The 113,626-nt window shown below is 65.7% G+C and carries 105 protein-coding genes and 3 pseudogenes (1 of these 108 cut by a window edge); 60 read left to right on the top strand and 48 right to left on the bottom strand.

The window, feature by feature from the left end; translation table 11 throughout:
- Positions 1-808: 808 nt before the first annotated feature.
- The 5 genes from ACN8ZM_RS20150 to ACN8ZM_RS20130 are packed head-to-tail and all read left to right on the top strand — an operon-like array spanning position 809 to position 7,313.
- On the top strand, positions 809-1,210 hold the full coding sequence (locus ACN8ZM_RS20150) for a hypothetical protein (RefSeq protein ID WP_080741471.1): 402 nt from the start codon (positions 809-811) through the stop codon (positions 1,208-1,210).
- The gene (locus tag ACN8ZM_RS20145) at positions 1,203-2,210 is read left to right on the top strand and encodes a UDP-glucuronic acid decarboxylase family protein (protein WP_420212175.1); all 1,008 of its coding nucleotides are present in this window, start codon (positions 1,203-1,205) and stop codon (positions 2,208-2,210) included. The genes ACN8ZM_RS20150 and ACN8ZM_RS20145 overlap by 8 nt, the downstream gene beginning before the upstream one ends.
- On the top strand, positions 2,207-3,196 hold the full coding sequence (gene galE / locus ACN8ZM_RS20140) for a UDP-glucose 4-epimerase GalE (RefSeq protein ID WP_420212174.1): 990 nt from the start codon (positions 2,207-2,209) through the stop codon (positions 3,194-3,196). The genes ACN8ZM_RS20145 and galE overlap by 4 nt, the downstream gene beginning before the upstream one ends.
- A gap of 35 nt (positions 3,197-3,231) precedes the next feature.
- On the top strand, positions 3,232-4,635 hold the full coding sequence (locus ACN8ZM_RS20135) for a UDP-glucose dehydrogenase family protein (RefSeq protein ID WP_420212173.1): 1,404 nt from the start codon (positions 3,232-3,234) through the stop codon (positions 4,633-4,635).
- Positions 4,636-4,661: 26 nt separating this feature from the next.
- The gene (locus ACN8ZM_RS20130) at positions 4,662-7,313 is read left to right on the top strand and encodes a glycosyltransferase family 2 protein (protein WP_420212172.1); all 2,652 of its coding nucleotides are present in this window, start codon (positions 4,662-4,664) and stop codon (positions 7,311-7,313) included.
- A gap of 38 nt (positions 7,314-7,351) precedes the next feature.
- Here ACN8ZM_RS20130 and ACN8ZM_RS20125 read toward each other — a convergent pair whose 3' ends face one another.
- Positions 7,352-8,275 carry an AraC family transcriptional regulator gene (locus ACN8ZM_RS20125; RefSeq protein ID WP_043179948.1) on the bottom strand — a complete coding sequence of 308 codons (924 nt, stop codon included), beginning with the start codon at positions 8,273-8,275 and terminating at the stop codon, positions 7,352-7,354.
- A 181-nt stretch (positions 8,276-8,456) separates the two neighbouring features.
- Between ACN8ZM_RS20125 and ACN8ZM_RS20120 the strand changes: the two genes are divergently transcribed.
- From ACN8ZM_RS20120 to ACN8ZM_RS20105, 4 genes and pseudogenes are all read left to right on the top strand, one after another.
- Positions 8,457-8,918 carry a (2Fe-2S)-binding protein gene (locus tag ACN8ZM_RS20120; RefSeq protein WP_043179951.1) on the top strand — a complete coding sequence of 154 codons (462 nt, stop codon included), beginning with the start codon at positions 8,457-8,459 and terminating at the stop codon, positions 8,916-8,918.
- Positions 8,919-8,920: 2 nt separating this feature from the next.
- Positions 8,921-11,131 carry a molybdopterin cofactor-binding domain-containing protein gene (locus ACN8ZM_RS20115; protein ID WP_420212171.1) on the top strand — a complete coding sequence of 737 codons (2,211 nt, stop codon included), beginning with the start codon at positions 8,921-8,923 and terminating at the stop codon, positions 11,129-11,131.
- A gap of 453 nt (positions 11,132-11,584) precedes the next feature.
- Positions 11,585-11,992 carry a winged helix-turn-helix domain-containing protein gene (locus ACN8ZM_RS20110; protein WP_043179956.1) on the top strand — a complete coding sequence of 136 codons (408 nt, stop codon included), beginning with the start codon at positions 11,585-11,587 and terminating at the stop codon, positions 11,990-11,992.
- Between the two features lie 493 nt (positions 11,993-12,485).
- Positions 12,486-12,677 (top strand): annotated as a pseudogene (locus tag ACN8ZM_RS20105) (lytic transglycosylase); the annotation flags it as partial.
- Positions 12,678-12,696: 19 nt separating this feature from the next.
- On the opposite strand, the gene asnB reads toward ACN8ZM_RS20105, so the two are convergent.
- Together asnB and ACN8ZM_RS20095 are read right to left on the bottom strand one after the other, a co-directional pair.
- Complete coding sequence (gene asnB, locus ACN8ZM_RS20100) at positions 12,697-14,664, bottom strand: asparagine synthase (glutamine-hydrolyzing) (protein WP_420212170.1); 1,968 nt, start codon at positions 14,662-14,664, stop codon at positions 12,697-12,699.
- Positions 14,665-14,930: 266 nt separating this feature from the next.
- The gene (locus tag ACN8ZM_RS20095; RefSeq protein WP_043179961.1) at positions 14,931-15,764 is read right to left on the bottom strand and encodes a helix-turn-helix transcriptional regulator; all 834 of its coding nucleotides are present in this window, start codon (positions 15,762-15,764) and stop codon (positions 14,931-14,933) included.
- Positions 15,765-16,048: 284 nt separating this feature from the next.
- Here ACN8ZM_RS20095 and ACN8ZM_RS20090 point away from each other — a divergent pair, with 284 nt between their 5' ends.
- Positions 16,049-16,954: a helix-turn-helix transcriptional regulator gene (locus tag ACN8ZM_RS20090; RefSeq protein ID WP_420212169.1), complete on the top strand. Its 906-nt coding sequence runs from the start codon at positions 16,049-16,051 to the stop codon at positions 16,952-16,954.
- A gap of 137 nt (positions 16,955-17,091) precedes the next feature.
- Here ACN8ZM_RS20090 and ACN8ZM_RS20085 read toward each other — a convergent pair whose 3' ends face one another.
- Complete coding sequence (locus ACN8ZM_RS20085; RefSeq protein ID WP_420212168.1) at positions 17,092-18,738, bottom strand: NRAMP family divalent metal transporter; 1,647 nt, start codon at positions 18,736-18,738, stop codon at positions 17,092-17,094.
- Positions 18,739-18,857: 119 nt separating this feature from the next.
- Positions 18,858-18,995, bottom strand: coding sequence for a hypothetical protein (locus tag ACN8ZM_RS20080; protein ID WP_175022165.1), 138 nt, complete (start codon positions 18,993-18,995; stop codon positions 18,858-18,860).
- Between the two features lie 1,102 nt (positions 18,996-20,097).
- Between ACN8ZM_RS20080 and ACN8ZM_RS20075 the strand changes: the two genes are divergently transcribed.
- The gene (locus tag ACN8ZM_RS20075) at positions 20,098-20,367 is read left to right on the top strand and encodes a hypothetical protein (RefSeq protein WP_043179966.1); all 270 of its coding nucleotides are present in this window, start codon (positions 20,098-20,100) and stop codon (positions 20,365-20,367) included.
- Positions 20,368-20,484: 117 nt separating this feature from the next.
- The gene (locus ACN8ZM_RS20070) at positions 20,485-21,972 is read left to right on the top strand and encodes a carbohydrate porin (RefSeq protein ID WP_420212167.1); all 1,488 of its coding nucleotides are present in this window, start codon (positions 20,485-20,487) and stop codon (positions 21,970-21,972) included.
- A gap of 96 nt (positions 21,973-22,068) precedes the next feature.
- Here ACN8ZM_RS20070 and treA read toward each other — a convergent pair whose 3' ends face one another.
- Together treA and ACN8ZM_RS20060 are read right to left on the bottom strand one after the other, a co-directional pair.
- On the bottom strand, positions 22,069-23,820 hold the full coding sequence (gene treA / locus ACN8ZM_RS20065) for an alpha,alpha-trehalase TreA (RefSeq protein WP_420212166.1): 1,752 nt from the start codon (positions 23,818-23,820) through the stop codon (positions 22,069-22,071).
- Between the two features lie 136 nt (positions 23,821-23,956).
- Positions 23,957-24,586, bottom strand: a complete 630-nt coding sequence (locus ACN8ZM_RS20060; RefSeq protein ID WP_089452276.1) for a TetR/AcrR family transcriptional regulator — start codon at positions 24,584-24,586, stop codon at positions 23,957-23,959.
- A 170-nt stretch (positions 24,587-24,756) separates the two neighbouring features.
- On the opposite strand from ACN8ZM_RS20060, the pseudogene ACN8ZM_RS20055 reads away from it, so the two are divergent.
- The 3 genes and pseudogenes from ACN8ZM_RS20055 to ACN8ZM_RS20045 all read left to right on the top strand — a co-directional run.
- Positions 24,757-24,945 (top strand): annotated as a pseudogene (locus ACN8ZM_RS20055) (darcynin family protein); the annotation flags it as partial.
- 241 nt (positions 24,946-25,186) lie between these two features.
- On the top strand, positions 25,187-26,575 hold the full coding sequence (locus ACN8ZM_RS20050; protein WP_051889747.1) for an MFS transporter: 1,389 nt from the start codon (positions 25,187-25,189) through the stop codon (positions 26,573-26,575).
- A 373-nt stretch (positions 26,576-26,948) separates the two neighbouring features.
- Positions 26,949-28,160: a winged helix-turn-helix domain-containing protein gene (locus ACN8ZM_RS20045; protein ID WP_420212165.1), complete on the top strand. Its 1,212-nt coding sequence runs from the start codon at positions 26,949-26,951 to the stop codon at positions 28,158-28,160.
- A 51-nt stretch (positions 28,161-28,211) separates the two neighbouring features.
- On the opposite strand, the gene ACN8ZM_RS20040 is transcribed toward ACN8ZM_RS20045, so the two are convergent.
- Together ACN8ZM_RS20040 and ACN8ZM_RS20035 are read right to left on the bottom strand one after the other, a co-directional pair.
- Entirely contained in the window at positions 28,212-28,430 is a 219-nt protein-coding gene (locus ACN8ZM_RS20040; protein ID WP_006480837.1) for a DUF1653 domain-containing protein, read from the bottom strand.
- Between the two features lie 57 nt (positions 28,431-28,487).
- Positions 28,488-29,021: a GNAT family N-acetyltransferase gene (locus tag ACN8ZM_RS20035; protein WP_420212164.1), complete on the bottom strand. Its 534-nt coding sequence runs from the start codon at positions 29,019-29,021 to the stop codon at positions 28,488-28,490.
- 128 nt (positions 29,022-29,149) lie between these two features.
- Here ACN8ZM_RS20035 and ACN8ZM_RS20030 point away from each other — a divergent pair, with 128 nt between their 5' ends.
- Positions 29,150-29,773, top strand: a complete 624-nt coding sequence (locus ACN8ZM_RS20030) for an HAD hydrolase-like protein (protein WP_043179982.1) — start codon at positions 29,150-29,152, stop codon at positions 29,771-29,773.
- A 394-nt stretch (positions 29,774-30,167) separates the two neighbouring features.
- Positions 30,168-30,746: a DUF4142 domain-containing protein gene (locus tag ACN8ZM_RS20025; protein WP_043179983.1), complete on the top strand. Its 579-nt coding sequence runs from the start codon at positions 30,168-30,170 to the stop codon at positions 30,744-30,746.
- A 106-nt stretch (positions 30,747-30,852) separates the two neighbouring features.
- Here ACN8ZM_RS20025 and ACN8ZM_RS20020 read toward each other — a convergent pair whose 3' ends face one another.
- Both ACN8ZM_RS20020 and ACN8ZM_RS20015 read right to left on the bottom strand, forming a co-directional pair.
- Entirely contained in the window at positions 30,853-31,452 is a 600-nt protein-coding gene (locus tag ACN8ZM_RS20020) for a GNAT family N-acetyltransferase (RefSeq protein WP_420212163.1), read from the bottom strand.
- A 55-nt stretch (positions 31,453-31,507) separates the two neighbouring features.
- On the bottom strand, positions 31,508-32,422 hold the full coding sequence (locus ACN8ZM_RS20015) for a LysR family transcriptional regulator (protein ID WP_420212162.1): 915 nt from the start codon (positions 32,420-32,422) through the stop codon (positions 31,508-31,510).
- A gap of 109 nt (positions 32,423-32,531) precedes the next feature.
- On the opposite strand from ACN8ZM_RS20015, the gene lysA reads away from it, so the two are divergent.
- From lysA to ACN8ZM_RS19985, 6 genes are all read left to right on the top strand, one after another.
- Positions 32,532-33,770 (top strand): diaminopimelate decarboxylase, encoded by a 1,239-nt coding sequence (gene lysA, locus ACN8ZM_RS20010; protein ID WP_420212161.1) that lies wholly within the window; start codon positions 32,532-32,534, stop codon positions 33,768-33,770.
- Positions 33,771-34,360: 590 nt separating this feature from the next.
- On the top strand, positions 34,361-35,161 hold the full coding sequence (locus tag ACN8ZM_RS20005; RefSeq protein ID WP_420212160.1) for a transporter substrate-binding domain-containing protein: 801 nt from the start codon (positions 34,361-34,363) through the stop codon (positions 35,159-35,161).
- 76 nt (positions 35,162-35,237) lie between these two features.
- On the top strand, positions 35,238-35,897 hold the full coding sequence (locus ACN8ZM_RS20000; protein WP_043179990.1) for an amino acid ABC transporter permease: 660 nt from the start codon (positions 35,238-35,240) through the stop codon (positions 35,895-35,897).
- Between the two features lie 41 nt (positions 35,898-35,938).
- Positions 35,939-36,664: an amino acid ABC transporter ATP-binding protein gene (locus tag ACN8ZM_RS19995; RefSeq protein WP_043181353.1), complete on the top strand. Its 726-nt coding sequence runs from the start codon at positions 35,939-35,941 to the stop codon at positions 36,662-36,664.
- Positions 36,665-36,715: 51 nt separating this feature from the next.
- On the top strand, positions 36,716-37,897 hold the full coding sequence (metC, locus tag ACN8ZM_RS19990) for a cystathionine beta-lyase (protein ID WP_420212159.1): 1,182 nt from the start codon (positions 36,716-36,718) through the stop codon (positions 37,895-37,897).
- A 76-nt stretch (positions 37,898-37,973) separates the two neighbouring features.
- Positions 37,974-38,318, top strand: coding sequence for a DUF3088 domain-containing protein (locus ACN8ZM_RS19985; RefSeq protein ID WP_043179994.1), 345 nt, complete (start codon positions 37,974-37,976; stop codon positions 38,316-38,318).
- Positions 38,319-38,401: 83 nt separating this feature from the next.
- Here the strand turns inward: ACN8ZM_RS19985 and ACN8ZM_RS19980 are convergent, their stop codons facing one another.
- A complete protein-coding gene (locus tag ACN8ZM_RS19980) occupies positions 38,402-39,103 on the bottom strand; it encodes a helix-turn-helix transcriptional regulator (RefSeq protein ID WP_420212158.1) in 702 nt (233 codons plus the stop codon).
- A gap of 77 nt (positions 39,104-39,180) precedes the next feature.
- On the opposite strand from ACN8ZM_RS19980, the gene ACN8ZM_RS19975 reads away from it, so the two are divergent.
- Entirely contained in the window at positions 39,181-39,549 is a 369-nt protein-coding gene (locus ACN8ZM_RS19975) for a VOC family protein (RefSeq protein WP_089452268.1), read from the top strand.
- A gap of 58 nt (positions 39,550-39,607) precedes the next feature.
- Here the strand turns inward: ACN8ZM_RS19975 and ACN8ZM_RS19970 are convergent, their stop codons facing one another.
- A complete protein-coding gene (locus tag ACN8ZM_RS19970; protein WP_420212157.1) occupies positions 39,608-40,495 on the bottom strand; it encodes a DMT family transporter in 888 nt (295 codons plus the stop codon).
- A 126-nt stretch (positions 40,496-40,621) separates the two neighbouring features.
- Between ACN8ZM_RS19970 and ACN8ZM_RS19965 the strand changes: the two genes are divergently transcribed.
- On the top strand, positions 40,622-42,079 hold the full coding sequence (locus tag ACN8ZM_RS19965; protein ID WP_420212156.1) for a PLP-dependent aminotransferase family protein: 1,458 nt from the start codon (positions 40,622-40,624) through the stop codon (positions 42,077-42,079).
- Between the two features lie 82 nt (positions 42,080-42,161).
- The gene (locus ACN8ZM_RS19960) at positions 42,162-42,836 is read left to right on the top strand and encodes a hypothetical protein (protein WP_420212155.1); all 675 of its coding nucleotides are present in this window, start codon (positions 42,162-42,164) and stop codon (positions 42,834-42,836) included.
- 50 nt (positions 42,837-42,886) lie between these two features.
- Here the strand turns inward: ACN8ZM_RS19960 and ACN8ZM_RS19955 are convergent, their stop codons facing one another.
- Together ACN8ZM_RS19955 and ACN8ZM_RS19950 are read right to left on the bottom strand one after the other, a co-directional pair.
- Positions 42,887-44,320 carry a nicotinate phosphoribosyltransferase gene (locus ACN8ZM_RS19955; RefSeq protein WP_205823980.1) on the bottom strand — a complete coding sequence of 478 codons (1,434 nt, stop codon included), beginning with the start codon at positions 44,318-44,320 and terminating at the stop codon, positions 42,887-42,889.
- 74 nt (positions 44,321-44,394) lie between these two features.
- Positions 44,395-45,435, bottom strand: a complete 1,041-nt coding sequence (locus ACN8ZM_RS19950; protein WP_420212154.1) for a bifunctional nicotinamide-nucleotide adenylyltransferase/Nudix hydroxylase — start codon at positions 45,433-45,435, stop codon at positions 44,395-44,397.
- A gap of 181 nt (positions 45,436-45,616) precedes the next feature.
- Between ACN8ZM_RS19950 and ACN8ZM_RS19945 the strand changes: the two genes are divergently transcribed.
- The 3 genes from ACN8ZM_RS19945 to ACN8ZM_RS19935 all read left to right on the top strand — a co-directional run bounded on the left by ACN8ZM_RS19945 (position 45,617) and on the right by ACN8ZM_RS19935 (position 48,089).
- Positions 45,617-46,069 (top strand): type II toxin-antitoxin system RatA family toxin, encoded by a 453-nt coding sequence (locus tag ACN8ZM_RS19945; RefSeq protein ID WP_027789550.1) that lies wholly within the window; start codon positions 45,617-45,619, stop codon positions 46,067-46,069.
- 213 nt (positions 46,070-46,282) lie between these two features.
- Positions 46,283-47,170, top strand: coding sequence for a DUF4261 domain-containing protein (locus ACN8ZM_RS19940; protein ID WP_301768460.1), 888 nt, complete (start codon positions 46,283-46,285; stop codon positions 47,168-47,170).
- A 130-nt stretch (positions 47,171-47,300) separates the two neighbouring features.
- Positions 47,301-48,089, top strand: coding sequence for a lysozyme inhibitor LprI family protein (locus tag ACN8ZM_RS19935; RefSeq protein ID WP_420212153.1), 789 nt, complete (start codon positions 47,301-47,303; stop codon positions 48,087-48,089).
- A gap of 168 nt (positions 48,090-48,257) precedes the next feature.
- On the opposite strand, the gene ACN8ZM_RS19930 is transcribed toward ACN8ZM_RS19935, so the two are convergent.
- From ACN8ZM_RS19930 to ACN8ZM_RS19905, 6 genes are read right to left on the bottom strand one after another with little or no spacing between them, the layout of a single operon-like run.
- Positions 48,258-48,674, bottom strand: a complete 417-nt coding sequence (locus ACN8ZM_RS19930) for a hypothetical protein (RefSeq protein WP_420212152.1) — start codon at positions 48,672-48,674, stop codon at positions 48,258-48,260.
- The gene (speD, locus tag ACN8ZM_RS19925) at positions 48,671-49,054 is read right to left on the bottom strand and encodes an adenosylmethionine decarboxylase (RefSeq protein ID WP_301768457.1); all 384 of its coding nucleotides are present in this window, start codon (positions 49,052-49,054) and stop codon (positions 48,671-48,673) included. Before speD ends, ACN8ZM_RS19930 begins: the two co-directional genes overlap by 4 nt.
- On the bottom strand, positions 49,051-49,200 hold the full coding sequence (locus tag ACN8ZM_RS19920; RefSeq protein WP_155291822.1) for a hypothetical protein: 150 nt from the start codon (positions 49,198-49,200) through the stop codon (positions 49,051-49,053). Before ACN8ZM_RS19920 ends, speD begins: the two co-directional genes overlap by 4 nt.
- Positions 49,197-50,711, bottom strand: a complete 1,515-nt coding sequence (locus ACN8ZM_RS19915; RefSeq protein WP_420212151.1) for a DUF4178 domain-containing protein — start codon at positions 50,709-50,711, stop codon at positions 49,197-49,199. Before ACN8ZM_RS19915 ends, ACN8ZM_RS19920 begins: the two co-directional genes overlap by 4 nt.
- 9 nt (positions 50,712-50,720) lie before the next feature.
- Positions 50,721-51,773 carry an SPFH domain-containing protein gene (locus tag ACN8ZM_RS19910; RefSeq protein WP_043180019.1) on the bottom strand — a complete coding sequence of 351 codons (1,053 nt, stop codon included), beginning with the start codon at positions 51,771-51,773 and terminating at the stop codon, positions 50,721-50,723.
- A 27-nt stretch (positions 51,774-51,800) separates the two neighbouring features.
- A complete protein-coding gene (locus ACN8ZM_RS19905; protein ID WP_021163477.1) occupies positions 51,801-52,187 on the bottom strand; it encodes a DUF350 domain-containing protein in 387 nt (128 codons plus the stop codon).
- A gap of 121 nt (positions 52,188-52,308) precedes the next feature.
- Between ACN8ZM_RS19905 and ACN8ZM_RS19900 the strand changes: the two genes are divergently transcribed.
- The 7 genes from ACN8ZM_RS19900 (at position 52,309) to ACN8ZM_RS19870 (ending at position 58,962) form a co-directional block, all read left to right on the top strand.
- Complete coding sequence (locus tag ACN8ZM_RS19900; protein ID WP_089452256.1) at positions 52,309-53,823, top strand: polyamine aminopropyltransferase; 1,515 nt, start codon at positions 52,309-52,311, stop codon at positions 53,821-53,823.
- Positions 53,823-55,442, top strand: coding sequence for an NAD(P)-binding protein (locus ACN8ZM_RS19895; protein WP_420212150.1), 1,620 nt, complete (start codon positions 53,823-53,825; stop codon positions 55,440-55,442). The genes ACN8ZM_RS19900 and ACN8ZM_RS19895 overlap by 1 nt, the downstream gene beginning before the upstream one ends.
- A 124-nt stretch (positions 55,443-55,566) precedes the next feature.
- Complete coding sequence (locus ACN8ZM_RS19890; RefSeq protein WP_089452254.1) at positions 55,567-56,331, top strand: N-acetylmuramoyl-L-alanine amidase family protein; 765 nt, start codon at positions 55,567-55,569, stop codon at positions 56,329-56,331.
- 54 nt (positions 56,332-56,385) lie between these two features.
- Entirely contained in the window at positions 56,386-56,775 is a 390-nt protein-coding gene (locus ACN8ZM_RS19885) for a lysozyme inhibitor LprI family protein (RefSeq protein WP_043180025.1), read from the top strand.
- A 93-nt stretch (positions 56,776-56,868) separates the two neighbouring features.
- Positions 56,869-57,447: a hypothetical protein gene (locus tag ACN8ZM_RS19880; RefSeq protein WP_420212149.1), complete on the top strand. Its 579-nt coding sequence runs from the start codon at positions 56,869-56,871 to the stop codon at positions 57,445-57,447.
- A gap of 157 nt (positions 57,448-57,604) precedes the next feature.
- A complete protein-coding gene (locus ACN8ZM_RS19875) occupies positions 57,605-58,447 on the top strand; it encodes a hypothetical protein (protein ID WP_420212148.1) in 843 nt (280 codons plus the stop codon).
- Entirely contained in the window at positions 58,447-58,962 is a 516-nt protein-coding gene (locus tag ACN8ZM_RS19870) for a GNAT family N-acetyltransferase (RefSeq protein WP_420212147.1), read from the top strand. Before ACN8ZM_RS19875 ends, ACN8ZM_RS19870 begins: the two co-directional genes overlap by 1 nt.
- A 3-nt stretch (positions 58,963-58,965) precedes the next feature.
- Here ACN8ZM_RS19870 and ACN8ZM_RS19865 read toward each other — a convergent pair whose 3' ends face one another.
- Positions 58,966-59,886: a LysR family transcriptional regulator gene (locus tag ACN8ZM_RS19865; RefSeq protein ID WP_420212647.1), complete on the bottom strand. Its 921-nt coding sequence runs from the start codon at positions 59,884-59,886 to the stop codon at positions 58,966-58,968.
- A gap of 153 nt (positions 59,887-60,039) precedes the next feature.
- Between ACN8ZM_RS19865 and ACN8ZM_RS19860 the strand changes: the two genes are divergently transcribed.
- Positions 60,040-61,236: an FAD-dependent oxidoreductase gene (locus ACN8ZM_RS19860; RefSeq protein ID WP_420212146.1), complete on the top strand. Its 1,197-nt coding sequence runs from the start codon at positions 60,040-60,042 to the stop codon at positions 61,234-61,236.
- Between the two features lie 29 nt (positions 61,237-61,265).
- Here the strand turns inward: ACN8ZM_RS19860 and ACN8ZM_RS19855 are convergent, their stop codons facing one another.
- The 4 genes from ACN8ZM_RS19855 to ACN8ZM_RS19840 form a co-directional block, all read right to left on the bottom strand.
- Positions 61,266-62,546, bottom strand: a complete 1,281-nt coding sequence (locus ACN8ZM_RS19855; RefSeq protein ID WP_420212145.1) for a hypothetical protein — start codon at positions 62,544-62,546, stop codon at positions 61,266-61,268.
- Between the two features lie 163 nt (positions 62,547-62,709).
- Positions 62,710-64,056, bottom strand: a complete 1,347-nt coding sequence (locus ACN8ZM_RS19850) for a glutamine synthetase family protein (protein WP_420212144.1) — start codon at positions 64,054-64,056, stop codon at positions 62,710-62,712.
- Positions 64,057-64,208: 152 nt separating this feature from the next.
- A complete protein-coding gene (locus ACN8ZM_RS19845; RefSeq protein ID WP_043180035.1) occupies positions 64,209-64,766 on the bottom strand; it encodes a helix-turn-helix domain-containing protein in 558 nt (185 codons plus the stop codon).
- Between the two features lie 17 nt (positions 64,767-64,783).
- On the bottom strand, positions 64,784-66,073 hold the full coding sequence (locus ACN8ZM_RS19840) for an NAD(P)/FAD-dependent oxidoreductase (RefSeq protein WP_420212143.1): 1,290 nt from the start codon (positions 66,071-66,073) through the stop codon (positions 64,784-64,786).
- Between the two features lie 556 nt (positions 66,074-66,629).
- Between ACN8ZM_RS19840 and codB the strand changes: the two genes are divergently transcribed.
- Genes codB through ACN8ZM_RS19825 form a run of 3 tightly spaced genes read left to right on the top strand, consistent with a single transcriptional unit; the run spans position 66,630 to position 69,941 of the window.
- A complete protein-coding gene (codB, locus tag ACN8ZM_RS19835; protein WP_420212142.1) occupies positions 66,630-67,925 on the top strand; it encodes a cytosine permease in 1,296 nt (431 codons plus the stop codon).
- A gap of 44 nt (positions 67,926-67,969) precedes the next feature.
- Positions 67,970-69,223, top strand: coding sequence for a cytosine deaminase (gene codA, locus ACN8ZM_RS19830; RefSeq protein WP_420212141.1), 1,254 nt, complete (start codon positions 67,970-67,972; stop codon positions 69,221-69,223).
- 40 nt (positions 69,224-69,263) lie between these two features.
- Entirely contained in the window at positions 69,264-69,941 is a 678-nt protein-coding gene (locus tag ACN8ZM_RS19825) for a TetR/AcrR family transcriptional regulator (RefSeq protein WP_043180039.1), read from the top strand.
- A gap of 72 nt (positions 69,942-70,013) precedes the next feature.
- Here ACN8ZM_RS19825 and ACN8ZM_RS19820 read toward each other — a convergent pair whose 3' ends face one another.
- The 5 genes and pseudogenes from ACN8ZM_RS19820 to ACN8ZM_RS19800 all read right to left on the bottom strand — a co-directional run bounded on the left by ACN8ZM_RS19820 (position 70,014) and on the right by ACN8ZM_RS19800 (position 74,895).
- On the bottom strand, positions 70,014-70,442 hold the full coding sequence (locus ACN8ZM_RS19820) for a hypothetical protein (RefSeq protein ID WP_175022126.1): 429 nt from the start codon (positions 70,440-70,442) through the stop codon (positions 70,014-70,016).
- Between the two features lie 100 nt (positions 70,443-70,542).
- Positions 70,543-71,058 (bottom strand): annotated as a pseudogene (locus ACN8ZM_RS19815) (NAD(P)/FAD-dependent oxidoreductase); the annotation flags it as partial.
- Positions 71,059-71,257: 199 nt separating this feature from the next.
- Positions 71,258-72,199 (bottom strand): VOC family protein, encoded by a 942-nt coding sequence (locus ACN8ZM_RS19810; protein WP_420212140.1) that lies wholly within the window; start codon positions 72,197-72,199, stop codon positions 71,258-71,260.
- An 11-nt stretch (positions 72,200-72,210) separates the two neighbouring features.
- Positions 72,211-74,001 carry an FAD-dependent monooxygenase gene (locus ACN8ZM_RS19805; protein WP_420212139.1) on the bottom strand — a complete coding sequence of 597 codons (1,791 nt, stop codon included), beginning with the start codon at positions 73,999-74,001 and terminating at the stop codon, positions 72,211-72,213.
- Between the two features lie 42 nt (positions 74,002-74,043).
- Complete coding sequence (locus ACN8ZM_RS19800) at positions 74,044-74,895, bottom strand: fumarylacetoacetate hydrolase family protein (protein WP_420212138.1); 852 nt, start codon at positions 74,893-74,895, stop codon at positions 74,044-74,046.
- A gap of 159 nt (positions 74,896-75,054) precedes the next feature.
- On the opposite strand from ACN8ZM_RS19800, the gene ACN8ZM_RS19795 reads away from it, so the two are divergent.
- Both ACN8ZM_RS19795 and ACN8ZM_RS19790 read left to right on the top strand, forming a co-directional pair.
- Positions 75,055-75,792, top strand: coding sequence for a GntR family transcriptional regulator (locus ACN8ZM_RS19795; RefSeq protein WP_420212646.1), 738 nt, complete (start codon positions 75,055-75,057; stop codon positions 75,790-75,792).
- A gap of 641 nt (positions 75,793-76,433) precedes the next feature.
- Complete coding sequence (locus ACN8ZM_RS19790) at positions 76,434-77,405, top strand: LysR substrate-binding domain-containing protein (RefSeq protein WP_420212137.1); 972 nt, start codon at positions 76,434-76,436, stop codon at positions 77,403-77,405.
- A gap of 63 nt (positions 77,406-77,468) precedes the next feature.
- Here ACN8ZM_RS19790 and ACN8ZM_RS19785 read toward each other — a convergent pair whose 3' ends face one another.
- Complete coding sequence (locus ACN8ZM_RS19785; protein WP_420212136.1) at positions 77,469-78,371, bottom strand: LysR family transcriptional regulator; 903 nt, start codon at positions 78,369-78,371, stop codon at positions 77,469-77,471.
- 286 nt (positions 78,372-78,657) lie between these two features.
- Between ACN8ZM_RS19785 and ACN8ZM_RS19780 the strand changes: the two genes are divergently transcribed.
- From ACN8ZM_RS19780 to ACN8ZM_RS19740, 9 genes are all read left to right on the top strand, one after another.
- The gene (locus ACN8ZM_RS19780) at positions 78,658-79,611 is read left to right on the top strand and encodes a LysR family transcriptional regulator (protein ID WP_420212645.1); all 954 of its coding nucleotides are present in this window, start codon (positions 78,658-78,660) and stop codon (positions 79,609-79,611) included.
- 298 nt (positions 79,612-79,909) lie between these two features.
- A complete protein-coding gene (locus tag ACN8ZM_RS19775; protein ID WP_420212135.1) occupies positions 79,910-82,090 on the top strand; it encodes an FUSC family protein in 2,181 nt (726 codons plus the stop codon).
- Entirely contained in the window at positions 82,074-83,582 is a 1,509-nt protein-coding gene (locus ACN8ZM_RS19770; protein ID WP_420212134.1) for an efflux transporter outer membrane subunit, read from the top strand. Before ACN8ZM_RS19775 ends, ACN8ZM_RS19770 begins: the two co-directional genes overlap by 17 nt.
- Positions 83,572-83,772, top strand: coding sequence for a DUF1656 domain-containing protein (locus tag ACN8ZM_RS19765; RefSeq protein WP_420212133.1), 201 nt, complete (start codon positions 83,572-83,574; stop codon positions 83,770-83,772). The genes ACN8ZM_RS19770 and ACN8ZM_RS19765 overlap by 11 nt, the downstream gene beginning before the upstream one ends.
- A gap of 29 nt (positions 83,773-83,801) precedes the next feature.
- The gene (locus tag ACN8ZM_RS19760) at positions 83,802-84,707 is read left to right on the top strand and encodes an efflux RND transporter periplasmic adaptor subunit (RefSeq protein ID WP_420212132.1); all 906 of its coding nucleotides are present in this window, start codon (positions 83,802-83,804) and stop codon (positions 84,705-84,707) included.
- Positions 84,708-84,876: 169 nt separating this feature from the next.
- Positions 84,877-85,068 carry a hypothetical protein gene (locus ACN8ZM_RS19755; RefSeq protein WP_420212131.1) on the top strand — a complete coding sequence of 64 codons (192 nt, stop codon included), beginning with the start codon at positions 84,877-84,879 and terminating at the stop codon, positions 85,066-85,068.
- A gap of 53 nt (positions 85,069-85,121) precedes the next feature.
- Positions 85,122-86,525: a cytochrome ubiquinol oxidase subunit I gene (locus ACN8ZM_RS19750; protein WP_420212130.1), complete on the top strand. Its 1,404-nt coding sequence runs from the start codon at positions 85,122-85,124 to the stop codon at positions 86,523-86,525.
- Positions 86,522-87,514, top strand: a complete 993-nt coding sequence (locus ACN8ZM_RS19745) for a cytochrome d ubiquinol oxidase subunit II (protein WP_420212129.1) — start codon at positions 86,522-86,524, stop codon at positions 87,512-87,514. Before ACN8ZM_RS19750 ends, ACN8ZM_RS19745 begins: the two co-directional genes overlap by 4 nt.
- Positions 87,515-87,821: 307 nt before the next feature.
- On the top strand, positions 87,822-88,502 hold the full coding sequence (locus ACN8ZM_RS19740) for a hydrolase (protein ID WP_420212128.1): 681 nt from the start codon (positions 87,822-87,824) through the stop codon (positions 88,500-88,502).
- Between the two features lie 620 nt (positions 88,503-89,122).
- On the opposite strand, the gene ACN8ZM_RS19735 is transcribed toward ACN8ZM_RS19740, so the two are convergent.
- The 9 genes from ACN8ZM_RS19735 to ACN8ZM_RS19695 form a co-directional block, all read right to left on the bottom strand.
- Positions 89,123-89,476 (bottom strand): BON domain-containing protein, encoded by a 354-nt coding sequence (locus ACN8ZM_RS19735; RefSeq protein WP_420212127.1) that lies wholly within the window; start codon positions 89,474-89,476, stop codon positions 89,123-89,125.
- A gap of 61 nt (positions 89,477-89,537) precedes the next feature.
- Positions 89,538-90,617 carry a porin gene (locus tag ACN8ZM_RS19730; protein ID WP_420212126.1) on the bottom strand — a complete coding sequence of 360 codons (1,080 nt, stop codon included), beginning with the start codon at positions 90,615-90,617 and terminating at the stop codon, positions 89,538-89,540.
- A gap of 165 nt (positions 90,618-90,782) precedes the next feature.
- A complete protein-coding gene (locus ACN8ZM_RS19725; protein WP_420212125.1) occupies positions 90,783-91,232 on the bottom strand; it encodes a nuclear transport factor 2 family protein in 450 nt (149 codons plus the stop codon).
- A gap of 266 nt (positions 91,233-91,498) precedes the next feature.
- Complete coding sequence (locus ACN8ZM_RS19720; protein ID WP_420212124.1) at positions 91,499-92,209, bottom strand: NIPSNAP family protein; 711 nt, start codon at positions 92,207-92,209, stop codon at positions 91,499-91,501.
- A gap of 39 nt (positions 92,210-92,248) precedes the next feature.
- On the bottom strand, positions 92,249-93,307 hold the full coding sequence (locus tag ACN8ZM_RS19715; RefSeq protein WP_420212123.1) for a maleylacetate reductase: 1,059 nt from the start codon (positions 93,305-93,307) through the stop codon (positions 92,249-92,251).
- A 14-nt stretch (positions 93,308-93,321) separates the two neighbouring features.
- A complete protein-coding gene (locus ACN8ZM_RS19710; protein ID WP_420212122.1) occupies positions 93,322-93,984 on the bottom strand; it encodes an alpha/beta hydrolase in 663 nt (220 codons plus the stop codon).
- Between the two features lie 62 nt (positions 93,985-94,046).
- A complete protein-coding gene (locus ACN8ZM_RS19705; protein ID WP_420212121.1) occupies positions 94,047-95,006 on the bottom strand; it encodes a VOC family protein in 960 nt (319 codons plus the stop codon).
- Positions 95,007-95,070: 64 nt separating this feature from the next.
- Positions 95,071-95,829: a citryl-CoA lyase gene (locus ACN8ZM_RS19700; protein ID WP_420212120.1), complete on the bottom strand. Its 759-nt coding sequence runs from the start codon at positions 95,827-95,829 to the stop codon at positions 95,071-95,073.
- The gene (locus ACN8ZM_RS19695) at positions 95,829-97,325 is read right to left on the bottom strand and encodes a class I adenylate-forming enzyme family protein (RefSeq protein WP_420212119.1); all 1,497 of its coding nucleotides are present in this window, start codon (positions 97,323-97,325) and stop codon (positions 95,829-95,831) included. The genes ACN8ZM_RS19700 and ACN8ZM_RS19695 overlap by 1 nt, the downstream gene beginning before the upstream one ends.
- A 215-nt stretch (positions 97,326-97,540) precedes the next feature.
- Between ACN8ZM_RS19695 and ACN8ZM_RS19690 the strand changes: the two genes are divergently transcribed.
- The 7 genes from ACN8ZM_RS19690 to ACN8ZM_RS19660 all read left to right on the top strand — a co-directional run bounded on the left by ACN8ZM_RS19690 (position 97,541) and on the right by ACN8ZM_RS19660 (position 103,508).
- Complete coding sequence (locus tag ACN8ZM_RS19690; RefSeq protein ID WP_420212118.1) at positions 97,541-98,314, top strand: GntR family transcriptional regulator; 774 nt, start codon at positions 97,541-97,543, stop codon at positions 98,312-98,314.
- A gap of 282 nt (positions 98,315-98,596) precedes the next feature.
- The gene (locus ACN8ZM_RS19685; protein ID WP_420212117.1) at positions 98,597-98,797 is read left to right on the top strand and encodes a hypothetical protein; all 201 of its coding nucleotides are present in this window, start codon (positions 98,597-98,599) and stop codon (positions 98,795-98,797) included.
- Between the two features lie 363 nt (positions 98,798-99,160).
- Positions 99,161-99,964: an SDR family NAD(P)-dependent oxidoreductase gene (locus ACN8ZM_RS19680; protein ID WP_420212116.1), complete on the top strand. Its 804-nt coding sequence runs from the start codon at positions 99,161-99,163 to the stop codon at positions 99,962-99,964.
- A 199-nt stretch (positions 99,965-100,163) separates the two neighbouring features.
- Entirely contained in the window at positions 100,164-100,391 is a 228-nt protein-coding gene (locus ACN8ZM_RS19675; protein ID WP_006490334.1) for a DUF2945 domain-containing protein, read from the top strand.
- Positions 100,388-100,966, top strand: coding sequence for a DUF488 family protein (locus tag ACN8ZM_RS19670; protein WP_420212115.1), 579 nt, complete (start codon positions 100,388-100,390; stop codon positions 100,964-100,966). Before ACN8ZM_RS19675 ends, ACN8ZM_RS19670 begins: the two co-directional genes overlap by 4 nt.
- A gap of 124 nt (positions 100,967-101,090) precedes the next feature.
- On the top strand, positions 101,091-101,828 hold the full coding sequence (locus ACN8ZM_RS19665; RefSeq protein ID WP_175022123.1) for a sulfite exporter TauE/SafE family protein: 738 nt from the start codon (positions 101,091-101,093) through the stop codon (positions 101,826-101,828).
- A gap of 300 nt (positions 101,829-102,128) precedes the next feature.
- A complete protein-coding gene (locus ACN8ZM_RS19660) occupies positions 102,129-103,508 on the top strand; it encodes an amino acid permease (protein ID WP_205824822.1) in 1,380 nt (459 codons plus the stop codon).
- Positions 103,509-103,567: 59 nt separating this feature from the next.
- Here the strand turns inward: ACN8ZM_RS19660 and ACN8ZM_RS19655 are convergent, their stop codons facing one another.
- The 7 genes from ACN8ZM_RS19655 to ftrA form a co-directional block, all read right to left on the bottom strand.
- A complete protein-coding gene (locus ACN8ZM_RS19655; RefSeq protein WP_175022121.1) occupies positions 103,568-104,146 on the bottom strand; it encodes an NnrU family protein in 579 nt (192 codons plus the stop codon).
- Between the two features lie 308 nt (positions 104,147-104,454).
- The gene (locus tag ACN8ZM_RS19650) at positions 104,455-105,243 is read right to left on the bottom strand and encodes a TfoX/Sxy family protein (protein WP_420212114.1); all 789 of its coding nucleotides are present in this window, start codon (positions 105,241-105,243) and stop codon (positions 104,455-104,457) included.
- Positions 105,213-106,322: a malate/lactate/ureidoglycolate dehydrogenase gene (locus ACN8ZM_RS19645; RefSeq protein ID WP_420212113.1), complete on the bottom strand. Its 1,110-nt coding sequence runs from the start codon at positions 106,320-106,322 to the stop codon at positions 105,213-105,215. Before ACN8ZM_RS19645 ends, ACN8ZM_RS19650 begins: the two co-directional genes overlap by 31 nt.
- Positions 106,323-106,362: 40 nt before the next feature.
- Positions 106,363-107,817 carry a M20 family metallopeptidase gene (locus ACN8ZM_RS19640; RefSeq protein WP_043180066.1) on the bottom strand — a complete coding sequence of 485 codons (1,455 nt, stop codon included), beginning with the start codon at positions 107,815-107,817 and terminating at the stop codon, positions 106,363-106,365.
- An 80-nt stretch (positions 107,818-107,897) separates the two neighbouring features.
- Entirely contained in the window at positions 107,898-108,968 is a 1,071-nt protein-coding gene (locus tag ACN8ZM_RS19635) for an NAD(P)H-dependent flavin oxidoreductase (protein ID WP_420212112.1), read from the bottom strand.
- 231 nt (positions 108,969-109,199) lie between these two features.
- Complete coding sequence (locus ACN8ZM_RS19630; protein ID WP_420212111.1) at positions 109,200-111,626, bottom strand: DKNYY domain-containing protein; 2,427 nt, start codon at positions 111,624-111,626, stop codon at positions 109,200-109,202.
- Positions 111,627-111,719: 93 nt separating this feature from the next.
- A complete protein-coding gene (gene ftrA, locus ACN8ZM_RS19625; RefSeq protein WP_043180075.1) occupies positions 111,720-112,694 on the bottom strand; it encodes a transcriptional regulator FtrA in 975 nt (324 codons plus the stop codon).
- 111 nt (positions 112,695-112,805) lie between these two features.
- On the opposite strand from ftrA, the gene ACN8ZM_RS19620 reads away from it, so the two are divergent.
- Both ACN8ZM_RS19620 and ACN8ZM_RS19615 read left to right on the top strand, forming a co-directional pair.
- Positions 112,806-113,225 (top strand): rhodanese-like domain-containing protein, encoded by a 420-nt coding sequence (locus ACN8ZM_RS19620; RefSeq protein ID WP_420212110.1) that lies wholly within the window; start codon positions 112,806-112,808, stop codon positions 113,223-113,225.
- 101 nt (positions 113,226-113,326) lie between these two features.
- Positions 113,327-113,626, top strand: the 5' portion of a protein-coding gene (locus ACN8ZM_RS19615) for a superinfection immunity protein (RefSeq protein WP_043181370.1). The gene runs 27 nt beyond the window's last position; the window shows 300 of its 327 coding nt (coding positions 1-300); its start codon is at positions 113,327-113,329; the stop codon falls past the right edge of the window.

Genomic DNA, 113,626 nt, shown 5'->3' with positions numbered 1-113,626 from the left:
CGCCGGTGCGTCCAATACCGCAAGCAGCGTGCCACGTGATATTCCACCGCATATTGCGCACGGCAAACGGCCGCCACGGCGGCCCGCAGCGCCGGGATCGACATTTTTTGTTTCAGGAATGTATCGCAACAACGGTTTGGCACCCTCCGCGATCGTTGAGCGCCGCGAAGCAATAGCCGGATTAGACGGACGAATCCGGCTCGCAGGCCGGCACCGGATGGCCAGATGAACGGGTGTTTCAAACTTGAGAAGCGCACGGCCGTACAGGGCGGGCGGCGCGGCCATTTCCGCTTGCGAACCGTGGATTGCGGCATGTGCGCCCCCCTCCCGCCCCACCACAAACGAGAATCGATTCGCCCGATATCGGGTGCTGATGGCCCGACACAGCAGCCTCCGACCAGTCGTCGACCCGCGTTTCCCCTGATGACCGAAACGAATTTGATTCATCCGTGAAAATACCGACGCGATCACATGCCGAGCGAGCGTCGAAATCGACCAAAAAATAAGACTTTCGTACTCGCGTAATCATTAAAACAAATGAAAACGTGCGACCTCACCCGGACTCCACCCACCCTTTTCCGCTTTCATTCACCCTGCCTTTCATGCACCGAATCATCCGATGGGCTGCGCATCCGAGAAACGTCTTAAATCCGTTATCGATGCATTTCTCATTGATGAAACATTCAAATTCAACACATTTTTGATGAAGCCATTCCCGCAAAAGCCTGATTTATCGTGCGTTTCGTCGTATCGAATCGTATCGATCCGGCAATGAGCCGGCCCGCTTTCCTGTCCCCACGATACACGCATGAAACAAAAGCGCGCCTGTCGCGCGGCAATCGCGCCGCCACGCCTCCCGCGCATCGCGACGGCATCGTTCATGGCATGCCGATTGCCTGATCTCCGGCTCTCACCGAGCAGCACGCCAGGGCACAAGATCACGGGCGGCGGTCTGCTCGCCAATCAGCGTATCGGGGAAAAGGCGATGAAGATCACCACCGATCGAGCGACGCTTGCGTCGTTCAAGCATCAACGTGGCAGTCAACGCAATCGAAGCGCCTGTCGCGGCGCTTCGTCGACCTCAGCACATGCGAACCGGCGCTTGCCGACACGCTACCCGTGCAGCGGGATGGAACGCGCGCGCGCCGCCGTCGAGCAGATCGACGTGGGGTTCCCGGAGCTGAACGACGAAGGAGAAAGCCATGAATGACAGGGTCGCGCTCGAGACGCGCGCCGGTCAGCGCGTCCTCGTGACGGGCGGCGCCGGCTTCCTCGGCAGCTACGTCTGCGAGCGCCTGGTCATGGAAGGCGCATCCGTCACGTGCATCGACAGCCTGCTGACGGGACGCAAGCTCAACGTCGCCGACCTGAAAGCGTCCGGCCGCTTCGAGTTCGTGAAGGGCGACGTCTCGCTCGGCCTGCCGCAACTGCAGGTGGACGAAATCTGGAATCTCGCGTGCGCGGCATCGCCGCCCACCTACCAGATCGATCCCGTCCATACGATGTTGACGAACGTGCTCGGCATGAACCACTGCCTCGCGCTTGCGCGCAAGACCGGCGCGCGCGTGTTCCAGGCATCGACCAGCGAGATCTACGGCGACCCGGGCGTGCACCCGCAGACGGAAACCTATCGCGGCAACGTGAACACGATCGGCCCGCGTGCGTGCTACGACGAAGGCAAGCGCGCGGCCGAGGCGCTGTGTTACGACTACTACCGCACGCACGACATCGACGTGCGCGTCGCGCGCATCTTCAACACCTACGGCCCGCGGATGTCGCCGCGCGACGGCCGCGTCGTGTCGAACTTCATCGTCGGCGCACTCAACGGCGCGCCGCTCGAAATCTACGGCGACGGCCGGCAGACGCGTTCGTTCTGCTTCGCCAGCGACCTGATCGACGGCTTCTTCTGCCTGATGCGCGCCGAGCGCAACGTCGGCACGCCGGTCAACATCGGCAACCCCGGCGAATTCACGATGATCGAGCTCGCGGAGAAAGTGCTCGCGATGACGGGCTCGAAGTCGGAGCTCGTGTTCCGGCCGCTACCGATCGACGATCCGCACCAGCGCCGGCCCGACATCTCGATCGCGTCGGCCGAGCTCGGCTGGCGGCCGGCCGTCGATCTCGATGAAGGCCTGCGCCGGACCGTCGACTATTTCAGCCGGGAGCTGTGGCTCGAGCCGGTGCTGCGCATGACCGGGGCCACGGCATGAAAGTGCTCGTGACAGGCGGAGCGGGCTATATCGGCAGCCATACCTGCAAGGCGCTCGCGGCAGCGGGACATGAGCCGGTCGCCTACGACAATCTGTCGACTGGCCATCGCGACGCGGTGCGATGGGGGCCGCTCGTCGCGGCCGACATTCTCGACCGCGACGCGCTGTCGAACGCGTTCGCCACGCATCGGCCCGACGTCGTGATCCATTTCGCCGCGCTCGCCTATGTCGGCGAATCGGTGCTCGCGCCCGACCGCTATTACACGGTCAACGTCACGGGCACCTGCACGCTGCTGAGCGCGATGCGCGCGGCCGGCGTCGGCCGGATCGTGATGTCGTCGTCGTGCGCGACGTACGGCATTCCGGACCTGCTGCCGATCTCGGAACGCACGCCGCAGCTGCCGATCAATCCGTACGGCTTCTCCAAGTACGCGATGGAACGGATGGCCGCCGATTTCGAGCGCGCGTACGGATTGAAGTGGGTCGCGCTGCGCTACTTCAACGCGGCGGGCGCGGACCCGGACGGCATGATCGGCGAATGCCACGAACCGGAAACGCACGCGCTGCCGCTCGCGATCCGCGCGGCACTCGGCACCGGCAATGCATTCCAGGTGATGGGCACCGACTACCCGACGCCCGACGGCTCGGCGATTCGCGACTACGTGCACGTGAGCGACCTCGCCGATGCGCACGTGAAGGCGACCGCCTATCTGTGCGGCGGCGGCCACAGCGTCGCGCTGAATCTCGGTACCGGCAAAGGAACGTCGGTGCTCGACGCGCTGCGCGCCGTCGAAGCCGTGACGGGCCGCCGCGTGCCGACGGTGACGGCCGCGCGCCGCCCGGGCGACCCGCCCGCGTTGTACGCCGATGCCACGAAAGCCGCACTCGTGTTCGGCTGGCGGCCGCGTTTCACCGCGATCGAACCGATGGTCGAACACGCCGCGGCATGGTTTCAGAAAGAACTGCAATTCGCATCCGGCAAGTGAGCCAGTTTCCTTGAACGCCACGCAGGGGAATCACCATGAAGGTACGGATCGCCATCGTCGGCACGGGCTACGTCGGGCTGGTCAGCGGCGCGTGCTTTGCGGATCTCGGGCATGACGTCGTCTGCATCGACAACAATCGCGGCAAGATCGACGCGTTGCACGAAGGCCGCATGCCGATCTACGAACCGGGCCTCGACGCCGTCGTCGCACGCAGCGTCGAACGCGGCACGCTGCGCTTCAGCAGCGACCTCGCGGCAAGCGTGCGCGATCGCGACGCGGTATTCATCGCGGTCGGCACGCCGACGCTGCCGGGCACCGACCAGGCGGACCTGCAGTACGTCGAGGCGGCCGCGCGGGAGATCGCGTCGAACCTGACCGGTTTCGCAGTCGTCGTCACGAAGTCGACGGTGCCGGTCGGCACCAACCGGATCGTCAAGCAGATCGTCGAACGCTGCGCGCCGGACGGCGTCGACGCGGCGATCGCGTCGAATCCGGAGTTCCTGCGCGAAGGCTCGGCGATCGACGATTTCATGCATCCGGATCGCGTCGTGTTCGGCGCCGAGCATCCGCGTGCGATCGAGATCATGAAAGCCATCTATGCGCCGCTGGAAGCGACCGGCCATCTCGTGCTCGCGACCGAGATCGAAACGGCCGAACTCGTGAAATACGCGGCGAATGCGTTCCTCGCGGTGAAGATCAGCTACATCAACGAGATCTCGGACCTGTGCGAAGCAGTGGGCGCCGATGTCGAACTGGTCGCGAACGGCATGGGCCTCGACCGCCGCATCGGCGCGTCGTTCCTGAAGGCCGGCCCCGGCTGGGGCGGCTCGTGCTTCCCGAAGGACACGCGTGCGCTGAAAGCGACAGCTTCCGAACATGCGGTACCGCTGCGCATCGTCAGCGCGGCGATCGAATCGAACGCGCTGCGCAAGGAACAGATCCTGCGCCGGATCGAGAAGGCGTGCGGCGGCTCGATCAAGGACAAGCGCATCGCGGTGCTCGGCCTCACGTTCAAAGGCCAGACCGACGACGTGCGCGAAAGCCCGAGCATCGACGTGATCCAGTTGCTCGTCGGCGCGGGCGCGCATATCCGCGCATACGACCCGGCGCGTCCGCACGAGGCGTCGCGGCTGCTGCCGCAGGTGTTCATGGAGGGCTCCGCGATCGACGCGGTGCGCAGCGCGGACGCGGTCGTCGTGATGACCGAATGGAAAGCGTTCGAGGCACTCGATCTCGCCGACCTCGCGGATCACATGGCCGATCCCGTGATGCTCGACATGCGCAACCTGTTCAGCGAACGGCTGGCCGTCGACAGCGGCTTTCGACGTTACGAACGCGTGGGCCGCTCGTGCGGCGAACGTACGCCGGCCAACCCGGCACCGGAACACCAGCACCTGAGCGGGGACATCCGGCCGCAGCGCGGCCTGCTTCAAGACTGATGGTCTGACCTTGACGGGAGAACACCATGAAGAAGCTGGTTGCGTCGCTTGCCGGCGGCCCTGCGCCGGATACGGCCGACACCACCGCCCCGGAAGTGGATCGCGCCGCATCGCTGCACGCGGACGTCCCGCTTCTCGTCCCGTTGATGGACAGCGGGACCAAAATCGTCTTCCATATCCTCGCGCTGTGCTGGTTCGTCGCGCTGGGCATCTTCTGGCGCTGGTGGTTGCGCGACGAGCACTATGTCGACGCATTCCGCTTCGGCGTCAACTGCTTCGTGCTGTTCTGGACCACCTTCATTCCCGGCTACTTCATCTTCATCATCCGTTCGGCGGTCGTGCCGAACCCCGCGCTGCCGGTGCCGCGCGACTGGCGCGTCGCGATGGTCGTCACCAAGGCGCCGTCCGAGCCGTTCGACATCGTCCGCACGACGCTGCTCGCGATGCTCGACCAGACCTACCCGCACGATACCTGGCTCGCCGATGAAGACCCGTCGCCCGAGACGCTCGACTGGTGCCGCGAGCACGGCGTATTCGTGTCGACGCGGCGCGGCATTGCCGCGTACCACCGCGCAAGCTGGCCGCGCCGCACCAAGTGCAAGGAAGGCAATCTCGCGTACTTCTACGACATGGTCGGCTACGACAACTACGATTTCGTGTCGCAGCTCGATGCCGATCACGTGCCGACCCGGACCTATCTCGAGGAGATGCTGCGGCCGTTCATCGATCCGGAAGTCGGCTACGTGTCGGCGCCGAGCATCTGCGACAGCAACGCGTCCGCGAGCTGGAGCGCACGCGGACGCGTGAACGTCGAGGGGCCGCTGCACGGCACGATGCAGGCCGGCTATGCGGGCGGCCTCGCGCCGCTGTGCATCGGCTCGCACTATGCGGTGCGCTGCCGCGCGCTGCGCGAAATCGGCGGGCTCGGGCCCGAACTCGCCGAGGATCACTCGACCACGATGATCTTCAATTCGAAGGGCTGGCGCGGCATGCATGCGCTGAACGCGATCGCGAACGGCGAAGGGCCGCGCACGTTCGGCGACCTGGCCACGCAGGAATTCCAGTGGTCCAAGAGCGTGATGATCATCATGCTGCGCTACACGCGCCACTATTTCATGGGGCTGCCGCTGAAGCTGAAGGCGCAGTTCCTGTTCTGCCAGCTGTGGTACCCGCTGTGCGCGCTCGCGATGGCCGGCAGCGTCGTGATTCCGGTCGTCGCGCTGCTCACCGGACGCGTATGGGCGCACGTCGACTACCTCACGTACCTCACCTACTCGCTGCCGCTGACCGTGCTGATCCTGTGCGTCGTGACCTGGGCCACGCATTCGACCCAGTCGTGCCGCCCGCTGAATACGAAGCTGCTGTCGTGGGAAGGACTGTCGTTCGTGTTCGCGCGCTGGCCGTGGGTCGTGCTCGGCTGCGCGTCGGCGGTGTTCGACTGCGTGCGCGGCAAGGAATTTCCATTCAAGGTCACGCCGAAGGGCGGCACGATCGAACAGGACGCGCCGCTGCGCGTGGTCGCGCCGTATCTGCTGATCTCGCTGTTCTGCAGCCTGCCCGTCGTCACGGTCGAGAATCCGCGCAACGCCGCCGGCTTCTATCTGTTCTCGACGCTGACGAGCATCCTGTATCTCGCGATCGCGGCCGTCATCGCGGTGAATCACGGCCGGGAGCAAGGGCTCGACGCGTCGGCGTTCAGGCAGATGTTCTTCAGCCGCCTGCCGGTACGCAACGCGCTGTTCGTGTTCGCGCTCGCGATGCTGTTGTCGGGTATCGGGCTGCGCGCGCCGAAAGGCTGGCAGGCGATGATGTGGCGCTCGGGCTTGCCGGCCGTGGTCGCGCCCGTACCGGGCGAGCCCGTGAAGCAACCCGAGCTCGGCGCATACGATCCCGGGAAGACGCTCGCGGCCGATCGCGATCTCGCGTTCGATCATGTGTTCGTGTCGTGGAACGCGCCCGACATCCGCGCGGAAATCGACGATGCCTACCGGAGCGCGCAGGCGCGCAACCGCTCGCTGATGCTGACCATCGAGCCCTGGGCGGCCGGCGATACGCGGCAAGGCGCGCTGCTCGACGATATCGCGCACGGGCGCTACGACGCGCGGATCGCGGCCACCTGCTCGGCGCTCGCCGCGTTGAAGGGCCCCGTGTTCGTGCGTTGGGGCCATGAGATGGAGGCCGACACCGGACGCTATCCGTGGGCCATCGGCGATGCATCGGCCTACGTGGACGCGTACCGGCGGGTCGTGACCGCCTGCCGCACGATGACCGACCAGATCCGCTTCGTGTGGTCGCCGGCCGGCAACCGGAACCTCGACGACTATTTCCCGGGCCGCGGCTATGTGGACGACGTCGGCCTGTCCGTGTTCGACTGCCCGCGCTGCGCGATCTGGCCGGCCGGCGGCCACGCCTCCGCCGCGAGCATCCTGCGGACCAAGTACGAACGGGTGACCGACTACGGGCTGCCGGTGATGGTCACGGAGCTCGGCGTCGACGGGTCGAATTCGCGCAAGCGCGAGGAGCTGGACGAATTCCAGCGGTCGCTGTGGCGCTATCCGCTACTGAAGGCCGTGGTGTATTTCAACGCGGTCGATACGCCCGGCGCGTGGCCGGCGCATTACGTGCCGGACTGGCGGATCGCGCCGACGTTCCTGCAGACGACGGTGGTCGCCAAGTGACATGACCGGTGGCCGGTGGCGCGTCAGCGGTACTGCCGTCAGCCGAGCAACTCCTTCTTCCGCAACTGCACGACGTCGCGCATCGGCGGCGCGCCGAACAACCGGCTGTATTCGCGGCTGAACTGCGACGCGCTTTCGTAGCCGACGACGGCGGCCACCGACCCGACGTCACCGCCCTGCCGCAGCAACAGCCGCCGCGCTTCGTGCAGCCGCAACTGCTTCTGGTACTGCAGCGGGCTCAGCGTCGTCACGTGCTTGAAGTGATGGTGCAGCGACGACACGCTCATGTTGACCGCCTGCGCGAGCGACTCGACGCGCATCGGCTCCGCGAAGTGATCGCGGATCCATTCGATCGCGCGCGCGATCCGGTGCGTCTGGCTGCCCGCGATCGCCATATGCCGCAGCCGCGTGCCCTGCCCGCTCGTCATCAGCCGGTACAGCAATTCCTTTTCGATCAGCGGCGCGACGACCGGAATGTCGGCCGGCGTATCGAGCAGCCGCAACAGCCGCAGTGCAGCATCGAGCAATGGCGGCGTCAGCTCGGCGAGCGCGATCCCCTCGCCTTCGGGGCCCGCGTCGGGTTCGGGCAGCCGCATCTCGGCCGCGAGCTCGACGATGCGCTGCGGATCGAGCGTCAGCGACAGGCACAGATAGGGTGCGTCCGGCGACGCGCGCGTCACGCGCGACAGGATCGGCAAGTCGATCGATGTAATCAGGCAATTCTGCGTGTCGTACTCGTACGCGTGACCAGCCACGATCACGCGCTTCGCGCCCTGCGCGGCGATCACGAGCGCGGCCCGCGACACGCCGCAGCCGAGATCGACCGGCCGCGTGTGCCGGTGCAGCATCAGGCCCGGCACGGCCGTTGAATGCGAGCCGTCCGCCGGCGCGAAACGGCCGATCAGCATCGCCAGCTCGCGCCGCCCGGATTCGCGCGACGCCACGATATCGGTCATGTCCATGACCCTTCCTCGATCAATTTCCTCATGTCGCGGGAGCATAGCGAAACCGTCTGCGGCCTGCCGGGGATTTGCAGGATTGTTCAATAAATTTGCAGGATTGGGTAGACGAAAAAACCAGCGGCTCGCGCACACTGCCCGCTAACCGGGCGCATGCCGGGTTTTCCCCACGGAGACAATCACAATGCCTACCTCGTTTGTCCTGAACGGCAAGAACGTCACGCTCGACGCCGATCCGTCGATGCCCGTCCTCTGGGCGATTCGCGAACACGCGGGACTGACCGGCACGAAGTTCGGCTGCGGCATGGCGCAGTGCGGCGCGTGCACGGTGCATCTCGAAGGCCAGGCCGTGCGCTCGTGCGTGCTGCCGCTCGCCGGCATCGCGGGCAAGCACATCACGACGATCGAAGGCCTGCAGAGCAAGCCCGCGCAGGCCGTGCAGACGGCCTGGGTCAAGCTGCAGGTGCCGCAATGCGGCTACTGCCAGTCGGGCCAGATCATGTCGGCCACCGCGCTGCTCGAACAGAACCCGAAGCCGACCGACGCGGACATCGACGCCGCGATGAACGGCAACCTGTGCCGCTGTGCGACCTACGCCCGCATCCGGGCGGCGATCCACGACGCGGCTGCAACGCTGGGAGCGTGACCATGACGATCGAACTCGACAACACCGGTTCGGTGCGTCCGTCGCGCCGCACGTTCCTGAAGGCCGCGGGCGCCGCGGCCGCCGTCAGCCTGACCATCGGCTTCGAATGGGCCGGCCTCGGCCGCCGCGCGCTGGCGGCGACAGCCCCCGCCGCCGACTTCGCGCCGAACGCGTTCCTGCGCATCACGCCCGACGGCGCCGTCACGGTCATCGCGAAGCACGTCGAGCTGGGCCAGGGCGCGTATACGGGCATCGCGACGATCGTCGCCGAGGAGCTCGACGCCGACTGGTCGCACGTGCGCGTCGAAAGCGCGCCCGCCGACGCGAAACGCTACGCGAACCTCGCGTTCGGCACGATGCAGGGGACGGGCGGCAGCTCGGCCATGTCGAACTCGTGGCAGCAACTGCGCGAAGCGGGCAGCAAGGCCCGCGCGATGCTGGTATCGGCCGCGGCAGCCCGCTGGAAGGTACCGGCCAGCGAGCTGACGACGGCCAATGGCGTCGTCACGCATGCGAAGAGCGGCAAGACGGCCGCGTACGGCACGCTCGTCGCCGATGCGTCGAAGCTGCCCGTGCCCGACAAGGTCACGCTGAAGCAGCCGGCCGAATTCAAGCTGATCGGTCACCGGATTCCGCGCGTCGACGCGTCGGCGAAATCGAACGGCACCGCGCATTTCACGCTCGACACGACCTTCCCCGGCATGCGCGTCGCGCTGCTGCAGCGCCCGCCGCGCTTCGGCGCGAAGGTGAAATCGTTCGACGCGACGGCGGCCAAGGCCGTGCCGGGCGTCGTGTCGGTCGTGCAGGTGCCGGGCGGCGTCGCGGTCGTCGGAACCGGCTTCTGGGCCGCGAAACAGGGCCGCGACGCGCTGAAAGTCGAATGGGACGAAACGAACGCCGAAAAGCGCAGCTCGGACGAGATCATGCGCGAATACCGGCAGCTCGCCGACAAGCCGGGCACATCGGCACGCAAGGACGGCGATGCCGACGCGGCGATCGCCGGCGCGGTACGCAAGATCGGCGCGACCTACGAATTCCCGTATCTCGCGCACGCGCCGATGGAGCCGCTCGACGCGGTCGTCAAGCTGACGGCGAACAGCTGCGAGATCTGGGCCGGCGACCAGTTCCAGACCGTCGACCAGGCCAACGCGGCCAGGACGGCGGGCCTGACGCCCGAGCAGGTGCAGATCCACACGCTGTACGCGGGCGGCAGCTTCGGCCGGCGCGCGAACGCGTGGTCGGACTACGTGGTCGAGGCCGTGTCGATCGCGAAAGCGCTCGGCGCGGACGGCAAGCCCGTCAAACTGCAGTGGACGCGCGAGGACGACATTCAGGGCGGCTTCTACCGGCCGATGTACTTCCACAAGCTCGATGCGGGGCTGACCGCCGACGGCAAGCTGGTCGGCTGGCGCCACCGCATCGTCGGGCAGTCGATCCTCGCCGGCACGCCGTTCGAGGCGTTCATGGTGAAGAACGGCGTCGATGCGACGTCGGTCGAGGGCGCGGCGAACCTGCCATACGCCGTGCCGAACGTGTCGGTCGAGCTCACCACCACCAAGGTCGGCCTGCCCGTGCTGTGGTGGCGCGTGGTCGGCAGCTCGCACACGGCGTACGCGGTCGAGGCGTTCATCGACGAAGCCGCGCACACGGCCGGCAAGGATCCGTACGCGTTCCGCCGCGACCTGCTCGCGAAGGAGCCGCGCATGCGCGCGGTGCTGGACCTGGCCGCGCAGAAGGCCGGCTGGGATCCGGCCAAGCCGCTGCCGAAGGGCCGCGGGCGCGGGATCGCGGTCGCCGAGGCGTTCAAGAGCTATGTCGCGCAGGTGGCCGAGGTGTCGGTCGATGCAGACGGCAAGGTGAAGGTCGAGCGCGTGGTGTGCGCGGTCGATTGCGGGATCGCGATCAATCCGGACATCGTCGCCGCGCAGATGGAAGGCGGCATCGGCTTCGGGCTCGGCGCGGTGATGCACAGCGCGATCACGCTGAAGGACGGCCAGGTCGAGCAGCGCAACTTCGACGGCTACCACGTGCTGAGGATGGCCGAGATGCCGAAGGTCGAAGTGCATATCGTGCCGTCGGCCGAAGCGCCGACCGGGGTCGGCGAGCCGGGCGTCGCACCGGTCGGGCCGGCTGTCGCGAACGCGATCTTCGCGGCGACGGGCAAGCGGCATTACGTGCTGCCGTTCGATTCGGCGGATAGCGCGAAGGCGTGACGACGGATCGGAACACCGGCTGCGGGACGGAAGACGTCTTGCGGCCGGCGTTCTTTTGCTGGACACGGCCGATGCAGGGTTCGATGTCGGCAAAAATCGCTCGTAACGCCTTGATCCGTATGAAAAATCCTTTGATCCTGTCGGGTTTGATGTAGGGTTCGCGATCCGGCCGCAGCAACGTTTCGCAACCTCGATTCCCGCCTCTCCCCACACGTTACGCCCGACGTAACGCCCGTAACGTCGCCCACCGATGCTACGTAACAATCCTTCAATGTCGCCCCGACCCCTTTTCCACCCGTTCCGCGCCTCCCGTTAAAAATTCTTTTAAATTCAAGGCCGCCACGCCGCTTGCACCGGCACCGTCCCCCGTCGACACATGACGATCCGCTCCCTGGCCCGAAAGTTGCAGCACAGGACCCGCAAACACTCCTTTACGGACATGCGAGGGCCACCATGGATTGCAAATACCTGTACATCGACAACATAAAAATCAACTTCGTGCGCCGCACGATCGAAATCGACAACAAAGTCGTTGACGTCACGCCGCGTGAATTCGACGTCGTCGAATTCCTGCTCGACAACATGAACAAGATCGTGCCGCGGCAGGCAATCCAGGAAGCCGTGTGGGGCCGAGAACTCGGCGTGTCGTCGCGCACGCTCGACACCCATATCTCGCGTATCCGCTCGAAGCTGCAGCTCGATCACGACAAGAACCTGCGGATCATCCCTATCTACGCCGTCGGCTATCGCCTGGTGCTGTTCGGTGCGGCGATGACGCACGTCGAGCGCCACGAAGCGGCGCCGCTCCTGCGCATCGCACCGCAGGCTGCGATGGCCGCGATGGCCGCCGACTACGCCTGACGCTTCGCCCCACGCGCCGCGCCGTCGCGGCGCGCCGGCCACACTCCCCCCACCGCGCTGCGCCGCTCCGCAGCGCCTCGCGGCCCGCCCGTCGGGCGCGGCCTGCATGCCGCCCGGCCCGCCAGCCAGTCGCGACCCGACCGCCGCCTCCGGGCGGCGGTCGCTTTTGGACGCCCGCGTCCGCGCATCGTCACGCTTCGTCGCCACCGCGCCGGCCGCCGCCGCCCATGCCCGGGACTACGGATTCCGGCGTGACACACGACCATTGCCGTCCCTACAATCGACGCAGCCCCCGCGCGCCCTCCGCGCCGCCGGCCCCTGAACGAACGGAACGACCATGAAGATGTGTGATTCGCGAACCGTTGTCGCCTGCCTGTGTGCCCTGGTTGCGCTCGCGTGCGCCGCGCCGCCCCTCGCACACGCGGCGAACGACCACACGCTTCACGTCGCGTCGACGACGTCGGGCAACCCGGATGAAGACAGCACAGGGCGCGACACGCCGCCCGCACGCCAGCGACGGATGGATGCCGTCGCGACCACGCCGCCCGATCGCGCCCGTCGGCAAGCGTCGCCGGCGGCCTCCGCCGATCCGCCTTCGTGCCATGCGCGGCCCGTGACGACGCGGTGCCGCGGCCCGCACGCGAACGACGCGAAGCAGCACTGCACGCGCTGCCTCGATCAGTGACGACGCACAGCGTGCCCGCTTACGCGGCGCGCTGCGCTTCCAGCCACGCCTGAAACATCAGCACCGTCCACAGCTGGTGCTGCCAGTTCATCCGGCCGGTCTGGTGCTGCCGCCACAGACGCTCGACCGCGGCCGCATCGAAGAAGCCCTCCTCGCGCAACCGCGACGGCCGCAACAGCGCCTCGGCCCAGTCACGCAACGAACCGCGCAGCCAGTGATCGACGGGCGCGCAAAAACCCTGCTTCGGCCGGTCGATCAGCGCGGACGGCACGTACCGGTCGAGCAGCCGGCGCAGCAGCGCCTTCGACTGCCCTTCCGGCAAACGCACCTCCGCCGGCACGCGCCACGCGAATTCGACGACGTGATGGTCGAGGAACGGCATGCGCGTTTCGAGACTCACGGCCATCGCCGCGCGATCGACTTTCGCGAGGATGTCGGTCGGCAAGTACGTGAGCGTGTCGATCGCCATCGCCTGCTCGGCGAAGCTCAGGTGCGCGGGCCATGCGGATACGGTGTCGAGCGGTGTCGCCGGCTCCTGGCCCGACAGCGCAAGGCGCTCGGGATGATGCACCGACGACATCAGCAGCCGGTACAGCCCGATGCGGCTCTCGGCCGTCATCACGTGACCGAGCTTGTGCAGGCGATCGCCGATGCGCGTCGCCGATTCGCGTGCCTCCACGCCGCCCCACGCTCCTTGTGCGACGGCCGCGAGCTGGTCCGCGTGATCGGGCCGCAACGCATGCAGCGCGGCGGCGATCCGCGCGCGCACGGCGCCCGGCACGCGATGCAACTTGCGCCACAGGCGCGGCGTCAGGAAGTAGCGCGTGTAACCGCCGAACAGCTCGTCGCCGCCGTCGCCGGACAGGCTCACCTTCACGTGCCGGCGCGTCAGCTCCGACACGAGAAAGGTCGGGATCTGCGACGCATCGGAAAACGGCTCGTCGTAGATCGACGGCAGCTTCGGCACGACGTCGAGCGCATGGTCGGCCGTGACGTACAGCTCGGTATGGCGCGTGCCGAGATGGCGCGCGACCGCCTTCGCATAACCGGCTTCGTCATAGCCGGCTTCGTGGAAGCCGATCGTGAACGTGTCGACCGGCGTCGCCGATTGCGCTTGCATCAGCGCGACGATCGCCGACGAATCGACGCCGCCCGACAGGAACGCGCCGAGCGGCACGTCGGCCTCCATCTGCCGCGCGACGGCCTGGCGCAAGACCACGTCGAGCTGACCGACCGCCTCGTCGGCACTACCCTCGAACGGCTGCGCACGACCGTCCTCGATTGCCTGATCGAGCGTCCAGTACGCACGCAGGCGCGGCATGTCGCGCGCATGCTCGAACTGGATATACGTGCCCGGCGGCAGCTTGTGGATGCCGCGATAGATCGTGTGCGGCGCGGGTACGCTCGACTGGCGCAGATACAGGCACAGCGCATCGCGGTCGATCGCGCCGTCGAAGCCCGGGTAGCCGCGCAGCGCCTTCAGCTCGGACGCGAACACGAGCGCGTCGCCGATCCGGCCGTAGTAGAGCGGCTTCTCGCCGATCCGGTCGCGCGCGAGCGTCAGCACGCGCGATTCGCGATTCCACAGCGCGATCGCGAACATGCCGGTCGCACGCCGCAGCGTCGCTTCGACACCCCACGCGACGATCGCCGCGATCAGCACCTCGCTGTCGGAGTGGCCGCGCCACGCCGGTGCGCGACCCGCGCGCTCGAGCTCGGCGCGCAGTTCGCGATGGTTGTAGATTTCGCCGTTGAAGACCATGACGTAGCGGCCGCACGCGGATGCCATCGGCTGTCGGCCGTGTACCGACAGGTCGACGATCGCGAGCCGCCGGTGGCCGAGCGCGATGCCGGCTTCCGGATCGACCCAGATCCCCTGTCCGTCCGGCCCGCGATGCGCGAGGCTTGCCGTCATGCGCGCGAGCGTGCCGCGCGCTGTCTCCTCATCGATGGCGACGCTATTCAGAAAGCCGTCGATTCCGCACATTGATTTTTCCGCCCCTGTTGACCAGTTCCGTCACGCATGGCGCAACCTCGCGGCCCGCCGTCCGGCGTGACGGTCGAGCCATATTACGAAGAAATAAATCAGCAATAATTCACTGGTGAATGCTGAAATCACTCGAAAAAAACGCTGTCAAGCATCGTGTACGCATCGCGGCGGCGCGCGCGGCCGAATCGGCCCGTCGGGCCGGCCACAGGCGGGCCGGCCCGACGGTCATCGGATCACGCGGAGAAAACCGGGGACGGACTGCGTCAGGACGGCAGCCGGCGCGCCGCCAGATACGCAAGCTGCGCGCGGTTCTGCACGTTGAAGAGTTTCTCGAGCGAGCGGATATGGTGGCCGACCTTGTGCAGCGACGTGCGCAGCGCACTCGCGATCTCCTGGTCGGACAGCCCGTGCACGAGGCGGTCGAGCACCTGCTGCTGTTCGTCGCCGAGTGCGAAGCCGCGCATGCGTGCGATGCGTGCCTCGAGGAACGGCAGCGCGACACGATGCACCGCGAGGCTGACCGACAGCGCGCCGCCGATCACGCGATCGTCGATCCATTCGGTGCCGTGCGTCTCCGACGTCACGTTCACCGCGACGCGCAGGTCGAGGCGCGGCGCCGACAGGCCGAACAGCACGCCGCTGTTCATCGCATGCGCGCGCAGATGGCCGGCGAGCGCCAGCATCTTGCGGTCGCCGCTGCCCTGCGCGGCCGCCTCGATCTCGTCGAGCTGCCACGCGACCGGAAAGCCGCTCTGCCGCACCTGCGCGAACCGCGGGTCGCTCTCGTAGAGCATGCCTTCGATAAACGGCTGCATGAACGTCGCGGGCGCGAGGTCGCGAAGCAGATGCGCGCACAGGATGCGCCGCCCGATCATTTCGAAAGCGCCGTAACCGAGCGTACTGAAACCGATTTGCCGCAATCGCGCATGGCATTGCGCAAAATCGACCGGGGCAAGGTCGCTTTTACCGGATTCAATTTGAATGCCGGTAAAAACGTCATGCCCGATTGCCTGATATTCATTCGAATAAGCCGCAGCCGTTGCGATATCGGCCTGCGAAAACCACTCGACGCGTGGTGCGCCGTCAGCATATGCCATGAGGAGCCCGCCCTTTCCCAATATGTGAACCTGCGCCCCGTCACGATCTGGTCTTTTCTTTATGGATTTTCTGGTCTTCGTTATAGGCGTGCGAATAGGAATCTTTCGCCGCCATTAGTATTACGGCATATTACGCGTACACCGGCATTTTTGTACAATGCCCCCGCGTTTCGTCAGGGATGACGATCGGCGCATATCACACCGATGCTCGATCGCACCGCCGCGAATGCCGTACACGATACGGCCGCCGCCAGGCGATGCGCGTCGATTCCGAGGGATGGCTCATGTCCGATATTGCATTGCATGAAGAAGCGGTCGCCCCAACTTTTCCCGGTCCGTCGCACGGGTTGAACGCGTGCCCGGACGCGCTGCGCGAGCGCCCGGTGCAGGTCGTCTGGTGCGACGACGTGAAACGCGGCGAGCTCACGCAGCCGCACGCGCCGAAGCTCGGCGTCGCCGATACGCTCGCGCACGCGCAGAGCACCGCCGAGCGCAGCCGGATCGTCGCGAGCCTGCTGCATCTGACGGGCTTCTCGACGTTCGCGTACTTCGCGCTCGAATTCGCGCACGAGCGGGTCGAAAGTCTCTACCTGCACGAAGCATTCACGCCGGCCACCTATCGCGGCGACTACGTACGGCACAACCATCACGACATCGATCCGCGCACGCTCGGCGCGCGCGTGTGCAACATGCCGATCGTGTGGGACCTGCAGCAGTTGCGCCGCGAACACCGCGAGCGCGACGCCGGCCCGCGCGTGACGCCGGCCGCGCTCGACGGCTTCCTTCAGACGATGCAGGACGACGGGATGTGCAGCGGCGTCATGTATTCGATGGCCGTGCCCGGCACGCGGCTGCACGCGTTCATGAGCTTCACCGCGCCGCGCCGCACACGCGAATGGATCACGCCCGCGACGATCGAGCAGGCGCTGTCGATCGGGCTGTCGGTCCACAAGTTCGCGTCGCCGCAACTGATCTCGACGTCGCGCGAGCGCGCGGTGAACGAGCTCACGCCGTTCGAGCAGGAACTGCTGCTCGGCATCGCCGAAGGCGCCTCCGACAAGGAGATCGGCCGGCGCCTCGACACCAGCGCGCACAACGTCGACTATCACCTGCGCAAGCTGCGCAAACGCTTCGGCGTCGCGAACCGGATCCAGCTCACGTACCTGACGTCGAAACTCGAACTGATCTGACGGCCGCACCGTACCGCGTGCGCGGCGCGTCGCGTCGCAAGCGGACGCGTAAACGCACATGCCGGCCACGGAGGCCGGCATGTGCGGGTTGCGGCGCGGTGCCGGGTCCGGCGCCGCTTCCTGGAAGACGACCTGCGTTACTTCACCAGCATCATCTGCACCACCTTGACGATCACGAGACCGACCGCGATCACGAGATAGCCGCGCAGCACGGCCATCCACACGCGCGTCGTCAGCGTCATCTTCTGCGGCTCGAGCGTGTCGAGCGGCGGCATGCGCCACGTATCGCGTTGCGTACGGTCGACGCCGGGTTCGACGACGCGCTTGTTGCGGCGAATCAGCACCGTCGCGAGATAGCCGACGATCGCGAACACGCTGCCGCCCACCAGCACGTCGAGGATCGCTTCACCGCTGATGTCCGGATACATCACCGAAGCGGTCAGGATGATCGACAGCATCACGAGCACCCAGATCACCGCGCCCGTGAACACGTTGAGCTTCGTCGAGTTGATCCACGGGCCAAGCACCTGCTTGTCGTTGCACAGCAGCAGCAGGAACACGGTCGCGCTCGGCAGCAGCACGCCCGCGAGCGTCTGCACGGCTTCCGTCAGCAGGCCCAGCGGGCTGCCCGGGATCAGCACCAGCGCTGCAGCGGCCGCGACGATGCCGAAGTAGACGAGATAGAAGCCCTTCGCGTCCGACACGTTACGATGCAGCGAGTGACGGATCTTGAACACGTCGCCGATCGCATAGGCGGTCGACAGCGACACGGCCGCCGCGCCGATGATGCACGCGTCGAGCAAGGCGACCGCGAACAGCGTCGCGCTCGTGCGGCCCGAATACTTCTCGAGGCCCGCGATGATGCCACCGGCGTCGGTGAAGTTGCCGAACTCCGGATGACCCGCGAACAGCTGGGCCGAGAACGCGATCATCGCGACTGCGCCGACCAGCACGAAGGCGATGCCGATCCACAGGTCCGCCTTTTCATACTTCATGAAGCGCGGCGTGATGCGCTTGTCGATCACGTAGCTCTGCTGGAAGAACAACTGCCATGGCGCGACCGTCGTGCCGACGATACCGATCACGAGCAGCATCACGTCGGACAGCTTCGCATGGGCGGGCCAGTTCGGCACGAAGAAGTCGCGCGAGATCTGCGCCACCGGCGGATGGATCGACACGAGCACCGGCACGAGCAGCAGGCTCAGCAGGCACAGCCCGATCGCGAACCGCTCGAAGCGCCTGAAATCCCCGGTACTCACCGCGGCCATGGTCAGCGCCGCGGCCACGCACACGCCGGCCACCTTCGGCAGCCCGAAGAAATCCAGCACGAACGTGATGCCGATGAACTCGGTGACGATGGTGAGCGCATTGAGCAGGAACAGGTCGATCACGCTGAACGCGCCCCAGAACTTGCCGAAGCGCTCGAAGATCAGGCGTGCATGGCCGACGCCCGTCACCGCGCCGAGGCGCAGCACCATTTCCTGGTTCACGTACAGCACGGGCACGAGCAGCAGCAGCGTCCACAGCAGCGTCGTGCCGTAGTTCTGCCCCGCCTGCGTGTAGGTACCGAAGGCGCCGGCGTCGTTGTCGCCGACCATCACGATGAGGCCCGGGCCGATGATGGCGAGCAGCGTGCGCAGGCGCGCCCACCACGTGCTGCGTGCACCGGTGTCGTGGCGCGAGATCGTGCCGAGCGCGCCGCGGATGTCGCCCAGGTGGGCTTCGTCGAGCACGGCACTGCGTTCGGCGGCGATTGGTGGAGAAACGTTGGATGGCGTGGACATGATTTATTCCGTACGGCTAAGGGTTATCTGATAAGCGTGTGACCTTGGAATGCGCGCGGGGCGGCCGCTCGATGGCGGCCGCACGTGCGCATGCCGAGGCACGCGCAGTGCTTCTTGCTTCAGTGGATCAACGATTTCAGCTGGTTCAACAGGCGGGAGAACACCCGCGGACGGGCGTCGAGCATCAGCATCGCGTCGTAGTGGTTGCGCGATTCCGTGACGTGCGGGAGATTCGACAGCAGAAGGCCGAAGTTCATGATCTGGCTCCGTGCGGCGACGGCAGGCGTGCCGGCCGCGTGGTGGGCGCGGGGCCAGTCCGGGGCCTGAACGACGTGTCAGGCTAGTGCGCCGGATTGTCCCTGCGACCCGGGTTCAAAAGGGTCGGTGTGTGCAACGGGCATAAGGGACAACTGTCACTGTCGTTCATGGCGGCTCCTGTGCGGTGTTCGGGAGAACACGGTTGACCGCCGTCAGGCCTGCGGGCCGGGATTCGCGAGCACGGGAAAAGCGTGCGCGAACGCGGCCGCCTGCCAGGCGGCGGTGAAACCGGACGGCGCATGCGAAAACGCATCACGCTAACCGGCGCGAATCAGGGTGCACGTAGGGGGTTACTGCGGAATACTGCTGCGCGCACCGTTTGCCTGGGAGACAAACGGCGGCTTCGATGAGGCGCGGACGTCGGTCGCTCAGGCGGAAATTTCGTTCGAAGATCGACTACTGCAGGCGTCCAAGGCGGCGGCCCCAAAAGTGAAGATGGCGGATTCTATGGACGGCCCGAAAGTGAAGTCAACCCCTCGAAACCCCATTTCTCGAAATAAATTTCTCGCGCCACATCACTGAAAGAATTGCCCTTGAAAACACGCGGCACAACCTTTCAGGACGCATCGCGCAGTCGGTGGCCAATGCGTATGAACAACGGGGCGGCGCCTCCCGCCGTGCTCGTCTGCTGCTCATCCGTTGTCCATTCGTTGCCCGTCCGTTGCCCGTCCCGCGCCGGAACGCGCTGCCGAGGCGCCCGCGCAACGTGCGCCACTTTTATGCGTTTTTTACTTGCGCTGCAGCAAACGACACGCATACAATCCGCCGCAATTCATCAAGGGAGTCCCTCCGTGGACACATGCTCTAGTTGCAGTTCGATGCCGGTCCAGGCCGGCCAAGCCATCGCGAGATAGCAGCCAGACGCATGTCTTTCGCCGCTAGCTCGCATTCGTCGGGTTAGCGCGCTTCCTTCCGGGCCGGCCATCGCCGGTTCGTCCGTCGCACGCTCCATTACGTTCCACCCTCCGATCGCAGGTCGCATCGTGCGCCCGCGCTCGATCACGTCGTCCGGCCCGCGCCGGACCGGACGGAGGCAGCGTCATGTTTCTTCAATCGTTCGCGGTCAGACTCAAGCGCATCGTGCATGTCGCATGCGACCGCTCGTTCGTTTCCGGCCTCTCGCCGCTCGCCCACGCGTTCAGCAACTGGCGCGGCACGGCGCTCGCCCATGTGCCGGCGACGCCCCGCCCGCTCGACTGCCTGCTGGTCGCCGCAATGGCGGCCGCCGTCGCGCTCGTTGCGATGCTGTGCTCGGCCGCGCCGCGCCTCGGCTTTGCACAGGTGTGGCGCATCGGCGGCTGGCTGCCGTAAGCCCTGCTGCGCGGCGGGACGACGTGCCCCGTACCGCCGCGCGACCGCCTCGCCACGCTTCTCGCACTACGTTTTCGTTTCTTCAGCTTAACTAATCAAACCGTCAACGGAACCCACATGAAGAACTATCTCGAACCCGTCCCGCGCAAGCTCCGCCTCAATGCGCTCGCCACGCTGCTGCTGTCGCTCGCCGCGGCGCCCGCGTTCGCGCAATCGACGCCGCCCGCCGCGGCCGAACCCGCGGCCGGCGCCAGCGACGCCGCCGCTCCCGCACAACAGGCCGCCGATGCTGCCGCGCCCGCTCCCACCGGTTTCTGGGAACGCTCGAACCTGCTCGGCAACATGGGCGGCCTGCGCGACGTGCTCGGCGATCACGGCGTCACGCTGAGCCTGCAGGAAACCAGCGAGTACCTGTACAACACGTCGGGCGGCACGAATCGCGGCGGCGCGTACCAGGGGCTCACGCAATTCGGGTTCAACGTCGACACGGGCAAGGCGGTCGGACTGCCGGGCGGCACGTTCAACGTATCGGCACTGCAGATTCACGGCACCAACCTCACGCAGCGCTATCTGCAGACGCTGCAGACCGCGACCGGCATCGAGGCGAATTCGACCACGCGCCTGTGGGAACTCTGGTACCAGCAGTCGCTGCTCGACGGCAAGGTCGACGTGAAGGTCGGCCAGCAGAGCGTCGACCAGGAATTCATGGTGAGCCAGAACGCGGCGACGTTCATGAACGCCACGTTCGGCTGGCCCGTGCTGCCGTCGACCGACCTGCCGGCCGGCGGCCCCGCATATCCGCTGTCGTCGCTCGGCGTGCGGCTGCGCGTGAAGCCGGCCGATGCGTGGACCGCGATGGTCGGCGTGTTCGACGGCAACCCGGCCGGCCGCACCGACGGCGACGCGCAAGTGCTGAACGCGCACGGCACCAACTTCAACCTGCGCAGCGGCGCATTCGTGATCGGCGAAGTGCAGTACGCGCTGAACGCGCCGCCCGCCGATCCGAAGGCGCCGCAACCCGCCGGCCTGCCGGGCACGTACAAGCTTGGCTTCTGGTATCAGTCGCAGCATGCGAGCGACCCGCGCTACGGCACCGACGGCCTGTCGCTCGCGAATCCGGACAGCAACGGCATTGCCGCCACCCATCGCGGCAACTACTCGTTCTATGCGGTCGCGGACCAGATGGTATGGAGGCCGTCGGCCGACAGCCCGCGCTCGGTCAACGTGTTCGCGCGCGTGATGGGCGCGCCGGGCGATCGCAATACCGTCGATTTCGCTGCTAACGCAGGCGTGACGCTGAAGGCGCCGTTCAAGGGACGCGACAACGACGTCGCGGGCATCGCGGTCGGCTACGCGAAGATCGGCTCGCATGCGCGCGGCCTCGACGGCGACACCGGCGTCTACACGACGCCCGGCTACCCGGTGCGCCGCGCGGAGACGGTCGTCGAAGCGACCTACCAGTACCAGGTCACGCCGTGGTGGCAGATGCAGGCCGACCTGCAGCACTTCTTCCGTCCGGGCGGCGGCATCCCGAATCCGAACGCGCCCGGTGCGCGCATCGGCGACGAAACGGTGGTCGGCGTGCGCACGACGATCACGTTCTGACGCAACCCGGATGCAAACACGGGCCGGACGGCCGCTTGCGCGACAGTCCGGCCCGTGCGTTCTCTTGCGGCGCAAGCGCGCGGCCCGCGCCGCGCGTCACTCGCCGTACAGCCCCAGCAGTTTCAGCGTGACGCCGTTGGTCCAGCCGAAACCGTCCTGCAGCGGATACTCGCCGCCCCCGCCGCCGCCCGTGCCGGCCCCTTCGACCACGTACTTCTCGACGAGCTTGCCCTCGGTCGCATACACGTGCTTCACGTCGGACAGGAAGCGCGTGCCGATATCCTTCGCAAGCGCCGGTTCGCCATAGCGCCGCAGCCCGTCGATCGCGATCCACTGCAACGGCGCCCAGCCGTTCGGCGCATCCCACTGCTGCCCGGTGTTCTCGGTGGTCGTCGCGAGGCCGCCCGGCTGCAGCAGCGTCTTGCGCACCTCGCGCGCGGTCGCCTTCGCACGCTCGGGCCACGCGACGCCCGCGAACAACGGATACAGCGCAGCGGCCGTCACGGCGTCGCGCGGCTTGCGCAGTTGCCAGTCGTAGTCGCCGTAGTAGCCGCGGCGGTTCCACAGATAACGGTTGATCGCGGCCGCACGCCGCGCCGCGCGCGCTGAAAAATCGGTCACGCATGCCACGTCGCGCGTGACCGTGCAGCCCTTCACGATCGTCGTCTCGAGATGGAACATCAGGCTGTTCAGGTCGACCGGCACGATCGACGTCGTGCGGATCGTCGCAAGCGTCTTGCCGTCGCCGAACCAGCGCGAGCTGTAGTCCCAGCCGCTTTCGGCGCCCGCGCGCAGGTCGCGGTAGACCTCGCTCGCCGGACGCGCCGGCACCGACTTCGCGGTCGTCACGTCCTCGAGATACGACTCGTCGCGCGGCGTATCGCTCGCATCCCAGTAGCGGTTCAGCACCGCGCCGTCGGGCATCGCGACCACGTGGCGCGCGGCCTGCCCGCGCGGTGTCGTGGCTTCGCCCTGCATCCAGTACGCATGCTCCTTGCGCAGTTCCGGCAGGTATTTCTGATAGACCTTGTCGCCTTCGGCCTGCGCGGCGAGCGTGACCATGTACGCGAAGAACGGCGGCTGCGAGCGGCTCGCATAGTACGTGCGGTTGCCGTTCGGGATGTGCCCGATCGTGTCGATCAGATGGGCGAAGTTGTCGAGCATGTCGTCGACGAGATCCTCGCGGCCCGACACCTGCAGCCCGAGCATCGTGAAATAGGTATCCCAGTAGTAGCCTTCGCGGAAGCGGCCGCCCGGCACGACATACGGCTTCGGCAACGGGATCAGCGAACCGTAGGGCGGCACCGTCGCGCTCGTGCGCGTGAGCTGCGGCCACAGCCAGTCGATGTGCTGGCGCAGCGTCTGGTTCGGCGGCGGCGTCACGCCGCTTTCCGGGGGCGGCGTGAAATGCTGGCCGACGAACGCCTTCAGCGAGAAGCCCGGCTGCGATTTCTGTTGCTGATACAACTGTACGATCGTCGCGGGATCGCTGTCGGGCGTCGCGTCGACGAAGGTCTTCTGGTCGGGATAGATCTGCGCAGTCTGCACCGCGACGAACAGGTCGCCGTAGAGCTGGCTCGGCGGCGTCAGCAGCGTGCCCGACGCGGGGCCGGCAACCGCGGCCGTAGTTGGCGGTGCCGACCGGGCAGCCGCCTGCACGGCGGCCTGGTTCGCGTTGTCGGCCTGCGCGGCGCAGCCGGCCACCGCGAGATACGCGACGGCCAGTGCGGCGGCCCAGCGAAGACGCGGTGCGGGCGGCGCGAGAGGCGGTGAAAGACGGAGCGAGAAGCGCGTTGGGAAGCGGCTAGCGAAGCGAGATGCAATCGATGCGGCACGACGTGACGTCATGACGTGTCCCCTCCTTTCGATGGTGAGTGGGTCGGCACGAGGTCTCGTTCGCGCGCGCGCTCGTTTCGATGGCCCTCGATCGATGCGCGTCGTTTTGTGCTGCGAGTGGGTCCGACTGTCGCACGAAACGCGCACATCAAGCAAGTTTCGATTCGCGCGACTCGCGCAGATAACCGCGTACGGCCCGCCACGCCCGCGCATCGAGCGCATCCGCATCGGCCTCGCCGCGCGCCCCCGCCGCATCGACGATCCCCTTCACGATCGCGAGCAGATCGTGCGCGACGACGTCGGGCGCAGCGACGCGCGGCGCATCGCGCTGCGCGAGCGCATGCAGCAGCGTCGCGTGGATGCGATCCGCGACGCGTGCGGTGCGCGCACCGAGCGGCAGCCGCGCCTCCTCGAAATCGATCAGCCGCGCGAGCACGGGACGGCGCATCTGGTGCGCGACGGCCGCGCGTACCAGTGCGCGCAGTACGTCGTCGCATGACGACAGCGCACCAGCCCGGTCGACGTCGTCGAGCAAATGCGCACTCTCGCGCTCGACGAGCGCGGCCGTCAGCGCATCGCGGTTCGGGAAGTATTGATAGAGCGAGCCGATGCTGACGCCGGCCAGTGCCGCGACCGCGTTCGTCGTGTACCCGTCGAAGCCGTCGCGCTCCAGAATGCGAGCAGCCGCCTCGACGATCGCGTCGACGGTGGCCACCGAGCGGCGCTGTCGCGGCGCCTTGCGTGGTGACAGCGGGATGCGTGGAGACGATTCGGACATGGCTGGAACGCGAGTTTCCAATATGAGCAAACGCTCATATTCTAGAAACGCCCTTCCACGCCGTCAAAAGGAATCAGCGTGCCCAGCCCACTGCGCCCCCGTCCACCCAGTGCGTCCTCGTGAAGACGCGCCCCGAATGGCCCGGCCGCCCCGTGCCGGAACGCTGACGACTGCGGCGCGAACCCATCGCGCCGATCCGCAAGACTCACGGCGTAAGCACGTCGCCGCGCTTCGACGACACCGGGTTCTCCTCGGCGCGCGTGACCGACGTGTGGATCAGGGACGCACAGAATCGCCAGGCATGCGAACACGTGATCGAGGCGCTTCGCGAGATGCCGCCCCTGGATCGCGACGGCGACATCGTCGGGATCCTGTCGGGTGTCGAGTACGTGAATGCGTCCAACGACGGCAAGGTCGCACCGTCCGCCGTCCCGACCCGTGCAGCATGCAGACACGATGCAAGCGCCGCGTTTGCGCAGTCGTTCTTTCCATACCGCCCGCAAAAAAGACGACTGTTGCAACATGCGGAACAACTGTTGTCGTACGTGACTCAACGGTCACATTGTGGGCATAATGACGCCTTTACCGCGCGCCCAGCCCATGTCGCCCGTCTTTCTAGCACCGCTCATCGTTGCCTGTGCGTTGTTCATGGAAAGCGTCGACGCGAACATCATCGTCACCGCCCTGCCCGCGATGGCGAGGGACTTCGGGCACAGCCCCGTCACGTTGAACATTGCGATCACGGCCTACGTGGTCGGGCTCGGCGTGTTCATCCCGATCTGCGGCTGGCTGGCCGACCGCTTCAGCGCACGCTCCGTATTCCGCACCGCGATCGGCATCTTCGTCGTCGGCTCGCTGATGTGCGCGGCATCCAGTTCCCTCGGCGTGCTCACGTTCGCACGCTTCATCCAGGGCGTCGGCGGCGCGATGATGGTGCCCGTCGGCCGCATCATCATCTTCCGCGCGGTGCCGCGCTCGGATCTCGTGCGCGCGATGAACTACCTCGCGATTCCCGCGCTGTTCGGGCCCACGGTCGGGCCGCTGGTTGGCGGCTTCATCACGACCTACCTGCACTGGCGGATGATCTTCTTCATCAACGTGCCGATCGGCATCTACGGGATCTACCTCGCGAGCAAGCACATCGCGAATACGCGCGAACCGGATCCCGGCCCGCTCGACTGGTTCGGCTTCCTGCTGTCGGCCAGCGGCGCCGCGCTGCTGCTGATGGGCCTCACGCTGATCGACGGTTCGCTCACGTCGCGCTCGAACGCGCTCGTCATGTGCGTGGCCGGCGCCGTCCTGCTCGCGCTCTACGTGCCATACGCGCGCCGCAAGGAGCGGCCGGTGCTCGACCTCAGCTTCCTGAAGATTCCCACGTATCACGCGAGCGTCGTCGGCGGGTCGCTGTTCCGCATCGGCCTCGGCGCGGTGCCGTTCCTGCTGCCGCTCGCGCTGCAGGAAGGGCTCGGCATGAGCGCGTTCCATTCGGGGCTCATCACGTGCGCGTCCGCGTTCGGCGGCGCGATGAGCCGCTCGACGGCCACCCATACGCTGCGCCGCTTCGGCTTCCGCACGGTGCTGATCTACAACGCGGCCTTCGCGGGGCTCGCGATCGCCGCGTACGGCGTGTTCCATCCCGGCATGGCGACCTGGGCAATCTGGCTGATCGTGCTCGTCGGCGGCATCTTCCCCGCGTTGCAGTTCACGAGCCTGAACTCGATGATCTACGCGGACATCTCGCCGCGCGATGCGGGCCGCGCGACGAGCCTCGGCAGCGTCGTGCAGCAGATGTCGCTCGGCCTGGGCGTGACGGTGGCCGGCCTCGTGCTGCACATCTCGCACTGGCTGCAAGGTCATCAGAAGATGGTGTGGTCGGATTTCTGGCCCGCGTTTCTCGTGGTCGGGCTGTGCTCGTTCGCGTCGATTCCGATCACGCGGCGGTTGCCGCCCGGCGCCGGCGACGAAGTCGCGCGCGGCAAGCGGCAATAGCGATCAGGCAGACGAGCGGGAAATAACGAAAGGGGCAGAACGAAAAACCGCCCACGAAGCAAACCGGAAAAACAAAAAAATCAGCGGACATCCACACGGGGCCGGTGCACAGCCGCATGGATGTCCGCTCAGGGCTCCGGGTCTCCCGATGGGGGTTGAGAATCCCGGATTCGCTTCCTGCGTGCCATGGACATATGTGCGTCGGAAGCAAAATCGTTGCGCGTCTTTATCGTCGCGCCATGAACTGCACTATAGGGAAACTTGCGAAACGCATCTGTCAACCATTGTCAGACACGATGCATCGGCACGTCGCACGCGCGCGCCGCTTTCGCGCTAAAGTGGTTCCCGACCATCACTCCCGGCCGCCCTTCCGATGCTTACGCTCTCGCCCGCCGCCGCCCGCGCGCTGCATCTCGCCGCGCAGGGCCTGCTGACCCCGCCCCGCCGCAAGGCGACCAAGTCCGACGTGCTCGACACGATCCGCCGGATGGCGCAGTTGCAGATCGACACCATCCACGTCGTCGCGCGCAGCCCGTACCTCGTGCTGTTCAGCCGTCTCGGCGATTTCTCGCCGCAGTGGCTCGACGAGCATCTCGCCGAGGCGCGCCTGTTCGAATACTGGTCGCACGAAGCGTGCTTCCTGCCGGTCGAGCAGTTCGGCCTGATGCGCTACAAGATGCTCGATCCGTCAGGGATGGGCTGGAAGTACGCAGCCGAGTGGCATGAGCAGAATCGTCCGGACATCGAACGGCTGCTCGCGCGGATTCGCGACGGGGGCCCCGTCCGCTCGGCCGATTTCGCCCGCGAGGATGGCGTGAAAGGCAACGGCTGGTGGGATCGCAAGCCCGAGAAGCAGCACCTGGAAGTGCTGTTCACGACGGGCGACCTGATGGTGTCGGAACGCCGCAATTTCCAGCGCGTGTACGACGTGCGCGAGCGCGTGCTGCCCGACTGGGACGACACGCGCGACCTGCCGCCCCGCCACGCCGTGCTGCCCGCGCTGCTCGACTACACGTGCCGCGCGCTCGGCGTCGTGCGCGCGGACTGGGTGGCCGACTACTATCGGCTGCCGCGCCGTTCGTACCGCGCGGAGCTCGAGCAGCTCGCGGACGCGGGCGACCTGATCCCGGTGGCGATCGACGACTGGAAGGAGCCGGCCTACGTGCATCGCTCGCTCGAAGCGTTGCTGCCGGCCGCGCAGGCCGACGCGCTGCGCTCGACGGTCACGACGCTGCTGTCGCCGTTCGACCCGGTCGTCTGGGACCGGCGGCGTGCATCGACGCTATTCGGTTTCGATTACACGATCGAATGCTATACGCCCGGGCACAAGCGGCGTTACGGCTACTTCTGCCTGCCGGTGCTGCATCGCGGCCGGCTGGTCGGGCGCATCGACGCGAAGGCGCATCGCACGCTCGGCACGTTCGAACTGAAGGTCGTGCATGTCGAGCCGGGCGTGCGGTTCGGCACGGGGCTCGCAGCGGATGTCGCGAAAGCGGTGAAGAAGCTCGCGGCGTGGCACGGCACGCCGGAAGTCACGGTCGGGCAGGCCCCGCCGGAGCTGGTGAAGGCGCTGGCCGGCGCGTAGACGGTCACGCAGCCGGCTGGCACGGCGGCGCCGCGCGCCGCCGGCCGTCAATCAGTCGCGCAGCTTGCGGAAACGCGGCGTGCCGTCTTCGAGGTTCCCGTTGAACATCGCTTCCGGCCGCACCCACAGCCCGCGCGCATGCGGCCACAGATGTTCGTACACGACCACCGATTCCTCGGTTTCGGAATGGCGGGCGACGCCGATGTAGCGATACAGCCCGCCCTTGTAATGGCGATGTGTCGCGAGCTGTTCGGCTTCCTGTTCGGTCATGATGGGCTTCTCTTCGGCAAAAACGGAAAGCGCGTATTGTATGCGCTGCGCCGCGCGTCAGCGTTTCGCGTAGATGTCCGGGCGGCGGATCTCCATCACCCGCTCGGGATTCGCGGACGGCCCGAAGCCGACCGGCCGGTACAACTCGTGCGCGTCGGACGTCACGAGCATGATGCGGCGCAGGCCCTGCACCATCTCCTGCGCGAACACGTGATCGATCAGCGCGCGGCCGTAGCCGTTGCCGCGCTCGGCCGGCAGCACGAACACGTCGCACAGGTACGCGAACGTCGCGTGATCGGTGACGAGCCGCGCGAACCCGACGAGCCGGTCGCCCACGTAGGCGCCGAAGCACAGCGAGCCTTCGATCGCTCGCTCGACCACGTCGCGCGGAATGCCCTGCGACCAGTACGCGTCGCGATGCAGGAAGTCGAAGATCGCGTCGACGTCGAGTTCGCGCTTGTCGGTGGAAAATCTCAGCGTGGCAGGGGTGGCAGGGGTGGCAGCGGGCACGTCGGTCTCCGGTTGGTGTGGTGGCAGGCGAAACGCTGACGATACCGCGCGGCGCGAGGGGCGACAAGCGGCGGCGGTCATCCGGACGAGACGAAGAAGCGGCTCGACGCTCTCACGTCGCCGCAGCCGCAACCGCAACCGACCGTGCAAGCACTGGACCTCGATTCGGTGACAATGTCGCCTGCCCAATCAACCCGCCACGCCGCTTCATGCCCTACCGTCTCATCGCATTCGACTTCGACGGCACGCTCGCCGATTCGCTCGACAGCTTTCTCGCGGCGCTGTCGGAAGCGTCGCGCCTGCACGGCTTTCGCGACGCCACACCCGAGCTGCGCCCGGCACTGCGCGGCATGTCGGCCCGCGACATCATTCGTGCACTCGAGGTGCCGATGTGGAAAGTGCCGCGCGTGACGATCGACATGCGTCGCCTGATGCAGCCGCGCGTCGCACAAGTGGCGCTGTTCCCCGGTGTCGACGAAACGTTCGACGCGCTCGCCGCGCGCGGCATCCGCATCGCGATCGCCACGTCGAATACCGAGGCGATCGTGCGCGACCGGCTCGGCCCGCACGCCAGCAGCCGTGTCGAGCATTTCGCGTGCGGCATTCCGCTGTTCGGCAAGGCACGTCGCCTGCGCGCACTCGTTCACGAGGCCGGCGTGCGCAACGATGAAGTGCTGTATGTCGGCGATGAAATCCGCGACGCCGACGCGGCACGACGCGCGCGCATTGCATTCCAGGGCGTCGCGTGGGGCTACACCGCGCCGGACGCGTTGCAGGCGCATTGCGCGACACCGTTGCTGCCGCGTCTCGACGCATTGCTCGATCGCGTGTGACGCATTTGCGCGCTGCGCGCATCCGCTTCGGCCCATCGTGCGATGCGCTCGGCATCGCACGACACCGCAACAAGACGATGAAAAGCAGATGACACGCACGTGCCTTTCGCCCGTCGCCTGCACGCAAAAATTGCCGCCATCGCACACCCGACAGGTACGCAATACCTGTCGGCGCGCTTGCTCATCGATTCGTCTTACCAACCGTTACACAAACCACAGCGCGGTTGCACCTGCTACCGGATCGCTCTCCTAGAATCGGTCGGGTCGGGAAACACGTCGACCGGCGCCGCGGCAGAGCGGCGGTCGAATCCGGCCCGGGCGCGCCCGGTCTCTCGCACAGCGACGGATCACGTGATCCGTTTTTCAACCAGAGCCCCGATCGAAAGGAGGTCCCATGAACCGCTTTCCCCAAGTCTCGCGCCTTGCTTTGTCTGCCGCTGGCCTGCTTCTCGTCGCCGTGACGGCGACCGCGCAAACCGCACAACCGGCACCGGCCGCACCGAACGCACCGGCCGCCGCCGCGACGCGCATCCACGAAGCCGACCAGGCCTTCATCACGGACGGCACGAAGACCGTGTCGACGCAGCACGACGCGGCGCGCATCGCCGATTCGCGCACGTCGGACAGCCAGGTCAAGGCGTTCGCGCAACGCGTGTCGACCGACGATGAAAAGATCATCCAGGCGATGCGCGCAGCCAGCCCGCGCGGCGTCGACGTGCCGGCCAACGACCCCGACACGTCGGTGCTGAACAGCATCAAGAGCCTGCGCGGCGCCGAGTTCGACAAGGCGTACATCGAGCAGGTCGCGCTCGCCGGCCAGCAGAAGGCCATCTCGGCATTCCAGGCCGAAATCGCGTCGGGCCGCGACACGAAGCTGAAGGAAGTCGCCCGCCAGTCGCTGCCGATCCTGCAGAAGCACTACGCCGACGCGCAGAAGCTCGCGGAACGCCACCACCTCGCCTCGGCGCAGTAACGCGCCGCAGCGCCGCGCATCCTGTGCGGCGCGCTGCTTCCCCTGTCGTCGCGTCGCCGCTCCCCTTCCGGCGGCGCGACGCACATCCGACGTCACGCTTCACGCGTTACGTCGCGAGCTTCGCCAACAGCCGCGCACGCACTTCCGGCCATTCGTCGTCGATGATGCTGAAGCGCACCGAATTGCGCTTGCGGCCATCCGGCATGATCCGTTCGTGCCGCACGATGCCTTCCTGCTTCGCACCGAGCCGCAGGATCGCCGCGCGCGATTTCTCGTTCAGCTCGTCGGTCGTGAACTGCACGCGCACACACTGCAGCACGTCGAACGCATAGCCCAGCAACAACCATTTCGCTTCGGTATTCGCACGCGTGCGCTGCGCCGATTCGCTCAGCCACGTATGGCCGATCTCGAGCTTGCGGTTCTTGCGATCGATCTTCCAGAAGCGCGTGCTGCCGATCACGCGGCCCGATGCGCGATCGACGATCGCAAACGGCATCACGGTGCCGGTGGCGCGGCCCTGCAATGCGGTCGCGATATACGCGTCGATCGTCTCCGGGCCCGGCACGACCGTGACCTTCAGGTTCCACAACTGGCCGTCGGCAGCCGCGTCCAGCAGCGCCTGCCGGTCGGATGAATCGAGCGGCCTCAGTTCGACGCGTTCGCCGGTGAGGATCGGTGGTTCGAGGGAAGCGGAAGCGTCGGTCATGAAGGGTTCCGGAAAGAGGCGACGATGGCGGCGAAACGCCCATCATACGGCCGCGTCAGCCGAGCAGCGTTGCCAACCGGCGGCGGATCGCCTTCGCCTCGCCGCGCAGCGCATCGGCAAACGCATCGACGAGCAGGCTCTTGGGACGGTGCTCGGGCATGATCACGCTGACCCGGTACGGAAACGACCGCGTGAGCGGCCGCACGTGCAGGTCGCGCCCGACGAAATCGAGCGCGGTCAACGGATTGACGATCGCGGCACCGAGCCCCTGCCGCACGAACGCGCACACCGACACCGCCGACGGTGTTTCGACCACCGAGCGCGGCGCGACGCCGAGCTGCGCGAACGCCTCGTCGATCAGGATGCGGTACGGATCGTTCAGCGACAGGCTCACGAACGGACGATCGGCGAGATCCAGCAGATCGATCGCATCCTGCGCGAGCAGCGGATGGCCGTCGGGCAACACACACACTTCGTCGACTTCGAGCAACGGCGTGAGCACGGTGCCGGCCGGCGCGACGTCGTGCTCGGTCAGCCCGAGGTCGTAACGCTGCGCGGTCAGCCACTCTTCGAGCACCGGCGATTCCTGCGTCGCCACCGATACGCTGACGCCCGCGTGGGCCTCGTGAAAACGCCGGCACGCGCCAGGCAGGATCGCGTGCGAGAACGCCGGCAGCGCGATCACCGACAACTGACCGTCGCGAAATTCGCGCAGCCGCGCGGCCGTCGCCGCGACGCGTTCAAGCCCCACATACGCAAGCCGCACGTCGTCGAACAGTGTGAGCGCGGCCATCGTCGGCCGCAGCCGGCCGTGCGCGCGCTCGAACAGCGCGAAGCCGACGACCTGCTCCATGCGCGCGAGCTCGCGGCTGATCGTCGGTTGCGACGTATAGAGCATCTCGGCCGCGCGCGTCGTGCTGCCGGTAACCATCAGCGCGCGGAAGACCTCGATATGGCGGTGCGTGAGCATGATCGTCTATATCAGATATGAATCGAATATCGATAAACAGGCATTTTACTGTATAGACAATTAGGCGCATCATTCATGCTATCCGTTCATTCGACCCGATTCATCTGCCATGTCTCTCGATTCCCGCCAGCTCGCGACGCTCGCGCAGCAATACGGCACCCCGCTGTGGGTGTACGACGCCGACGTCATCCGCGACCGCATCGCCCAACTGCGTCAGTTCGACGTGATCCGCTATGCGCAGAAGGCGAACTCGAACGTCCATATCCTGAAGCTGATGCGCGAAGAAGGCGCGTGCGTCGACGCCGTATCGCTCGGCGAGATCGAGCGCAGCCTCGCGGCCGGGTTCAGCCCTTCTGGCGAACCGGAAGGCGTCGTGTTCACGGCCGACCTGATCGACCGCCCGACACTCGCGGCCGTGCTGAAGCACGGCGTGACCGTGAACGCCGGTTCGCTCGACATGCTCGCCCGCATTGGCGAGCACGCGCCCGGCCATCGCGTGTGGCTGCGCGTCAACCCCGGTTTCGGCCACGGCCACAGCAACAAGACCAATACCGGCGGCCCGCAGAGCAAGCACGGCATCTGGATCGACGACGTACCGCGCGCGATCGAGATCGTGCGCCAGTACGGGCTGAAGCTCGTCGGCATCCACATGCATATCGGGTCGGGCGTCGACTACGGCCACCTGTCGCAGGTGTGCGATGCGATGGTCGATCTCGTCACGTCGCTCGGTCATGACATCGACGCGATCTCGGCCGGCGGCGGCCTGTCGATCCCGTATCGCGACGGCGAGCCGCGCGTCGATGTCGGCCACTACTTCAGCCAGTGGGATGCCGCGCGCAAGCGGATCGAACGGCATCTCGGCCACCCGGTGCGCATCGAGATCGAACCGGGCCGCTTCCTCGTCGCCGAAGCCGGCACGCTCGTCACCGAAGTGCAGGCCGTCAACCGCCGGCCGAAGCACGACTTCGTGCTGATCGACGCGGGCTTCAACGACCTGATGCGCCCGTCGATGTACGGCAGCTACCACGCGGTGTCGGTGCACACGCACGATGGCGCGCTGCCGGCCGGCCGGCCGCTCGTCGATCTCGCGATCGCGGGGCCGCTGTGCGAATCGGGCGACGTGTTCACGCAGGACGCGGGCGGTGTGGTCACGCACCGCAAGCTGGCGCAGCCGCAGATCGGCGACCTGCTGTTCCTGCACGACGCGGGCGCATACGGTGCGTCGATGTCCTCGAACTACAACAGCCGGCCGCTCGCGCCGGAAGTGCTCGTCGATCGCGGCACGCCGCGGCTGATCCGCCGCCGGCAGACGATCGACGAATTGCTCGCGCTCGAAACGTTCGAGTAACGCGCATCCCGCGTCACGAAGGCCAACGGCCAGGCTTGCCACTCACGGCAGCCTGGCCGTTTTGCTTTTCGACGCACGGCCGGATCGCAGCCTGGAGCAACCGTCCGCCCGCACCGTAGCACCTGATCTCTCTCATCGTGCGCAACCGCAGCAGATCGCATGCGCCACCTTTCGCACGCAGAGAAAAACATTCCACGTCGCGTGAAAAGTGCACGCATCTTTGGAAACACATTCCCTTTTGACAAAACTAAGATTGCCCTCAGTCGCACCGCATTCCTGTCGCCGGATACGCATCGACGATGCATCCGGTCCACCACACTCGCAATGCTGCACGGGCAATCATGAATCGCACGCTTGAACGCTTCGCCGCACACGCCGGCCTTCGCTGCTGCTCACGCGCCTGCGTCATCCATCCGTACGCGCACCCGTCCTTCATCGCCCACGAACGCATGCCGTAACGCACGGCATCGCGCACGGCGGACAGCCACGCCCGCCGCCTCACGCTGCATCGACTTCCCGCTCACGGCGACGCCGCCCGTCGCCGCGGCGTCGCACACCCTGAATTTTCGACAACAACCCCGGAGACAACCATGAAGCACTTCACCCCGACGTTCAAGCAAGGCATCGCGGCCGCCCTCCTCTGCATCGCGACCGCGACATCGCACGCGGCTGACCTGCTCGACACCGTCAAGCAGGCCGGTGTGCTGAAGATCGCGCTGGAAGGCACCTATCCGCCGTTCGACTATCGCAATGCCGATGGCCAGCTCGAAGGCTTCGACGTCGACGTCGCGAAGGCGGTTGCCGCTCGCCTCGGCGTGAAGCCGCAGTTCGTGACGACCGAATGGAGCGGGATTCTCGCCGGCCTGCAGGCCGGCAAGTTCGACGTGATCGTCAACCAGGTCGCGATCACCCCGTCGCGCCAGCAGGCGCTCGATTTCAGCGCGCCGTACGTGTATTCGTCCGCGCAGCTGCTGCAACGGCAAAACGATGCGCGCGCATTCAAGTCGCTCGACGAACTGAAGGGCAAGAAGGTCGGCGTGACGATGGGCAGCAACTATGTCGATCTGGTCAAGACCGTGCCCGCGATCGACCTGCAGGTCTACCCCGGTACGCCGGAAAACCTGCGTGACCTGGCGGCCGGCCGGATCGACGCGGCGGTCAACGATCGCCTGATGCTCAGCTACCTGATCAAGAACTCGCACCTGCCGCTGCGCCCGGGCTCCGTGCTCGCGGGCGGCGAAGACCGGATGGGCATCCCGTTCCGCAAGGGCAATCCGAAATTCGCGAAGGCCATCGACGACGCCGTGGCGTCGCTGCAGCAGGACGGCACGCTGAAGAAGATCTCGATGCAGTGGTTCGGCGCGGACACGACCAAGCCGATGACGCAATAACGCAGCCCGCCCCGCGCCCGCGCGCACGGCATGCACGAACGCGCGGGTTGTCCGGCACACAATCAGGAGACACGCAATGGAAGCACTCCAACTGGTCGTACATACGCTGCCCGTGATGGTCAAGGGCGCCATGCTCACGCTGAAGTTTGCCGTCGCGTCGATGGCGCTGGGTCTCGTCGTCGGGCTCGTGATCGCGATCATGCGCATCGGCAGCAACCGGCTTGCCGCCGGCCTCGCGCAAGGCTACGTCAGCCTGATGCGCGGCACGCCGCTGCTCGTGCAGATGTTCGTCGTCTACTACGGGCTGCCCGATCTCGGCATCACGCTCGATCCCACGACGGCCGGCATCTTCACGCTGACGCTCAACGCAGGCGCCTACCTGTCCGAGAGCATGCGCGGCGCGATTCTCGGCATCGGCCGCGGGCAATGGGCGGCCGCCCACAGTCTCGGCCTCACGCACGTACAGACATTGCGCTACGTCGTCTGTCCGCAAGCGCTGCGCCTCGCGGTGCCGAGTCTCGGCAATACGCTGATCAGCCTGATCAAGGACACGTCGCTGGTCTCCGTGATCACCGTCACCGAATTGCTGCGCTCGACGCAGGAGGTGATCGCCGCGACGTTCCAGCCGCTGCCGCTCTATCTCGCCGCCGCCGCGATCTACTGGGTCCTCAGCACGCTGCTCACGCGGCTGCAGGGCCGCGTCGAGACGCGCCTCGCACTGCCGTCCACGCATTGAACGCGCCCGACCTTCACATGAACTCCATCGACGGACAGAACATGATTACGCTCGACAACGTATCGAAATGGTATGGCAAGCATCAGGTGCTCTCGGCATGCAGCGCGGCCGTCTCGAAGGGCGAAGTGGTCGTCGTGTGCGGGCCGTCCGGCTCCGGAAAATCGACGCTGATCAAGACGATCAACGGCCTCGAACCGTTCCAGAAAGGCAGCATCACCGTCGACGGCACGCGGCTCGGCGATCCCGCCGCGAAGCTTGCGCAATTGCGCGCCCGCGTCGGCATGGTGTTCCAGCATTTCGAGCTGTTCCCGCACCTGTCGATCACCGACAACCTGACGCTTGCGCAGATCAAGGTACTCGGCCGCCGCAAGGACGAGGCCGTCGAGAACGGCATGAAGCTGCTTGACCGTGTCGGCCTGAAGGCGCATGCGCACAAATATCCGGGGCAGTTGTCCGGCGGGCAGCAGCAGCGCGTCGCGATTGCGCGCGCGCTGTCGATGAACCCGGTCGCGATGCTGTTCGACGAGCCGACCTCCGCGCTCGATCCCGAGATGATCAACGAAGTGCTCGACGTGATGGTCGAGCTCGCGCGCGACGGCATGACGATGGTATGCGTCACGCATGAAATGGGCTTTGCGCGGAAGGTCGCGCATCGCGTGATCTTCATGGACCAGGGCGCGGTGGTCGAGGACGCGGCCAGCGACCGGTTCTTCGCGGCGCCGCATTCCGAACGCGCGCGCGACTTCCTCGACAAGATCCTGCATTGACCGCGCGACGGCTGCCCCCGAATCGATTGATCGACACCCAAAGGAGACATCTTGAACCACCTGCATTCGCCCGACACCGTTCTCGCCCATGAAGGCCGCTCGCACGGCCAGCCCGGCTCGCCGGTCAACCCGCCGGTCTATCGCCAGTCGACGCTGCTCTTTCACGGCACCGACGCACTCGACGCCGTACGCGGCACGCCGCTCGCGTACGGGCGTCATGGCAGCCCGACCACGCGCGCGCTCGAGAAAGCGCTCGCGCGGCTCGAAGGCGCACACGCCGCGTTGCTGACACCCAGCGGCCTGAGTGCGATCACGACCGCACTGCTCGCGGTGCTGAATCCGGGCGACCATCTGCTGATGGCCGACTCGGTGTACGACCCGACCCGGTCGTTCTGCGACGAAACGCTGGCGCGCCTCGGCATCGCGACGACTTACTACGATCCGACGATCGGTGCGGACATCGCGTCGCTGATGCGGCCGAACACGCGCGCGGTATTCGCCGAATCGCCGGGCTCGCTGACCTTCGAAGTGCAGGATATTCCGGCCATCTGCCGCGTTGCGCACCTGCACGACGCGGTCGTGCTGCTCGACAACACGTGGGGCACGCCGCTGAATTTCCGCTCGTTTTCGCATGGCGTCGACGTGTCGATTCATGCCGCGACCAAATACATCGCCGGGCACTCGGACGTGCTGATGGGGGCGATTCTGACGACCGAGGCGCTCGCGCCGAAGGTCACGCGCTTCTATCGGCAACTCGGCATGACCGTCAGCGGCGACGACGCGTATCTCGCGCTGCGCGGCCTGCGTACGCTGTCGGTCCGGCTCGAGCGGCACCAGCGCAACGCGCAGGTGTTGACCGACTGGCTGTCGCAGCAGCCGGAAGTCGCGCGGATCCTGTATCCGGCGCGCCCCGGCGACGCCGGCCATGCGCTGTGGCAGCGCGATTTCACGGGCGCGTGCGGGCTGTTCGGCGTGGTGCTGCATCCGCAGGCCGACGAAGCCGTGCGCGCCCTGCTCGACGGCATGACGTGCTTTGGCATGGGGTATAGCTGGGGCGGCTTCGAGAGCCTGATCATCCCGTCCAATCCGGCGCGTAACCGCACCGCCACCCAATGGGCGGCGACCGGCCCGCTGCTGCGGATTCATGCGGGGCTCGAGCATCCCGACGACATGATTGCCGACCTCGCCGCCGGCTTCGCGAGAATGCGCGCCGCCGCGCTCGCGGAAGCGTGACATCCGGCGACGTTACGCATGCACGCCCACATCACGTTTTCTTCGACGTTTTTCCCTCTGTCATAGCGAGACCATCATGAAAGACACACTGTTCATTCTCCGCCCGGGTTTCTTCAAGGACTCCGAAGGTCCGTTCTACTGCGGCGATTCGGTTTCCGTCGAAGGGCTGCTGAGTTTCTATCCGCAGTTGCGCGACGCCGTCGACGTCGAATACATCGACGCCCCGCGTCCGCGCCAGCCGATCGTCACACTGCTCGGTGCGGACAACCAGTCGGCCCCGGTGCTCGTGCTCGGCGACGGACAGGTGCCGGATGACGACACCCTAGCGATTCGTGAGCACAACGGCCGACGCTTCATCGATTCGCCTGCCGATATCCGGCGGTACCTGTCGGCACAATACGGCGTGGCGCACGTCGCCTAAGCGCACCGGCGCGTGCGGTCGAGCGGCCGCACGGAACGGGGCGCGCGATGCGCGGCCCGTTCTCCGCTCCGCCGCCGGCCGCGTTACTTCACCGCCACGCGCACGTCGGCGCCCGCCGCGCGCCACGCCTTCAGCAACGCCGCGCGCCGCCGCGGATAGCGCACATCCAACGGTTCGAGCCCGACGATGCGATCGGTCCGGAAATGCCGGAAATCGTTCCGGCCTTCACACCACGCCGCCACGATCCGCACGTCATTGAAATAGCCGAGCGCGAACGGCCACACGATCCGTTCGCCGATCGTTTTCCGGCCCTCGCCCGTGTAGCGGATCCTGAGCTTGCTTTCGGTACGGATCGCCGCGCGCACGACACCCATGTCGATGGTTTCCCGATCCACGATCGTGCGCGGGCCGACGAGCAGCGTCGTGCACTCCATCTCGCGACGCAACTCGGCGGGCAGCACGGCGGAGATCTTCGCGAGTGCATCGGCGGCAGCCGTCGTGAGCTGCGCATCCGCAAACTTCCCGACCCAGCGAAAACCGAGCATCAGTGCTTCCAGTTCCGTTTGAGAAAACATCAGCGGCGGCAGCATGAACCCGGCGCGCAGCACATAGCCGACACCCGGCTCGCCGTCGATGTCGGCCCCTTGCGCCTGCAGCGACGCGATATCGCGATAGACCGTCCGGAGGCTGACGCCGAGTTCCCCGGCCAGCACGCGGCCGCTCACCGGGCGGCGGTGGCGCCGCAGCACCTGCAGCAGCGAGAGCAATCGTTCGGCACGCGTCATCGTTCCATGCTGCCACTTTCTGACAGCATCCGTTCATAGAATGGAACGCATCTTAATCGATCCCAGGACGGCTCCGCATGACTTCCCCGAATCTCGTTCTTCTGTATGTCGAGGACCCGGCGCAAAGCGCGCAATTCTACGAGCGCCTGTTCGGCCGGCCGCCGGTCGCCGTGTTTCCCACCTATGCGGCCTTCACGTTCGACAACGGGCTGCATCTGGGCCTGTGGTCGACCAGCGCACGCGATTTCGTATCGGGCGGCGCCGGCCACCGCTCGGAACTGGCCTTCATGGTCGACGACGATCGCGAAGTCCGGCGCCTGTACGACGCGTGGAAGGCACTCGGCGTGCCGTTCGAGCAGGCGCCGATGACGGCGGTATTCGGCCTGACGTTCGTCGCGCTCGACCCGGACGGCCACCGCTTGCGCGTGTGCACGCCGGACGACTGAGCGCGAGCGGGCGCGACCTTCGACCGGTCGCGCCCGCGTATTGGCTCAGACTCGCGCGTCAGCTCGCGCGCCGCACGGGCACTATTTTCGAGAAGTATTTCGCGCCCGCCACGCAGCCGACCACGACGACCGTCACCACGACCATCGATGGCGGCACCGTCTCGTGCAGCAGTCCGGCCGCGAGCAGCAAGCCGAAGAACGGCTGCAGCAGCTGCAACTGGCCGACGCCCGCGATTCCGCCGAGCGCGAGCCCGCGATACCAGAACACGAAGCCGATCAGCATGCTGAACAGCGACACGTACGCGAGCCCCCACAGCGCAGCGGCATCGACGCCGTCGAACGACACGGGCCAGGTGAACCACGTGAGCGGCAGCATCAGCGGCAGCGACAGCACGAGCGCCCACGAGATCACCTGCCAGCCACCGAGTTCGCGCGACAAGCGTGCGCCTTCCGCATAACCCAGCCCGCATGCGACGATCGAGGCCAGCATCAGCGCATCGCCGACCACCGACGCCTGGCCGCCGTTGCGCAACGCAAACGCGGCCACCGCGCCGCTGCCGATGATCGAGAAGATCCAGAACGGCAGCCGCGGCCGTTCGCCGCCGCGCCATACGCCGAACAGTGCGGTCGCGAGCGGCAGCAACCCGACGAACACGATCGCGTGCGCGGACGTCACGTGTTTCAGCGCAAGTGCCGTCAGCAATGGAAAGCCGATCACGACCCCGAGCGCGACGATGGCCAGCGACACGGCCTCGGCACGCGTCGGCCGCCGCTGCTTCAGCACGACGAGCAGCAGCAGGCCGAGCGCGCCGGCGATCGTCGCGCGCGCGAACGTGAGGAACAGCGGGTCGAGCCCCTGCACCGCGATACGCGTCGCGGGCAGCGAGCCACTGAAGATGATCACGCCCAGCAAGCCGCTGAGCCATCCGTCGGTCGTCTTTTGCACGGGAAATCCTGAATGGGATAAGTGGATGACCGATGATCCGCCGCCCACGAAAAGCGCGTAAGCTACAGCCCAATACAATTTGGACAAACTGTACTGGACAACCGGCCGTACAGTTCATTCTTCGCCATGAGCCAGGCCACGCCGCTTCCCGTTCCGCCCACCCCGTCGCGCACACGCGTGGAAACCGTGATGGATACGTTGCGCGCACGAATCGCGAGCCGCGCGCTGGTGCCCGGCGCGCGCGTGCCGTCGATCCGGATGATGGCGGACGCGCTCGGCGTGTCGAAATCGACCGTCGTCGATGCATACGAACGGCTCGCGAGCGAAGGCGTGCTCGTCGCGCGCCGCGGCTCGGGTTTCTATGTGTCGGGGCACGCGCCACCGCTCGCGCTCGCCGATCTCGGCCCGCAGCTCGATCGCGGGCTCGATCCGCTGTGGCTGTCGCGCCAGTCGCTCGAGGCGGCGCCGACGTCCGTGAAGCCCGGTTGCGGTTGGCTGCCGCCGTCGTGGCTGCCGGACGAGAGCCTGCGCCGCGCGCTGCGCGCCGCGTCGCGCGACGAATCCGACGCACTGACCGACTACGCGACGCCGCTCGGCCTGCCCGCGATGCGCCAGCAGCTCGCCTGGCGGCTCGCGCAACACGGCGTTCAGGCCGAACCCACGCAGATCATGCTGACCGACGGCGGCTCGCACGCGCTCGATCTCGTCTGCCGCCTGCTGCTGGAGCCAGGCGACACGGTCGTGCTCGACGATCCGTGCTACTTCAACTTCCAGGCGCTGCTGCGTGCGCACCGTGCGCGGATCGTCAGCGTCCCGTACACGCCGAACGGCCCCGATCTCGCGCGCTTCGAGCAGGTACTCGCCGAGCACCAACCGCGCCTGTACATCACCAACTCGGCACTGCACAACCCGACCGGCGCGACGCTCGCGGCGCCCGTCGCGCACCGGCTGCTGACGCTCGCGGCCGAGCATGACCTGCTGATCGTCGAGGACGACATCTTCGCGGATTTCGAGAGCACGCCCGCGCCGCGCCTGGCGGCCTTCGACGGGCTGTCGCGCGTCGTGTCGATCGGCAGCTTCTCGAAGACGCTGTCGGCCGCGATCCGCTGCGGCTATGTCGCCGCGCGCCCGGAATGGATCGAGGCGCTCGTCGACCTGAAGCTCGCGACGTCGTTCGGCCATGCGCAGATCGGTGCGAACGTCGTCCACCGGCTGCTCGTCGACGGCACGTACCGGCGCCACGTCGACAGCCTGCGTACGCGCCTCGCGGATGCGATGGGCGAAACGCTCCGACGCGTCACGCGCGCCGGGCTGCGGATCTGGACGGAGCCGCGCGGCGGCCTGTTCGTGTGGGCGGCGTTGCCCGACGGTCTCGACGCCGCGCGCGTCGCGCGCCATGCGCTCGATTACGATGTGGTGCTCGCGCCCGGCAATGTGTTCAGCGCGTCGCACAGCGCGACGTCGTACCTGCGCTTCAACGTGTCGCGCTGCAAGGGACCGGCGGTGTTCGATGCGCTGGCGCGGGCGATGGAGGCGGCGCAGGCGGCACGCGTCCCGGAATCGCATCCGACGAGTTGCCAATGATCCTGTTCGGCAATGCCGACAAGGCTTGCCGAACTCGATCGCGGATCACACAATGCCGAAATCCCCGTTTCGAACAAAAATCATGAGATCCATTTCCGGGAAAGCACTCTGTCTCGTCGTGGCGTTGCTGCCCACCGCGCATGCGAACGCCGATGCGGTCTACGAGTACGCGAACCACAACGAATACGTCGAGGCAACCAGGGCATCGTCCTATCTCGGTCACGACGGCAAAACCTTGCTGGTCGCCACTTACGCGTACACGTATACATTCAAAAGCACGCGCGACATCACCGAAGACCTGAATGCCATCCACAATCCGGACGCAGTCTGGCGGCCCTATCTGTCGGACATCTACGCCGACGCGAATCAGGCCTCGTTTACGACGAACCTCGTCATTTGCTTCGGACATGACAATGGCAGGCCGTCGCCCGCCGAGCGCCTGACGTTGCTGAACGCAGGATTCAAGCCTGACGGTGAATACATCCTCTGCAAGAACTCACCGATGGTCGGCACGAGAGCGCCGTTCCTGAGCGACGCCGCGCTTGGCGCGCTGGCGAAACAGAACGACATGGAGTCGATCTCGATCGGTGGACCGGCCACTGACAGCCTGACCGTTCATGTACCGGATACGACCATGGGAAAGGCGGCCAAGGTCGTCAAGGCGCCGTTCAAGAAAGCGGGCGAATTCATCCGGCATGCGATCTCACCGTTTGGACTGATGATGTGCAAAGGCAGTTGCGGCCTGCCGGGCGGCTGACCGGTCGGCGCGGGGCGGCACACACACCGCGTGCCCCCCGCCCGTCTACCTCACACCTCTCCCGCGTGCGCCCTCGCCCGCACTTCCGCAAACGACGTATCGACGAGCAACCGCCCCGTATCGAACACCGTTTCCAGCGCTTCCTCCCACTCGCCTTCCAGCATGCGGTCGTCCCACGCAGCTGGCAGCGTCGTCGTCCGATACTCACCGGTGCGGAAACTGCGCAGCAGCGTGAGCCGCCCCTTCTTCGAGCGCTTGCCCTGATCGGTGACCGGATCCTTGCGGACGTCGTGCCACACGCCGCCGCGCCGGATCGCCGAGCACTTCATCGCGAAGCGCTGCGTATCGCGGTTCACCTGCTGCAGCAGCCCGCCGCCCATGCCGAACACGACGTTGCCGGCCGCATAGCCCGCGTCGTCGAGCGCCGAAAGAATCGCTTCGATCGACAGCTCGTCAACGCCGTCGCCCTGGATCACGCGCACGCGATTCAGCACGCGCCGCCCCTTGCCGTTCACGGTCGAGCCGAACGATGCGTCGAGCGCACGCACGGTCTGCAGCACGATCGTCACGGGGTCGCCCGAATCGGGGCGCACGACCAGCGTCGCACCTGAATCGAGCACGGCCTGGCGAAGCTCGCCGCCCCACAGATCGAGTGCGGCAAACAGATCGTAGGAGTCCGATACGACCGACACGATCGCACCGGGCAGCCCAAAGCGGCGAATCATGTTCCGGTACGCATCGGCTTCGTGCTCACGCCCCCACGACGTGATCGTGCTGTGCTCGGCCGCGGGCACCGAATATGCAGCCATCGGCTCACGATAGAAGCGGTTCGCGGCCAGTACGCCGAGCACCGTGTCCGAACCCATGAAGTTCACGAGGTGCGCGGCACCGCCGATCGCGGCCGACTCCGCGCTCGATACGCCGCGCGCGCCGAAGTCGTGCAGCTTGAACGGCAGTTGCGCGAGATCGTCGTCGGTCTTTTCGAGGAAGTGGCGGATCGTCTGCCGCAGGTGCCAGCTACGCGTCGCGACCGTCACCGGATACCACACGCGCAGCAGCATCGTCTCGAGATACGACGCGAGCCAGAACACCTGCGGGTCGTCGCATTCGACCGTCATCAGCACGTTGTGTACCGGCACGACCGAGCCCTCGGGCACCGCGCGGATCTTCACCGGCAGGTAGCCGTCGTAGCGTTCGACGATGGTGCGCCACCCCGCTTCGTTGAACGGCTCGCCGTGCACCGTGAAGAAATCGCGCGCTTCGTCGATCATCGCGTGCGTGACGGGCTTGCACAGATATTCCTTCAGCAGCATCTGCAGGCCGAAGAACACCGTTCGGTCGTAGCGGCCGCCGCGCGATTCGACGTACGAGAACATCGCCGATGCGTCGGGCGGATATTGCAGGAAGTGGGAAGCCTTGTACGAATCCGTGTTGAGAATCGGATTGGCGAGAACCGCGGCAAAGCCGCCGAGATCGTTTTGCATGGCTAGAGCTCCTCTAGGCCGTTGAAGTGCCGCCGCGTCTGTCGCGGCGGACCGTCGTGCGGGGAATCAGCGAATCACAGCTTCCCCAGGAAGTGATAGGCGATGTCGAAGTGATCCTCGAACATCACGTTGCGCATCTGCGCGAATTCGTTGAGCGGCACCCAGCGCGCCTTGTCGGCGTCGTCGCTGCCCTTCACGCGCGGCAGCTCGCCGGTCGGGAAGTTGAACAGGCACGCGTGCGTGATCGTGCGGCCGCGCAGCGAACGCGTCGGGTGATCGAACACCTGGCGATCCTTGATCGAACCGCGCAGCACGGGCTCCGGCAGCTTCAGGCCGGTTTCTTCGCGCAGCTCGCGGATACAGGCTGCGTCGAGCCGCTCGTCCTGGTTCACGAACCCGCCCGGCAACGCCCACAGGCCGCGGCCCGGTTCGCTGCGGCGGCGCACCAGCAGGATATGGCCCGAGTGCACGACCACCGCGTCGACCGTCACGAACGTGACCGGATACGGGGCGGCCGCCCACGCCTTGCGATACGCGGCGATGAATTCGGCTTCCGACTTCAGCTGCGCGAATTCCGGCTGCGTGCGGAAACGCTCGAGCCAGCCGAACACGGGTTCCGGCACGGCCCACTGCACGAAGCTGTTGGGGCGTTCGGCGAAATACTGGTCGCGGATCTCGGTGGCGGAAATGTCTTCCGTCGCGTCGACGTCGACGAGTTCCCATTGCGGGAACATCCGCAGGTAATACGACGTGGCGTCCTTCTCGTGGCCGATCAGCCCGACCTTGCGCTGCGCGATGTCGCCGAGCGCGGACGCGACGGCGTCCTGTACCCAGCGCACCCAGTCGCCGTCGTTGTAGGTCGAATCCTGCAACGGCGCAATCGTGACGCGGTCGCGCTCGGACGCGTCGAACAGCGAAGCCAGCATCTGGCGGCGCTCGTCGAACGAGAACGGATCCTTGATGGTGCGGGGCTTGTCGGTCGACCCGATCAGCACGCACACGCGCTCGGCCCGGCTCAGTGCCGACTTCAGCACATTCAGGTGACCACGATGCGGAGGCTGGAAACGACCGATGAAAACGAGCGCGTCGAAGCGCCGGTTCTGTTGCGTACTCATGAGGCTCCCTCAAGAGATTGAAACGCTTCGGGTCTTTCCCGAAGGGTTGGAATGAATCCTAGGGGAAATCCCGGGGGGCGTCAATCGAGCCCATCCTCGACTTGACGAAGTCTGAAGAAATGCGCGGCACGGGCGGGTTACACTCGATTTCATCCCAATCCGCACCAGTGCGCCCGCCATCATGAGGATCTCAGTCAGCCGGACCGTCGGCGTCGATCGCAGACGCCTCTTCACGTGGTCGCAGGATTACGCGCGGCGGCTCGTGTGGGACAGCTTCCTCACCGACGCCTATCTGCTCGACGGCATGACGGCCGACGTCGGCGTCGACGCGTTCTGCCGCAGCCAGTCGGGCGCGACGATGGTGTCGCGCTACATCTCGTACCGTCCGCCGCAGGTCGCCGCCGTCGAAATGGTCGACGGGCCGAAAGTGCTCGAACGTTTCAGCGGTAGCTGGAACTTCACCGAGCACACACCCGGCACGACCGAGGTGAAATTCACGTACCACTTCCGCGCGCAGCCGGCCTGGCTACGCTGGCTGCTCGAACCGCTGATCGGCGCGTTCTATCTCGTGCAGACACGCCGGCGGCTCGATTCGTTCAAGCGCTGGGCCGAAGCCGAAGCACTGCCGCACTGACCGGCGGCCCCGGGCCACACGGCCCGGCGTGTCCGCGTCATCGCCTCCCGAACGGGTTCGAACGCGCCACCGCCGCGCCATCGGGCATGCCCCGCGCATTTGCCAGATTCGCCGAACCCGGGGAAACTACGGGCGGCCGCCATTCCGACGGCGCACCCCGACCGAGAGAACGGGGCCCCCTCCCTGAAACGGCTTCGACACGACCATAATCCAATGAGCCTGATATCCCGATTCTTTGGCCGCAAGGAAGAACCCGAAAACCCCGTCGCGCTGGTCGCGGCAACCGACATCGAGAATCCGCCGAACGTGACGGTCGTCTTCGACGGCCCGCTGCAGGTCGATATCGCCGCGCTGACCGCCGCGCTGCGCGCGTACCACCCGAGCATGAAGCAGGCGCGCGTCGAGACCGAGCCGACGCTCGAGCACGTATTCGGGCTCGCCGGCTGGGGCAACCACGTCGTCCAGCTCGTCGGCTTCGACGCGCCCTATCCGTCCGAAGCACTGGAAGCGTGCGTCGCGCCGGCCCACTACGGGCAGGACCTGAAGCAGCAGGTGCGCGCGAGCCGCAGCCATGTGATCCTCTACTACGCCGGGCACGAAGCGAATCCGCTCGAACAGTATGTCGCGCTGGCAGCCGTCGCCGGCGCGCTGGCCGAACAGAACGGCCTCGCGGTGCTGAACGAGCACGCGCACACGTCGCTGCCGGCCGGCGTCTTCAATGCGAAGGAACTCGGCGACGAAAGCCTCGACGTGCTGCGGGATATCCCGCTGAACCTGTTCTTCTGCGGCTTCGTGAAATACGACGTCGAAGGCGTCGACGGCGTGTGGATGCGCACCTATGGCGCCGACGTGTTCGGCCTGCCCGATTTCGCCGCGCTCGCGGCAGGTCATCACGAAGGCGAACGTTATTCGGGCATCTTCAACAACGTGATGCACTACCTGCTGGAAAGCGGCGCGCAGATGCATGCGGGCGAAACGATGCAGATCGGTGCGGAAACGTACATGAAGCTGCGCGAACCGCTCGAGCACGAGTACTACCTGCAGGGGCCGGCACCGGTGCTGGTGGCCGAGCTGATCTCGGCGGACCAGATCAATCGCTGAGCGCGCCCTGCCACACCGCTTCGCACCATGATGCGCGGCGCCAGGTTCGATGCTTCGCGAACCGCGTGCGCCGCGGCATCACCTGACGGCGGCGTGACAGCCTCCGTTCGAACCCGCTGAGGAACCGCCCGTGTTCGGTATTCGCCTGGGTCTCACGCTGGCCGCCATCGGCCTCTCGTTGTCGGCCCATGCCGACAGCATCGAATGCGCGCATGCGAAGACGCGCACCGATCGCCTGATCTGCGCCGACGAGGCGCTCCTGTCAGCCGACAGCGCATTGTCGAGCGCGTACGACGACGCCGTCGGCATCGCCGACGACCAGCAGGCCGTGATCCGGTCGCAATGCGCGTGGCTCGCGCAGCGCGACGCCTGCACCGACGCCGCCTGCATCGCCACGGCCTACCGCGACCGTACCGAGGCGTTGAAGCAGGTGAAACACGCGGGCTGGAAAACCTATCGCGACCCGGCGCTCGGCGTCTCGTTCGAATACCTCGCGAACCGGCAGGTGAAGAAGCCCTGCCCCGAAATCGGCGGCAACCGCTGCATCGCGATCGTCGGCCGCAACATGACGTACAGCAGCTACCTCATCGCGTTCCATATCGTCGACGGCGCGCTGGAGCCGGTCGCGGAGAAAGAAGCGGGATTCGAGAAGCAGGACGACGGCAAGTGGGTGACGTCATACGGCTCCGGCATCGCACAGGAGGTCGAGCGTTTCTCCGGTGCCGGCTGGCGCGGCATGCAGGCAACGATCATGTGCCGCATCAACGATCCGAAAACCGGCTTCTACTCGGCGGCCGGCGAGTGCTATTGGGCCGTGCTGAGCAACGGCAAGCGTGCGGTCGTCGCGACGACGCAGGGCTACGTCGGCACCGACGACGCGACGTTGCACAGCGTATCGTCGTTCCGGTTCGACCGTTAGCGGGAACGTCGCGACGGTCGATCGCCCGGCGCCTGAATCGGCGTGCGATGCGTCATCGCTACGAAGCCTCGGCAGCCTGTCGCCAACATCCGCAGGGGTAAAAGCGCACTGTCTGGCCCGATCCGCAACGCTCCCTCCATCAGCCGCGCCATTCGAACCGCATCCGCGCTAACGTGCGCCGTCCCCGCGCAACGGGAACGTCTCCGCCCCCGTATCGCGGCGCAACGTGACCTCCGTACCGGTCAGCCATCCTGACGATTTCAGGATCGGTCGCGCCACCGCATACAGCCGGTCGGGGCTGGCCCCATACAGGTACAGATAACCGTCGTTGCCGTCGCGATGCAGTTCGGTCTCGCCCAGTTCGCCGGCGCCTGCCCGCCTCACTGCGCGATCCAGCCGTTGCTCCAGCGCGTGAAGGCGCGCCTTGTCCTTCTCGTAGTAATCGAAGTGAACCATTACGACCGGCCCGGGCGGCTTCGGCGGCACATCGGCGGCAGCGTTGCCAGCAAGCAGCACCCAGCCGAGCCACGCGGCAAACCGGATTCTGTTACGCATATCGATAAAGGGAGTGAATCGCCCGCTCACGTCGGCGCGCCGCCGCGCGCAACCTGCTGCCGGACTTGTGCCTGCGTGCCGAGCGCAGCGGCGATCGCATCGACCGCATCGGCTGCACGCGCCGCACCGCACATGAATGCGTCGACGGCCGCGAAGCGATGCTCGGGCCACGTGTGGATCGTGATGTGCGACTCGGCGAGCAGCACGACACCCGTCACGCCATGCTCGCCGCCGAAATGATGGAAATGCGCGCCGATCACGCGCGCCCCCGCCTGCCGCGCCGCTTCGGTGAGCAACGCCTCGAGCCGCGTGGCGTCGCGCAGCAACGCGGCGTCGATGCCGGCCAGGTCGGCCAGCACGTGCGAGCCGAACGTCGCGCGCGGTGATGCGATCCCGTCGCGCGCGGTCATTTGTGCGATCCATACGACGAGTAGCCGCTGCGAGCCGACGAACTGCCCCAGCCGCTGCCGCCCGACCCGCTGCCGCCGATCGACGCGCAGCTGAACAGCGTGACGACGATCAGGCCATAGATGCCGTAGAGGATGTACCGGATCACGCGTTGCCTCCGTCCGACGCAAAACTCTTCCACAGCCATTCAGGCAGCCACAGCACCAGCAGGCCGACCAGCACGTAGACGGAGCGGCCGCTGAACGAAAACAGCGAACCCATGTTCAGGATCAAGAGCAGCGCGCTGAACACGAGTGGCAGCGGCGCGAAACTGTGCGGGCCTTTCCGGCCGAACAGGCCCGCCGACTCGGTAGCGGCGGTTGCCGTCGCCGCAGCCGTCGCGAGCGCCGGCGTGCCGAAGCGTTCGGCAAGTGTGCTGCCCGACAGCGGCCGCGCGCGCGACCAGACGATCTCCGCGTCGCTGCGCTCGCGCGTCAGCTTGTCCTTCTGCCAGCCGTAGTCGATGATCGACGTGCGATCGCCGACCTGCACGCGCCAGTTGAACGCGCCGACCACGTAGACGACCTCCGAGTCGTATTCCTCGCGCAGGCGGTAGGTCTTGTCGCCGTCGGTCACGTCGGCGTTGCTGCCGATCGTCGGCCATTGATCGAGCACCTGCACGCGCTCCCAGCGTCCTTCGCTCTGCACGAGCCACAGGAAGCCGCGCTTCGGGTTCAACAGCAGGTATTCGTCCCACGTCTCTTCGTCGTCCGGCACGCGGCAACGCATCATCCCGATCACCGTGTACTTCACGCCGTCGAACGTGCCGATCGCGCCGAGCTCCAGCGCACCCTTCACCGCTTCGAGCTTGCGCTGCGCCGCGAACACCGTCTGCTGCTCGGCTGTGCACTGCACGCCCGCGTGGCAACTGCCGCACACCACGTAGTCGGCGACGTTCGGCGCATACGACAGCGGCGCGCCGCAGCTCGGGCACGCGAACGGCACCATCTCCGCCCCGCGTTTCTCGCGCGTATCGTGTTCGGTATCGCGCAGCCCGGTGAACGCGAGCGCATCGAATTCGAGTGCTTCGCCCGTATAGACGGCCGGGCTCCCGCCGTTCGAATCGGCGTCGGAATAGTCGTAGGTCGCGAAGGCGTTGCCGGTGCGCAGGTCGACGACGCGCGCCTCCCAGCCGGCATCGACGCGGAACGGCAGCTCGCCGTCGCCGCCCGTGCAGCGCGCGGTGCGCACGTCGGACACGAGAAACGCGCGGCCGCCGTGGTCGATCCGCATGCCCGGCTCCAGCGTGCCGAACGCCGGCCACGCGCCGCCGGACGCATCGTCGGGCTCGCGCACCGTGACCGCATACTGACCCGACGCATCCGACAGCCAGCCGAACGCGCCGTCGTCGAACACGACATACCACTCGCTCCATGCGCCGGCGTCGTAGGTCATCTGGATGCGCCCGAGCACCGTGAACGTGCGCTTGCCGTAGCGCCCGGCCGTGCCGATCTGGATCGGCGACGCATCGTCGAGCACGGTGGCCAGTTCGCCGATACGTTCGACGTCGGTGCCGCGCTTGAGCAGCGTGCTGCGGCAGAACGCGCAGACGGCTATCACCGCCGCCGCCGAGCGAAACTCGACCGGCGCGCCGCACTGGGGGCACGAGGTACTGAACATGCGCGACGCTTACCGGGTGAGCTTCGCGAGGATCTCGGCCTTCGCGCGCGAATATTCGTCTTCGGTCACGAGGCCCTTGTCGAACAGCGCCTTCAATTGCTCGAGGCGCTGCACGTAATCGGTCCCTTCCGCCGGCGCGGCAGGCTGCGCGGCGGCGGCCGGTGCCGCGGCGGGCGCAGGCGGTGCAGCCGGTGCCGGTTGCGCGGCACCCGCCATCTGGCCGGCCATCGCCTGCCCGATCACCGCGCCCGCGGCGAGCCCCGCACCCACACCCGCGATGCCGCCCGGATTCTGCGCGGCGAGCGGAATCGCCTGTGCGGTCTGGTATTGCGTGGCGCGGGCGAGATCGCCGGCCATCCCCGCGCCGATCCGCAGGTCGAGCGCCTTCTGCAATTCGGCCGGCAGCGACACGCTCTCGACCGCGAACGCGTCGAGCGCGAGGCCATAGCGCGTAAACACCGGCACCAGCGCGTCGGCGACGCGCTGCGACAGCAGCGACTGGTTCGCGGCCATGTCGACGAACGGCACGTCGGCCGAGCCGAACGTCGTGCTCATCGCGGTGACGACCAGATTACGCAGCTGCTGTTCGAGATCGTCGACCGTGTACTGCGCGCGCGTACCGCTGACCTCGCGATAGAACGCGCCCGCGTCGACGATCCGGTACGAGTAGATGCCGAACGCGCGCACCTGCACGAAGCCGAATTCGCGGTCGCGGATCGTCAGCGGCTGCGCAGTGCCCCAGCGCCGGCCGAGCTGCAGCCGCGTGCTGAAGAAATAGACGTCCGACTTGAAAGGCGACTGAAAGAGTTTGTCCCAGTTCTTCAGGTACGTGAGCACCGGCAGCGTGTTCGTTTCCAGCGTGTACAACCCCGCCTGGAAGATGTCGGCGACCTTGCCTTCGTTCACGAAGATCGCGACCTGCGTTTCGCGCACGGTCAGCTTGCCGCCGTACCGGATTTCCATGTCTTCCATCGGATAGCGCCAGGCCAGCACGCCATCGGTATCTTCCGTCCATTGCAGGACGTCGACGAACTGCTTGCGGATAAACGATCCCAGACTCATGTCGGTCTCCTCGAAACGCGTGGCGTGTCAGGTCAGGCAGGCGGCATTGATGATGCCGACGACGAGCGACGCGGTGCCCATCAGGCCGCCCATCGCGACGTTGCGATCCTCGATCGCATGATTCATGCCGGGCATCAGGCGCGTGAGCGCCGCATAGGTGATCAGTTGCACGACCATCGCACCGACGGCCCAGATCACGACTTCGCCGAGCGTGGAATTGTGCGCGATGCTGGACGCGAGCGTCAGGCAGAAGCCGATCAGCGCGCCGCCGAACGACAGCGTCGCGGCCGCATTGCCGTCGCGGATCAGCGCCAGTTCGTCGAACGGGGTGACCTTCAGGTACACTGCCGCGAACACAAGAAGCAGCACGAACGCCGACAGTAAATGAACCGCATAGAGATAGGCACTATTCATTCTTTCCCTCGGATTTTGTGCTCGGTTCGCCGCCCCGTCGCCGGCCGGCCCGCGCAGGGCCAGCCGACAAAATTCCGCGCCAGTATATCCACATTGCCGACCGCTGCACAACGGACGCACCATGCTGCATAAGCGCGCGCTCGTCCTGTCGATTCTCGTGCTCGCGTCGTGCGGGCTGGGCTACGAACTGATCAGCAGCGCGCTGTCCAGCTACCTGCTCGGCGATTCGATCCTGCAGTTCTCGTCGGTGATCGGCTGCTACCTGTTCGCGATGGGGATCGGCTCGTGGCTCGCGAAGTTCGTCGAGGACGACGACGTGCTCGACCGCTTCGTCGACATCGAGCTGCTCGTCGGCCTGCTCGGCGGCGTGTCGGCCGCGCTGCTGTTCGCGGTGTTCGCCTGGCTCGCCGCGCCCTTCCGCGCGGCGCTCTATGCGCTCGTGCTGGCGCTCGGCATGCTGATCGGGATGGAGATCCCGCTCGTGATGCGCGCGTTCCAGCAGCGGCGCCAGGCGTTCCGCCATACCGTCAGCGAAGTGCTGACCTTCGACTATCTCGGCTCGCTCGCCGTGTCGCTGATCTTCCCGCTGGTGCTCGCGCCGCGCCTCGGCCTGCTGCGCACCAGCTTCCTGTTCGGGCTCCTGAACGCGTTCGTCGCGCTGTGGACGACGCACCTGTTCCGCGACGAGATCCGCAACGTGCGCGGCAAGCTGATGCGCGCGTCGCTCGTGATCGGGCTGCTCATCGCCGGCTTCGCGCTGTCGGACCGCATCACGCACTGGGCCGAACACGGCGTGTACGGCGACGAGACGATCTATTCGGAAACGACGCCGTACCAGCGCATCGTGCTCACGCAGTGGCACGACGACATGCGGCTGTACCTGAACGGCAACCTGCAATTCTCGTCGCGCGACGAGCATCGCTATCACGAGGCGCTGATCCACCCGACGATCGAGGCGCTGCCGTGGGCGAAGCGCGTGCTCGTGCTCGGCGGCGGCGACGGCCTCGCGGTGCGCGAACTGCTGAAGCACCGCAACCTCGAACAGATCACGCTCGTCGATCTCGATCCCGCGATGACGAAGCTGTTTTCCACGTCCGCGCCGCTCGTCAAGCTGAACCAGGGCTCGTTGAAGGACCCGCGCGTGCACGTGATCAACGACGACGCGGTGCGCTGGCTCGAATCGAACGCCGACGTGTACGACGCGATCGTCGTCGACTTCCCCGACCCGACCAACTTCGGGCTCGGCCGGCTGTATTCGGTGCCCGTGTTCCGGCTGCTCGCGCGCCACCTGTCGGAGAACGGCTACGCGGTGATCCAGTCGACCTCGCCTTACTTCGCGCCGCACGCGTACTGGACCATCATCGCGACGCTGCATGAAGCCGGGCTCAACACGTGGCCGTACCACTGCTACGTGCCGTCGTTCGGCGACTGGGGTTTCGTGATCGCCGGCAAGCGCCGCGACTTCACCGTGCCGACGCACTACTCGGTGCCCACGCGCTGGCTCGACGCGCAGACGGCCGCCGAGATGTTCCACTTCCCGGCCGACATGCCGGCACTGCCGATGTCGCCGAACGAACTCAACGACCAGCCGCTCGTGCGCCGTTTCGACGACGACTGGAAGCACGTGCTGCGCTGATGGACCGCCGCACGTTCCTCGTCGCGTCGGCGGCCGCGTCGCTCGCCGCCTGCGGGCGCACCGGCTGGATCGAGACGACGCCGCAGGTCGGCTACCCCGGCATGCGCGAAGGCCATGCGCTGCGCGACCATGCAACGCTGCCGCCGCCGTCCGGCACGCTCGAGACCGACGTCGCGATCCTCGGCGCGGGTGCCGCCGGGCTGTCGTGCGCGTGGCAGCTCGCGCGCGCCGGGCACCAGCGCTTCACGGTGCTCGCGGGCCCCGAATTCGGCGGCAACGCGGCCGGCGGCCGCTTCGGCGATCTCGGCTATCCGAAAGGCGCGCACTACCTGCCGCTGCCGTCGCTCGAATCCACGCATCTGCGCGACATGCTCGCCGATCTCGGCGTGATCGAATCGGCGCCGTTCTCGGCACGCCCGGTGTACGACGAGCGCGTGCTCGTCCATGCGCCCGACGAACGGCTCTTCATCGCCGGGCAGTGGCAGGACGGCATCGTGCCGACGGCCGGCCTCGGCGCCGACGCACTCGCGCAACAGTCACGCTTCTTCGCGTACACGGACATGCTGCGCACCGCGCGCGGCGCCGATGGCCGCAAGGTGTTCTGCATCCCGATCGCGGAATCGTCGCGCGACCCGCGCTGGCGCGCACTCGACCGGCGCTCGTTCCGTCAGTGGCTGCTCGACGAGGGCTACACCGCGAAGGCGCTGCACTGGTATCTGAACTACTGCTGCCGCGACGACTACGGCGCGGGGTACGAGCACGTGTCCGCGTGGGCCGGCCTGCACTATTTCTCGTCGCGCGGCGGCCACGCGGGCGACGCGAGCGACGGCGCAGTGCTGACCTGGCCCGACGGGCTGCACACGATGGTGACGAAGCTCACCGATTCGATCACCGCGCGCACCGGTTCGAACGCGTGGTCGCGCGACGGCTTCGCGGTGCGCGCGACCGAGCGCGCGGGCGGCGTCGACGTGCTGTGCGCGCGCATCGGCGGCGACGGTGCGCTGTCGACGTTCACGCTGAAGGCGCGGCGCGTCGTCTGCGCGATGCCGCTGTTCGTCGCGGCGCGCGTGTTTCCGCAGCTCGGCGCGTATGGCTTCGACCCTGCGCGCGACCTGCCGCCACGCGCGCCGTGGCTCGTGTCCAACTTCCTGCTCGACGGCATGCCGGCCGAAGCAGCGGGCGTGCCGCTCGCGTGGGACAACGTCGTCTACGACGGCGCGGGGCTCGGCTATGTCGTGTCGACGCACCAGCTGATCCGCATGTCGCCGCCGACGCGCTCGGTGTTCTCCGCGTACCAGGCGTTGAGCACGCAAGCGCCGGACGACACGCGCCGCTGGCTCGCGCAGGCGAAGCCCGATGCGTTGCGCGAACAGGCGGCGATCGATCTGCAGGCCGTCTACGGGCGCGACCTGTGGAAACACGCGACGGCGCTCGAGATCACCGTGCGCGGCCACGCGATGGCGACGCCCGACGTCGGCTTCCTGAGCCGGCCGGGGCTGCTCGCGCTGCGCGATGCCGACGGCCCCGTCGTGTTCGCGCATGCGGACCTGTCCGGGCTGTCGCTGTTCGAGGAAGCGTCGTACTGGGGCATGCTCGCCGCCCGGCGCGTGCTGGCCTGACGGCCGTCATCCGTCATTGCGGCGGCGCCGCCACCCGCTATAATCGCGCGACATTCCGACTGCATTGAGCAGGCCGATGGCGCCGCGCCGTCCGACGCGCCGTATGCCCGCCTCGACAACAACAATGACGAACCGAACCATCCGACGCCTTCGCCCGTTCGCGCGCGCCGCCGCGCGCATGCTCGCCTGCGCCCCGCTGCTCGGCGCGCCGCTGGCACTGCATGCGGCCGACACCGCAGCCCCTGCCGGCACCACGCCCGCCGCCGGGCGCTACATCGTCGTCGACACCGGCCATACGCCGGCGCACCCGGGCTCCACCGGCGCGAGCGGCCGCGTCGAATACCTGTACAACCTCGATCTGTCCGCGGCGGTCGCCGAAAAGCTCGCCGCGCATGGCGACCGCGTGCTGCGCACGTCGGCCGACGGTCGCGAGATCGCGCTCGACCAGCGTTCGACGCAGGCACCCGACGCGAACCTGTTCGTGTCGATCCATCACGACTCGATGCAGCAGCAGTTCATCGACGCGGGCCGGCAGCGCGAATTCCGCGGCTTCTCGGTGTTCGTGTCGGAACGCAATCCGCACTATGCGGAAAGCCTGCGTTGCGCGAAGGCGATCGCCGAGCGGCTGGTGGCGGCCGGCGAACGGCCGTCGCTGTATCACGCGCAGCCGATCCGCGGCGAGAATCGCCCGTTGATCGACCCGCAACTCGGCATCCACCGCTTCGACGATCTCGTCGTGCTGCGCACCGCGCCGATTCCGGCCGTGCTCGTCGAGGCCGGCGTGATCGTCAATCCGGACGAGGAAGCGCGGCTTGCGCGTCGCGAGACGATCCAGAAGCTGTCCACCGCGATCGCCGGCGGCATCGACGCGTGCACCGCGCCGAAATAAACGACGATGACGCCCGTCGGGCCCAACGGTTTTCACCCAGTCAGGAGCATCACCATGAAAATGAAGAATCTGCTCGCATCCTGCGCCCTGCTCGCGCTTGCCGTTCCGTTCGCCGCGCACGCGGCCGGCTGTTCGAAGCCGCACAGCGCGTTCGACCAGGTGTACTGCAGCAGCACGCAGTTCTCGCAATCCGACCGTGACCTCAACGACGAATACGGCCGCCTGCGCAAGCAACTGAGCAGCGATCAGCAGGCGACGCTGAAGGCCGGCCAGCTCGCGTGGCTGAAGCAGCGCGACGCGCAGTGCAGCGAGACGCGCAACAACGGCTACCTCGTGGATCTCCAGTGCGCGACCGACATGACGCAGTCGCGGCTGTCGTTCCTGCGCGAGCGTGAGCGCGAGTGCACGAGCACCGGTTGCGTGGCGTCGAAGCTCGGCGACTGAGGGCTTCGCGCGTGCCGCGCCGCGAAGCGTTTCGCGACGCGGCGCTTCATGCCCTTGCGATCCCCGCGCTTCGGCACCGCGAAAGGAGCGGCGATGCGACATGAATTCCCGGAAGTCCTCAACGATCTGGTCGACTATTTTCTCGTCGGCGATCTCCTGCTGCTGAAGCGCTACCAGGAGCAGCACGGACTGTCGGACGACGTCGCAACGGCGTTCACGACGAGCGACAGCGGCGACCGTGCCGTGCAGGAAGGCGTCGTCATTCCGCTGGCCGGCATCGAGAACCATCCGTACACGGTGATCTTCACGCTCGATGACGCAACACCCGAACTGCTGAAGACGGGAAGCCGCCTGCAGCATCGGCGCGACGGGTACGTGCTGCGCGTCGAACATCGTTCGATCATGCTCTACACGTGGCGGATGCTCGAACGCGTCAACGACGCAACGGTCAACGCACTGCTTGCGCGTTACCGCGAGCCGGGCAGGCCCGTGATCGAGATCGACAACGGCTGGTATCAGGTCGACATCCTCGGCGGAGAAGTCCCGCGCAACGGCTGGTTCGAGCCTGTGTTCGAATTCGTGCTGAAGAAAACCGACGCACCGGGCGATGCATCGCAGGTGGACATCAACTACCTCTTTTCGATCGACGGCAGCCTGGATCCGGCGGAATGAATCCGGCAGCAACGCGTGACGACTCCATGGCTTCTTGATGCGTACACAGTCCGCCCCGTTTCGATGGATCCCCGGCAGCGGGTGTTCCCCTTCCGCGTTGGCCAGGCTGCGATCGGCATTTCCGCGCCCGGACAAGCCGATGGGCGAGGCGTGGTTCATGGGAGAATCGCGACGGCTATTCGCCGAGTTGCAAGGCGATCTGCAATCGATCGACATCGCGGCGCTCGACGCGCCGCTCGAAGAAATCGTCGTCGGCACGATGTCGTTCGGCCCGAGCGACGAATGGCAGCGGTGGTACCACTACTTGCTGGCGCACCTGACCGCACGCAGCCACGATGGGCAGCACCACGCATTGCTGGAGTGGTTGATCACCGGGTTCGTTTCGCAGCACCCCGATCGCATCTCTCCCGAACCGTACCCGGGGTTCCGCCGCGATGTGCTCGACACGCTCGGGCAATGCCTGATGGAGGCCCGATGCTGGCCATCGGGCGCACTCGATACGGCCGCGTGCTTCAACCACGCTCTCGAACCCTCGTCCGGTAGCGGAGACTGGTTCCATGCGAGCGGACAATTTTCGTCGTCGATGTTCCTGTGCATCAAATACCTGGAAACGTCGGACATTCACGCGTGGCTGACCTCGGTGCTGGGCATCGACGATCCGCTCTGGCGCGCGCAGCTCATGCTCTGGTGTGTCGGTGCGAACGACCTGCTCTCCGGCCGTATCCGGCATCCGTCGGCATTCAGCCCCACCGGCTACCCGCGAATCGACTGGCAGGGATCCCGCTGCCTGACCGGCTCGCCCGGCTGCAACACCGCAACGTGTGATTTCATTCATCCCGCGCAGCGCGAAGCAGTCGTCGACACGTTGCAATCGTTCATGACCGAGGCCACGTTTCTCGCGTGGCTCCAGTCGCTTGGCCAGTACGAGCGCGTCGAAAGCGAACTGGGCGACCTGCCGTATCGGTTCTATTCTCTTTACGGCGCCGACCATCGACCCTGATGAAAATCGACATCCGCCCTGCCACGCCCGCCGATGCCCCGGCCATCGCCGCGATCCACGTCGCGTCGTGGCAGGCCACCTATCCGGGTATCATGCCGGCCCCGTTCCTCGCCGGCCTGTCGGTCGAGAAGCGCACCGCTTCGTGGCGTCACGCGCTCGACGCAGGACGGCCGCATGTCGCACTCGCGTTCTCGGAAAGCGGGCCGACAGGCTGGATCGCCTACGGCTCGACGCGCGACACCGACAAGGACCGCACCTGGGGCGAAATCGAAGCGATCTATCTGCATCCGGCGCATTGCGGGCAAGGCGTCGGCGCGGCACTGGTCGACCATGCCTGCCGTGCGCTGCATGACGCGGGCCATGCGTGGGTGTCGCTCTGGGTGCTGGTCGAGAACCGCCGCGCACGGGCGTTCTATGAACGCGAAGGTTTCGTCGCCGAAGACGACATCAAGACGTTCGAGATCGACGGTGCGCCCATCGACGAAGTGCGCTACTGGCGCGCATTGCCGAAATGATCGTCATGACGGCATCGCCCCTGCCGCCGCCAAACGCGCCTGCATCAACTGCAGCAGCTCGCGGATCTTCGCGTTGACGGAATTGCGGCTCGAATAGGCGGCCAGCAGTTCGAGCGGCGCCGGCGCCATCTCCAGCGGCACGCGCACCAGCCGCCCGGCGGCCAGCTCGGCCGCGCACCCGCGTTCGACGAGAATCGCGAAGCCGATCCCGTTCACCGCCGCCAGCCCCGCCATCTCGCCGCTGTTGACGCGATACCGGCTCGCGACCGGAATCTTGTGAACCCGCCCGTCGCCGTCGGCGAATTGCCACGGCTGCCCTTTCAGCGTGCTCAACGTCGTGATGCACGGCAGTTGCCTGAGCTGCTCCGTCCGGGTCGGCATGCCCGTGCGTTCGATCAGCGACGGCGCGGCCACGACGACGCTCGGCAAGCTCACGAGCGGCCTGACGACGAACGTGCTGTCGTCCAGCTTGCCGCGATTGACGATGATCGACAGGTCGAACTCGTCGCGCAGCGTCGATACGCCTGCGAGGCTCGTATCGCAATCGATTTCGATACGTGGATGCCGGCTGGCGAATTCCGCGACGATCGGCCCGAGCATGCGCGGCCCGATTTCACCGGGCACGCAGAGCTTCAGCAGGCCGCGCAGCTCCGTCTGCTGCGAGGTCAGTTCGAACTCGGCGAGCGTCAGCGCATCGAGCATCGGCTTCGCGCGCTCGTGCAGCAGGCGCCCTGCTTCCGTCATGCGCAGGTGCCGCGTGCTGCGCTCCAGCAGACGCACGCCGAGACGCGACTCCAGTTGCGCCACATGGCGGCTCACGTTGGAACCGGGTATCGACAGCACGCGCGCGGCACCGGCGAAGCTGCCTTCGTCGACGACCGACACGAACACGCGCACCGCGTTCAGATCCAGCTTGCTGCGCATCATTATCCCGTTTCAGGTATCAAAGCTCGCCGTTTTTCACGGCTTATCCCGTTCGAGACCGTAATTTACGATGCGGATCCAGTCAAGCCGTGGCCGCCGACGCACGAACCCGCGCCGACGCGAGCGCACGCACGAATCTACGGGAGCATCAACATGGATATCGCCATTCTCGGCGCCGGCGTGGCCGGCATGAGCACCGCGCTTGCGCTCGCCGGGCAGGGGCACCGGATACGGCTCTACGAACGCAGGCCGTCCGAGACGACGATGGGCGCGGGCGTCGTGCTCTGGCCGAATGCCGGCTTCGTGCTCGAGCAACTCGGCCTCCTGCCCGACATCGTCAAGGTCAGCGGCCACCTGCGCGCGATGCGGTGCATGGGCCGCGACGGCACCCCGTTCAAGCGCGTCGACATCGGCACGCTCGACTGCCGCATGGGTTTCCCGACGCGCTCGATCCTGCGGCGCGACCTGCAGGCCGTGCTGGCCCGGCACGTCGCCGCGCACGACATCGAAATCTGCTTCGGCCACTGCGCGACGACGATCGACACCGGCACCGACGGTCGCGCGGTCGTTCGCTTCGACAACGGCGCGACGATCGCCCCCGACCTCGTGATCGGCGCGGACGGCCGCATGAACTCCATCGCGCGACGCCATGTGGTCGGCAACGCCACACCCGTCTACCAGGGCTTCGTCAACTGGATCGGCGTCGCGCAGAGCGATGTGCCGCTCGTCGACGACGTATCGATATTCGACTACTGGGGCCAGCGCGAACGATTCGGCATCGTCGCGCTGGACCCGCATCGCATGTACTGGGCGGCGGCCCGGGCCGAGGCCGACATCGACGATAGCGACCACGGCGACGCGGCGCCGGACGATCCGGGCCCGCTGCTGGAACGGCTCTTCGACGGCTGGCCGGCGCCCATTGCGGACGTGATGCGCGCGACGCCACCGGGCACGATCGCGAAGATCCGCGTGCACGATCTCGACCCGGTGGACGTGTGGCACCGCGGCAATGTGCTGTTGATCGGCGATGCCGCGCACGCGCCGCTCCCCACCTCGGGACAGGGCGCATGCCAGGCGCTCGAGGACGCGTGGCATCTCGCGCGCTGCCTCGATGAACACGGGAACGGGAACGGCAACGTCCGCGACCTCGACGCTGCGCTCACGGCTTTCACGCTGCGGCGCAGCCCGAAAACCGCGGCCATCACGCTGCACGCACGGGACTTCGCTCACCGGCTGTTCGGCAACGACACGCACGAACCCGCCCGGCAGGCTGATCCGATCGCCGAAATCGAAGCGCTCGCGAGCGCGTGGGGAGCGGGCCTGCCGATGACGCCCGCGCGGGACCGATAAGAACTGGAGGCGTCACTCGACGGCGGCGATCAGTTCGCGTCGTCGTCGCACACGGAATCCGGTGCCGGCTTGTGAGGATGATGGATCGGGTCCTGCATCGCATCGAAACGCGCCCGATATTCCGGCGCCAGATCGGCAACGCGATATCCGTGTTGCAACAACACCTGCACGAGTACCGGTGTACCGACATACACCGCCCGCTCGAGCGGTGCGATACGATTCTGCGCCGCCGCGCCATCCATCGGTATCTTCGCGGATGCGACGAGCCACGCTTCCGCGCCCTTGCGAGCGATTTCCGGCCGATTCGCGTCGGTCCACTCCGCGAACCAAACCCAGACCTCGTCCACATCTTCCGCGGCATGGAGCGTGACGCCTGCATTGGCCAGCCAGTCGACCGATGCGATTGCCGCGCCCGCGGCCGCGCTCGCATACAGGCTCTCGAAGCGGCTGTCGCCTTGCAGATGCTGCGGATCGACACCCAGCGCAACGAGCTGGTTCATCAGTGCGATCGACCCGCTCATGACAGCGCCTTGCAGCGCGGCGCTCCGTTCGTCGGGGCCCCACAACGGCAGGAACTGGGCCGTGATCGCCGGCACGTTTCGAAAGCCGACGCGCAGCGCGATGTCGGGCGGCATCACATAAGCCACCCCGTCCTTGCAGAACGTCTGCAGTTCGCTCCCGCCCAGGCGTACCTCGCTCGCATGCCTGACGCCTTCGAGCGTGACCGCGAGGCTGCGCGGCGCCGTCTTGCGGACCGCCTCGCTCACCCATGTCGCGCGATCGCAATCGTCCGCACAGTCGGCAAACGCCTGCCGAAACGCGACTGCATCGTCGGTGCGCAATGCGGCCGTCATGCGGGCATTGTCGTCATTGATCTGCTGACCGCGGGCCGCCTCCCGAGGGTCCGGGTGATGGCGTTGGTAATCGTCGATCTTGAACGTGGCAATCAGCGCTATGGCCAGAACCAACAGCAGCACCTGTAGCCAGAACGCCCACGCAAATCGCGGGGCACGCCATGGCTTGCGACTCACTGCGTAGGCCAGCAGCACGACGGCGACCACTGCATACAGCGCGATGCCGACCTCGCTGAGGAAGATCAGCGCACCCATGAACACGATGACCGACAGGTCGCGATCGATCCGCGACACGCAGATCACGGCGGCTGCCAGCAGCCCCCAGAGCGGAAATCCGGACACCCACAGCAACACGGCCGGGAGACGCGGCGTGCCGGCCGGTGGCCCGGCATGCTCGCTCACGACTTCCTCGACGCGCGTGGATGGCGGTTCGGTATCTCGGTGATCGGTCGTCACGGGGCCCTCTCTTTTTGATTATCGAGCGAAGCCGGGATCCGAATCTGCCCATCCGCTGCGCGTCGGGGCAGCCGGTCGCCCGCGGCGGAACCGGAACCGGCCGCCGTGTACGCCGCAGCTTATCAAACACGCAACCGCGCAGGAACCGCCGCCCCGTTACCGATCACAAAAACCACCGATACTCCCGCGTGCCAATCTCATTGCGGAAATCCAGCTCCTCCTGCCGCTTGTTCTCGCAATACACCATCACGAACTCGCTGCCGAGCCCTTCGCGCACGGCCGCATGATCCTGCATCGCCGCGACGGCCGACAGCATCTCCTTCGGGAAATCGATCCCGCTGCCGCGATCCTCGTTGAGCGGCGCGATCGGCTCGATCCTCGCATCGAGCCCGTGCTCCATCCCGGTGAGAATCGCCGCGAGCACCAGATACGGGTTCGCGTCCGCACTCGCGAGCCGGTGCTCGATCCGCAGGTTGCGCGCATCCGACTCGGGAATCCGGATGCATGCATCGCGATCCTCGAAGCCCCAGCTCGCGCGGCTCGCCGCGTTCACCATCGAACCGTAACGCCGGAACGCGTTGTGATTCGGCGCGAACACGGGCATGCAATGCGGCAGCAGCGCGAGGCATCCGGCCACCGCGTGCCGCAGCGGCCGCTGCCCGTCCGCCGCAAGCAGGTTGCGCCCTGCATCGTCGTAGAGGCTCACGTGCACGTGCATCCCGCTGCCCGGCGCATGCAGGTACGGCTTGCCCATGAAGCTCGCGCGATAGCCGTGCTGCAACGCGACGCCGCGCGTGCTGCGGCAGAACATCGCCGACCAGTCGGCCGCGCGCAGCCCGTCGTCGCAATGGCCGAAGTTGATCTCGAACTGGCCCGGCCCGAGCTCGGCGGTGATCACGGTCGCGTCGACCCCTTGCTTGCAGGCGACGTCGACCATCTCGTGCAGCACGTCGGAGAAGCGCGACAGCCGCTCGATATGCATGTTCGGCTGATCGTCGCGATCGTCGGACAGGCGGTCGCGCGGATACTTCGGCATCCCCTCCTCGAGCTGCGCGTCGAACAGGTAGAACTCGAGCTCGAACGCGACGACCGGCCGGATGCCGCGCCGCGCGAGCCGCTTCAGCACGCGCGCGAGCACCTCGCGCGGCTCGAACTCGACCGGCGCGTCGGTGCCGTCCGTCGTGATCAGCATCTGCCCGAGCGGCTGCCTCTCCCAGGTCACCGGCTTCAGCGTGCCGGGGATCAGCCGGCGCACGGCATCCGGGTCGCCGTCGTTGAAACAGTAGTCGCCGATCTTGTAGAGCCCGCCCTGCGTGCCGAGCAGGATGCAGTTCTGCGGCAGCTTCAGCAGCGAGCCGGCCGCGACCTTTTCGAGCGCATCGATCGGGTAGCGCTTGCCGTAGAAATGTCCGGGCAGGTCGAGGCAGATCAGGTCGACATAACGGATCTCGGGGTACGCCTGCCGGAATGCGCGGACTTCATCGACCAGCGCGGGAACGACGTCAGCCATGTCTCATCCTTTCCATGTCTTGTATGGCGGTGCCGCAGCGCGGCGAACCGGATTCACGCGGCACGCCGGACCACGCGCGCCGCATTTAAATCAGTACTGCAAACAGGCTGCGTGGCGCGGCGGCCTGCATCACCGCCCGCCCCGCCGACAACTCAGGTGAATACCCAGATCACGCGCGTCGGCGCGTCGGTCAGGTTGGCATAGCGAAAACGCTTGTGCGCAGGAAGCTGGAACGCGTCGTTCGGGCCGAGCGTGATGGGTATATCGTCGCCGTCGATCCAGATCGTCAGTTCGCCTTCGAGCACGAAACCGCCCTGCTCGTCGCTATCGTCGACGGGCCGCTCGCCGCTGCTCGCGCCCGGCGCGAGATGGCTTTCGAGAATCGAGAAGCGCGAACGCATGTTCGGCGACACGAGGATGTCGGTAATGCCGGCCGCGTAATACACGGTGCGACGCTCGTCGGGCCGCGTGACCCACGGCACGCTGCGCGGCTTGCTCAGGCTGTAGAAATAGGTGGTCGGCACGCCGAGCGCCTCGCCGATCGCGGTGAGATCCGCCACCGTCGGGCGCGACAGCCCGCGCTCGACCTGCGACAGAAAGCCGACCGAGCGGCCGATCCGTTCCGCGAGATCGTTGAGCGTGACCTTGCGATGCTTGCGCAGGTCGCGGATCAGGATGGCCAGGCTTTCTATCTCTTCCTGTTCGTTCATGGTGGGTTCCGGTGCAGTCAGACGGTATCGCGCAGACGGTACCAGGCCTTGCCGATCGCTTCCAGCGGCGCGGCGAGCCGGTCGCCGCCGGGGAAGCGCGGGTTGCGGATGCGCTGGTACTGCGCGAGCAGGCGTTCGTCGCCGAGCACGGCGTCGGCCACCGCGCGCGCACCCGCGAGCGTCGGCAGCACGCCATGCCCCGAGAACCCCTGCAGCCAGAAACGCTGCCCGTGGCGGCCGATGTCCGGCGTGCGGCGCATGCTGATGTCGATATGGCCGCCCCACGCGTACTCGAGCGGCACGCCGGCCAGTTGCGGAAACACGCGTTCGAGGTGCGGACGCGTCGCCGCCGCGATATCGGCCGGGATGCCGCCGAGATACGTGCAGCCGCCGCCGAACAGCAGCCGGTGGTCGGGGCTCAGGCGGAAATAGTCGGGCACGAACTGGTTGTCGATCACGCAACTGTTCTGCGGCAGCAGCGCACGGGCGACGTCGGGCGCGAGCGGCGCGGTCGCGACCTGGTACGTGCCGACCGGCAGCAGCCGGCGCGCGAGGTCGCGATCGAGCCGGTCGACATACGCGTTGCAGGCCAGCACGAGCACGTCCGCGCGCACTTCGCCGCGCGCCGTGCGGGCAACGTGACCGCCGGCCGTCTCGCGGCAATCGAGCACGCGGCTCTGCTCGAAGATGCGGCCGCCCGCGCGCTCGATCGTCTGCGCTAGGCCGAGCGCGAGCTTCAGCGGATTCAGGTGGCCGGCCTCCGGATCGTGCAGCGCCGCGAGATAGCGCGTGCCGCCGATCCATTCGGGCATCTCGTCACGGCCGATCACGCGCAGGCGATCGTAGCCCCAGCGCTCGGCCGCCTCGTCGCGGGCCTGTTCGAGCATCGCGATGCGCCGCGGCCGCACCGCCGCCCACAGGCTGCCGGGCCAGTAGTCGATGTCGAAACCGTGCCGATCCGGCAGTTCGCGCACCTCGGCCGCGGCCCAGCGCATGCTGTCCCACAGCAGACGCGCGCCGTCGCGGCCCAGCGAATCCTCGAGCGGCTGCATGTCGCACGACCAGCCGAGCAGCGCCTGCCCGCCGTTGCGGCCCGATGCGGCCCACGCGACGCGGCTCGCTTCGAGCACGACGACGCGCTTGCCAGCAAGCGCCAGGCGCAACGCCGTATGCAGCCCGCTGAAACCCGCGCCGACGACGAGCACGTCGGCGTCGATGCGTTCGTCCAGTTCCGGACGATGCGGGATCGGCGCCGGATAGGTGCCGGCGTAGTAGCTTGCGACGTGACGGTCGGACTGCGCGAACATGCGGACTCCCGTGAAATTTTCGCCGAGAAATTTCATGAAAAATTAGCACGGCAATTTCACGGAAGCAAGCTAGCAAAAAAAACGGCGCATCGGTCTGACGAATCAACGCAGCGCCGTTAGTCTGGTTAGCTGAAGATTCGCTGCCCGGGCAGACTCAGCCAGCACCGAAATCGACGTTCGTGAAAACCGCGAAGATCGATGGCGTCCAGGTCGGGCGGGTTCGTGCTTCCATCCTCGATCGCCGTTGTCGGACGGGTCGACCGGCCTGCCGCCAGCCGCACGCACCTGCGTTGCCCATGGTGCAGAAACCGGAAACATCGGCTCGACATGCGCGCTCGCCCGCGGCATGACGCGCGCCGGATCGGCCGATACACGAAACGCCTGGCGCGGGAACCGCACCGGCCCGGTGAAGGTTCCTGCCATCCACTCGGACGAAATTTTTACCCTTGTAAAAATTTTGGACTGAGAGAATGACCCGCTGAAACAGCGCGTCACCCATCCAAGCACGGCCCCGTAACCCCTTTCAGACCCAACCCAATCGCTGACGGGAGACAAGATGCCTACGAACCGGGATGCAAGCCCGATGGACGAATCGGATCACGGAGAATTCTCGCTGAGCGAAGTCCCGCTCGAGAAACGCACCGGATTCCTGTCCATCACGATGGTGTTGTTGAGTTTCACGTTCTTCACGGGAACGATGTTTGCCGGCGGCAAGATCGGTGTCGCCTTCGACGTCGTCAGCATGATCCAGATCGCCGTCATCGGAAACCTGTTGCTCGCCGCCTATGCGGCATCGCTTGCGCTGATTGCCGCCCGCAGCGGCCTGAATGCGGTACTGATGGGGCGATTCTGCTTCGGGGAAGTCGGCAGCAAACTGTCGGATTTCCTGCTCGGCTTCGCCGAACTCGGCTGGTACGCATGGGGAACCGCGACGGTGGCGATCGTCTTGGTCAAGCTACTGGGTTGGCCGGCCTCCGTGACCACGCCGTTGATGATCCTCTTCGGCTTCGGATTTTCCATCACGGCCATCATCGGCTATCGCGGCATGGATGTGCTGTCGCGCGTCTCCGTGCCGTTGATGTTCGTGCTCCTGATGACGTCGATGTGGATCGCCACCCGCGATATCGGCGGGTGGGCCGGCCTCACGCATATCGCGCCGTCTCATCCGATGCAGTTCTCGGCCGCCGTGACCATGGTCATCGGCACCTTCGCCAGCGGCGCGACCCAGGCAACCAACTGGACCCGCCTCGCACGCAGCGCGCGCAGCGCCGTCTCGGCCAGCATGATCGGATTCTTCGTGGGCAACGGCCTGATGATCATCGCGGGCGCATACTGCGCGATCGTCTATCAGCAAGCCGACATCGTCGAGGTGATGATGCTGCAGGGCCTGTCGATCGCGGCGGTCGTGATGCTGTGCCTCAATCTCTGGACCATCCAGGGGCCGACGATGTACAACGTGGCGGCCGCCGGATGCCATCTGCTGCGCACCGAACGGCGCCGCACGCTCGTACTCGTGGGCGCGGCGATCGGCATCGTGCTCGCGGTCGGCGGGATGTACGAGTTGCTGATTCCGTTCCTGGTGCTGCTCGGCTCGATCATTCCGCCGGTCGGCGGCGTGATCATGGCGGACTACTGGTACCGCCATCGCGGGCAATACCCGTCGCTTGCCACCGCCCGCCTTCCGCGCTTCAACCTGGTCGGCCTGGCCGCGTATGCAATCGGCGCCGGACTCGCCTATACCTCGCCGTGGATCGCGCCGATCGTCGGCATCGCGGCGTCCGCCGCCGCCTACGTCGTGCTGCTGCAGATTGCCCGCGTGTTCGCGCGCGAGCCGTCCGTTCAGGGTGAATGATTCCGCTGCGCGCCCTCCTGCTTCCCCGAACTACAGGAATACTCATGAAAATCATCAACGCCAGATTGCGCGGCCGTAGCGGCCTCTTCACGATCGACATCGATGCGGACACGATTCGCGGCATCGACCTCCAGCCGTCGCCGCTGACGTCACACGGGGACGACGTCATCGATGCGGGCAGCAATCTCGTCATCCCGCCGCTGGTCGAGCCGCATATCCACCTGGATGCGACACTGACCGCGGGCGAACCCGAGTGGAACATGAGCGGCACGCTGTTCGAAGGTATCGAGCGGTGGGGCCAGCGCAAGGCCACCATTACCCATGAGGATACGAAAGCCCGCGCCCACACCACGATCGGGATGTTGCGCGACAACGGCATCCAGCACGTGCGCACGCACGTGGACGTCACCGATCACACGCTTGCCGCGTTGCAGGCGATGCTCGAGGTCAGGGACGAAGCGCGCGATCTCATCGATCTGCAGATCGTCGCGTTCCCTCAGGAAGGCATCGAGTCGTTCGAGAACGGACGTGCGCTGATGGAGCGCGCGATCGACATGGGGGCCGACGTCGTCGGCGGCATTCCGCATTTCGAGAACACGCGCGACCAGGGCGTGAGTTCCATCAAGTTCCTGATGGAGCTCGCGGCGCGCAAGGACTGCCTGGTCGACGTTCATTGCGACGAAACCGACGATCCGCAATCGCGCTTCCTGGAAGTGCTTGCCGAGGAAGCGCGGGTTCGCGGGATGGGCACGCGCGTCACGGCCAGCCACACGACCGCGATGGGTTCCTACGACAACGCCTACTGCTCGAAGCTGTTCCGGTTGCTGAAGCGGTCGGAAATCCATTTTGTTTCGTGTCCGACCGAAAGCATCCACCTGCAGGGGCGGTTCGACACCTTCCCGAAACGACGCGGCATTACGCGTGTCGCGGAACTCGATCGCGCCGGTATCAACGTGTGCTTCGGACAGGATTCGATCAAGGATCCGTGGTATCCCATCGGCAACGGCAACATCCTGCGCATCCTCGATGTCGGCCTGCACGTGTGCCACATGCTCGGCTACGAAGACCTGCAGCGGTGCCTCGACTTCGTGACGGAGCACAGCGCCAATGCGATGTCCTTGGGCGATCGCTATGGCATCGCGGTCGGGCGGCCGGCCAATCTGCTGATCCTCGACGCGGATTGCGACTATGAAGTGGTTCGCACACAGGCCAAGGTGCGCCTGTCGCTCCGTGCCGGGAAGGTCATCATGCAGCGCGCACCCGAACGCATCACCTATCCTGAAGCAGCCACGCGTTGAGCGGGCGATGACGCTGGACCGACATGCTGGAGGGAGCATCGTGAGGCACCCGTCCGAGCCGACTGCAGGAACGCCCGGCCGGCCTCACGGCCGGCGCGAAGCGCTGCGCGACACGCTCGAGGCGACCATTCTCGCCGCTGCCGAAGAATCGTTTGCCATCGACGGATTCGAGGGGAGTTCCGTTGCGACTATCGCAGCGGCCGCCGGCCTGTCGAAGCAGAACCTGATGTACTACTTCCCCACGAAGCTGGCGCTCTACCAACGCGTGCTGGACGACGTATTGCGGGACTGGCTCGGCAGGATGCGGGAGTTTGCGGCGCCCGATCGCGAGCCCGCGGAAGCCATGTCGGCCTATATCCGGGCCAAACTCGAATTCTCCAGAAATCGCCCGCATGGATCGCGGGTGTTTGCGCTGGAGATCATCGGCGGGGCCAGGACCTACGGAAAGGAAATCCGCAAACAACTGATTCCGGTGTTGCGTGACGACATCCGCGTGCTCGAACGCTGGATCGAGGAAGGCAAGGTCAGACAGGTCGATGCCGAGCACCTGTTCTTCCTGATCTGGGCAGCCACGCAGGCGTATGCGGACTTCGCCCCCCAGATGCTGCTGGTGCTCGGCAAGCGCGCGCTGGGAAACGACGATTTCGACGCGGCTTACCGCACCATCTCGAATCTGGTGCTCAACGCGCTGATCACCGGGGACGGAAAGACGGATTGACCGCTTGACCGCCTCCGTCGCCCTTCATGCACGGCACCCCGGCGCCATCCACATTCGCCGGGGAACCGCCGGTCAGTCGTGCTTGTAGCGCTTCTTGTGCTTGTTGCCGTGGTGATGATCGTTGGAACGCGAGTTGTTGCGCGACACGTGGCCGCCCAGCGCCGCGCCCGCACCGCCGCCCACGGCGGCGCCGACGAGCCCGCCGGCCGTGCCGCCCATCGCGTTGCCCGCAGCGGCGCCTGCGCCGCCGCCCAGTGCGCCGCCGACGATCGCGCCCGTGCGTTCGCGTTTGTTCGACGTCACCGCACCGCCCGCGCCACCACCCACTGCCCCGCCGATCACGGTGCCCGTGCTGCCGCCAACCGCGTTGCCGACCGCCGCGCCGGCTACGCCACCCAGCGCGCCGCCCAGTGCGTTGTTCGTGTCGCCTGCCACGGCCGGCACCGACGCCACCGCCGCCGCACCGACCACCACGGCCATCCCTGCCAATTTCTTCAGCATCTGTTTGCCCTCTCCGATTGCGAGATATCGATGGGCGAATCTAGCACTTTTCCGGCAAACCCAACGTAATGAAGCGTTAAATCGGGCATTACCCTGGCCGAAGCGCAAGCTTTCGCGGATTCAGGTGGCCGGATTCCGGATCGTGGAACCGCGCGAGATAGCGCGTGCCGCCCAGCCATTCAGGCATGTCGCCATGGCCGATCACGCGCAGCCGATCGTAGCCCCGGCGTTCGGCCGCTTCGTCGCGGGCCTGCGCAAGCATCGCGACGCGCCGCGGCCGCCCCGCCGCCTACCGGCTGCCGGGCCGGTAGGCGATGCCGAAACCGTGACGAACGGGCAGTTCGCGCACCTCGGCCGCGGCCCGGCGCATGCTGTCCCACAGCAGGTGCGCGTCGTTGCGGCCCGACGCGGCCCACGCAACGCGGCTCGCTTCGAGCACGACGACGCGCTTGCCGGCAAGCGCGAGACGCAACGCCGTATGCAGCCCGCTGAAACCCGCACCGACGACGAGCACGTCGGCGTCGATGCGTTCATCCAGTTCCGGACGATGCGGGATCGGCGCCGGATAGGTGCCGGCGTAGTAGCTTGCGACGTGACGGTCGGACTGCGCGAACATGCGGACTCTCGTGAAATTTTCGCCGAGAAATTTCATGAAAAATTAGCACGGCAATTTCACGGAAACAAGCGGGTGAACCGCACGCCCTGGCCTAAGAATTTCGACGCCCCAATGAGCGTGGCCCCAAGGTCCGTCAACCCTTCCGGATGTCTCGAAGAATCCCTACGCCCACGGCACGAAGCAACCGAGCCCGTGCGAATCAGGGCATCTCGGTATTTTCGAAAAAATATGCCGGTACATCCGGGCCCCACAGATACAACGAGTCTTCCGGTGGATGATTGCCTACCGGCCACTCGACACCCGCACCGACATAGTCAATATCGGCCGAATATTCCCAGTACGAGCCCCAAGGATCGCGCACATACTGAAAATAGTTCGACCCGAGCACATGGCGTCCCACGCCCCACCCTTGCTCATAGCCGGCTTGCTGCATCTGCATCTTGCCAAGACCAACTTCGTCGACCGTCGGCACATCCCATGCACTGTGATGCCAACCTTTCCTGCCGCCTTGTGCAAAGGCGACGAGGTGGTGGTCGCTGCCATGCCGTGCATGCAGAAACGCAACAATCCCCTCGGAACCATCGGACAATCGCAAACCGAGCGCCTGCTCATAGAACGAAACCGCTCGACCGATGTCCGGCGTAAACATCAGCACATGTGACAATCGCGTCGGACGCGCAGCAGGTGATTCGCCACGGAACAGCGCGCCGCGCAGCGGCCGGATACTGGTTTTACACGCCGTCGCCGGTTTGCATCCCGGTGTCGTCTTCGCCCCCGTCTTCAGCTGCAGCAGATTGCCGTCCGGATCCTCGAACCAGAAGCCGTCTTCCGGTGCGCGCCATCCCGGCGGCGCCGCCGCACGGCCGCCCGCCTCGAGAATCTGTGCACTCAACGGCTCAAAGTCATCTGCGAAGCAGTTCATCGACAGATAGGCGAGTCGCTTGCCTGCCCCCTCTCGCAACGTCGCCCACACATGGCCGCCGGCTTCCGTGCGCAGCCGCAGTTCGCGCTCGCCGACTTCGATGTCGAGGCCAAATGCCGTCAGGAAATGACGTGCGTCCGTCAGGCTCGGCACATCGAGCGCGAAATGGTCAATGCTGTGGACACCGAACGGGGCCCGTCTTCTTGTCGCAGTCGTCATTCCGCCCTCCGTTAGGCTTCGGCCAGCGCCGCAGCATCGGCATCCGAGCGAGCGTACTGCGTGCCGTCGAGAATCCGCGACAGCACGCGCCGCAGCGCGCCGGCCGGATCGTCGACCATTGAGTCGGCGCGCCACGCAACGTAGCGATCCGGCCGCACGAGCAAACAGCCGTGATCCTCGATCTCCCGCTGTCGCGCCCAGTCGCCGTATACATCGAATGTCGACGTGCCATGGGCGATCGATACGGCACGGACGTCGACACCGAATTCGTCGGCCATCTGCTTCGCGGCATGGAGCCACGGTTGACCACCGGAACCCGTGAGCACGGTGAACGCACCGCGCCCGACCAGGTCGAGCGTCGACACCTGAGCGCCATCGTGCTGGATCCACGCATGCGGAATGGACGCACCCGGCGTCGTAGTCGGGTGATAGTAAAGCTCCGGGTCTCGCGACGGGATCGGGAATGTCGCACCATCACGCATGATCGCGGACGACGTGTAGTGCTGCCCCAGCTCGACGCCGTGGCAGTTGAACTGGTAATTCTGCTGCTCGACCGCGGCGGCAAGTGCCTTGCGGCGCTTGCGGCCAGCCTCGTCTTCGGCGAACAGACCGTCGAGCGACGCCCAGCCTGCTTCCGCGCTCTGCCCTTCCGAGAAGCCGAGCGCCTTTGCGATCGGCAACATCTCGCCGACCGACTTGATCGCGCGATTCACGACCGTCTCCGCGACCGGCTGCCGCTCGTCCGAATACGTCTGCAGCAGCGCCGGCGACGCCTGTCCCTTCACGATCATCGCGAGCTTCCATGCAAGATTGAACGCGTCCTGTATGGAGGTGTTCGATCCGAGCCCGTTCGCCGGCGGATGCCGGTGTGCGGCATCGCCGGCGATCGCAACGCGCCCTTTCACCATGCTGCGCGCGACCACCCGGTTAATCGTCCATTTCGACACGGCTTTAACGCGAATCGGGATATTGGGGTCGCCGATCGTCGCGCGTGCACGAGCGATCACCGCTTCGTGGCTCAGGTCCGGTTCGCCGTCCTTCGGGTTGTACATGAACAGCAACACCCACTCGTTCCACGGCCGCACACAGACGTACGTGCCACTGCCAACCCAGTAGTCGCTGCCCGGCCGGCTCATCCAGTAAAGCACGCCTGGACGGTGCGCGGTGTACTTTGCGAGGTCGACCTCGAGCCAGCAGTTCACCGCGCAGCCGAGCCCCATTTCGCCTTCGAGTTCAAATCCGAGTTGCTTGACCACCACGCTTTGCGCTCCGTCGGCCCCCACCGCGTATTCGGAAATCACTTCGATCTCCTCACGCGTCACCACGTCGACGAGCCGCGAAATCACCGCGTCTTCCGTCTGACGAATCGACACAAGCTCGGTGTTGAACAGGATGCGTGCACCGTATTCACGCGCCGCGCCGAGAATCACCGGTTCGAGCAGATGCTGCGGCGCATTGCACATCTGGGACGGGCTGGCCGCCTCGTAGTCGGCCTTGCGTCGCGTGCCGGTGCCCCAGGTCTGGAGCCGCGCAATCTCTCGATCCGCGAAGCTGGTCGCCCATACATTGTTGGTCATCAGCTCGTTCGGCGTAGCAAGCGCGCGCACGCGCTCCTCGATGCCAAGATCGCGGAACACCTCGACGGTGCGCTGGTTCGTGATGTGCGCGCGCGGCGAATGGGCGGTGCCCGGATAACGCGTGATCGCCAGCACGTCGACACCATATTTCGCAAGCAGCGCCGCGGTCGTCAACCCGGCCGGCCCTGCGCCGACCACCAACACCGGGACTCGAATCTGTCTCATGTCTTCCTCAGTCTCTTGATGGGTCCGTTCAACGGCCGGCGTTCATTGCGCCGGGTCTTCGTCGCGAACCGGATTGCGCAGGATGCCGAGCCCTTCAATCTCGACTTCGCACACGTCACCGTCGCGCATGATCAGCTTCGGGTCGCGCGCCCAGCCGATGCCGGCCGGCGTGCCACTGACGATCACATCGCCCGCTTCCAGCGTGATCGCCTCGCTGACGATCGCGATCAGCGTCGCGACATCGAACAGCATGTCGCTCGTGTTCGCCGACTGCACCACCTTGCCGTTCAGCCGCGTTTCCAGCCGCAGCCCGGCACCGCCCGCCGGCAGTTCGTCGGCGGTGACGAGCGCGGGACCGAATGCGCCGGTGCCGTCGAAATTCTTGCCGACGGTCCATTGCGGCGCCTTGAACTGGTACTCGCGCACCGACCCGTCGTTGAACACCGAGTAACCGGCCACGCACTCGAGCGCGCGTGACTTCGGAACGTGACGGCCGCCACTCCTCAACACGACGGCCAGTTCGCCCTCGAAGTCCAGCGAATCGGACACGCGCGGTCGGATCATCGCCGCACCGTGCCCGATCAGGCTCGTTGTGAAGCGCGGGAACAGGGTCGGATAGGAAGGCTGTTCGTATGGGCTTTCCTTCGTGTGATCGGCGTAGTTGAGCCCGACGCAAATAATCTTGCCGGGCCGCGTGAGCGGCGGCAGCCACGTCACCTCGTCGACGTGAAAGGTCGGGCCGGCCGACGCGTGCCGGTCGGCGAAACCGACGAGATCAATACCGCTCGCGAGCAACTGCTCGAGCGTCGCGTCGCCAAGCGACTCAATGGTCGAGTCGCGCTGAATACCGAGCATCCGCTTGCGGCCATCGGGCGAAAAATTCACATAACGCATGACATCTCCAGATCAAGGGGGCGCCGCCGGGGTGGCCGCGATTTAGCTACAAATCTACAAAATATATATATTTTAATCTTTAAATGTTTACCCTAGTCTTTGCATACGATCTACCGTTCTGCATATAATTTGGCCATCTGGAGAGAAATATTCGTGGACATGACGTTTGACGACGCAGCGACCGGCGGCTCGCGAACCATGGCGTCGGTACTGGCCGACACCATCCTTCGGGACATTGTGTCGGGTGCGCTCGCCCCCGGCTCCAAGCTGAAGATCCGTGAGTTGGCCGACCGCTACCAAGCCAGCGCGATCCCGCTGCGCGAGGCCGTGTCGCGGCTCGCGATGAGCGGCTTCGTCGACGCGGAGGATCAGCGTGGTTTTCGCGTGACACCCGTGTCGCGCGCGGATCTCGAGGACATCACGTCGGTGCGGCAGTGCATCGAATCCGAGGCGCTGCGCGACGCGATGGAGAGCGGCAACCTTGAATGGGAAGCGTCGGTGCTCGCGGCGTTCCACCTCGTGAACAGCCTGCCGACTGTTGTCGACGAACCGCCGCGAATGAACCCCGACTGGGAGCGTGCGCACGACCACTTCCACGCGACATTGCTCGCCGGCTGTCGTTCAAAATGGCTCAAGCATTTCGCGGCGACGCTGCGCGCGCAGACTGCACGCTACCGACATCAGTCGCTGCGCAGCCAGCATGCGGGCGAGCGAGATGTCGGCCGCGAGCACGAGGACATCGTGAAGGCCGTGATCGCGCGCGACGCCGATCGCGCTTGCGAACTATTGCGTGAGCACTTCGCAGCCACTGCAAAGCTCGTGCTCGAAGATGCTGCCCCGGACGGCAATGCCGTGCCCGCTACGCGAACCGGCACCGGGACGCGCAAGCGACGCTGAGCCCATCATTCCGTTCGTCACAACTGCCCTTCGCGGGATTCGCGCTACCGCCCCCCCCACTTTCCACACGGCTGCCGGCCCAGGAGATTGCCCGCCGTGTCTGTCACGCATCCTCAGTACGATCCTGAAATGGCTGCTTTCTTGCCCCTTCCTGTGCGCTCCGTTCGATAAACGAGAACACAATGTTCTGTCTGGCGGTGCTACGCATTGCACCTCGAATCGAATAAGCTGGCGGTACTTGCCACGCACCTCGTGGCCTGCCCCCTTTCCGTCAATGGATCGCCCGCCGCCGATCAACGAAATCGTGGACGCGTCAAAGACACCCGGCACGTACAAGACGCCAGATCCCCCACGATGCGCAGCGCTCGACCGCAGTTCGAACAACGACCGCACAAACGTCATGCCACGAGACTGCGCCTGGAACAACGGGCAGGCTCGTATCAAGCACCACCACGATGGTCCGTCTTCCTCGACCGTCCTGGGGCGCCATCCGCCGGGCGATGAAAGCATCGAGTCTTTTGATCGGAGCCTGACCGCACCCGACATCGCATACCGCGTGTCTCGAACGACATCCGCGATGTGCGGCTCTACCCTCGATATGTCGAGGCAATTTCGGCATCGATTGAAATCGGATGTTCCACATGCCCCAGAGCAGTCACTCGCCGGCTCGCGTTCTCAGGCCATCGCGCACGGTCGCGCCGGCTCTCGGTTACGACCTCAATGACCTTTACTACTTCGTACAAGTCGTCGACTATGGGGGATTCGCACCGGCCGGACGTGTGCTTGGTTTACCGAAATCGCGGTTGAGTCGCCGTATCGCCTTGCTGGAACGGCAATTGGGCGTCAAGCTGATCCACCGTTCCACACGGTCGTTCACGACGACGGAATACGGTCAGATCTACTACACGCGTTGCAAGACCATGCTCGCAAAAGTCGATGCGGCCCAAGCACTGATCACATCTGCCCATACGCAACCGCGCGGCACCGTTCGCCTGTCGTGCCCAATTGCGCTGCTCCATACATACGTCGGCGCAACACTTATCGCGTTTGCCGCACGCTACCCCGAGATCAGGATTGAACTCGTCGGCATGAACAGGAAGACCGACGTCATTCGTGAACGGCTCGACATCGCGATATATTCGAAGTCCGACTCGCTCGACGCCCAGGATCTCGTTGTACGCGTGCTTGGTCAGGCTGCCCAATGCCTGGTCGCGAGTCCCGCCTTGCGCGATCGCTTCGGCCCGCCATGCACGCCGGCCGATCTTCAGTCATGGCCGAGCCTGGGCTTTGGCTTGCCGGCAGCTGGACACGTGTGGACACTTGCCGACCCGAGCGGCGCGCAAGTGGCCGTCCATCACACGCCTCGCTTCGTCACAACCGACTTGCTGACGCTGCGAAAGGCGGCCATCGCCAGTCTTGGCATCGCGCAACTACCGATGATGATGGTCCGTGATCAGTTGGACGACGGCGCCCTCGTTCGCATCCTGCCTCACTGGTCACCGAGTCGCGACGTCATTCAAGCGGTCTTTTCGACACGGAAAGGCATGCCACCTGCGGTGCGACTCCTCCTGGATTTTCTCGCTCAACGCTTTGAGGCCCTCGATGAGCCATAACGCCTCGCCTAGCCTCGACGCGCACTGCAGATACCGTCCGCCCCCGGGAACCGCCGCTGTAGATCACGCTTCATCGATCCGGGCAAACGCATCAACCAGAAAGTCCAGCAACGCGCGCACCGACGGCAGCAATCCGCGACGGGAGGGGAACACGGCGTGGATGATGCCGCTCCGCGGCAACCAACCCGGCAATACATGGACAAGCTCTCCACGCCGGATCTCGTCACTCACCATCATCGTGGGCAACTGGACAACGCCAGCACCGGCAACTGCGGCCTGACGCAAAGAAATCATGTCGTCCGTTACGAACCGGGGCACAAACCGAATCGTCGTCTGAACGCCATCCGGGCCGTCGAGCAGCCACGCATGCTGCGGCTGTGGGGGACCAAAATCGAGGATCGGGCAGCCGCCCAGTTCGGTCGGCGCCTCGATATTGTGCCGCCGCACGACTTCAGGACTCGCCACGAGGCACCAGGCGCGCTCGCCCAGCACGCGCATCACGAGGTCGCTGTCCTTCAATGGCGGTGGCCGTACGCGAATGGCGATGTCCACGCCCTCGCCGATCACGTCGACGACGCGGTTGGTCGCCTCGAGATGGACCGTAACGCGCGGCGTGCCGGCCATGAATTCAGCCAGCATCGCACCGATCCGTGCATGCAGCATCGCGACCGGACAGACCACCCGGATCACCCCCTGCGGCTCCGATCGCATTTGCTCGATGGCCTCCTGCGCCGCCTCGGCCTCGACAAGCACTGCCTTGCAGTGATTGTAGTAATGCTGACCGATATCGGTAATCGAGAACTGCCGAGTGGACCGCTGGACGAGCCGCACGCCGAGATGCTGCTCGAGCGTCGCAATCCGCCGGCTCAATGTGGATTTCGGAATACCCAGGGCTCGGCTGGCGGGTGCGAACCCCCGGTGGTCAACCACTTGCGCGAAGAAATAGAGATCGTTGAGGTCTTGCATCTGCGCGGTTGATCGTTCCATAAATGGGACACTGAGGATAACTCGCGCAGTCTACCGGCGCAAAACTTGATCCTCTACGCTTAAGGCATCCGATTAACCCTCTGGTGCCGCGCCAACGCGATCAAGATGCCCACCGCTTCCACGCTCGCGAAACGCCCGCACCTACACCCATCTCCCAATGCGGGCCGCCCTGCGCGGCCGACTCGGAGAATTCGTCGCACGATTCGTCAAGTTCTCCGCCTGCGAACCATGCCGAGACGCTTACCGAAGTGACATCATGAAATCCTTGAACCACGACGACATTCAGGCATTCTTGCTCGCAGTGGACCAGCAAAGCATCACCGAGTCCGCACGGCGGCTGGGGCTGTCGAAATCCGTTGTCAGCAAACGCATCAGCGATCTGGAGCGCACACTCGGCGTGCAATTGCTGATGCGCTCCACGCGGAACGTCGTCCCGACAGAGGTCGGCCTCATTTTCTACCAGACCGCGTCGAAATCGATGCAGCAACTCGCCGGCGTCGCCGAGGAAATCGCCGAGCGGTCGCACGGACTGTGCGGCGAACTCCGCATTACAGCGCCCGTAAGCCTGACGCGGCGATGGCTGGGGCCGGCGATTGCAAAATTTGCCGCCGCCCATCCGCAATTGCGCGTCACGCTCGAAACCGACGATCGCATCGTCAACATCGAGGCCGAGCGGTTCGACGTCGCCATCCGCTCCGCACGGCTTCCGGACAGCACGCTGATCGCACGCCGGATCGCCACCTGCACCCGGGTCGCAGTCTGCAGTCCGGATTATCTTGAACGGTATGGCGAACCGACATCCATCGACCAGTTGTCCGAGCACAAATGCCTGAACTACAGCAATGTCCCGCCGTCCGTCACATGGTCCTTCTCCACGCCTGGCAGTCCGGGCAAGCCCCGGACGGTCAGCCCGGGCGGCGCCTTTCTCGCCAACAATGGCGAGACGCTGTGCGATGCCGCAATACAAGGCATCGGAATCGCACTGCTACCGCTCTACATCGCCGACCGACACCTGCGCGATGGACAACTCATGCGCGTGCTCGCGAGCGAGACGCCACAGGACGAAATCATCTACGCCGTCTACCCACGAAGCCCGTTCACGAGCAACAAGCTGAAGCTGTTCATCGAGCACGCGCGGATTGCCCTGCTCGATCCGCCGTGGTTCGTACACTCCGGCGAAGCATCCCCTTTCGAAGCAATATCGGCGGCTTCCGCCTGACCCTCCATGCTTCGGATACGAAACAGCGAGCACACGGGACCGATTCTCGTTCTCGTCTGCAGAACAAAGAGTTTCCCGTTCCCGCACTACCGCGATCCGGCAGACTTTCGTAAAGTCTGTCGATCGCAGCCAGCCACGTGCCGTGCAGCGCCGGCCGCCACCTCGAGGCGCGCGATCGTCGGTCGTCCCGTCGATGCGCCCCGGGTCAAATCGGTCCGGGACACTGCAATCAGCGATACCGGCCCACCGTTGAATTCCGTAAATTTCGTCGAGCCGATCGCCTCCTCACCTCCACACCATGTCAGAGAACAAGCACACGATATCGAGACCCGTTGAGGTTTCGGGCCGGATCCGTGCGCTCACCGGGATGGTTCGGGAATTTGGACGGACCGACGGCATGCGACTGATACACGTCGCCAAGACGACCATCGCAGTCGTCCTCGCCATGGGATTGTCGATGCGTCTTGAACTGGCCGCGCCCCGGACGGCAATGGTGACGGTCGTGATCCTGATGATGCATCAGCATAGCGGCATGGTGATGGCGCGGGGCTTCTATCGCGGCATCGGCATGCTGGTAGGCAATCTTGCCGCCATCGTGCTGATCGGCGCATTTCCACAGGAACGCGTTCTGTTCCTGACGGCACTCGTACTGTGGATCGGATGCTGTACCTGGGGTGCCGCCTACTTCCGGAACTACCAGTCGTACGGCTTCGTCCTTGCCGGTTATGCGACGTGTATCGCCGCGATACCATCGATAGACCGGCCGTACGACATCATCTCCAACGTCATCACCGGATTGAGCGAGGTTTCGATCGGCATCTTGTCGGCCAGTCTGGTCAGCGCGCTGATCCTGCCACGTCACGTCGGCGCGGTCCTGATGAAGACCGGCGAAGATCACTACGCCGATTTCATCGGCTTTGTTCGCACTGCTCTCACGCAGCCCCTCGTGCAGGATGACGAACAGAGCCGTCGTTACCTGAAGCTCGCTGCAGCGCGCGCTCAACTCGAAAACCTGCGCAGCGCCGCCGTGTTCGAAGATCCGGAACTGCGCGCGCGCAACGGCATCATGACGCGCATGGCCGGAAAATTCCTCGACGCGGCCGCGCGATTCCATGCCCTGCATCAATATCGCAGCCGCATCGCGCTCGCTGGCGACAGCGAGGCGTCCGAATTCATCACGACGTACTGCGACGAGATAGTACAGGCGCTTCCTAAAGACGAGCCCGGGAAATCGTTCGACCTGCGCACTGCCATGCGGCTTGCCGACGCGGTCGGTGCTGTCGTCACGCGACTGTCAGAAAACTCAGCGCACGCGCCTTCGCCAACTGCCCCGCAACTGTCACGCACAACAACGACAGGCCTGTCGCTGCTGAAGCAGGCGCTCGACAGCCTACACGCCTACCTGAACGATTTCATCGTACTCCGGTTGCCTTCCCTCCCGCTCCCCGACGCGTCGAGCACCACCATGCGCCCGGTCCGGATCGTCACCGCGGCGAACCGCATGGTCTCGGCTGCCGCCGGCCTGCGCGCCATCGTCGCCATTTCCGCAGTTTCAGCATTCTGGATCGTGTCGGGCTGGACCGGCGCGGCTGGCGCCGTCGTGTCCGCCACCATCGCAAGCGCCCTCTACTCGATCATGCCGGCCCCGGCCGCAGCGACACGCCAGGTGGCACTCGGTTGCACCGCATCGTGGATAGCCAGTCTGTACTTCAACTTCGTGCTGATGCCGGGCCTTGAGGGTTTCGTGCCGCTCGCCACCGCACTCGCGCTATTCGTCGCCGTCGGCGCGTACCTGAACACTTTCGCGCCTACGGCCGGATTCGGCCTCGGATTCGGCATCTATTTCTGCTTTCTGGCCAACGTCTCCAATCCAGGCGTGTATGCGCCGGCGACGACGCTCGACGCCGGCTTCTCGTCGATACTCGGCATAGTCGCGGCATCGCTGGCCTATTCCGTCGTCGCGCCGTATGGCGGCGACTGGGCAATCGGGCGTTATCTTCGGCAACTCAAGCGCCTGGTTTCGGTCGACGCCTGCTTCGGCAACCTCAACGGGTTGATGCCTCGCTTCGACGCGGGCGTGCGCGACTTCATGCTGCAGATCGGCACACGTCCTGTGACCGGTCGCCTCGGCCAACACGAACTGTTCGCATGGACCTTCGCTTCGCTGGAGATCGGTCGCAGCGTCGTCGACCTGCGCACGGCCGGCGCCGCTGCGTTGCCATTCTCCGAGTGGCCCGCACGCGAGCGCGCGGTCTGCGCGTCGATCTCGCAATTGTTCGAACAGCCGTCCCGCGAGACCTTGCGCGCCGCAGAACGTGCAGCGATCGACGCACTCGACACCCTGGCCGGCGCCCCGGTCGAGGCTTCCCATTCGGCGTCCTATCTGGCTCATTGCGTCACCTTCATACTCGTCTCGCTGCAATGCAACCTCATTCCGCTGCAACGCCAGCCCGGCGCGCCTCATGACACCCTCGAGTAACCCGGAGCCCCACACCACTGCGCGATCGATCTCCACGTGGGCCGCACGCGGCATCGCCACGCTCGCTGCGCTGTGGCTCGGCGCTTGCGCGCATACCGATGGCATCGCACCGCGCGCGACGCTCGTCGACCCCGTCCAGGTCGCGGATGGTCTGCCGACCGCGTCGTCGCACGCCGCATGGCCGCGCGACGACTGGTGGACCGGCTGGCAAGATCCGCAGCTCGATGCACTCGTCGCAGATGCCATAGCCGACAGCCCGGCGATCCGCATTGCACAGGCGCGCATCGACCGCTCCGTCGAACTCGCTCACGTTGCAGGGGCGTCGCGCTATCCGGTCGCGTCGGCGAGTGGAGATTTCTCACGCGCGAGATTCGCCCGCTTTGCGAGCTCGAGCCCACCAGGCGGCAATACCGTCTGGAACAATTCGGTCGGTGCCGACCTGAGCTACGCGCTCGATCTGTGGGGCAAGCATCGCGCGGAACGCGAAGGCACGCTCGACAGCGCACTCGCGGCCGAATCCGACGCGCGAGAGGCACGTCTGGCGCTCGAAACCGCCGTCGTACGCACTTACATCATGTTCGCGAAAGCGTTCGACCAGCGTGACGTCACGCTCGCGACGCTGCAGCGGCAACAGAGCATCGTGGACATCATCGAACACCGCACCCGGGCGGGACTGGCAAGCCGGTTCGAGGTCAAGCAAGCCGGTACGCCGGTCGCCGCAACACGCGCGCAGATCGAGGAACTCAACCGGCAACTCGCCGTGCTGCGCAACGAACTGGCCGTGCTCACCGGCCGCGGTCCGATGGCCGGTTCGCAGCTCGCGCGTCCTGCGTTGCGGTTCGACGTGTCCGCAACGCTGCCAGCGAACCTGCCCGCCGAACTCGTCGGCCGTCGGCCGGACATCGTTGCAGCACGATGGCGCGTGGAAGCGGCGTCGACGAACATCCGGGTGGCCAAGGCCGACTTCTATCCGAACATCGACCTGATTGCGAGCGCCGGATTGGCGTCCGCCGCTTTCGGCGGATTCTTCACTTTCGTGAACAACGACGCAATGACGCACCGGTTCGGTGCGGCCATTTCCCTTCCGATCTTCGATGGCGGCCTGCGACAGGGCAGGTATGGCGTCGCGGTCGCGGACTATGACCTCGCGGTAGAAACATACAACCAGGCAGTGCTCACTGCGTTCCGCGAAGTCGCAAACCAGGTCGTCTCACTGCAATCGCTCGCGCGCCAGCAGGTCGACATCGAGGCTTCTGTCGATTCCGCGCAAAGTGCGTTCGATTTCGCGGCACGGGGTTATCGCGCCGGCCTCACGGACTACTTGAACGTGCTGTCGACCCAGACCGAGCTCCTGCAGGCACAACAGGGCCTCGCCAACCTTCGTGCCGCGCGTCTCGATGCGTGGGCGCAACTGATGATGGCGCTCGGCGGCGGCATCGAATCGACGGGCGGCGCTGCCCGTATGCCCGGCGGAGGCCCAGATGTTCGCTGAAGTGTCGTTCGTCTCGCTGCTCGTACCCGGCCTGCTACCGGTTTTCATCGGCTGTGGCGTCGCGTTCTGGATCGTCGACCGGACAATCGCCCGCGTGGGTCTTTACCGGCATGTCTGGCACCCGGCACTGTTCCGCGTCTCCGTGTTCGTGTGCCTGTTCAGCGGCACCGGTCTGCTGTTGACACGTTGACCGCCCCTCCCACTTCGTATCGAGTCCACATGCGTGCCCAAACCCTCTTTCGCGTAGCGGCCACCCTGCTTCTATTCGTCGCCGCCACCGTGCTCGCTCACGCACTGTGGAACCGCTACATGTATGCGCCCTGGACACGCGACGGGCGCGTTCGGGCCAAGGTGGTCAACATCGCGCCGGACGTGCCGGGCATCGTCACAGAGGTGCTCGTCTCCGACAATCAGCAGGTGCATCGCGGCGACGTACTGTTTCGCATCGACCCCGATCGCTTCCGCTACGCGCTGGCCCAGGCCAACGCGCAGGTCGAACTGCGCAAGTCCGAACTCGACATGCGCAAGCAGCAGGCGTCGCGCCGGGCACAGCTCGACAGTTCAGTCATCTCGGCCGAGGTTCGCGAGGATGCCGGGTCGACCGCCCGGCAGGCGACGGCCAACTACCAGGCCGCGCTTGCAACACGCGACGTCGCGCGCCTCAATCTCGCACGCAGCGAAATCCGAGCGCCGGCCGACGGATACATCACCAACTTGAACCTGTATCCGGGCGACTATGCGAGCGCAGGCGTCGCCCGCCTCGCTTTGATCGACGCGCATTCCTATTGGGTCTACGGCTACTTCGAGGAAACAAAACTGCCGCAGGTGCGCGTCGGCGATCCGGCCGAGATCCGGCTGCTCGCCGGCGGACCGCTACTGTCCGGGCACGTCGAGAGCATCGCCCGTGGCATCAGCGATCGCGACAATCCAGCCGGCTCGACACTGCTCGCCGACGTCAACCCGATCTTCACGTGGGTACGTCTTGCGCAGCGCGTGCCGGTCCGGATCCATCTGGATAATCTGCAGACCACCCAGTTTCTAGCCGCCGGCACGACCTGCACGGTTACCCTTCACCCACATCAGCGAGTAGCGGAGCAGACGAATCGTCCGGGCGTCACCCCGTAACACCTGAACGACCGCATGGCGAGCCCGCGTTCGATGGCGAGAAACATCGTGTTTGCGATTACACGCCTAGTCCACGCCGGCACATGCACCTAGACTGTAAATCCGTTAGCAATCCATATCTGACTTCCCCGCGAGAACGTCGCCCGGACCGCCATTTCCTGCACCCGTCATGCCAGTCTCGAAGATTCTTTCTCTTTCATTCAAGGTGAGCGCCGCCCTGATGTTTGCGATCGCGATTGCTGCCGTCGAAATGGCGCTGATCAAGATCTTTGGCGATGGGATCGGCTATGCCGTCCTCGTCGCATTCATCGCGCTCGCGATCGTGGCATGGCACCGCACGACAACCGACCAGGCGGGTTGATGCGCCACGCGTGTGCTCCCGAAAACATCGCTACGCGCGGAACGAGGACGTAGATGGATACCGTGATGCTTGCTCGCATCCAGTTCGGATTGACCGTCACCTTTCACATCATCTTCCCGACGATGTCGATCGGACTCGCAACATTTCTCGCGATCGTCGAAGGATTGTGGCTCAAGACCCGTGACGAACTCTATTTGAAGATCTATCGATTCTGGCAGACGATCTTCGCGTTGGGATTTGGCGTGGGCGTGGTCAGCGGCATCGTGCTGTCGTTCGAATTCGGAACAAATTTCGCCGGGTTTGCGCGACTGGCCGGGCCGGTGATCGGCCCGTTGATCGCACTGGAGGTGCTCACCGCGTTCTTTCTCGAGGCAGGGTTCCTGGGCATCATGCTGTTCGGCATGCAGCACGTCGGCCCGAAGCTGCACTTTCTTTCGACGGTAATGGTAGCGCTCGGCACGACGATTTCCGCATCGTGGATTCTCGCTGCCAATTCGTGGATGCACACCCCCACCGGCGTGACGTTCGATGCAGCCGCCCACGCATTTCACATCGTTGACCGCTGGCGCGTCATATTCAACCCGTCCTATCTGGTTCGACTTCCACACATGCTCCTTGCGGCTTACCTGGCCGCATCCTTCTTCATCGCGGGCGTGGGAGCGTGGTACCTGCTCCGGCGTTCACACGTCGCATTCGCGAAACGCACCTTGTCCATGGGTCTCGGCTTCGCAACCATTGCAATCGCGCTCCAGCTTCCACTTGGCGATTCGGTCGGGTTTCGCATGTTCGACTATCAGCCGGCGAAATTCCAGGCAATGGAAGGGTACTGGCAACCGACGAAAAGCGCGTCTTACCTGCTCATCATCACACCCGATCAGCAACGGGCGCATAACGGCATACAACTCGGCATTCCGTATCTCGGCAGCCTGATTGTCACGCGCTCGCTGCACGGCACGGTCCCCGGACTCGCCAGCACCCCGCCCGAGAATCGCCCTCCCATGGGGCCGGTGTTCTATGCGTTCCGGACCATGTTTCTGCTTGGCCTGCTGATGTTCGCCGTCGCGTCGATCAGCATCTGGCTGCGCCTCAGGCAAGCACTCTTTTCTACCCGATGGTTCCTGCATGTTGTTCAGGCAATGATGCCGATCGGATTCATCGCGACGATCGCTGGCTGGTACACGTCGGAAATCGGCCGCCAACCATGGGTCATCTATGGATATTTGCGCACCGCCGATGCGGTATCGCCCATACCCGGCAGCAGCATCGTGTTCTCCACCGCGCTCTTTGCTGCCGCGTATGCGCTATTTCTCGCTGCGTTCGTCGGCATTACCGCCCGCGTGATACGACGCGGCCCCGACGCATCGCCCCACTCCGCACCCTATGCGGCATCGCTCAAGCCCGTTTTCATGGATCGAGCCAGGACATCCAGCGACAACCCGTCCGGAGACCCATCGTGAATGCTGCGCTGAGCCATATCTGTATTCTCATTGCGATCTTTTCCATCGCGATGTACGTGTTGCTGGACGGTTCCGATCTGGGCGTAGGCATCCTGCTGCTGATTGCGCAACGCGGACGCGAGCGCGACGATCTCGTCGACAGCATCGCGCCGGTCTGGGACGGCAACGAGACCTGGCTGATTCTCGCTGCAATCGTGTTGTTCGGTGCCTTTCCGCTCGCCTATTCGATCCTGGTACCGGCTTTCTATCTCCCGTTCATGGTCATGCTGGTTGCCTTGGGATTTCGCGGCGTCTCGATGGAATTCCGGGTCCACACGCCGTTTGTCCGCTTCTGGGACGGTGCATTCAGCGTCGGATCGGCCGTTGCCGCGTTCACCCAGGGTCTGGTTGCCGGAGCGCTGCTCTCCGGCGACATCGCCGTGGCAGACGGGCATTTTGCGGGACACACGCTGGACGTGTTTACCGGCTTCAATGTGCTGACCGGCCTGGCCGCAGTCGCCGCGTATGCCACCCTCGGCGCATCCTGGCTCAGATTGAAGACTGACGCCCGGCTGCAACGATATCGGTTGCCGGTGCTCCGCGTTGCAGCGCTGACTTTCCTCGTTCTAACGGTGGCCGCGTGCATCCTTGCCGCGAACATCCCGGCCGTTGCGACGATGTGGCATACGCACCCCGTTCGCATGGTCCTGCTCGGCGCGATCAGCAGCGCCTTCTGGGTTGCAGGCTTTACGGCACTGAACACCGCCTCGGACATTCGTCCGTTACTTTGCAACCTGGCCGCAGTGGCAGTACTGCTGATCGGCTTCGTGATCCTTCTTTGGCCTTACGTCGTGCCGTTCAGCCTGACGTTCGGCGATGCCGCTGCGGCCCCGGGCAGCCAACTCATGGTTGCAGTCGGCGCACTGGTCCTATTGCCGGTTGTCCTCGGTTACAACGCATTCGCCTATTGGGTATTCCGCGGCAAGGTCGGCTCGTCCGGACGCCATTGAACCATGGGTAGCCCGATGCGAATCGCCAACTACGTCTTGCACCGATGCATTGCGAGGGTGTCGCGAGTCGGTTCCGGCTCTCCACGCCGTCGACCGATACGGCCGGAAATAGCTGCGGCAGCAGGTCTATATGTCGCGTCCATCCTTATGTTCGCGTTGATCTGCGGCCTGCTGCATCTTCTTTTCACCATGATCTTCCGACTGTAGTGCCGATCCGGCAAAGCAGTTGTTCGCGCAACCGCGCAACCCGCGGTCTTTCCAGCTCCGTTCGGACGCTGCGATCGGCCGCACTATCAGGAGCATGCTCATGAGCGCCCCCGCAAACTTCAATGGCCAGCGCCCCGTCATCGACCCGAACGATTCCGCCATGTTGCTGATCGACCACCAAAGCGGCCTGTTCCAGACCGTCAAGGACATGGAAATGACTGTCCTGCGCAATCACGCGATCGCGCTGGCCAAGATCGCGACGCTCTGCAAGATGCCGGTGATCACGACCGCATCGGTTCCGCAGGGCCCGAATGGTCCGTTGATCCCCGAGATCCACGAAAGCGCACCGCACGCCCAATATGTCGCGCGCAAAGGGCAAATCAACGCCTGGGACAATCCCGACTTCGTCGACGCCGTCAAGGCAACGGGGCGCAAGACGCTGATCATCGCCGGCACCATCACGAGCGTCTGCATGGCTTTCCCCGCCATCTCGGCCGTCCAGGAAGGCTACAAGGTCTTCGCGGTGGTCGATGCCTCCGGCACGTACTCGAAAATGGCGCAGGAGATCACGCTCGCTCGCGTCGTTCAAGCCGGAGTGGTTCCGATCGACACGGCAGCCGTCGCCTCCGAATTGCAGCAGACCTGGCATCGCCCCGATGCACAGCAATGGGCGGAAGTCTACGGAATGATTTTCCCCCCGTACCGACTGCTCATCGAGAGCTATCTCAAAGCTCAGGACGTCGTGAAGAATAGCGAGCAGCTCGATTCCGAACGGTCGTAACGCATGCGACGGTGCCAGCGCGCCGCCGCTGGCACCGCTTGCTCAATATCGCATTCCTGCGCTCACCTCCGCCGGACACCCGGTGAGTTCTCCGTTCCCTCATGCGGTCGCGTGACAATCGGAAACGGCTCGCTGGGTGCCAGGCATCCGCATCAGGTTCGCTTTCGACCGCCGATGCTTGCAAACGCGCTCCGTAACCGGATCACCGGGAACGCATGGCGCTTGATTCATCATCGCTTTGCCTTACCCTTCAAGCAATGCCACAACGTCAGCGCCGGTGATCTGCAGTCCCGACGTGTCGCACGGCGCCTTGCCGGTTCGATGGCACGCGCCGGCGAATTAGCATGGCGGCGCACGGAAATGGCGGCTCGGCGTCGCACGACACCGCGGATATGTACACCGTCGAACCGACGCATGCAATCGGGCAAGCCTGCCTGTCGACCGGCAGGCCGCCCTCGCCCGGAAGACGACGTTGCGGTGATACTCGTCACGGCAGTTCAAGCGATGCAAATCGTTCTTGCACGCCCAATCTACTGGAAGGCTTGCGTCGACGGCCGATGTCCGACCCTGACGGTTTCGCCCGACAGTGGCCCCACAGCCCGGACGACGATATCGACGACTTACTCCGGTCGAATCAGCAGACTGTTCGTGACCGTAGTCACACCGCTCACCGAACTTGCGACGGCGGTTGCAATTTGCGACTGGGCGGCATCCGTCACGGAGCCGCGCAATACAACCGCGCCCTGGCGCGCGACGACGCCAATGTTGGCCGCATTCAGGCCTTTTGCGCTCCCAAGCGCCCGAACGACAGCCCGCTGGAGCCTGCGGTTTCCGGCTTTCAATTCCTTCTTGCTGAGTTCGCTCGCGGTCTGTGGTACGTCGGAACCGACCGGGACGCTCTGAGCGTATGTATTCGTCGCGATAAGCAGCACAGTCGCCGCGTAGAGAGAAAGCAATGCATTGCGGGTGTTCATGTCTGTCGTTCCAGTGTCTGCGCTCCGGCTTCGGTTCGGCCCCGGATCGCCAACAAATTGATTAGAAGAATTTCCGGATGCCGACGGTGCCACCGAAGGTCGTACCGGCCGTACCGTAAAGTGCACCGATCATCGACAAGCCGGTGTTCATCGCACCGTGATTGTTCACCATGCCGCACTGTGCATAGAGCGTCGTACTCTTCGACAGGAAGTAGTCCGCCCCGATAGCCGTCATCACGGAATGGTTGGTCGTATGGTTCCGATCGCTGGTCAGCCAGACACCGCCATTGATGCCCAGCGTCGGGGACGCGAACCAGTTGATGCCGCCGCCGAACACGTTACTGTCGAACGAGCCGGCCACTTTGAAGTTGACGAACGACGCCTTCGCCGTCAGCGAGCCGAACTGATATCCGACCCCGATCATGCGGCCGTTGAATTCGACATTGGTCGGCACCGGTGTCGTTTCCGCCCCTCCCGCATTGCCGCTGTAAAGCGCGGCATTGACCGTCAGTCCGCCGCGCTGATAGCGCACGCGTGCCGCATACTGCTTGCCCGAGCTGAAATCGCCCGGCTTGCCGCCGAATGCAAACATGGTGCTGACGGTGAGTCCTGCAATGGTCGGGCTGGTATACGTCACTGCGTTTGGATTGAAGATGCTGGTTCCCAGCACGGTGCCGACGTAAATGGTCGCTTCGCTGCCAAACAGCGAGAGATCGCGGGGATCCGAATCGTAGACTGCTTGAAAGAACGGGGAAAACTGCAATCCCATTTTCAGCTCGCCTGCAGAACCGGACAGTGCAACCCACGATTCGCAGCCAAAAAAATTGCCATTGCAGTGGAACAGGCTTCCGTTTGTCGCGCTGATGCCGCTCTGCAAACGAAACTTCGCTTTCAGCCCACCCCCAAGATCTTCGGTTCCCTGCAGGCCGAATTGAGAATAGTAGCGGCCACCGTCGATCATCGAAAGCTGGCCTCCGTCATTGAGACCCGTGACAGGGTTGCGCGTCTTGTTCGTGTAGAGCATCGCCACATCGACCACGCCGAACAGCGTGATACTGCTCTGCGCGTGAGCCGGGACGCATGCAGCGGTCGCCACCACGCAACCGGCGAGCCCCAGCGAAACATGCTTTCTCGTGGACATTCAATTCTCCATAACCTGCCGCATCCTTCGCGGCAATAATTTGTTATCCTGATTTTATGAATCGTGTTTCGGATCGCCTTGCGCGCTGTACGTGGCACACTCACCCCGTACGCACCATTCGCCCGAGCCGGATCGGCACCGCCCTCCGGCATGGCAGACGACGCGTCAGTAGCGGCGAATCCGATTCGTTCCGAGCCACGGATAGCGGTCCGTATCGCTCCCCGCATAGTCCGGATCCAGATAGACGTGGCAACGCTGGATCTTGAAGTCGCGTATCTCGAACACGTCGCACCAGCGACCCGCGTGCGTGGCTCCCGCCCGCCAAGTCTCGCCGTTCTTCAATGTGCCGCTCGAAAGCCCCTCGACGCAAACGAGATCGCCCTGTTGAATGACGTTCAGACAGGAAATCTCGTGCGAAACGCCAGCGAGGATCGTCATGAGATCCGCGAACAGTTGCCCTATTTCCTCCTTGCCGCGCGCCACACCCCATTTCGGGAAATACATCTGTGCCTGATCGTCAAACAACTCGAGCAGATTTCCGCCATGATCGAGCCGTTTGAAGTACTCGAGCGCGATCACTTTTCGCTGTTCGTCGTTCATTTCCTTGATCTCCATCACCTTCTCCATTCGCTCACGAAGTTATGCTTCAAAAAATATCTTTGGATTCCTTATTGAACTGAAGAGCCGACGCTCTTTTTCCGATTCGAATCCCCATGCTCACACCATGTAACGACGGGACGACTGTACGACGCGGGTTCGAATGGACGAATCCGCTCCGTACCCCCGGTGCCCGCGGGCAGGACGAATCCCAGGAAAATCGGTGATCGCTTCCGTATCGGGTGCGGCGCATCGTGTCGACAGCGAGGTGTCGACGTGACCGGTCATGGCTCGGCGAACATCGGCGACAGGTCTGCTACCCGCGATGGCCTGAGTAACACGTGCGTGACGTCCAGCAAGAATGGCGCGATTTCATTCAGCATCTGTGCCCATGCTCCGGACCGGGCCAGCGCTTCCTGCCGGACGATCCAGTCGTCCGCGCTCCCCGCTCGCGTGTAGAAGCGCACGCGGTTCAACGGGCCGACCACGGTATTGAATGCACCCAGCAATCCAACGGCGAAAACGGCGTCGTCACCCTGCCCATGCTGCGCGAATGCCTGCCAGAATCTCGGCACGCCGCCCGAGCGAAAGGTCAAGGTCGTCTCCGCGACGACGGTTCGCGACGCCGGCTCGGGTATCGGCGCGCCATGCGCCGGCAGCCAGTCGTTGCCGTTGCCCCACGTCGGCGTCGCTCGAGACAATCCAGCCGGAGACAGTAACTCGTTTTCCTGGCGCACGATCATGGATCGCACCCGTCCGAAATAGGGCAACAGGCACGGATCTCCATACAAGCCGCCAAGACGGGTTTGCCAATCCGCGAAGTCGTCGTACCGGTAAAGGGAAATGACCGACTCGGGCATGCCCGACAACGGGGCGAACACGCCTATCAGTCGATCCAGAATCGGTTGCAAGCGATCCTGGCGCAAACGCTGGGCATCCCAGAAGTCGTTCAGCATGCCCGGCTGCAACGTATAGGTGCGGCGCTCGATCAGCATCGATTTCTCCACGGCACGGCGACACCGCCGGCTATCGTGTTACAGGGGATCCGCGCCTTCATACGCACGCTCCAGCAGTGTGCGAACCGCTTGGCGCTCGATCGGGCGAGGATTCGGATAAGGCTTCTCGACGATCAGGTCGACCGCGCGGTCAATGCCGTCGCGGGGCATCCCGATCTCGCGCAACGACCTCGGCATGTCGAGCGCATCGCCGAGGCCCCGCAAGCCCGCCACCGCATTCGCGGCACCGATCGCGTGGCCGACGCGCGCGAGCGCTGACTTCGCATGTGCCGCGTTATATGCCAGTGCATACGGAAGGATCACGGTATGTACGTCGGCATGGGAAAGATTGCAGGTTCCGCCCAGCGTGTGGCAGATCTTGTGATGTATGCCCATCTGCACATTGCCGAGCACCGTCCCGCAAAGCCACGCGCCATAGAGCGCTTCTCCGCGCGCATCGACATCGGACGGTGATGCGTAGAGGCGCGGCAGCGCGCCCGCGAGTGCGCGTATGCCCTCCTCCGCCATCAGGCTATAAACCGGGCTGCCGTCGCGCGCATACAGCCCCTCCACCGCGTGCGCGATGGCGTTCATGCCACTCGTCACGCTCAGCTTCACCGGTAGCGAAAGGGTCAGTTCCGGGTCGTACACCACACATCGCGGCAGCACACGCCAGTCTTTGCCGGTCTTCTTCACGCCGGCCTCGGTCAGGCCGTAAAGCGGTGTCATCTCGGAACCCGCATATGTCGTCGGCAACGCGACGATCGGCAAATCGGATTCGAGCGCAATCGCCTTGGCCAGTCCGATTGTCGATCCACCACCGGCCGCGATACAGGCATCGGCACCGGCCGCGCGTGCCGCGCGAATGGCCTCGCGCGCCACGTCGACCGGGACATGCATGACCGCCTTGTCCAGCACGCCCGCACTTCGTTGCCCGAGTATCCGATCGATCCGACGCCCCAGGTCCACCTGTTCGGGCGTCGTCACGACAAGCGCCCGGGCGATTCCCATCGAGTCGAGCACGTCGGGCAGGGTTTCGAGGCTCCCGCTGCCAAACACGACCCGTCCATCGTGGTTTTCATGATTGAACGACTGCATGATGCGATTCCTGCTCAATGATGTGGGTGAACACTGCCGGGACGCATGTCGAGCACTCGTCTCGCGTACTCGATTTCCGCATCGCGTATTCCGTGCTCGGTTCCAGGATCGACGTGCAGGGTCACGATCGCGCCGGCCGCTTCGAACAAGTCGGCGGATCGGCGCACCGCCTCCGCAGGCACATACGGATCGTGTTCCGAGGTGGAAAACAGCACGGGCATGCCGGCAAAGTCGCGCCCGGCGGCGTCGCGCTGCATATCGTGCGGACCGATCAGCGCCCCTGTCAGGGACACGAGTGCACGATACCGGCGTCGGCTTCGCCACACGAATTCGCCGCACAGGCACGCCCCTTGCGAAAACCCCATCAGCACCTGTGACTCATACGGGATGCCAAGCTGCCGCAGCCCTTCCGAGAGCGCCTCCAGGCATGCGAGCGCATCGGAAAGACGTGGTTCGTTCAGTTCGACGGGCGCAAGGAAACGTTCCGGGTACCACGACGCACCGTCCGCGGTGGGTGCCCGCCACGCAAGATCCAACCGGCCGAAACGGCGGACTACGTTGTCGTGCATCCAGCCTGGCGACTGGCCGCGCCCGTGAACAAGAATTACAGCGGTATCCGCACGATCGATCGACACGCCATAGTCGATCACCGGCTGTTCGAGATGCGCATTCGTCATGAGGTCGATGCTTCCTGGTGATCGCGCCGGGTGCACCACTCGTTACCCGGCCTGCTCCCGTTTCAGTAATTGAGGGCTTCCAGCGATTCGAGAATCACGGCACGCTGGCTTTCGAACTGCGGCGCAAGCTGCACCGTCTGCCCCATCTTCTCGTATGGTTCGTCGATCAGGAAAGCATCCGGCTTCGAAACAGTCGCCTCGAACATGGCGCCGCTTGGGGTGCGAACGTAAATCGATTCGAAATAGCCGCGGTCCTTGCGCTCCGACGTGTCGGTGAAACCCAGTCCTTCGAGATTTGCCTTGACGCGATCCTGCACCGAACGGTCGGCAACCTGAAACGCGCAGTGATGCACGATCCCCTCGCCGTAGGTCCAGCTCGCCTGCTGCAAATCCGGTTCCAGCACGTAATCGACGAACTTCCCGGAACCGCCGTCGCCGAACGCATACCGCGCATACTTGCCGTCCCTCCCGGCCTCGTGCGCCGACCAGCCCTGCTGCATGAATTCCTGCGATGCCTCCATGTCACGCACGTTCACACCGATCGTGTGCAGACCACGGATCGCCAGTTCGGCCGGCACTTCGCCATTCGAATACGGCTTTCGCGCATCGTCCGCAATTCCGATCAGCTCGTACGGGATGCCGCACGGATGAGAAAACGACAGGACCTGTTCGCCGAAACGTTCCGATCGCCGAACGTCGAAGCCGTGAGCCGCGAGCCGTCTTTCCCAGAACGGAATGGCCGACTCGGGAACCGACAGCGACAGGCCACCGATCTGTCCCGCGCCGCGATGCCCCTTGCGTCCGAAGTGCGCCACCGGGAAGCAGGTAATCAGCGTGCTCTCTTCACCGAGGTCGTTGCCGTAATAGAGGTGATAGAACGGTGCCATGCCGTCGTAAATGAGCGTCTTCTTCACGCTCTTCAACGACAGGACCTTCGTATGGAAGTCATAGTCCTGCTGCGCAGTACCTACGCACAGCGTGATGTGATGGTGGCGCATGATCGCCTGGTTGATTTGGGTCATTTGTGTCTCCTTCATGGAATCGAATCCGATACGAATGCGCGGCAGACGGGAAATCGCCGATGCACTAGCCGGTCATCGCTTCATCGACAAGCTGCCAGATGAAACGGCCTGACGGACGTTGCTGCTCCTCCGCGATATGGGCAATCAACCCCGCCGCACGGCTGAGCACGGCAAAGCCGCGCATCAGCGTCGGCGGAATGCCAAGGTCGCCCAGCAATGCCGCGATGGCGCCGGTCGCATTGATCGTGATGTGCTTATCCGAGGCGGCATCGACCTCCGTCGCCAGGGTCTCGAGCGCACGGCAATGAGCGCCATGCGTACCGGCATCGCGCGCGAGCGCGAGTAATGCGACCGCTCGCGGATCGTCCGGCCGATGCAGATGGTGGCCGAATCCCGGAACGGGTTCGCGACGCGCGCGGTACTCGCGTGCTACCGCCGCCGCTTCGCGCGGTTCGTCTCCCTTCGCCGCCACGATTCGCGCGAGGAGTTCCGCAGCGGGCTCCATCGTGCCGACAAAGCGGCTGGCCACCGCGAGGAGGCCGGCGGCAACGCCGGCCTGCAGATTCTCTGGCGAGCTGGAGTAGATCATCCGGGTTGCGATCGCACTGGGCGTCATGCCGTGCTCCATCAGCGTCACGAGAATCGCATCGATGACACGCCGCTGGTTGGGCGCCAGTGCAATACCGAAGGTCTGCTGCATGAAAACGTCGATGAAGCTAGCTTTGCCGATCAGGTCGTCGACAAGGTTGCTATTGCGGTAATACACGGCATCCGTGGTGTAACGACAGAGCCGCGTGTGCGGTTGATCGGCGTGGTCTGCCATCACTGCCCCCGTGTAGCGAGAATGACATCGCGAACCGCCGGCTTGAGCACCTTGCCGACCGCGCTGCGCGGCAACTCATCGAAGAAATGGACGATCTTCGGTGTCTTGACCGCCCCCAGCTCGAGCTTGACAAACGCCATCAGCTCATCCGGGCCCACGCTCGCTCCCGCCCGCAGTTGCACCGCCGCATGTACGGCTTCGCCCCACTTGTCGTCTGGAACGCCAACCACCGAACAGTCCGCGATGGCCGGATGACGGCACAGGACAACCTCGACGTCACCCGGATAGACGTTGAATCCGCCGGTAATGATGACGTCGCGAATGCGGTCGCGCAGGAACAGATAGCCGCGCTCGTCGAATACGCCCGCATCGCCGGTATGCAGCCAGCCGTCGATCAAGGTCTTGCGTGTTTCGTCGTCCGCATTCAGATACCCGCTCATGACAAGGCCACCCCGCACGACGATCTCGCCCTCCTCGCCCGGTTGTAACGGCCGCCCGTCCTTGCCGACGATTGCCACCTGAGTCAGCAGCGACGGCCGGCCAACCGACGCGAGGTTGTCGCCGGTCATTTCCGACGGCGGCAGGAACGTGATGATCTGCGGCGCTTCCGTCTGACCGAATGACGTACAGACAATCGAACCGAACACGGTCTGCGCATCGCGAATCTGCTCGGGACGCATCGGCGCACCGCCGTACACCAGGTACCGCAGTGCACCCAGCGCGCGTGGCTCACGACGCTGCTCCTCCGCGAGCGCCTGGATCAGCGTGGGAGGCGCAAAGAAGATGGTCACGTCGTGCGCGCTTGCGGCGTCGAGCAACGCACCCGGTTTCGCATAGTCGGGAAACACCAGCGCGCCACCTGCGCCGAGGATTGGCAGCATGTAGGTCGACGTCCCGTGCGTGATCGGCGCCGCGACGAGATAACGATCGCTTGGCTGCAATCCCAGTTCATGAATCTGAGTCGCGATGCTCGTCGTCCACGCACGCAGCGGCTGGATCACCCCTTTCGGGAAACCCGTCGTGCCTCCGGTGAACTTGATCGCCTGCGCCTCCTCCGGATGAATACCCGCGCGCGACAGCGGCCCCATCGCGAGCGAAAGGCGAGTTCCGCCCTGGCATGCCAGAACTTCAAGTGGCTGCAGCGGCGCATCGATCCCTTCCAGGCGTGCCAGCATCGCCGTATCGGCAAGAACCAGCGACGGCTCGACGAAATCGACAATTCGGCGCAACTCGGGATCGCCGTTGCGCGGATTGAGCGGCACCCAGACCTTGCCGGCCGCGAGAATCGCAAGAATCGCCACTAGATGGTCGACCGAATTCGAGGCCCCGACGCACACGCGGCTGCGCGGCCGCGGATCAACGCGATCGAGCGTGGCGGCCCGATCGAGCACGATTTCCGCCAACTCGGAAAACGACAGGTTGCCTTGCGGGCTGATCACGGCGGGGCGGTCGGGATGTCGCTGCGCGGCACGCCAGAAATAATCGATTGGATACATGAAACGAGCTCCGGAATCAGGGCGCTGTCGGTTCGAGCGCCATCAGTACATGGCTGAACTTTATGAATTGTTCAAATGTTCGAACATTCGGATATACCCGAAGCCACTCGATGCGCTTCCAGGAACCTCGTCTACCCACAGGCGTACGAATATTCGAACAAATCGAAGGGGCGCCCGCTATACTGAACGCTGCTCAACCCCGTTTTTACCGACCCATGATCGCCCCCACCCACGCGCCGGACATCGTCTCGCTGGACTCGCCCCAGCCTCGTCACGTCGACCTTGCTCGCGCGTTGGTACAAAGCATCGGCACCGGCGAATTCCAGATCGGAGACATGCTGCCGACGGAAGCCGAACTGTGCGCGCAGTGGAATCTCAGCCGCTACGCCGTGCGCCAGGCCATACTGAAGTTGTGCGAGCTCGGTCTGATCAACCGTCAGGCGGGTGTCGGCACGCACGTGATCGCGCGCTATCCACAGACGCGTTATGTGCAGTCGATGGATTCGTTGTCGGATCTTGCTCGCTATGCACAAGGCACGCGACTCGATATCGTGGCACACACCGTGCGCCCGGCCAGCGATGCAGAATCCCCGCTCCTCCACTGTCCGCCGGGAACGAAGTGGCTGCACATCGAGGGCATTCGATATGACGTTACGGGTACCGGCGAGCCGATAGCGCTCGTCGACCTCTATGTCACTGGCCGCTACAGCAAATTGAAGGGCGTGTCGAAAACGCTGGACACGCCGGTTCATACAATGCTCGAGCAGCAATTCGGTGTCAGGGCGACACGCGTCGAGCAGCAAATTCAGGGGCTGCTGCTTGTCGGCGAGCAGGCTGCGGCACTGCACGTTCCGGAGGGTTCGGCAGGGCTGCGCATTGTCCGAACCTACTACGCACACGATACGGTCATCGAGGTAACGTCCGGCGTGCATCCCGCAAGCCGTTTCAGCTATTCGATGTCGTTCCAATTGACGCATGCGCCTCACTGAAACGAGACGTACAAGCCGTCTGCTACGCCAAACTCACAGCCCGCGTTCGTTCAGCGAAAACACTATGTTCGACGAACCCGATCTATCGAACGCATTGCAATTCCCTTAACGTGATTCCTGCGATCCGTTTTCTGTTTTGCGGATCACTCATCTCGCTTTTTCGGCCAATCGCGCACGACGTTCGTGTCCCTGTTTCGGATGCGGATAGCCCGAGCGCAAACGGATGAAATTTGGCCGATGGCACGTGCACGACGCACGCTTGCCGCCAACAGGAATCGAATCATGGAATTTCTACTTGATCACTTGATCGACGACGAGACCGAACACGCCATCGCACATGAAGTCAGACGGGTCGATCCGGACGCCGGTATCGAGATCGATCGGGCCACAAAGCGTGTGGTCGTCAATTCGTGGCTGTTTCCCGAAGAGTTTATCGTTGCATTCGACGATGCAGGCTATAACGCCAGGATCCTCGACTCCTGATCCGACACGCCCAAGCATTCCCGCGTGCTCGTCATGCATTACGGAAGACACGATCGTCCATGCAGTCACGGCACGATCTGCTATCGCATCGCGCTGATATCTGCTTCACGCGATTGGCGTAGCGAAATGCCTCGACAACCGGGCGGCAATAATGAACGCCCTACCGCGATCTCTGCCGACACACGCCCGGATTTCATACCGAAATCGCAATTGCATTGTACGCGCAGCCCCAAATTTTAACGCTCGCATAAATCAGGATCCGCCTCGAGATCAAACGATAACAGGCTGATTCCGTTCTATGTTGCTAGCCAAATCCGCTTGTACTTTGAATGCAAGAAGGAACATCGAAGAAAGGAGACAGCCATGGAATTGAATCTCAACGGACGGTCCGCACTCGTATCGGGAGCAAGCAAGGGCGTAGGGAAAGGAATCGCGAGGGCGCTCGCCGCCGAGGGCGTGAACCTCGTGCTGCTGGCACGCGGCACTGCCGATCTCGAGCGTACGGCTCGCGACATCGCAGCCGAGTTTGGCGTACGGACCCTACCTGTCAGCGCCGACATTACAAAGCCCGACGAAGTCAGGCACGCGAGCTTGCTGGCTCAAGAGCATTACGGAAACGTCAACATCGTCATCAATAATGCCGGGGCGGCGATTCAGCGGCGTGATCGTGAAATCCTGTGGGATGACAGCGACTGGCTCAACCAGATCGAAATCAAGAACCTCGGGGCATTGCGAGTCATTCGCGAGTTCCTCCCCCTGATTCCGACCAATGGAACCGGACGAATCATCAATATCACCGGCGCATCGGGAACGATGACCTGGAACCCGGCCCTGACTTACGGGATGAATAACGCTGCGCTTATTCACATGACCGGATATCTCGCTGCTGATCTTGCGAATCACAAGATCAACGTCAATGCGGTGGTGCCGGGACTGGTAGGAACTGAATGGCGAGACGAATGGGCGCGGACCATGGCCCAGAATGCGGGCAAGGACGTCGGCGAATGGTTGCGTGAATTTTGTCTTGCGAAGGGCATTTTGTCCGGACGCTGGGCGTTCGTGGAAGAAATCGGCAATATGGTTGCCTATCTTGCCTCTGACCAGGCACGCTACATCAACGGCGCACGCATCGCAATCGACGGCGGCCTCACCGTCAACTCGAGATAGGATTGCGATGTGCCGTACCAGAAACCGTGAAAGCTTCCGCGCTTGAGAGCATCGCGCCGATCGACTCAGCGTGCGATACTGACCGGCCGTCGACAGATAGCGCACGAAATATCACGCCCTGCCGCCGTTTCGTGAAACGGCCCGGCCAGTCACGGCAAGGATCGACGCACACCGCAACCGCGCAAGGAGGGCCTCCTGCATGACCACACCATTCAGGCTGGGCGACCACGTCCGGTGGAATTCGGAGGCCGGCTACGTGACCGGCACGATCATCGCGATCCACACCGCGGATTTCGACTACAAGGGCCACCGCCATCGCGCATCGCCCGACGATCCGCAGTACGAGATCAAGAGCGATCGCACCGACCACATCGCCGCGCACCGCGGCCGCGTGCTCGAGCGCATTGCGGGCAAGGACGACGCATGACGCTCCCGTTCTATACGATCGGCCATTCGAACCGCACGCTCGACGAATTCGTCGACATGCTCGGCGCGGTCGATATCGCGCTGCTCGCGGATATCCGCAAGATGACGCGCTCACGCACCCATCCGCAATTCAACGAAGCGACGCTGCCGGACGCGCTGGCTGCAACCGGCATCGCCTACGAGCACATCGCCGAGCTCGGCGGCCTGCGCGGCAAGTCGCACGACGTGCCCGACGACGTCAACGACTTCTGGACCAACCAGAGCTTTCACCGCTACGCCGATTACGCACTGTCACCCGGGTTTCGCGACGGTCTCGACCGGCTGATCGCAGACGGGCATCGCCAGCGCTGCGCGATCATGTGCTCGGAAGCGGTGTGGTGGCGCTGCCACCGTCGCATCGTGTCCGACTACCTGATCGCACGCGGCGAAACGGTGCTGCACATCATGGGCCGCAACCGCGTGGAACCCGCACACCTCACGGCGGGCGCGGTCATCCGGCCCGACGGCTCGATCGTCTATCCGGACGTCGACGACGACACCGCCACACCGGAAGCCGGCACGCCACCGCACGCGTGACGTCGCCCGCACGGCCGCGCACCCGCGTCGGCTTCCGACCATCGCGATCTGCATTATCATCGGGCCTCCACCGCGCCTGCCCGCCTCCGGCAAGCGGGCCCCGCCACCTCGCCCGTTGCACCCCATGCTCACTCTCGTCATCGTCGCCGGCTTGTGGGCCGGACTGCAGAACGCCCTCGCGGGCGGCGGCTCGTTCGTCACGCTGCCCGCCCTGATCGTGTCGGGCATGTCGCCGCTCGCGGCGAACATCACGTCGACGGTCGCGCTGTTTCCCGCGCAGGTCACGACCGGCTGGGCGAGCCGCAACATGGTGCGCGGCGTGGGCAAGCTGTCGTTTCGCACGCTGTTCTTCATCAGCGTGGTCGGCGGTGCGCTCGGCGGGCTGCTGTTGCTGAAAACCCCGTCGTCGATCTTCTCGCGCCTCGTGCCGTGGCTCGTGCTGTTCGCGACGATCGTGTTCGCGTGGGGCAGCTTTTTCCGCAAGCCCAGCGAAGGCACGGGCCACCTCGGCACCGTCCCCGCGGCGCTCTCGCAGTTCATGATCGCGATCTACGGCGGCTACTTCGGCGGCGGGCTCGGCTTCCTGATGATGGCCGTGCTGACGATGGCCGGCCTGTCGCCGCGTCACGCGATGTCGACGAAGAACGCGCTCGCGGGCGTGATGAACGCATCGGCCGTCGTGCTGTTCCTGACGTCGCCGCACCTGCACTGGGGCTCGGCACTGGCGCTCGGCGGCGGCGCGATCGTCGGCGGGCTGCTCGGCACGTGGGCGCTGCAACGCGTGAACGAACGCATCCTGCGGATCGGGATCGTCTGCATCGGCGCGGTGCTGACCGTCGGGCTGTTCGTCAAGCCGATCTGACGCACGCCCCTTGCCGCCGCCGCAGCGGCAATTGATGAGCAAACCGCAAGACGTCTTTCGCATATCTCGTTTGCCGTGACGGCGGTGTCCGCCCACAATCGGGGATTGCCGTCGTCATCGCCCGCTCGCGGGCACCGACCGGCACTTCGCGGCCGCCATTCCGATTCACCGCCGGCGGCCCGGCCCATCGCGTCACACACGCTCCCTCGCCATCGGCGCCCTGTGCGGCGGCAGAACGCCTGCCGACGTACCGCCCGATGCGTTCCCGGCCGACAGGCCAACAATAAAAAGAGGTAGGAGATGCAGGACAACTCGTTGAGGCAGAGCCTCAAGCAACGGCACATCACGATGATCGCGCTTGGCGGCGTGATCGGCGCGGGCCTGTTCGTCGGCTCCGGCGCCATCATCGCGACCGCCGGCCCCGCCGCGATCCTGTCGTACCTGATCGGCGGCGTGATCGTCACGCTGGTCATGTTCATGCTCGGCGAAATGGCCTCCCGCAATCCCGACAGCGGGTCGTTCTCCACCTACGCGAGCAGCTATCTCGGCGAATGGGCCGGCTTCGCGGTCGGCTGGCTGTACTGGTTCAAGTCGATGATGACGATCACCGTCGAGGCGATCCTGCTCGGCGCGATCCTCCACGATTTCCTGCCGTGGCTGCCCGTGTGGGCCGGCGCGCTGTTCATGCTCGTCACGCTGATCGCGAGCAACGCGTACTCGGTCCGCTCGTTCGGCGAAGCCGAATACTGGCTGTCGTTTGCCAAGGTCGCGACGATCATCGTGTTCATGGCGCTCGGCGCATCGATCCTGCTCGGCTTCCAGCCGCGCATTCCCGCGCCCGGGCTCGTGAATCTCACCGATCACGGCGGCTTCATGCCGAACGGCATCTCGCCCGTGCTCGCCGGTGTGATGGTCGTGATCTTCTCGCTCGGCGGCAGTGAAATCGCGGCCGTCGCGGCAGGCGAATCCGAGAACCCGAGCAAGAACGTGATCCGCGCGATCAAGAGCGTGATCGTGCGCGTGATGGTGTTCTACGTCGGATCGGTGTCGATCCTGATCCTGTGCATGCCGTGGACCGACAAGGCCAACCTGAAATCGCCGTATGTATCGCTCTTCAACATGGCCGGCTTCACGAGCGCGGCCGTCGCGATGAAGATCGTGCTGTTCGTGTCGTTCATGTCGGTGATGAATTCGTTCCTGTTCTCGAACTCGCGCATGCTGTTCTCGCTCAGCCAGCGCGGCCACGCGCCCGCGATGTTCGGCCGGACCAACGCGAAAGGCGTGCCGATGAACGCGCTCGTGCTGTGCCTGGCGATCTGCGTGTCGATCCTCGGCATTCACTTCGTGAGCGGCGGCGACCTGTTCCTGATGCTCGCGAAGAGCAGCGGCGCGTTCGTGATGATCGTGTGGATCTTCATCATCGTCGCGCACTTCGCGATGCGCCGGCAGGAGAAGCACGTACCACGCGATCCGCAGGCGTTCCGCGCGTGGTTTTATCCGGTGTCGAACTGGATCGCGCTGCTGGCGCTGGTCGCCGTGCTCGGCTCGCAGGCGTTCAACCCGGATTCGCGCTTCCAGTTCTGGTTCACGGTATTGACGGCGCTTGCGATCGTCGCGGCGTATTTCCTGCGCCGCAAACCGGCACAACTCGGCGACACGGCCGGCGCGAAGCTGCGCTGACCGTTACCCTCGGCGAGCGAGCGGCACGCCGGCGTGCCGCCGCTCAACCTCTCGGCCGCTCAGCCGAACGGCCGCACGCCGATCAGCCAGCCGTGCAGGAACAGCGCGAAGACGGCCCACACGACGAGCCCGGCCACGATCGCCACGGCATCGCCCGACAGCTTGCCCGCCGGATAGCGGACGCCATCGCGGCGGTCACGCGCGCGCCACACGACGAAATCGACGAGCGACCACACGAAGAAGGCACCGAACAGCACGACGGCGTGCAGCGTGCCGTTCGCGAGCAGGTGCGCGATCGCCCACACCGCCACGCCGGCCACCATCGGATGGCCGACCAGCGTCTTGATGCGGTTGCCGGGCACGTAGGAGGCGGCGATCAGCACGAAGGCGATCGCGGTCAGCATGCCGGTGAGGTGGCGCACGCCAACCGGCGACACCCACAGCAGCGTCGCGCCCTGGCGCGCCATGCCGTACCCCCAGATGATCAGCACGAAACCGACGATCGATGCGATCGCATAGGGGCCCTTCCAGCGTTTCTCGCCGATCCGCGCGATCGTCGCCGACCGCCAGCCGTCCGCGACGATCCGGATCGAGTGCACACCGAGGAAGATCGCTAAACCGAGAATCAGGACGAGCATCGGTTGTCTCCGTCTGGAATGATGAGTGGGGAAGCGTCCCGCACGGCGTACGATGCGCCGTTCGCGGGGCCGGCGGCGAGGCCGGCACGGGTCGCGCCAGGCACGGGTGCGACCCGCGCCGATCATAAACGCCGAGGCCGCCGTTGTGAAGCATGGGGATGTGCGGTGCGGCAAGCCGGAGGTTTTTGCGCACCTGTGCGGGCGCGCCGCCGGGCATCACGCGCCGCGCGCCATGCGTATCGGCCGGCGTTCGAGATCGAAAGAAAGGAAAACGAAATGCGCGAAGCTGTCGCTTCGCTCGTTCGGTATTAAGTTTGCTTGCGTTTCGCCGGTGGGTTCGGTGCCGGCTTTGCTATCGGTTTCGCCGCTGGTTTCGCCGCTGGTTTCGCCGCTGGTTTCGCCGCTGGTTTCGCTGCTGGTTTCGCTGCTGGTTTCGCTGCCGGTTTCGCTGCCGGTTTCGCTGCCGGTTTCGCTGCCGGTTTCGCCACCGGTTTCGCCACCGGTTTCGCTGCCGGTTTCGCCACCGGTTTCGCCACCGGTTTCGCCACCGGTTTCGCTGCCGGTTTCGCTGCCGGTTTCGCTGCCGGTTTCGCTGCTGGTTTCGCTGCCGGTTTCGCTACCGGCTTTGCCGCCGGCCTCCCCACCGATTTCGCCACCGGCTTCTTAGTCCGTGTCCCCGCCGCCTTCCCTTCCGCTGCCGGTTTCGCCACCGCCCTAGCCTTGCGCTTCGGCGGCCCCGCCAGCAACGCCGCGCGATACGCGCTGCGGCACCAGTCGAACAGCGCGCCGGCGTCCTCAAGCACGTCGGCCGGCGCTTCGTAATAGCCGTCGAGCGAAACCGTGCGCGTCGGCCGCTCGTACGAGAACGGCCCCATCCCCGCCGCAACGAACGCCGGACGGTTCACGTCATCCACACGCAGGAACAGCGACCCGCGCGACATGAAGCCGAACATCACGCCGTCGAGCCGCATCGCCGCACCGCTGAAGAACCGCACAACCGTAACGTTGCCGAGCGGCGCGAGCTGATACGCGATCTCCTCGCCGTGCGCCTTCTGCGACTGCCAGCTCATGCGCGCCCCGTGCAGCGCTGCGTCCACGCGTCGAGCGCCGCGTCGTCGAAGCCGACTGCCGCCGCGCTCTCGCGAATCTGCCGCCACGTCGCGCGGTCGACCGGGATGCCATCAGCACCACGCGCCGCGCGGCTGGCCTCTTCCGGTTCGCCGGGCACCTGCACCGGCGCATCGCCGGCTTGCGGCGACGCCTTCGCCCACGCGACGAACGCATCGGCTTCACGCTCGGCATCGGCCGCATCGAATGCGTTCGGATCGATCAGCACCGACAGCATCCCGTTGACGATCGCGCTCGTCTTCTGCAGCGTGTCGCCGTAGGTCGTATGCCCGCCGACGAGCGCGCCGCCGAAAATCTCGCACATCGCCGCCAGCGCATAGCCCTTGTGCAGCCCGAACGGCAGCAGCGCGCCGAACGGCTGCTCGTGCATCACGGCCGGATCGTCGGTCGGCTGGCCGCGATGGTCGATCAGCGACCCGGCCGGCACGCGCTTGCCCTGGTTGTACGCGACGCGCGTCTTGCCGTACGCGATCGCGCTCGTCGCGAAATCGAGCAGCAGCGGCGGCCTGCCCGCACGCGGATACGCGGCGCAGAACGGATTCGTGCCGAAGCGCGGATCGGTGCCGTGCAGCGGCGCGACCAGCAGGTCGCCCGGCACGTTGACGAAGTGGAACGACACGAGCCCCGAGCGCGCGCACTGCTCGGCCCAGTGCCCGATGCGGCCGAGATGATGCACGTCGCGCAGCCCGATCGCGCAGATGCCCATGCGTCGCGCGCGCTCGATCCCCTCGACCATCGCCTCGAACGCGATCACCTGGCCGAAGCCGCGCCCGCCGTCGATCGTCAGCACCGCACCGCCGTCGCGGACGATCGACGCATGCCCGTTCAACTGCAACTGCCCTTCCCGCCACGACGCGACGTAGTTCGGAATCATCCCGATCCCGTGCGAATCGTGGCCCGCGAGATTCGCGCCGACCAGATGATCGGCGACGAGCGTTGCTTCGCGCTCGCTGCTGCCCGCCCGTTCCCAGAGTGCCGCGACGAATGCATGCAGCGGTTCGGCGCGCATGCGCAGCGGTTCGGTATCGGGCGTCGGCAGTGCGGTCATCGGCAAGGCTCCGTCAGGTCGGGTCGGGCAGTCGTCACGCTCAGCGCGCGGTCGCGATCACGTCCGCGACCGCCGCCGTCAACTTCTTCGCGTACGGCACGTGCAGGAATTCGTTCGGACCGTGCGCGTTCGACTTCGGCCCGAGCACGCCGCACACCATGAACTGCGCGGACGGGAAACCCTCCTGCAGCACATTCATCAGCGGGATCGTACCGCCGAGGCCCATGTACGCGCAGTCGGCGCCGAAGTGGCGGCGCGACGCGGCATCGAGCGACGACGCGAGCCACGGCGCGAGATCCGGTGCGCTCCAGCCGGTCGCGGCACCCGCGTCCGGCTTGAACGTGACCTTCGCGTTGTACGGCGGATCGAGTTCGAGCAGTTCCTTCAGCTGCTGCACGGCCTGCGCGGCGTCGACGAGCGGCGGCAGGCGCAGCGACAGCTTGAACGCGGTGCGCGGACGCAGCACGTTGCCCGCATCCGCCAGCGCCGGCATGCCGGCCGCGCCCGTCACCGACAGCGACGGACGCCACGTCGAATTCAGCAGCGCCTCGCGCGGATCGGTCGTGGTCGGCAGCACCGGCTTGCCGTCCGCGCCGCACGCCCACGGCAGCCCCTTCCACACGGCGTCGCCGAGGATCGACGCGGCCGCGTCGGCTTCGCGCACGCGGCTGTCGGGAATCTCGCAATGGAACACGCCCGGCAGCAGGTTGCCGTTCTTCGCGTCTTCGAGGCGCTCGAACAACTGGCGCATCACGCGGAAGCTCGACGGCGCGATGCCGCCGAACACGCCCGAGTGCACGCCTTCCTCGAGCACCTCGACCTGCAGGTCGCCGGACACGAGCCCGCGCAGCGACGTGGTGAGCCACATCTGGTCGTAGTTGCCGGCGCCCGAATCGAGGCACACGACGAGCGACACCTGGCCGAGCCGGTCGCGCAGCGCGTCGACGTACGGCAGCAGGTCGTAGCTGCCCGATTCCTCGCAGGTCTCGATCAGGCCGACGCAGCGCGGCCGCTCGATGCCCTGCTCGTCGAGTGCGCCGAGCGCGGCGAGGCTCGCGTAGATCGCATAGCCGTCGTCCGCGCCGCCGCGGCCGTACAGCTTGCCGTTCTCGTACTTCGGCGTCCACGGGCCGAGGTCCGCGCGCCAGCCGTCGAATTCGGGCTGCTTGTCGAGGTGGCCGTACAGCAGGATCGTGTCGGTGCTACCCGAACGCGTGGCGGGCGATTCGAAGAAGATCACTGGCGTGCGGCCCGGCAGGCGCACGATTTCGAGCTTCAGGCCCTTCACGGGCTGCCGCTCGGCCCACTGCGCGGCATCGGTGACCACCCGCTCGAGATAGCCGCGCTTCGCCCAGTCGGGGTCGAATGCGGGGCTCTTCGCGGGGATCGCGATGTAGTCGGTCAACGCGTGGAGGATTTCATCGTTCCACTTGCGCTCGATGAAGGTAACGAGCTTGTCATGGTCGAGGACGGGGGTAGTGTCGACGGAGGTCATGGTGGGGGTGCCTGGATCGGGCTGACGAAAACCCAGATCATACGCCGATGCACCCGCGCCGGCGCCCCCTTCCTGGTCGTTCAGACCGCCTGCGGGAACGCGTCGCGCAGCCCTGCCGCACACGCCAGCGCGTCGCGCCACAGGCGCCGCGTCAGTTCGCCCGCCTCCTCTTCACGCGCGAGCGCCGCAGCCTCGCCCGACCACAGCAACGAGAAGTCGTCGCGGCCTTGCCGCTCGAACGCGCCGCGCAGCGGATCGACCGCGGCCGTCGCGAGCGGGAACGCCGGCGCGAGCGCGCTCATCGGCCCCTGCTCGCGCATGAAGCGCGTCAGCAGCCCGCGCGCGGGGCGGCCCGTGTACAGGTTGGTCATGCGCGTGCCGTCGTCGCGCGCGGCACGCACCGCCGCGCGATGCTGCGCCGAGCGGCCGGCCTGCGGCGTCAGCAGATAGCCGGTGCCGATCTGCACCGCGCGCGCGCCGAGCGCGAACGCGGCCGCGATGCCCCGCCCGTCGGCGATCGCGCCGGCCGCGATCACCGGTGCGCGCACCGCGTCCACGATCTGCGGCAGCAACGCGAACAGGCCCGGTTGCGCGTGGATGTCGTCGGTCAGGAACATCCCGCGATGACCGCCGGCCTCCGCGCCCTGCGCGACGATCGCGTCGACGCCGCGCGCATCCAGCCAGCGCGCCTCCTCGACGGTCGTCGCGGACGACACGACCTGCGCGCCCGTGCGCCGCACGCGATCGAGCAGCGGGGCGTCCGGCAGCCCGAAATGGAAGCTCACGACAGCCGGCCGCCATTCCTCGACGACCGCGCACATCGCCTCGTCGAACGGCGCGCGGCCGGGGCCGCCCTTCACGCCGGCCGGATCGAGCGCGGCTTCCGCGTAGTAGCCGGCGAGCGCAGCACGCCAGCGCGCGTCGACCTCGGCGTCGGGCGCCGGCGGCATATGGCAGAAGAAGTTCACGTTGAACGGTGCGGGCGTGCGGGCGCGGATCGCCGCGATCTCGTCGCGCAGTTGCTGCGGGCCGAGCGCCGCGCACGCGAGCGAGCCGAGCCCGCCGGCTTCGCATACCGCGATCGCAAGCGGGCTCAGCGAGCCGACCATCGGGGCCTGGATCAGCGGCAAACGGGAAGGCAGCATCGTCATCGGAATCGTCCTTGGGGAAGATGTGAATGTCGCAAAAAAGCACGTTACAAGGCAGTCTTGCGAAGAGGCCGAGTGCGTCTCGCCTCTTCGGTCAAGGACGCCCCTGATCGCATCATCGGGCTTGCCATTGCGTTGGTTGCACCACGATGCGATCGCGTCGGCTGGCTGCGCGGCCTGCAAACTCTCCCGACGTTCATTCCACGAACGCCGGAAAACATCGCCGCGACCGCGTCAGCCCGCGTCCGGTTCGGGTACGCTCGCGGCGGCCTCGATGCGAAACAGCAGCCGGTCGTCGAGCGCATCCCAGATATCGACCACGCCGCGCCCGCCCTTCGGCAGGCCGGCAAACACCGGACGCCCGTCGAGCCAGCCGGCCTGGCTCTTGAACCACTGGCGCTCGCACCAGCCGCCGCGATGCAACGCGAGCCACTTGCCGCTGCCGACCTCGAACTCGCGCAACACGAATTTCGCATCGCGCGCCAGCACGCGGGCGCCGTCGTCGGAAAACGCGCAAGGGAAGCCGTTGTCCGCCCCCGGCAATTCCCAATCGGCTTCGCCCTCCGTACGCACCGTCAACGCCGCGTCCCGTGCGAACGCACGGCGACGCCGGCCGGCGCTCACCGCGAACGGCGCATCCTGGAAGCGCTGGTCGGCCATGTCGTAATCGAGCACGTCAAGCGTGCCGCCGTCGGTGAGCGGCACACGGTAGAGCCGGTTGCGGATGCGCACCCACGCTTCGCGCGCGTCGGGCGACAGGTGGACCCGCTCCAGATCGTCGTACCGGCTTTCGGCGCGCCAGCACACGTCCGCCGCGCCGCTCGCGGCGTCGACCCGGTAGAGCGCCGTGTTGTCCCAGTACGCGACGATCAGCGTCGACAGCGCCGCATCGACCGATGCGCTCACCGGCACGTTGCGCAGCCCGTCCATGACCGTCGCCTCCGCTTCGTCCGGCACGAACGGACGCGGCAGTTCGAACGACGCGACCACCCGTCGCTGCGCCAGATCCCAGATATCGCAGAATCCTTCGCCGGCCACGACGAGGCGCAGTTCACCCGTCGCGTCGCGCGTCCATTCGAGCACGCACGCGTGACGAGCCGCAACCGTCCCGGCGAGCGGAGCTTGCGACGACGCATGCGCCGATACCGATTCGGGCGCCGGGCCGGCAGCGGCCTGCGCGCCCGCTTCGGGCGCCACGTAATCCGGCGGCACGTAGTCGGGCATCGGCGACCGGTGCCGCGCGCGCCACGCAGCCAGCCACGCCTGATACACATAGCGGCGGCTGCCGTCCGTGCCGATATCCGGCTGCTCGAGGCGAAAGCCGGCCGGATCGACGCCCGGCAGCGGCACGAGTTCGGCACCGTTGCAATAGACGTAGACTCGCGCACGATCCCGTGCGAAATATTCGGAGAGGAACGCGAGCGTCGCGCCATCGACACCGCGCCGATATGGCTGGTTGTCGTGCAGCAACCGCCCCTGCCCGTCGCGCAGGAAGCCGGGCCCGACGACTTCGGCGGTCGCGCCATCGAAGCGGGCCTTCACTTCCTTGCCGAAATAGAACAACCGGCCGCCATCGCGCAGGTAATAGTCGCCGACGACTTCGATCCGGGCCGGATCGATGCCGCGCTTGCGTACCAGCATGCACAGCACGCCATTGCGATCCTTCGCGTAGGTGTCGTTCAGGACTTCGAATGTCTCGCCGTCGACCTTCGCGGCTTCCGAATGACCGCGCCACTGCTTCAGATAGCAATGGTCACCGGCCTGATACCACGGCCCGGCCAGATGTCGCCACCGTGCGGGATCGCCGGGAAGCGGGCCGCCGTCGAGAAAGCCGGTGTGATACTCCGCGTACGAGTAGAGTCGCGACCGGTCGGCGATGAACGAATCGCCGAGCCACCGGACCGTCGCGGCATCCGGTTCGAGCAGCGGCAGGTCGTGCAGATACACCTGGTTGCCGACTACCCGGAACCCGCCGCCGAGCTCCTGCGCCGGTATATCCGCCGCGGTCTGCCCGACGATGGTATGCCACCAGTAGCCTTGCAGCTCGGGGTGCGCGGCAAAAAACGGCGACCAGTCGCGCTCCCACTTCTCGCGCGAGCCGGGATCGGCCGCGTGCCCGTAACGGTACGGCCGCGCCCGGTCGGTCGCGTGATCCTGCGCCACCTCGTCCGCGCTGACGAAGCTTGCCGCTTCGGCGCCTTCGACCTCCCGCCCGTCATACCAGACCCGCTGCGCATCGACCAGATATGCGCCGACCCACCGCAGCGTCGCGGGATCCGCACCGCGCATGCGCTTGCCGTAGTGATACAGGTAGCGGTCGTCGTGCCCCCACGCATCGGTCAACAACCGGAAGCGCGCGGGCGACGCGCCGGCCAGCTTGCGGTTCTGGAAATAGACATGGTTCGCGTCGACGGCATGCGATTCGTCCAGCGGTCGAAACGTCGCGGCGTCGACGTCGAGCACGGTGAAGCGCAACCACGTGAACGTGCGCGCGTAGGCGCGCACGCCGTCCGTCGCCAGATACTGGGACAACGGCCGGAAGCCGTCGATCACGATGCCTTCGATGAGGTTGCCCGCGCGATCCCGCAACGGGTCGTCATGGCAATACACGTGCGCGTCATCGCGCATGAAGCCGAAGCCGAGGTTCTCTCTGAGTGTCATGTTGTTGTTTGATTCCGCTTTCGTCCGGAATGCCCCGGTCAGACGATGCCCGCCGGGTACGAAAGCCGTCGCCGCCGCGCGGATGCGCGGCGCTCACGCGTCCTGCGATCTTACGCCACGATCCATCCCGCGTCGGTACGCGGCCGGACTCGTCGCCGCGACGCGCCGGAAATGCCGGCGCAGCGATTCCTCGGAACCGAACCCGGCGCGCGCCGCGACCTGCGCGAGCGACAGCGCGGGATGCGCTTCGAGCATGTCCTTCGCGACGTTCACGCGTTCGCGGATCAGCCACGCGAGCGGCGACATTCCCGTCGCATCCGCGAACTGACGTTGCAGCGTGCGCGTGCTCATCGCCGCCTGCGCGGCGAGCGATGCGAGCGTGTGCGGCTCGGCCGCGTGCGCGCGCATCCAGTCGATCAGCTTCGCGAGCCGGTCGGTGCCGCCCGGCGCGACCGGGCGCGGCACGAACTGCGCCTGGCCGCCGTCGCGATGCGGCGGCAGCACGAGGCGCTGCGCGACCCGGTTCGCAATTGCGCCGCCGTGATCGCGGCGCACGAGATGCAGCAGCATGTCGAGCCCCGCCGCCGATCCGGCCGATGTGATCACCTGCCCTTCGTCGACGTAAAGCGCATCGGGATTCACGCGCAACGCCGGATAGCGCGCCTGCAGTTTCTCCGCATAGCGCCAGTGGGTCGTCACCGTGAGGCCGTCGAGCACGCCGGCCGCGGCCAGCACGAACACGCCCGAGCAGATCGAGCAGAGCCGCGCGCCGCGGCGATGCGCGGCCCGCAGTTTCTTCAGCAACGGCTCCGGCGGCAGTTCGTCCGGATCGCGCCAGCCGGGAATCACGATGGTATCGGCGCGATCGAGCGTCGCGAGCCGGTACGGCGCGGCGACCGTGATGCCGCCCGCCGCGCGCACGGGCCCCGGCTCGCTCGCGCAGACCGCGAAGCGATACCAGTCGACCCCGAGCTCGGGGCGTTCGAGGGCGAACAGTTCGACCACGCAGCCGAATTCGAACGTGCAGAGGCGATCGTAGGCGAGCGCGACGACGAGATGATTGTGCATGGCGCGATGTTACCGGAACTTGTCGATCGCGCCACTGCCGCGAAACGTGCCGAACCGCGATACTGCCCCTCATTCCACCGCGCTCTGCGCAACCTTCAGGAGAACCTGCCCATGTCCTGCGTCACCGACGTGCCCGCCGCCGACAGCCCCGCCGCCCTCGCGCATTTCGAGGCATCGCTGCGCTTCGAGACCGATTGCTGGGACGTGCACGACGCGCTCGCGTCGGGCGCGCCCGATTTCGTGTTGCTCGACGTGCGCGGCCCCGACCAGTTCGCCGCCGGCCACGTGCCCGGCGCGCGCAACCTGCCGCGCCGCAAGATCATCGAGAGCAAGCTCGCCGGCTATCCGGCCGGCACGCTGTTCGTCGTCTACTGCGCGGGCCCGCACTGCAACGGCGCCGCGCGCGCGGCAATCCAGCTCGCGCGCCTCGGCCGGCCGGTCAAGCTGATGATCGGCGGCGTGACGGGCTGGCGCGACGAAGGTTTCGCGCTGAGCAACGAAGTGCAGCCGGCGGACGCCGAAGCCGGCTGATCGTCATTAAAAGCGCAACAATCAATTGCCTGCGTACGGCCTGCACGCGAACGAAAAAAGCGCGACAATCGGTCCCATTGCAGTTCGGATGGAGCAGCAACATGCAGAACGCAGTCCTGATTCAAGTGGCCGGTTCGGTGGCCGCGATCGCGATCTATTTTCTGCCGGCGGTCATTGCCGACCGGCGCGGCCGGCACGACAAGCTGACGGTCGCGATGTTCAACGCGCTGTTCGGGTGGACCGGCATCGGCTGGCTGATGACGCTGTACTGGGCCTGCCAGCCGAACCCGCACGCCGATGTCGCGCAGACGATCCTCGCCAAGCGCCGCGGCATCAGCATGCGGACCTTTTCGACCGGTCTCGTCGAGCGCGTGCAGCGCCGTGTCGCCGCCCAGGAGCAA

This window comes from Burkholderia aenigmatica (genome assembly GCF_048627025.1).
Classification (GTDB): domain Bacteria; phylum Pseudomonadota; class Gammaproteobacteria; order Burkholderiales; family Burkholderiaceae; genus Burkholderia; species Burkholderia aenigmatica.
The sequence above is the reverse complement of the archived record's forward strand: the minus strand, read 5'-3'. Positions and strand labels throughout refer to the sequence as shown.

Excerpts from the sequence above, each read along its gene's own strand:
- ACN8ZM_RS20150 (WP_080741471.1), top strand. The coding sequence starts at position 809 with ATGAAACAAAAGCGCGCCTGTCGCGCGGCAATCGCGCCGCCACGCCTC.
- ACN8ZM_RS20145 (WP_420212175.1), top strand. The coding sequence starts at position 1,203 with ATGAATGACAGGGTCGCGCTCGAGACGCGCGCCGGTCAGCGCGTCCTC.
- galE (WP_420212174.1), top strand. The coding sequence starts at position 2,207 with ATGAAAGTGCTCGTGACAGGCGGAGCGGGCTATATCGGCAGCCATACC.
- ACN8ZM_RS20135 (WP_420212173.1), top strand. The coding sequence starts at position 3,232 with ATGAAGGTACGGATCGCCATCGTCGGCACGGGCTACGTCGGGCTGGTC.
- ACN8ZM_RS20130 (WP_420212172.1), top strand. The coding sequence starts at position 4,662 with ATGAAGAAGCTGGTTGCGTCGCTTGCCGGCGGCCCTGCGCCGGATACG.
- ACN8ZM_RS20125 (WP_043179948.1), bottom strand. The coding sequence starts at position 8,275 with ATGGACATGACCGATATCGTGGCGTCGCGCGAATCCGGGCGGCGCGAG.
- ACN8ZM_RS20120 (WP_043179951.1), top strand. The coding sequence starts at position 8,457 with ATGCCTACCTCGTTTGTCCTGAACGGCAAGAACGTCACGCTCGACGCC.
- ACN8ZM_RS20115 (WP_420212171.1), top strand. The coding sequence starts at position 8,921 with ATGACGATCGAACTCGACAACACCGGTTCGGTGCGTCCGTCGCGCCGC.
- ACN8ZM_RS20110 (WP_043179956.1), top strand. The coding sequence starts at position 11,585 with ATGGATTGCAAATACCTGTACATCGACAACATAAAAATCAACTTCGTG.
- asnB (WP_420212170.1), bottom strand. The coding sequence starts at position 14,664 with ATGTGCGGAATCGACGGCTTTCTGAATAGCGTCGCCATCGATGAGGAG.
- ACN8ZM_RS20095 (WP_043179961.1), bottom strand. The coding sequence starts at position 15,764 with ATGGCATATGCTGACGGCGCACCACGCGTCGAGTGGTTTTCGCAGGCC.
- ACN8ZM_RS20090 (WP_420212169.1), top strand. The coding sequence starts at position 16,049 with ATGTCCGATATTGCATTGCATGAAGAAGCGGTCGCCCCAACTTTTCCC.
- ACN8ZM_RS20085 (WP_420212168.1), bottom strand. The coding sequence starts at position 18,738 with ATGTCCACGCCATCCAACGTTTCTCCACCAATCGCCGCCGAACGCAGT.
- ACN8ZM_RS20080 (WP_175022165.1), bottom strand. The coding sequence starts at position 18,995 with ATGAACTTCGGCCTTCTGCTGTCGAATCTCCCGCACGTCACGGAATCG.
- ACN8ZM_RS20075 (WP_043179966.1), top strand. The coding sequence starts at position 20,098 with ATGTTTCTTCAATCGTTCGCGGTCAGACTCAAGCGCATCGTGCATGTC.
- ACN8ZM_RS20070 (WP_420212167.1), top strand. The coding sequence starts at position 20,485 with ATGAAGAACTATCTCGAACCCGTCCCGCGCAAGCTCCGCCTCAATGCG.
- treA (WP_420212166.1), bottom strand. The coding sequence starts at position 23,820 with ATGACGTCACGTCGTGCCGCATCGATTGCATCTCGCTTCGCTAGCCGC.
- ACN8ZM_RS20060 (WP_089452276.1), bottom strand. The coding sequence starts at position 24,586 with ATGTCCGAATCGTCTCCACGCATCCCGCTGTCACCACGCAAGGCGCCG.
- ACN8ZM_RS20050 (WP_051889747.1), top strand. The coding sequence starts at position 25,187 with ATGTCGCCCGTCTTTCTAGCACCGCTCATCGTTGCCTGTGCGTTGTTC.
- ACN8ZM_RS20045 (WP_420212165.1), top strand. The coding sequence starts at position 26,949 with ATGCTTACGCTCTCGCCCGCCGCCGCCCGCGCGCTGCATCTCGCCGCG.
- ACN8ZM_RS20040 (WP_006480837.1), bottom strand. The coding sequence starts at position 28,430 with ATGACCGAACAGGAAGCCGAACAGCTCGCGACACATCGCCATTACAAG.
- ACN8ZM_RS20035 (WP_420212164.1), bottom strand. The coding sequence starts at position 29,021 with ATGACCGCCGCCGCTTGTCGCCCCTCGCGCCGCGCGGTATCGTCAGCG.
- ACN8ZM_RS20030 (WP_043179982.1), top strand. The coding sequence starts at position 29,150 with ATGCCCTACCGTCTCATCGCATTCGACTTCGACGGCACGCTCGCCGAT.
- ACN8ZM_RS20025 (WP_043179983.1), top strand. The coding sequence starts at position 30,168 with ATGAACCGCTTTCCCCAAGTCTCGCGCCTTGCTTTGTCTGCCGCTGGC.
- ACN8ZM_RS20020 (WP_420212163.1), bottom strand. The coding sequence starts at position 31,452 with ATGACCGACGCTTCCGCTTCCCTCGAACCACCGATCCTCACCGGCGAA.
- ACN8ZM_RS20015 (WP_420212162.1), bottom strand. The coding sequence starts at position 32,422 with ATGCTCACGCACCGCCATATCGAGGTCTTCCGCGCGCTGATGGTTACC.
- lysA (WP_420212161.1), top strand. The coding sequence starts at position 32,532 with ATGTCTCTCGATTCCCGCCAGCTCGCGACGCTCGCGCAGCAATACGGC.
- ACN8ZM_RS20005 (WP_420212160.1), top strand. The coding sequence starts at position 34,361 with ATGAAGCACTTCACCCCGACGTTCAAGCAAGGCATCGCGGCCGCCCTC.
- ACN8ZM_RS20000 (WP_043179990.1), top strand. The coding sequence starts at position 35,238 with ATGGAAGCACTCCAACTGGTCGTACATACGCTGCCCGTGATGGTCAAG.
- ACN8ZM_RS19995 (WP_043181353.1), top strand. The coding sequence starts at position 35,939 with ATGATTACGCTCGACAACGTATCGAAATGGTATGGCAAGCATCAGGTG.
- ACN8ZM_RS19985 (WP_043179994.1), top strand. The coding sequence starts at position 37,974 with ATGAAAGACACACTGTTCATTCTCCGCCCGGGTTTCTTCAAGGACTCC.
- ACN8ZM_RS19980 (WP_420212158.1), bottom strand. The coding sequence starts at position 39,103 with ATGACGCGTGCCGAACGATTGCTCTCGCTGCTGCAGGTGCTGCGGCGC.
- ACN8ZM_RS19975 (WP_089452268.1), top strand. The coding sequence starts at position 39,181 with ATGACTTCCCCGAATCTCGTTCTTCTGTATGTCGAGGACCCGGCGCAA.
- ACN8ZM_RS19965 (WP_420212156.1), top strand. The coding sequence starts at position 40,622 with ATGAGCCAGGCCACGCCGCTTCCCGTTCCGCCCACCCCGTCGCGCACA.
- ACN8ZM_RS19960 (WP_420212155.1), top strand. The coding sequence starts at position 42,162 with ATGAGATCCATTTCCGGGAAAGCACTCTGTCTCGTCGTGGCGTTGCTG.
- ACN8ZM_RS19955 (WP_205823980.1), bottom strand. The coding sequence starts at position 44,320 with ATGCAAAACGATCTCGGCGGCTTTGCCGCGGTTCTCGCCAATCCGATT.
- ACN8ZM_RS19950 (WP_420212154.1), bottom strand. The coding sequence starts at position 45,435 with ATGAGTACGCAACAGAACCGGCGCTTCGACGCGCTCGTTTTCATCGGT.
- ACN8ZM_RS19945 (WP_027789550.1), top strand. The coding sequence starts at position 45,617 with ATGAGGATCTCAGTCAGCCGGACCGTCGGCGTCGATCGCAGACGCCTC.
- ACN8ZM_RS19940 (WP_301768460.1), top strand. The coding sequence starts at position 46,283 with ATGAGCCTGATATCCCGATTCTTTGGCCGCAAGGAAGAACCCGAAAAC.
- speD (WP_301768457.1), bottom strand. The coding sequence starts at position 49,054 with ATGACCGCGCGCGACGGGATCGCATCACCGCGCGCGACGTTCGGCTCG.
- ACN8ZM_RS19915 (WP_420212151.1), bottom strand. The coding sequence starts at position 50,711 with ATGTTCAGTACCTCGTGCCCCCAGTGCGGCGCGCCGGTCGAGTTTCGC.
- ACN8ZM_RS19910 (WP_043180019.1), bottom strand. The coding sequence starts at position 51,773 with ATGAGTCTGGGATCGTTTATCCGCAAGCAGTTCGTCGACGTCCTGCAA.
- ACN8ZM_RS19905 (WP_021163477.1), bottom strand. The coding sequence starts at position 52,187 with ATGAATAGTGCCTATCTCTATGCGGTTCATTTACTGTCGGCGTTCGTG.
- ACN8ZM_RS19900 (WP_089452256.1), top strand. The coding sequence starts at position 52,309 with ATGCTGCATAAGCGCGCGCTCGTCCTGTCGATTCTCGTGCTCGCGTCG.
- ACN8ZM_RS19895 (WP_420212150.1), top strand. The coding sequence starts at position 53,823 with ATGGACCGCCGCACGTTCCTCGTCGCGTCGGCGGCCGCGTCGCTCGCC.
- ACN8ZM_RS19890 (WP_089452254.1), top strand. The coding sequence starts at position 55,567 with ATGACGAACCGAACCATCCGACGCCTTCGCCCGTTCGCGCGCGCCGCC.
- ACN8ZM_RS19885 (WP_043180025.1), top strand. The coding sequence starts at position 56,386 with ATGAAAATGAAGAATCTGCTCGCATCCTGCGCCCTGCTCGCGCTTGCC.
- ACN8ZM_RS19880 (WP_420212149.1), top strand. The coding sequence starts at position 56,869 with ATGCGACATGAATTCCCGGAAGTCCTCAACGATCTGGTCGACTATTTT.
- ACN8ZM_RS19875 (WP_420212148.1), top strand. The coding sequence starts at position 57,605 with ATGGGAGAATCGCGACGGCTATTCGCCGAGTTGCAAGGCGATCTGCAA.
- ACN8ZM_RS19870 (WP_420212147.1), top strand. The coding sequence starts at position 58,447 with ATGAAAATCGACATCCGCCCTGCCACGCCCGCCGATGCCCCGGCCATC.
- ACN8ZM_RS19865 (WP_420212647.1), bottom strand. The coding sequence starts at position 59,886 with ATGCGCAGCAAGCTGGATCTGAACGCGGTGCGCGTGTTCGTGTCGGTC.
- ACN8ZM_RS19860 (WP_420212146.1), top strand. The coding sequence starts at position 60,040 with ATGGATATCGCCATTCTCGGCGCCGGCGTGGCCGGCATGAGCACCGCG.
- ACN8ZM_RS19850 (WP_420212144.1), bottom strand. The coding sequence starts at position 64,056 with ATGGCTGACGTCGTTCCCGCGCTGGTCGATGAAGTCCGCGCATTCCGG.
- ACN8ZM_RS19845 (WP_043180035.1), bottom strand. The coding sequence starts at position 64,766 with ATGAACGAACAGGAAGAGATAGAAAGCCTGGCCATCCTGATCCGCGAC.
- ACN8ZM_RS19840 (WP_420212143.1), bottom strand. The coding sequence starts at position 66,073 with ATGTTCGCGCAGTCCGACCGTCACGTCGCAAGCTACTACGCCGGCACC.
- codB (WP_420212142.1), top strand. The coding sequence starts at position 66,630 with ATGCCTACGAACCGGGATGCAAGCCCGATGGACGAATCGGATCACGGA.
- codA (WP_420212141.1), top strand. The coding sequence starts at position 67,970 with ATGAAAATCATCAACGCCAGATTGCGCGGCCGTAGCGGCCTCTTCACG.
- ACN8ZM_RS19820 (WP_175022126.1), bottom strand. The coding sequence starts at position 70,442 with ATGCTGAAGAAATTGGCAGGGATGGCCGTGGTGGTCGGTGCGGCGGCG.
- ACN8ZM_RS19810 (WP_420212140.1), bottom strand. The coding sequence starts at position 72,199 with ATGACGACTGCGACAAGAAGACGGGCCCCGTTCGGTGTCCACAGCATT.
- ACN8ZM_RS19805 (WP_420212139.1), bottom strand. The coding sequence starts at position 74,001 with ATGAGACAGATTCGAGTCCCGGTGTTGGTGGTCGGCGCAGGGCCGGCC.
- ACN8ZM_RS19800 (WP_420212138.1), bottom strand. The coding sequence starts at position 74,895 with ATGCGTTATGTGAATTTTTCGCCCGATGGCCGCAAGCGGATGCTCGGT.
- ACN8ZM_RS19795 (WP_420212646.1), top strand. The coding sequence starts at position 75,055 with ATGACGTTTGACGACGCAGCGACCGGCGGCTCGCGAACCATGGCGTCG.
- ACN8ZM_RS19790 (WP_420212137.1), top strand. The coding sequence starts at position 76,434 with ATGCCCCAGAGCAGTCACTCGCCGGCTCGCGTTCTCAGGCCATCGCGC.
- ACN8ZM_RS19785 (WP_420212136.1), bottom strand. The coding sequence starts at position 78,371 with ATGCAAGACCTCAACGATCTCTATTTCTTCGCGCAAGTGGTTGACCAC.
- ACN8ZM_RS19775 (WP_420212135.1), top strand. The coding sequence starts at position 79,910 with ATGTCAGAGAACAAGCACACGATATCGAGACCCGTTGAGGTTTCGGGC.
- ACN8ZM_RS19770 (WP_420212134.1), top strand. The coding sequence starts at position 82,074 with ATGACACCCTCGAGTAACCCGGAGCCCCACACCACTGCGCGATCGATC.
- ACN8ZM_RS19765 (WP_420212133.1), top strand. The coding sequence starts at position 83,572 with ATGTTCGCTGAAGTGTCGTTCGTCTCGCTGCTCGTACCCGGCCTGCTA.
- ACN8ZM_RS19760 (WP_420212132.1), top strand. The coding sequence starts at position 83,802 with ATGCGTGCCCAAACCCTCTTTCGCGTAGCGGCCACCCTGCTTCTATTC.
- ACN8ZM_RS19755 (WP_420212131.1), top strand. The coding sequence starts at position 84,877 with ATGCCAGTCTCGAAGATTCTTTCTCTTTCATTCAAGGTGAGCGCCGCC.
- ACN8ZM_RS19750 (WP_420212130.1), top strand. The coding sequence starts at position 85,122 with ATGGATACCGTGATGCTTGCTCGCATCCAGTTCGGATTGACCGTCACC.
- ACN8ZM_RS19740 (WP_420212128.1), top strand. The coding sequence starts at position 87,822 with ATGAGCGCCCCCGCAAACTTCAATGGCCAGCGCCCCGTCATCGACCCG.
- ACN8ZM_RS19735 (WP_420212127.1), bottom strand. The coding sequence starts at position 89,476 with ATGAACACCCGCAATGCATTGCTTTCTCTCTACGCGGCGACTGTGCTG.
- ACN8ZM_RS19730 (WP_420212126.1), bottom strand. The coding sequence starts at position 90,617 with ATGTCCACGAGAAAGCATGTTTCGCTGGGGCTCGCCGGTTGCGTGGTG.
- ACN8ZM_RS19725 (WP_420212125.1), bottom strand. The coding sequence starts at position 91,232 with ATGGAGATCAAGGAAATGAACGACGAACAGCGAAAAGTGATCGCGCTC.
- ACN8ZM_RS19720 (WP_420212124.1), bottom strand. The coding sequence starts at position 92,209 with ATGCTGATCGAGCGCCGCACCTATACGTTGCAGCCGGGCATGCTGAAC.
- ACN8ZM_RS19715 (WP_420212123.1), bottom strand. The coding sequence starts at position 93,307 with ATGCAGTCGTTCAATCATGAAAACCACGATGGACGGGTCGTGTTTGGC.
- ACN8ZM_RS19710 (WP_420212122.1), bottom strand. The coding sequence starts at position 93,984 with ATGACGAATGCGCATCTCGAACAGCCGGTGATCGACTATGGCGTGTCG.
- ACN8ZM_RS19705 (WP_420212121.1), bottom strand. The coding sequence starts at position 95,006 with ATGACCCAAATCAACCAGGCGATCATGCGCCACCATCACATCACGCTG.
- ACN8ZM_RS19700 (WP_420212120.1), bottom strand. The coding sequence starts at position 95,829 with ATGGCAGACCACGCCGATCAACCGCACACGCGGCTCTGTCGTTACACC.
- ACN8ZM_RS19695 (WP_420212119.1), bottom strand. The coding sequence starts at position 97,325 with ATGTATCCAATCGATTATTTCTGGCGTGCCGCGCAGCGACATCCCGAC.
- ACN8ZM_RS19690 (WP_420212118.1), top strand. The coding sequence starts at position 97,541 with ATGATCGCCCCCACCCACGCGCCGGACATCGTCTCGCTGGACTCGCCC.
- ACN8ZM_RS19685 (WP_420212117.1), top strand. The coding sequence starts at position 98,597 with ATGGAATTTCTACTTGATCACTTGATCGACGACGAGACCGAACACGCC.
- ACN8ZM_RS19680 (WP_420212116.1), top strand. The coding sequence starts at position 99,161 with ATGGAATTGAATCTCAACGGACGGTCCGCACTCGTATCGGGAGCAAGC.
- ACN8ZM_RS19675 (WP_006490334.1), top strand. The coding sequence starts at position 100,164 with ATGACCACACCATTCAGGCTGGGCGACCACGTCCGGTGGAATTCGGAG.
- ACN8ZM_RS19670 (WP_420212115.1), top strand. The coding sequence starts at position 100,388 with ATGACGCTCCCGTTCTATACGATCGGCCATTCGAACCGCACGCTCGAC.
- ACN8ZM_RS19665 (WP_175022123.1), top strand. The coding sequence starts at position 101,091 with ATGCTCACTCTCGTCATCGTCGCCGGCTTGTGGGCCGGACTGCAGAAC.
- ACN8ZM_RS19660 (WP_205824822.1), top strand. The coding sequence starts at position 102,129 with ATGCAGGACAACTCGTTGAGGCAGAGCCTCAAGCAACGGCACATCACG.
- ACN8ZM_RS19655 (WP_175022121.1), bottom strand. The coding sequence starts at position 104,146 with ATGCTCGTCCTGATTCTCGGTTTAGCGATCTTCCTCGGTGTGCACTCG.
- ACN8ZM_RS19645 (WP_420212113.1), bottom strand. The coding sequence starts at position 106,322 with ATGACCGCACTGCCGACGCCCGATACCGAACCGCTGCGCATGCGCGCC.
- ACN8ZM_RS19640 (WP_043180066.1), bottom strand. The coding sequence starts at position 107,817 with ATGACCTCCGTCGACACTACCCCCGTCCTCGACCATGACAAGCTCGTT.
- ACN8ZM_RS19635 (WP_420212112.1), bottom strand. The coding sequence starts at position 108,968 with ATGACGATGCTGCCTTCCCGTTTGCCGCTGATCCAGGCCCCGATGGTC.
- ACN8ZM_RS19630 (WP_420212111.1), bottom strand. The coding sequence starts at position 111,626 with ATGACACTCAGAGAGAACCTCGGCTTCGGCTTCATGCGCGATGACGCG.
- ftrA (WP_043180075.1), bottom strand. The coding sequence starts at position 112,694 with ATGCACAATCATCTCGTCGTCGCGCTCGCCTACGATCGCCTCTGCACG.
- ACN8ZM_RS19620 (WP_420212110.1), top strand. The coding sequence starts at position 112,806 with ATGTCCTGCGTCACCGACGTGCCCGCCGCCGACAGCCCCGCCGCCCTC.